General features: G+C 72.1%; 75 protein-coding genes and 1 pseudogene (1 of these 76 cut by a window edge). 28 read left to right on the top strand and 48 right to left on the bottom strand.

The window, feature by feature from the left end; all coding sequences use genetic code 11:
* Nucleotides 1-111 precede the first annotated feature (111 nt).
* The 4 genes from AC07EG_RS00715 to AC07EG_RS00700 form a co-directional block, all read right to left on the bottom strand.
* On the bottom strand, nucleotides 112-285 hold the full coding sequence (locus AC07EG_RS00715; protein WP_478250825.1) for a hypothetical protein: 174 nt from the start codon (nucleotides 283-285) through the stop codon (nucleotides 112-114).
* Between the two features lie 111 nt (nucleotides 286-396).
* On the bottom strand, nucleotides 397-630 hold the full coding sequence (locus AC07EG_RS00710; protein ID WP_478251208.1) for a DUF3017 domain-containing protein: 234 nt from the start codon (nucleotides 628-630) through the stop codon (nucleotides 397-399).
* Nucleotides 631-707: 77 nt separating this feature from the next.
* The gene (locus AC07EG_RS00705) at nucleotides 708-1,559 is read right to left on the bottom strand and encodes a bifunctional methylenetetrahydrofolate dehydrogenase/methenyltetrahydrofolate cyclohydrolase (RefSeq protein ID WP_478250824.1); all 852 of its coding nucleotides are present in this window, start codon (nucleotides 1,557-1,559) and stop codon (nucleotides 708-710) included.
* A 5-nt stretch (nucleotides 1,560-1,564) separates the two neighbouring features.
* Nucleotides 1,565-2,575 carry a DMT family transporter gene (locus AC07EG_RS00700; RefSeq protein ID WP_478250823.1) on the bottom strand — a complete coding sequence of 337 codons (1,011 nt, stop codon included), beginning with the start codon at nucleotides 2,573-2,575 and terminating at the stop codon, nucleotides 1,565-1,567.
* A gap of 114 nt (nucleotides 2,576-2,689) precedes the next feature.
* Between AC07EG_RS00700 and AC07EG_RS00695 the strand changes: the two genes are divergently transcribed.
* On the top strand, nucleotides 2,690-5,053 hold the full coding sequence (locus AC07EG_RS00695) for a TNT domain-containing protein (RefSeq protein ID WP_478250822.1): 2,364 nt from the start codon (nucleotides 2,690-2,692) through the stop codon (nucleotides 5,051-5,053).
* Nucleotides 5,054-5,096: 43 nt separating this feature from the next.
* On the opposite strand, the gene AC07EG_RS00690 is transcribed toward AC07EG_RS00695, so the two are convergent.
* The 12 genes and pseudogenes from AC07EG_RS00690 to AC07EG_RS00635 form a co-directional block, all read right to left on the bottom strand.
* The gene (locus tag AC07EG_RS00690) at nucleotides 5,097-5,693 is read right to left on the bottom strand and encodes a pentapeptide repeat-containing protein (protein ID WP_478250821.1); all 597 of its coding nucleotides are present in this window, start codon (nucleotides 5,691-5,693) and stop codon (nucleotides 5,097-5,099) included.
* A gap of 61 nt (nucleotides 5,694-5,754) precedes the next feature.
* Nucleotides 5,755-5,886 (bottom strand): hypothetical protein, encoded by a 132-nt coding sequence (locus AC07EG_RS00685; protein WP_478250820.1) that lies wholly within the window; start codon nucleotides 5,884-5,886, stop codon nucleotides 5,755-5,757.
* The gene (locus AC07EG_RS00680) at nucleotides 5,886-7,415 is read right to left on the bottom strand and encodes a DNA polymerase Y family protein (protein WP_478250819.1); all 1,530 of its coding nucleotides are present in this window, start codon (nucleotides 7,413-7,415) and stop codon (nucleotides 5,886-5,888) included. Before AC07EG_RS00680 ends, AC07EG_RS00685 begins: the two co-directional genes overlap by 1 nt.
* A 446-nt stretch (nucleotides 7,416-7,861) precedes the next feature.
* Nucleotides 7,862-8,551, bottom strand: a pseudogene (locus tag AC07EG_RS00675) (hypothetical protein); the annotation flags it as partial.
* 181 nt (nucleotides 8,552-8,732) lie between these two features.
* Complete coding sequence (purH, locus tag AC07EG_RS00670; protein ID WP_478250818.1) at nucleotides 8,733-10,292, bottom strand: bifunctional phosphoribosylaminoimidazolecarboxamide formyltransferase/IMP cyclohydrolase; 1,560 nt, start codon at nucleotides 10,290-10,292, stop codon at nucleotides 8,733-8,735.
* The gene (purN, locus tag AC07EG_RS00665; protein WP_478250817.1) at nucleotides 10,289-10,906 is read right to left on the bottom strand and encodes a phosphoribosylglycinamide formyltransferase; all 618 of its coding nucleotides are present in this window, start codon (nucleotides 10,904-10,906) and stop codon (nucleotides 10,289-10,291) included. Before purN ends, purH begins: the two co-directional genes overlap by 4 nt.
* A gap of 63 nt (nucleotides 10,907-10,969) precedes the next feature.
* Nucleotides 10,970-12,373, bottom strand: a complete 1,404-nt coding sequence (locus tag AC07EG_RS00660) for a cell division protein PerM (RefSeq protein WP_478250816.1) — start codon at nucleotides 12,371-12,373, stop codon at nucleotides 10,970-10,972.
* Nucleotides 12,374-12,520: 147 nt separating this feature from the next.
* Complete coding sequence (locus AC07EG_RS00655; RefSeq protein ID WP_478250815.1) at nucleotides 12,521-13,402, bottom strand: DUF5336 domain-containing protein; 882 nt, start codon at nucleotides 13,400-13,402, stop codon at nucleotides 12,521-12,523.
* 207 nt (nucleotides 13,403-13,609) lie between these two features.
* Nucleotides 13,610-14,500 (bottom strand): succinate--CoA ligase subunit alpha, encoded by an 891-nt coding sequence (gene sucD, locus AC07EG_RS00650; RefSeq protein ID WP_478250814.1) that lies wholly within the window; start codon nucleotides 14,498-14,500, stop codon nucleotides 13,610-13,612.
* A gap of 1 nt (nucleotide 14,501) precedes the next feature.
* Nucleotides 14,502-15,671: an ADP-forming succinate--CoA ligase subunit beta gene (gene sucC / locus AC07EG_RS00645; RefSeq protein ID WP_478250813.1), complete on the bottom strand. Its 1,170-nt coding sequence runs from the start codon at nucleotides 15,669-15,671 to the stop codon at nucleotides 14,502-14,504.
* A gap of 114 nt (nucleotides 15,672-15,785) precedes the next feature.
* On the bottom strand, nucleotides 15,786-16,085 hold the full coding sequence (locus AC07EG_RS00640) for a hypothetical protein (RefSeq protein WP_478250812.1): 300 nt from the start codon (nucleotides 16,083-16,085) through the stop codon (nucleotides 15,786-15,788).
* Nucleotides 16,082-17,788: a hypothetical protein gene (locus AC07EG_RS00635; RefSeq protein WP_478250811.1), complete on the bottom strand. Its 1,707-nt coding sequence runs from the start codon at nucleotides 17,786-17,788 to the stop codon at nucleotides 16,082-16,084. The genes AC07EG_RS00640 and AC07EG_RS00635 overlap by 4 nt, the downstream gene beginning before the upstream one ends.
* Nucleotides 17,789-19,322: 1,534 nt before the next feature.
* Between AC07EG_RS00635 and AC07EG_RS00630 the strand changes: the two genes are divergently transcribed.
* Nucleotides 19,323-20,009 (top strand): M23 family metallopeptidase, encoded by a 687-nt coding sequence (locus AC07EG_RS00630; RefSeq protein ID WP_478250810.1) that lies wholly within the window; start codon nucleotides 19,323-19,325, stop codon nucleotides 20,007-20,009.
* A 322-nt stretch (nucleotides 20,010-20,331) separates the two neighbouring features.
* On the opposite strand, the gene pcrA is transcribed toward AC07EG_RS00630, so the two are convergent.
* Nucleotides 20,332-22,695 (bottom strand): DNA helicase PcrA, encoded by a 2,364-nt coding sequence (gene pcrA, locus AC07EG_RS00625; protein ID WP_478250809.1) that lies wholly within the window; start codon nucleotides 22,693-22,695, stop codon nucleotides 20,332-20,334.
* 110 nt (nucleotides 22,696-22,805) lie between these two features.
* On the opposite strand from pcrA, the gene AC07EG_RS00620 reads away from it, so the two are divergent.
* The 7 genes from AC07EG_RS00620 to AC07EG_RS00590 all read left to right on the top strand — a co-directional run bounded on the left by AC07EG_RS00620 (nucleotide 22,806) and on the right by AC07EG_RS00590 (nucleotide 29,460).
* On the top strand, nucleotides 22,806-23,213 hold the full coding sequence (locus AC07EG_RS00620) for a DUF1707 SHOCT-like domain-containing protein (RefSeq protein ID WP_478250808.1): 408 nt from the start codon (nucleotides 22,806-22,808) through the stop codon (nucleotides 23,211-23,213).
* Nucleotides 23,214-23,378: 165 nt separating this feature from the next.
* On the top strand, nucleotides 23,379-23,660 hold the full coding sequence (locus AC07EG_RS00615) for a chorismate mutase (protein WP_478250807.1): 282 nt from the start codon (nucleotides 23,379-23,381) through the stop codon (nucleotides 23,658-23,660).
* 68 nt (nucleotides 23,661-23,728) lie between these two features.
* Nucleotides 23,729-24,046: a hypothetical protein gene (locus AC07EG_RS00610; RefSeq protein ID WP_113695975.1), complete on the top strand. Its 318-nt coding sequence runs from the start codon at nucleotides 23,729-23,731 to the stop codon at nucleotides 24,044-24,046.
* A 309-nt stretch (nucleotides 24,047-24,355) separates the two neighbouring features.
* A complete protein-coding gene (locus tag AC07EG_RS00605; RefSeq protein WP_478250806.1) occupies nucleotides 24,356-25,597 on the top strand; it encodes a hypothetical protein in 1,242 nt (413 codons plus the stop codon).
* 154 nt (nucleotides 25,598-25,751) lie between these two features.
* Nucleotides 25,752-26,606 carry a hypothetical protein gene (locus AC07EG_RS00600; protein WP_478250805.1) on the top strand — a complete coding sequence of 285 codons (855 nt, stop codon included), beginning with the start codon at nucleotides 25,752-25,754 and terminating at the stop codon, nucleotides 26,604-26,606.
* Between the two features lie 186 nt (nucleotides 26,607-26,792).
* Nucleotides 26,793-28,346: a serine/threonine-protein kinase gene (locus AC07EG_RS00595; RefSeq protein WP_478250804.1), complete on the top strand. Its 1,554-nt coding sequence runs from the start codon at nucleotides 26,793-26,795 to the stop codon at nucleotides 28,344-28,346.
* Nucleotides 28,347-28,440: 94 nt separating this feature from the next.
* Nucleotides 28,441-29,460, top strand: a complete 1,020-nt coding sequence (locus tag AC07EG_RS00590; RefSeq protein WP_478250803.1) for a serine/threonine-protein kinase — start codon at nucleotides 28,441-28,443, stop codon at nucleotides 29,458-29,460.
* On the opposite strand, the gene AC07EG_RS00585 is transcribed toward AC07EG_RS00590, so the two are convergent.
* A complete protein-coding gene (locus tag AC07EG_RS00585) occupies nucleotides 29,438-30,346 on the bottom strand; it encodes a LysR family transcriptional regulator (RefSeq protein ID WP_478250802.1) in 909 nt (302 codons plus the stop codon). The genes AC07EG_RS00590 and AC07EG_RS00585 overlap by 23 nt on opposite strands.
* Nucleotides 30,347-30,448: 102 nt before the next feature.
* Between AC07EG_RS00585 and AC07EG_RS00580 the strand changes: the two genes are divergently transcribed.
* Nucleotides 30,449-31,372: a DMT family transporter gene (locus AC07EG_RS00580; RefSeq protein WP_478250801.1), complete on the top strand. Its 924-nt coding sequence runs from the start codon at nucleotides 30,449-30,451 to the stop codon at nucleotides 31,370-31,372.
* Between the two features lie 2 nt (nucleotides 31,373-31,374).
* Here AC07EG_RS00580 and AC07EG_RS00575 read toward each other — a convergent pair whose 3' ends face one another.
* Both AC07EG_RS00575 and AC07EG_RS00570 read right to left on the bottom strand, forming a co-directional pair.
* Nucleotides 31,375-32,043 carry a response regulator gene (locus AC07EG_RS00575; protein ID WP_478250800.1) on the bottom strand — a complete coding sequence of 223 codons (669 nt, stop codon included), beginning with the start codon at nucleotides 32,041-32,043 and terminating at the stop codon, nucleotides 31,375-31,377.
* Nucleotides 32,040-33,380: a PspC domain-containing protein gene (locus AC07EG_RS00570; protein WP_478250799.1), complete on the bottom strand. Its 1,341-nt coding sequence runs from the start codon at nucleotides 33,378-33,380 to the stop codon at nucleotides 32,040-32,042. The genes AC07EG_RS00575 and AC07EG_RS00570 overlap by 4 nt, the downstream gene beginning before the upstream one ends.
* Before the next feature lie 131 nt (nucleotides 33,381-33,511).
* On the opposite strand from AC07EG_RS00570, the gene AC07EG_RS00565 reads away from it, so the two are divergent.
* On the top strand, nucleotides 33,512-34,774 hold the full coding sequence (locus AC07EG_RS00565) for a PspC domain-containing protein (protein WP_478250798.1): 1,263 nt from the start codon (nucleotides 33,512-33,514) through the stop codon (nucleotides 34,772-34,774).
* Nucleotides 34,767-34,982, top strand: a complete 216-nt coding sequence (locus AC07EG_RS00560; RefSeq protein WP_478250797.1) for a hypothetical protein — start codon at nucleotides 34,767-34,769, stop codon at nucleotides 34,980-34,982. The genes AC07EG_RS00565 and AC07EG_RS00560 overlap by 8 nt, the downstream gene beginning before the upstream one ends.
* Nucleotides 34,983-35,075: 93 nt before the next feature.
* On the opposite strand, the gene guaA is transcribed toward AC07EG_RS00560, so the two are convergent.
* Nucleotides 35,076-36,632 (bottom strand): glutamine-hydrolyzing GMP synthase, encoded by a 1,557-nt coding sequence (guaA, locus tag AC07EG_RS00555; RefSeq protein WP_478250796.1) that lies wholly within the window; start codon nucleotides 36,630-36,632, stop codon nucleotides 35,076-35,078.
* A 63-nt stretch (nucleotides 36,633-36,695) separates the two neighbouring features.
* On the opposite strand from guaA, the gene AC07EG_RS00550 reads away from it, so the two are divergent.
* The 4 genes from AC07EG_RS00550 to AC07EG_RS00535 all read left to right on the top strand — a co-directional run bounded on the left by AC07EG_RS00550 (nucleotide 36,696) and on the right by AC07EG_RS00535 (nucleotide 42,323).
* Nucleotides 36,696-37,727: a zinc-dependent alcohol dehydrogenase family protein gene (locus AC07EG_RS00550; RefSeq protein WP_478250795.1), complete on the top strand. Its 1,032-nt coding sequence runs from the start codon at nucleotides 36,696-36,698 to the stop codon at nucleotides 37,725-37,727.
* Entirely contained in the window at nucleotides 37,724-39,175 is a 1,452-nt protein-coding gene (locus AC07EG_RS00545) for an aldehyde dehydrogenase family protein (protein WP_478250794.1), read from the top strand. The genes AC07EG_RS00550 and AC07EG_RS00545 overlap by 4 nt, the downstream gene beginning before the upstream one ends.
* A 201-nt stretch (nucleotides 39,176-39,376) precedes the next feature.
* Nucleotides 39,377-39,565, top strand: a complete 189-nt coding sequence (locus AC07EG_RS00540; protein WP_478250793.1) for a hypothetical protein — start codon at nucleotides 39,377-39,379, stop codon at nucleotides 39,563-39,565.
* A gap of 181 nt (nucleotides 39,566-39,746) precedes the next feature.
* The gene (locus AC07EG_RS00535; RefSeq protein ID WP_478250792.1) at nucleotides 39,747-42,323 is read left to right on the top strand and encodes a CHAT domain-containing protein; all 2,577 of its coding nucleotides are present in this window, start codon (nucleotides 39,747-39,749) and stop codon (nucleotides 42,321-42,323) included.
* 48 nt (nucleotides 42,324-42,371) lie between these two features.
* Here AC07EG_RS00535 and AC07EG_RS00530 read toward each other — a convergent pair whose 3' ends face one another.
* The 4 genes from AC07EG_RS00530 to guaB all read right to left on the bottom strand — a co-directional run bounded on the left by AC07EG_RS00530 (nucleotide 42,372) and on the right by guaB (nucleotide 48,231).
* Nucleotides 42,372-44,069, bottom strand: coding sequence for an FAD-dependent oxidoreductase (locus AC07EG_RS00530; RefSeq protein ID WP_478250791.1), 1,698 nt, complete (start codon nucleotides 44,067-44,069; stop codon nucleotides 42,372-42,374).
* 55 nt (nucleotides 44,070-44,124) lie between these two features.
* The gene (locus tag AC07EG_RS00525) at nucleotides 44,125-45,261 is read right to left on the bottom strand and encodes a GuaB3 family IMP dehydrogenase-related protein (RefSeq protein ID WP_478250790.1); all 1,137 of its coding nucleotides are present in this window, start codon (nucleotides 45,259-45,261) and stop codon (nucleotides 44,125-44,127) included.
* Between the two features lie 75 nt (nucleotides 45,262-45,336).
* Nucleotides 45,337-46,659 (bottom strand): BNR-4 repeat-containing protein, encoded by a 1,323-nt coding sequence (locus tag AC07EG_RS00520; protein ID WP_478250789.1) that lies wholly within the window; start codon nucleotides 46,657-46,659, stop codon nucleotides 45,337-45,339.
* Between the two features lie 66 nt (nucleotides 46,660-46,725).
* Entirely contained in the window at nucleotides 46,726-48,231 is a 1,506-nt protein-coding gene (guaB, locus tag AC07EG_RS00515; protein ID WP_478250788.1) for an IMP dehydrogenase, read from the bottom strand.
* 102 nt (nucleotides 48,232-48,333) lie between these two features.
* Between guaB and AC07EG_RS00510 the strand changes: the two genes are divergently transcribed.
* On the top strand, nucleotides 48,334-48,729 hold the full coding sequence (locus tag AC07EG_RS00510) for a DUF5319 domain-containing protein (protein WP_162788698.1): 396 nt from the start codon (nucleotides 48,334-48,336) through the stop codon (nucleotides 48,727-48,729).
* Nucleotides 48,730-48,789: 60 nt separating this feature from the next.
* On the opposite strand, the gene AC07EG_RS00505 is transcribed toward AC07EG_RS00510, so the two are convergent.
* From AC07EG_RS00505 to AC07EG_RS00485, 5 genes are all read right to left on the bottom strand, one after another.
* A complete protein-coding gene (locus AC07EG_RS00505) occupies nucleotides 48,790-49,689 on the bottom strand; it encodes an anti-sigma-D factor RsdA (protein WP_478250787.1) in 900 nt (299 codons plus the stop codon).
* Nucleotides 49,690-50,262, bottom strand: coding sequence for a sigma-70 family RNA polymerase sigma factor (locus AC07EG_RS00500; protein ID WP_113695961.1), 573 nt, complete (start codon nucleotides 50,260-50,262; stop codon nucleotides 49,690-49,692).
* Between the two features lie 313 nt (nucleotides 50,263-50,575).
* Nucleotides 50,576-51,172: a response regulator transcription factor gene (locus AC07EG_RS00495; RefSeq protein WP_003073605.1), complete on the bottom strand. Its 597-nt coding sequence runs from the start codon at nucleotides 51,170-51,172 to the stop codon at nucleotides 50,576-50,578.
* 162 nt (nucleotides 51,173-51,334) lie between these two features.
* The gene (locus AC07EG_RS00490) at nucleotides 51,335-52,600 is read right to left on the bottom strand and encodes a hypothetical protein (RefSeq protein WP_478250786.1); all 1,266 of its coding nucleotides are present in this window, start codon (nucleotides 52,598-52,600) and stop codon (nucleotides 51,335-51,337) included.
* A 4-nt stretch (nucleotides 52,601-52,604) separates the two neighbouring features.
* Nucleotides 52,605-53,519: a MerR family transcriptional regulator gene (locus AC07EG_RS00485; RefSeq protein ID WP_478250785.1), complete on the bottom strand. Its 915-nt coding sequence runs from the start codon at nucleotides 53,517-53,519 to the stop codon at nucleotides 52,605-52,607.
* Nucleotides 53,520-53,818: 299 nt separating this feature from the next.
* Between AC07EG_RS00485 and AC07EG_RS00480 the strand changes: the two genes are divergently transcribed.
* A complete protein-coding gene (locus AC07EG_RS00480) occupies nucleotides 53,819-54,121 on the top strand; it encodes a WhiB family transcriptional regulator (protein ID WP_209664080.1) in 303 nt (100 codons plus the stop codon).
* Nucleotides 54,122-54,167: 46 nt separating this feature from the next.
* On the opposite strand, the gene AC07EG_RS00475 is transcribed toward AC07EG_RS00480, so the two are convergent.
* Nucleotides 54,168-54,776 (bottom strand): TetR/AcrR family transcriptional regulator, encoded by a 609-nt coding sequence (locus AC07EG_RS00475; protein WP_478250784.1) that lies wholly within the window; start codon nucleotides 54,774-54,776, stop codon nucleotides 54,168-54,170.
* A 93-nt stretch (nucleotides 54,777-54,869) separates the two neighbouring features.
* On the opposite strand from AC07EG_RS00475, the gene AC07EG_RS00470 reads away from it, so the two are divergent.
* A complete protein-coding gene (locus AC07EG_RS00470) occupies nucleotides 54,870-55,610 on the top strand; it encodes an SDR family NAD(P)-dependent oxidoreductase (RefSeq protein WP_478250783.1) in 741 nt (246 codons plus the stop codon).
* A 104-nt stretch (nucleotides 55,611-55,714) separates the two neighbouring features.
* Here the strand turns inward: AC07EG_RS00470 and groL are convergent, their stop codons facing one another.
* The gene (groL, locus tag AC07EG_RS00465) at nucleotides 55,715-57,331 is read right to left on the bottom strand and encodes a chaperonin GroEL (RefSeq protein ID WP_478250782.1); all 1,617 of its coding nucleotides are present in this window, start codon (nucleotides 57,329-57,331) and stop codon (nucleotides 55,715-55,717) included.
* Nucleotides 57,332-57,429: 98 nt separating this feature from the next.
* Nucleotides 57,430-57,723, bottom strand: coding sequence for a co-chaperone GroES (groES, locus tag AC07EG_RS00460; protein ID WP_026360373.1), 294 nt, complete (start codon nucleotides 57,721-57,723; stop codon nucleotides 57,430-57,432).
* Nucleotides 57,724-58,125: 402 nt separating this feature from the next.
* Here groES and AC07EG_RS00455 point away from each other — a divergent pair, with 402 nt between their 5' ends.
* Nucleotides 58,126-59,688 carry an alkaline phosphatase D family protein gene (locus tag AC07EG_RS00455; RefSeq protein ID WP_478250781.1) on the top strand — a complete coding sequence of 521 codons (1,563 nt, stop codon included), beginning with the start codon at nucleotides 58,126-58,128 and terminating at the stop codon, nucleotides 59,686-59,688.
* Between the two features lie 80 nt (nucleotides 59,689-59,768).
* Nucleotides 59,769-61,649, top strand: a complete 1,881-nt coding sequence (locus tag AC07EG_RS00450; protein ID WP_478250780.1) for an N-acetylmuramoyl-L-alanine amidase — start codon at nucleotides 59,769-59,771, stop codon at nucleotides 61,647-61,649.
* 19 nt (nucleotides 61,650-61,668) lie between these two features.
* Here the strand turns inward: AC07EG_RS00450 and tsaD are convergent, their stop codons facing one another.
* The 3 genes from tsaD to tsaB are packed head-to-tail and all read right to left on the bottom strand — an operon-like array spanning nucleotide 61,669 to nucleotide 63,844.
* Entirely contained in the window at nucleotides 61,669-62,718 is a 1,050-nt protein-coding gene (tsaD, locus tag AC07EG_RS00445; protein WP_478250779.1) for a tRNA (adenosine(37)-N6)-threonylcarbamoyltransferase complex transferase subunit TsaD, read from the bottom strand.
* On the bottom strand, nucleotides 62,718-63,197 hold the full coding sequence (rimI, locus tag AC07EG_RS00440) for a ribosomal protein S18-alanine N-acetyltransferase (protein ID WP_478250778.1): 480 nt from the start codon (nucleotides 63,195-63,197) through the stop codon (nucleotides 62,718-62,720). The genes tsaD and rimI overlap by 1 nt, the downstream gene beginning before the upstream one ends.
* Nucleotides 63,194-63,844, bottom strand: coding sequence for a tRNA (adenosine(37)-N6)-threonylcarbamoyltransferase complex dimerization subunit type 1 TsaB (tsaB, locus tag AC07EG_RS00435; protein ID WP_478250777.1), 651 nt, complete (start codon nucleotides 63,842-63,844; stop codon nucleotides 63,194-63,196). Before tsaB ends, rimI begins: the two co-directional genes overlap by 4 nt.
* A 133-nt stretch (nucleotides 63,845-63,977) precedes the next feature.
* On the opposite strand from tsaB, the gene AC07EG_RS00430 reads away from it, so the two are divergent.
* Nucleotides 63,978-64,364: a hypothetical protein gene (locus AC07EG_RS00430; RefSeq protein WP_478250776.1), complete on the top strand. Its 387-nt coding sequence runs from the start codon at nucleotides 63,978-63,980 to the stop codon at nucleotides 64,362-64,364.
* An 11-nt stretch (nucleotides 64,365-64,375) separates the two neighbouring features.
* Here AC07EG_RS00430 and AC07EG_RS00425 read toward each other — a convergent pair whose 3' ends face one another.
* Nucleotides 64,376-65,062, bottom strand: coding sequence for a FadR/GntR family transcriptional regulator (locus AC07EG_RS00425; protein ID WP_478250775.1), 687 nt, complete (start codon nucleotides 65,060-65,062; stop codon nucleotides 64,376-64,378).
* A gap of 943 nt (nucleotides 65,063-66,005) precedes the next feature.
* Here AC07EG_RS00425 and AC07EG_RS00420 point away from each other — a divergent pair.
* From AC07EG_RS00420 to AC07EG_RS00400, 5 genes are all read left to right on the top strand, one after another.
* Nucleotides 66,006-67,250: an SLC13 family permease gene (locus AC07EG_RS00420; protein ID WP_478250774.1), complete on the top strand. Its 1,245-nt coding sequence runs from the start codon at nucleotides 66,006-66,008 to the stop codon at nucleotides 67,248-67,250.
* 26 nt (nucleotides 67,251-67,276) lie between these two features.
* Complete coding sequence (locus AC07EG_RS00415) at nucleotides 67,277-68,713, top strand: acyl-CoA synthetase (protein WP_478250773.1); 1,437 nt, start codon at nucleotides 67,277-67,279, stop codon at nucleotides 68,711-68,713.
* Nucleotides 68,706-70,049, top strand: a complete 1,344-nt coding sequence (locus AC07EG_RS00410) for a carboxyl transferase domain-containing protein (protein ID WP_478250772.1) — start codon at nucleotides 68,706-68,708, stop codon at nucleotides 70,047-70,049. Before AC07EG_RS00415 ends, AC07EG_RS00410 begins: the two co-directional genes overlap by 8 nt.
* Nucleotides 70,046-71,443 carry an amidase gene (locus AC07EG_RS00405; RefSeq protein ID WP_478250771.1) on the top strand — a complete coding sequence of 466 codons (1,398 nt, stop codon included), beginning with the start codon at nucleotides 70,046-70,048 and terminating at the stop codon, nucleotides 71,441-71,443. Before AC07EG_RS00410 ends, AC07EG_RS00405 begins: the two co-directional genes overlap by 4 nt.
* Before the next feature lie 63 nt (nucleotides 71,444-71,506).
* Entirely contained in the window at nucleotides 71,507-72,454 is a 948-nt protein-coding gene (locus AC07EG_RS00400) for an acetylxylan esterase (protein WP_478250770.1), read from the top strand.
* 53 nt (nucleotides 72,455-72,507) lie between these two features.
* Here AC07EG_RS00400 and tsaE read toward each other — a convergent pair whose 3' ends face one another.
* The 9 genes from tsaE to glmS all read right to left on the bottom strand — a co-directional run bounded on the left by tsaE (nucleotide 72,508) and on the right by glmS (nucleotide 83,254).
* The gene (tsaE, locus tag AC07EG_RS00395; protein WP_478251207.1) at nucleotides 72,508-72,960 is read right to left on the bottom strand and encodes a tRNA (adenosine(37)-N6)-threonylcarbamoyltransferase complex ATPase subunit type 1 TsaE; all 453 of its coding nucleotides are present in this window, start codon (nucleotides 72,958-72,960) and stop codon (nucleotides 72,508-72,510) included.
* The gene (locus AC07EG_RS00390) at nucleotides 72,957-74,063 is read right to left on the bottom strand and encodes an alpha/beta fold hydrolase (protein WP_478250769.1); all 1,107 of its coding nucleotides are present in this window, start codon (nucleotides 74,061-74,063) and stop codon (nucleotides 72,957-72,959) included. Before AC07EG_RS00390 ends, tsaE begins: the two co-directional genes overlap by 4 nt.
* Nucleotides 74,063-75,181: an alanine racemase gene (gene alr, locus AC07EG_RS00385; protein WP_478250768.1), complete on the bottom strand. Its 1,119-nt coding sequence runs from the start codon at nucleotides 75,179-75,181 to the stop codon at nucleotides 74,063-74,065. Before alr ends, AC07EG_RS00390 begins: the two co-directional genes overlap by 1 nt.
* 24 nt (nucleotides 75,182-75,205) lie before the next feature.
* Nucleotides 75,206-76,294, bottom strand: coding sequence for an ABC transporter ATP-binding protein (locus AC07EG_RS00380; protein WP_478250767.1), 1,089 nt, complete (start codon nucleotides 76,292-76,294; stop codon nucleotides 75,206-75,208).
* Nucleotides 76,295-77,713, bottom strand: coding sequence for a xylulokinase (gene xylB / locus AC07EG_RS00375; RefSeq protein ID WP_478250766.1), 1,419 nt, complete (start codon nucleotides 77,711-77,713; stop codon nucleotides 76,295-76,297).
* Nucleotides 77,714-77,867: 154 nt separating this feature from the next.
* Complete coding sequence (locus tag AC07EG_RS00370) at nucleotides 77,868-78,668, bottom strand: DeoR/GlpR family DNA-binding transcription regulator (protein WP_478250765.1); 801 nt, start codon at nucleotides 78,666-78,668, stop codon at nucleotides 77,868-77,870.
* A complete protein-coding gene (locus AC07EG_RS00365) occupies nucleotides 78,661-79,704 on the bottom strand; it encodes an NAD(P)-dependent alcohol dehydrogenase (RefSeq protein WP_478250764.1) in 1,044 nt (347 codons plus the stop codon). Before AC07EG_RS00365 ends, AC07EG_RS00370 begins: the two co-directional genes overlap by 8 nt.
* 222 nt (nucleotides 79,705-79,926) lie before the next feature.
* Entirely contained in the window at nucleotides 79,927-81,375 is a 1,449-nt protein-coding gene (locus tag AC07EG_RS00360) for an NAD(P)H-hydrate dehydratase (protein ID WP_478250763.1), read from the bottom strand.
* A gap of 16 nt (nucleotides 81,376-81,391) precedes the next feature.
* Nucleotides 81,392-83,254, bottom strand: a complete 1,863-nt coding sequence (glmS, locus tag AC07EG_RS00355) for a glutamine--fructose-6-phosphate transaminase (isomerizing) (RefSeq protein WP_478250762.1) — start codon at nucleotides 83,252-83,254, stop codon at nucleotides 81,392-81,394.
* Between the two features lie 704 nt (nucleotides 83,255-83,958).
* Here glmS and AC07EG_RS00350 point away from each other — a divergent pair.
* The gene (locus AC07EG_RS00350) at nucleotides 83,959-84,771 is read left to right on the top strand and encodes a dienelactone hydrolase family protein (RefSeq protein WP_478250761.1); all 813 of its coding nucleotides are present in this window, start codon (nucleotides 83,959-83,961) and stop codon (nucleotides 84,769-84,771) included.
* Nucleotides 84,772-84,842: 71 nt separating this feature from the next.
* On the opposite strand, the gene AC07EG_RS00345 is transcribed toward AC07EG_RS00350, so the two are convergent.
* Together AC07EG_RS00345 and AC07EG_RS00340 are read right to left on the bottom strand one after the other, a co-directional pair.
* Nucleotides 84,843-85,340, bottom strand: coding sequence for a hypothetical protein (locus tag AC07EG_RS00345; RefSeq protein WP_478250760.1), 498 nt, complete (start codon nucleotides 85,338-85,340; stop codon nucleotides 84,843-84,845).
* A 23-nt stretch (nucleotides 85,341-85,363) separates the two neighbouring features.
* Nucleotides 85,364-87,260, bottom strand: the 3' portion of a protein-coding gene (locus tag AC07EG_RS00340) for a WXG100 family type VII secretion target (RefSeq protein WP_478250759.1). 560 nt of this gene lie beyond the right edge of the window; the window shows 1,897 of its 2,457 coding nt (coding positions 561-2,457); its start codon lies off the right edge, out of view — the gene reads right to left on this strand; its stop codon occupies nucleotides 85,364-85,366.

Genomic DNA, 87,260 nt, shown 5'->3' with positions numbered 1-87,260 from the left:
TTGTTTGGGGTTGGGGGAGTTGGGGGGAGCGGCCCACTTTTTTTTTTTTCCTGTTTGGCCGCGGGGGGGGGGGGTGGGCCCCCCCCCCCCCCCCCCGCCCCACCACGCCGGTCACGCGGGCGGGAAGGGCGGCGGGTCGGCTGGGCAGCCCCCGGTGGGCAGCTTCCCGGTGAGCAGGTAGCCGGTGCGGGCGGCGTCGGCGCACGGGTTGGCGGTGTACGAGTCCAGGAAGTCCAGGCGGAACGCCGTGGCCCCGGGATCGCCGTGACCACCGCCGAATCGCACGAGCGGCCGAACTCCCGCAGCACGTCCTCGAGCGGCTTTGCCCACCGGACGGTGGTCACCGGGCGAAAAACGCGTTTGTCGTCCGCCTTCCGCCGGACACCGGGAAGACGGTCAGACCCCCGGGCCGCGGGTGATGGTCAGGGCCACGAAGAGGATGAGGGCGGCGAACGTGCTGTAGGTGATCACGTCGACGGCCTTGCCGCGGATGGCCAGCAGCCCGGCCCGCGTGTCCGACAGCACCCCGCGCAGCACCGCGGCGGTCAGCAGCGCACCCGCGATCAGCGCCGCGCCCTGGCGCCAGTGGTACATCCCGATCCGCAGCGCGGCCAGCGCCACCACCGCCATCACCACGGCGAAGGGCAGGTGCACCAGCCACGACCGGCGGTCCTTGCGCGGTGGTGGCGCCGAGGCGGTCACCGTGGTCACCGCGCGGCCCGTTCGGCGGCTTCCACCACGTTGCTGATCAGCATCGCCCTGGTCATCGGGCCGACCCCGCCGGGGTTCGGCGAGAGGAAACCGGCCACCTCCGCCACCCCGGCCGCCAGGTCGCCGGCGATCTTGCCGTCCACCCTGGACACGCCGACGTCGAGCACCGCGGCCCCCGGCTTGACCATCTCCGGCTTGATGATGCCCGGCACCCCCGCCGCGGCCACCACGATGTCGGCGCGCCGGACCTCGGCGGCCAGGTCGCGGGTGCCGGTGTGGCACAGCGTCACCGTCGAGTTCTCGCTGCGGCGGGTGAGCAGCAGGCCCAGCGGCCTGCCAACGGTGATGCCGCGGCCGACCACGGTGACGTTGGCGCCGTCGAGCGGCACGTCGTAGCGGCGCAGCAGTTCGACGATGCCCAGCGGGGTGCACGGCAGCGGCGCGGTCTCCCCCAGCACCAGCCTGCCGAGGCTGACCGGGGCCAGGCCGTCGGCGTCCTTGTCCGGGTTGATCCGCTCCAGGACGGCGCCGGTGTCCAGGTGCTTCGGCAGCGGCATCTGCACGATGTAGCCGGTGCACGCCGGATCCTCGTTCAGCTCGTCGATCACCGCTTCGAGCTTGTCCTGGGTGATGTCGGCGGGCAGGTCGCGGCGGATCGAGTTGACCCCCACCTTGGCGCTGTCGGCGTGCTTCGCCTTGACGTACCAGTGCGAGCCGGGGTCGTCGCCGACCAGCACGGTGGCCAGGCCGGGGGTGATGCCGCGCCCGGCGAGCGCCGCGACCCGCGGCTTGAGCTCGTCGAAGATCGCGTCCTTGGTCGCTTTGCCGTCGAGAAGCGTCGCCGTCACGGACGTCATTGTGGCAAACGGCGGGTACCGCGCCGCCTGCCGCCCAGTGCCGCGATGCCGATCGCGACCAGCGCCAGCGCCACCCCGCCGATCGTCTCCGGCGCCAGCCGCTCGCCGTGCGCCGGTGCCAGCAGGTCCAGCAGCAGCGCGCCGATCAGCTGCCCGGCGATCGCGGCCAGCCCGAGCAGCAGCACCCCGGTCCACTTGACCACCAGCGAAGCGATCGCGATGAACAGGATGCCGACGATGCCGCCGAGGTAGAGCACCGGGTTCGACGGGAAGCCGACCGGCCCGCCGCGCACCAGCAGCGAGACCAGCCAGGCGAGCAGCAACACGGCGAAGCCGGTGGTGAAGTTGACCAGCGTGGCGGTCAGCGCGCTGCCGGACGCGGCGTTGACCCGGCCGTTGACCGCCTGCTGCACCGCCACGCAGACGCCCGCGACCAGCGGCAGCACCATCAGCCACAGCTCACCGGCGTCGGCCTCGCCGAGGCCGCCCGCCACCGAGCCGAGCACCGCGACCAGGGTGAGCACGGCACCGGCCACCCGCGGTGCGGTCAGCGGGCGCGGTCCGGCCGGGCCCAGCCCGGCGCGGTCCACCGCGAGGCTGCTCACCGTCTGGCCGGCGACCACGCCCACGGTGAACATGGCCACCCCGATCGCCACCACGACCAGCGCCTGCCCGGCCACGAACATGGCACCGGCCAGGCCGCCGAGGCAGTGCCACGGCCGCAGCTCGCCCACCCGCAGGGCGGCGCGCAGCCTGCCCAGCCCCGCCCGCATCTTCGGCGTGCAGGCCAGCGCGACCAGCAGCAGGACCAGGCCACCGCCGAAGGAGAGCACCGCGGCCAGCATCGGATCACCCAGTTCGACGCCGAGCTGGCCGTTGATCCGGCCCTGCACGGCCATCGTCACCCCGGAAAAAACCGCGAGGCTCACCCCGAGTGCTTTTCTGGTGACCGAAGGTACGCTTTCGGGTGACGCGATGACGCCGGTGGCCTTGCTGGTGGTGCTCATTCCGTTCAGTGTGACCGGTGGGGAAGCCCGAGTACGGGTGATCCTCGCCTCAGCGGCACCCGGTCGGGCGAGGCCGAAAGCAGGTGTGAGCTGGCGGTGAGGCCCATTAGTCACATGTGCCGTGCATTGCCGGAGCGGACCAGTCAAAATGTCGGGGTGGCTCAACCGACGACCCAGCTGAACGCAACCGAGCAGGACACCCTGGTCAAGCAGATCGGGCTGGCGCTCCTGCGTGCCGCCCCGCGTGACTGGCAGCGTGTCACCGCCGAGTATCGCGCCGTGGGCCGGTACCACGAGCTGACCGGGGAGATCGTCACCGCCGACGGTGATACCCGCGAGTGGGTGGCCACGCACGACATCGCCACCCTGTTCGGCCGGTTGCGCGGCGGCATGTACCGGGACGGCCGCGGCACCTGGTTCAACGCCCGCTACCAGCTCGACCACCCGTCCAGCTACAACCTCGAGTACGACCGCGACGAGCCGTCGTGGGAGCTGATGCCGCCGTCGCAGGCCTACGCGGACGAGCTGCGCATGTTCCCCCGTGCCGAGGAGAACATCCCCGAATGGCTGATGCGCCGGATGTCCGGGCTCGGTCCCGAGCGCCCGGGGCCGCACTTCCGCATCGCCAGGGTCTTCGACGGCATCGACCCGTCGGGGCACCCGGTGATCAACCGCCCCGACCTCGAGCACGACGAGCAGGACCGCCTGCTCGACTACCTCGACGCCGCCCCGGTGGTGGTGCCCGGCCGCGGGTACGACACCGACCGGCTGGCCGAGGTGCCCGAGGCCGCCGTGCCGATCGCCTTCCACAGCGACGGCACCTGGATCTGGCCCGCCGCGGTCAACTACTACCTGCGCACCTACGGCGTTTCGCCGGAGGCGGAGCTGATCGAGCACATCCACCAGAACGGGTTCACCGTGCCGGAGGTGCCGGAGCAGGGGCGTCAGGCCGCCGCCGCGCACGTCCAGCGCAGCGCCCCGCCGCAGCGCCCCGGTGCGCCGTCGAGCCCGCCGCCGGTGGCGCCGCCCGCCCCGGTCGCGCCCCCGGCCCCGCCCGCGCAGGCCGCGCCGCCGGAGCCCGAGCCGCCGTTCGAGCAGTTCGACGAGCACCCGCAGCCGTACGCCGAGACCGCCTACGACCAGTCGTCCTACGACCAGGCCGCCTACGACGAGGGGTACGACGAGAAGCCCCCGCAGCACCAGGGCCAGTACGCCACCGAGCCGCAGGAGCGCGAAGGTTTCGGCGGTCACCAGCAGGACTTCGAGGAGCCGGCCCCCGCGCACGCCGCGCGTGAGGTCGACCTGGACGACGAAGAGGAGTTCGTGCCGGCCGGGCCGGACCAGGCGACCCGGTTCACCCCGGCGCCCAAGCCCGACCCGGTGCCCGCCGCCGCGCCCACCCAGGTGGCGATGAGCCCGATCGCGCCGGGCGGGCCGCCGCCGGTCGAGGAGCCCGAGCCGGTCGAGCACGGCGACCCGGTGCTCGACCAGCTGCAGGACAAGCTGGACGAGCTGCGGATCCCGGAGGACGCGTACCGGATCGGCGAGCCGACCGACCACGGCTGGAGCCTGGAGCAGATCGACGCGGGCTGGCGGGTCGGCTGGTACGACGGTGAGCTGACCAATCCGGCGGTCTTCGGCGACGCCGACGACGCGGCCGCGTTCATGCTGGGCAAGCTGCTGCTCAACGGGCGCCCGCAGGCGCGGGAAGTCCCGCAACCACCGCCGCCCCCGCAGCCGCAGCCGCAGCGCCAGCAGCAGCCGCCGCCCCCGCCACCGCAGGCACCGCCCGCCGCGCCGCCGACGCAGGTGGTCGCGCCGGTGCGGGAGGAACCGCCGGAGCCGCCGCAGCCGTACCGGCCGCCGCCCCGCAGCGCCCCGGCCCCGGTCGGCGCGCTGCTCGACGGCGACCAGGGTGGCCAGGGCCTGATGACCAAGCTGTCGCCGGAGGTGGCGCCGCCGTCCCGGCCGGAGCCGCCGTCCCGGCCGCCGGAGCCCGCGCCGACGCAGCAGGTGCCGGTCCCGCCGGTCGAGCCTCCGCGTCCGGCCGCCCCCCAGCGCCCGGCGCCGCGCCGGGAGGAGTCGCCCGCCGCCGGTGGCAGCGGGGGCGGGGCCGGGGGCCAGCAGTGGCCGATCAAACCGCTCGCCGGTGAGCCGCCGCTGACCCTGTTCCGCGGCAAGGAGCTGCGGGAGCTGCCCGCGGGCAGCGAGCTGGACCGGTTCGGCGGGCCGAACGGCAACCTGACCTACGTGGCGGGCACGCCGTTCGAGGAGCGGTCGCTGGTGCCGGAGTGGGTCAACCGGCCGTACCACGTCTACCGCGTGCAGCGGCCGCTGGAGGCGCTGGCGGGCATCGCCATCCCGTGGTTCAACCAGCCCGGTGGCGGGGCGGCGTACCTGCTGCCCGCGTCGATCGAGGAGTTGCTCAACGAGGGTGACCTGATCGAGCTGGACCCGGGCGAACCGCCGGTGGACTGAGCCTTCGCCGAAGGGGCGTTCCCGCTGCGGGAGCGCCCCTTTCTCACGTCACCAGCAGCCCGTGCGCGGCGGCGAACGCGAGCGCGGTGTCGACGTCGACACGCGCCCCGGCGAGGTTCGCCTGCCGGAGTTCGCGGGCTTCGAGCCGGGCACCGCGGAGGTCGGCGCCCTCCAGCTTCGCCCCGGCGAGGCGGGCACCGGACAGGTCGGCCCCGGTCAGGTCCACGCCGGTCAGATCGGCGTCGAGGAAATTCGCCTCGCGGAAGCGCAACCCGGCGAGCGTGGCCTTCGCCAGCCGCGCCTCGCCCAGGGACGCGAGCGTGAAATCGCACTCCCGCAAGGAAATCGGGCGCATGCGGCACTCCGTGAAGGACGAACCGAGCAGCGAGCAGCTCTCCCAGGTGGTGTCCGCGAGCACCGTGCGGTCGAACACGCACGAGCGGAACGCCGAGGCGGTGTGGCGCGATTCGCCGAGGTCGGCCTTGGTGAAGTCGCATTCGTCGAAGGTGCAGCCCTGCGTCACCAGCCCGCGCAGATCGGCCTCGGTGAAGTCGCAGCCCACGAACCGGCGGCGCTCCCAGTTCGCGCCGGGCAGCACGGCGTCGCGGTAGTCCTCACCGGTTTCCGTTTCCTCGTCCACCGCACCAGCTTCGCAGGTGGCGTTCCGGCCGGTCGAAGACGGTGCACACCGCGGCGGCCCATCAGCCGAGTTGCGGCTCACCGGTGCGCTGACGCGGGATCAACGCCGACAGGTCCGGCTCGGCCCCATCCACTTCGGCCTCCTCCGCCCGCAGCCATTCCCGTACCCGGCGCAGGTATTCCTGATCGCTCACTAGTCGTACACTCCTTCTACTGTCCACTTGGGATTTCCCGGTGCGCAGACCAGCAGCACGGCCGGCGCACCGTCGAGCAACACCTGCAACCGCACCTTCTCCGCACCCGCGCCCCGGTCCCGCCACGGTCCGCCCCAGCCACGCACCGCCCGCGCCGCACCCCCGTCCACCGCCACCGCGGCGGGCGGTCCGCTGATCCGGTAGCGGTCGGTGATCTGCACCTCGGCCCCGGTCGCGTCGAACACCCGCGCCGGCACCAGGCGCTCGTACACCGTCGCGGGCATCGGCAGGCGCCCGTCCCAGCGCGCCTCGGGCTGCCGCTCCGGCACCCGGCGATCGCCCCACGGCACCAGGCGCACCCGGTCGGCGGGGCCGCGGCCACCGTCGAGCACCGGGGTCACCACGGCTTCCGGCCCGAGCAGGCCCTGGACGTGCACCATCGCCTGCGCGGCGCGTTCGTCGGCCAGCTGCTGCCCGGTGCCGACCAGGCCCAGTTGCAACGACCGGCCCTCGACCGTCTCCTCCGGCACCAGGCGCAGCTCGACCACGCCCGCGCTCGGCCGGTTGCCGGACGTGCCCTTCAACCAGCCTTCGAACTGCCAGCGCACCCGGTCGGCCACGCCCTGGGCGTCCAGCGGCTCGGCGCACCGCCAGACCCGGGTCAGCTCCTCGCCGTGCTCGGTGCGGGCGTGCACACCGAGGCGGGTGCAGGCCAGGCCGTGGGCGGCCAGCCCCTCCTGGAAGCCGGCGGCCATGGTCTTGCCCATGAACGCCGCCACGTCCACCCGGTCCAGCGGCGGGTCGAACTCCTGGGCCACGGTCAGCTCCGGCGGCGGTCGGCGCCGGAGCGGCGGCCGCTCCGACCGCCCGGCCGCCAGCCGGTGCGCCAGCTCCCCGGCCGCCCCGAACCGGCTGAGCACCTCGCGCGTGGTCAGCGCCGCGAACGCCCCGAGCGTGCGCAACCCGAGGCGGCGCAGCAGGTCGACCAGCTCGGTGCGGCCGGTGCCCGGCTGGTCGAGTTCGCGGATGCCCAGCGGGGCCAGGAACTCGGCGGTGCGGCCCGGCTCCACCAGCGTCGACCGGTGCGCGGCCAGGGTCGCCGCGAACAGCCCGTCCGCCACCCCCACCTGGCACTCCACCCCGGCGCGGGCCACCTGGTCGACCAGCAGCTCGGCCAGCCGCTGCTCACCGCCGAAGTACCCGGCGGCCCCGGCCACCGGCACGGCCACGAGGCCCGGCCGCACCACCTCGACCCCGACCACCAGCTCCTCCACCGCGACGGCGACCGCCTCGAAGAACCGGGCGTCCCGCTCCGGTTCCCCGGCGAACACCACCAGCTCGGGACAACGCGCCTGCGCGTCACGGCGCCGCATCCCGCGGCGCACCCCGTCCGCGCGGGCCAGTGCCGAACAGGCGACCACGCGGTTTGCGCTGAACACCGCCGCGGGGCGGTCCTGGGGCACCCCCTCCGCCGCACACGCGGCGACCACCGGCCAGTCGGGGCACCACACCACCAGCAACCGGCTCATCCGACACCCGCGTAATCGGTTTCGCCGGTACTCCAAGCTTTTTCGTCTGCGGGGAACCGGACCTCCGCGGCGCTGCCGGAGCTCGCGTCGCCGATCGGCCCGCTCCCATCGGGCCGCACGTCCTCCGGCTCACCCGGAGCAAGCCGAATACCCGCGGCACCCGAAGCCCGCTCAACCACGCCACCGGTCGACCTGTTCTCGCCAGACCGCACGTCCTCTTGAGGTACCCCCGAGGCAAGCCAGCTGCCCGAAGCTTCCTCAACCGCCCGTCCAGCTGCCGCCGCGCTCCCGGCAAGCCGCATGTTCTCTTCAGGCTCCCCCGCGGCAAGCCGGATACCCGCGCTGCCCGAAGCCCGCTCAGCCGCGGCGAGCCGGGTGTCCCCGGCACCCGAAGCCCGCTCAGCCGCGCCGGTCCGCGTCTCGCGAAGCCGAATGTCCGTGCCCCGCGGCAGGAAAAGCCGTGCCTCCGCCGGGCGCGCCGCGGCGCCCCGCCCCCCGGTGCGCACGGTCAGTTCACGTCCGCGCAGGAACCCCTTCCCCGACTTCTTCAACCCGTGCCAAGCCACGACCCGGCAGCTCAGCTCCACCTCGGCCCCCGGCCAAGGTCCCAGTGCCAGCAGGACCGCACCCCGGTTGCGGGCCCGCGCCGACAGGCGGCGCGCCAACTGCTGCTGGGAACGGGATGGACCGGCACCGCGGGCGCCACCGCCCGCGCCGCCCACGGCCACCAGGTCCATCCCGTCCAGCAGAGCGGCCGTGACCGCGCCGAACTCCATTCCCGGCCGGTTGACCAGCGCGAGACGGTCCACCGCGACCCCGAGCTCGTGCGCCGCCACAACGCCGAGCTCGGGAACACCCACCACGGCCGCCCAGGAACCCCGCGAGGTGGCTTCGGCAAGCAGGGCCAGCAACAGCGAGGTGGAGCCGTGCACCGCGACCGTGCCACCGCGTCGCAGCCCACCGGCGGGCAGCACTCCGGCCAGCTCGGGCCACACGGGCAGCACCTGTCCCGTCGCCTGAGCCTGCCGGGCGGCCGCCGCCACCCCACTCGCCGTACTGACCCCCGGCAACGCCGCCAGCCTCGCCAGCGGAGCGGGCGGAGCTGGTGACGGTGAAGCGGTCGCACCAACCGGCACCGGTCACCACCTCCACCCGACGACGTCGCGAACCACGCCCGTGCTCTTGGCAACACGAGCGCCATGCCATTTCGTCACCGCGGGGAAGGCGGTCACCTATCGAACGTTTGTTCGATGGCTCAAGTCAACACCGGGACAGCGATCATGTCAACCGTTCGCCGAGGGCGTGTCGCTCCCGGGCTCAGTGGGCGAAGTGCCGGGTCCCGGTGAAGTACACGGTGATGCCCGCCGCCTCCGCCGCCGCGAGCACCTCGGGGTCGCGCACCGAGCCGCCCGGCTGCACGACCGCGCGCACCCCGGCCTCGATCAGCACTTCCAGGCCGTCCGGGAACGGGAAGAAGGCGTCGGACGCCGCCACCGAGCCCTTCGCCCGGTCACCCGCGCGGGCGACCGCGAGCCGCGCCGAGTCGACCCGGTTCACCTGGCCCATGCCCGCGCCGACGGTGGCCCGGTCGTGCGCGAGCAGGATCGCGTTGGACTTCACCGCGCGCACCGCGCGCCAGGCGAACTCCAGGTCCGCCAGGGTGGCCGCGTCGGCCGCGTCGCCGGTGGCCAGCGTCCAGTTCGCCGGGTCGTCCCCGTCGGCGTCGATCCGGTCGACGGTCTGCACCAGCACCCCACCGGAGATCGGCCGGAACTCGAGCGGGTCCGGCGCGGCGGACTCCGGCAACCGCAGCAGGCGGATGTTCTTCTTGCGGGTCAGCACTTCCAGCGCGTCGGCGTCGAAGGAGGGCGCCACCACGACCTCGGTGAACACCTCGGCGATCTGCTCCGCGGCCTCGAGGGTGACCGGGCGGTTGACCGCGATCACCCCGCCGTAGGCCGAAACCGGGTCGCAGGCGTGCGCCTTGCGGTGCGCCTCGGCGACGTCGGTCCCGACCGCGATGCCGCACGGGTTGGCGTGCTTGATGATCGCCACGGCGGGCTCGGCGAAGTCGTAGGCGGCGCGGCGCGCGGCGTCGGTGTCGACGTAGTTGTTGTAGGACATGGCTTTGCCGTGCAACTGCTCGGCGTGGGCCAGCCCGTCGCGCCAGTGCCGGTACAGCGCCGCCCGCTGGTGCGGGTTCTCGCCGTAGCGCAGCACGTCGGCGCGTTCCCAGGTGGCGCCGGTGAAGTCGGGGAAGCCCGAGTCGTCGGCGGGCGCGTAGGCGTTGGCGAACCACGACGCGACCGCGGTGTCGTAGGCGGCGGTGTGCGCGAACGCCTTGGCCGCCAAGCGCTTGCGGTCCTCCTGGTCGAACCCGCCGTCGCGCACGCGCTCCAGCACCCAGTCGTAGCGCGCCGGGTCCACCACGACGGCCACGCTGCCGTGGTTCTTCGCCGCGGCCCGCACCATCGCCGGGCCGCCGATGTCGATGTTCTCCACGCAGTCCTCCGGCGAGGCGCCCGAGGCCACCGTTTCCTGGAACGGGTAGAGGTTGACCACCAGCAGGTCGAACGGCGCGATGCCCAGCTGCTTCAGCTGCGCCACGTGCTCCTGGCGGTCGCGGTCGGCGAGCAGGCCGGCGTGCACCCGCGGGTGCAGCGTCTTGACCCGGCCGTCGAGCGACTCGGGGAAGCCGGTGACCTCCTCGACCGGGGTGACCGGCACCCCGGCGTCCGCGATCACCTTCGCGGTACCGCCGGTGGACACGATCTCCACCCCGGCGGCGTGCAGCCCGGTCGCCAGTTCGAGCAGTCCTGCCTTGTCCGAGACGCCGATCAGCGCCCGTTCGACCGGCTTGCGCCCCTGCTCGCTCACCTGAAACCCACCTTCCGTCCGTCCACCGTGCAGCCCGCACGGCACAGCTTCGCGACCACGTCCACCAGCAGCCGCCGTTCCACCGCCTTGATCCGCTCGTGCAGCCGGTCCTCGGTGTCGGACTCCTCCACCACCACCGCCTCCTGGGCGATGATCGGGCCGGTGTCCATCCCGGCGTCCACGAAGTGCACGGTGGACCCGGTGACCTTCACGCCGGCGGCGAGCGCGTCCGCCACCGCGTGCATGCCGGGGAAGGACGGCAGCAGCGCCGGGTGGGTGTTGAGCACCCGGTTGTCGAAGCGCGCCAGGAACTGCTCGCCGAGGATCTTCATGAACCCGGCGGAGACCACCAGATCGGGCCGGTAGGCGGCGACCGCTTCGGTCAGCGCCTTGTCCCAGGCCGCGCGATCGGGGTGGTCGGCGACGCGCACGGTGAAGTTCGGCACACCGGCGCGCTCGGCACGCGCGAGGGCTTCGATGCCGCCGCGATCGGCGCCGACGGCGACCACCGTGGCACCGAAACCGGGGCGGGCGGATTCGTCGAGCAAAGCCTGCAACAGGGTTCCGGACCCCGAGGCGAGCACCACCACCCTGGCCGGGGTGGGCAGCTCCAACCGACTAGGCAGAACGGGTCTCCTTGCTCGGGCACACGGCCGTTGACCTGGGCACGGCCCAGCCTAGTCGCGCTGCCCGGGCTCCTCGGAGGCACCCGGAGCGGGCTCGGGCGGGGCGTCTGCTTCCCCGGTCTCCGGCGGGTCCCCTTCGGCCCCTTCCGGTTCTTCGGGTTCCTCGGGCTCGTCCTGGACGGCGTCGAAGACCACGGTGGGCGCGTCGGCGTCGACCTCGTCGAACTCGGCGTCCTCGGTGACGTCGGTGACCTCGGTGACCACCGGCACCGGGGCCACCGGTGCCCGGCTGCCGGTCAGCCACGCCACCAGCGCCGCGGGCAGCGCCACCCAGCACGAACCGGCCAGCGAGAACACCGCGACCGGCACGGCCACCGGGTCGAACAACGCGTCCCCGAACCGGCCACCGGCGAACGTGCCGAGCAGCACGCAGCCGAACCCGGCCGTGGCGCCGGCGATCGCCGCGGCCCGCACGCGGGCCAGCGGGTCCGGGTCGCAGCGGCGCAACGCCCAGCCCACCAGCGCCCCGGCGAGCGCGGGCAGCACCAGCAGCGCGGGCCACCACGCCTCGTGCCGTCCGGGCAACGCGGCCAGGAGTGGCAGCGCGGGCACCGGACCACCGTCGAAGGCGAACGGCGTGACGTGCACCGCACCGATCGAAAACCCGGGACCGGCGGCGAAGGACAACCCGGCCACCACCGCGTTCGGCAGGTACACCACGGAAACGAGCAGCATGCCGGCGCCGCTGCCCGCGCTCTCGGCGCCGAACGACCGCATGGTCTCCGGCACGGACAAGCCGAACCCGAGCACGGTGACCAGCGACCCGGCCACCAGCAGCGCACCGACGCCGAGCACCCCGGCCCGCAACCCGGTCAGCGCCAGCGGGTCGACGTACTGCCGGACCGAGAGCGGCAGCCCGCAGCGGGCCAGCACCCCCGCCGTCGCCGCGGCCCCGGACAGCGCACCCGGCAGCAGGAACGCCGTCAGCGGCTCGGCGCCGACGTCGGAACCGGTGCACAGCACCGCCACGGTGACCCCGGCGATGGCGTGGGCGGAGGCGATCACGCCGACCACGCCGATCGCCTGCGCCGGATCGGTGCAGCCCAGCCGCCGGGTCACGCCCGACGCGAGCTTGGCGACCAGCAGCAGGAGCACGAACGTCGGCAGCAGCGGCAGCACGCTGAGCGGGTGCCCGTCGAGCTCCAGCGGCACCTGCTGGGTGGCCAGCCAGGCCGGGCCGCCACCGCGCAGCACTCCGGTGACGGTGAACCCGGACCCGGGCGCGAGGCCGGCCACGGCGGCCAGCGCACCGGTGGCCAGGGTGTACCCGGTGAGCAGCGGGAGCAGCGCGGCGACGACCAGCAGCCGGAACCGGGTCGCGCCGGAGACCTCTTCGGCGGCCTCGGCTCCGCTCAGCCGCTCGGTGCCGTCCGGCCCGGTGGTGAGCACCTGCATGCCGCCGACCCTCGCACCCGGTCTGCGCCATCCGGGTGAGCCACGCCGGTGATCACCAGCGGCTCAGGCCACGGCCACCCGGTCGTGTCACACCCGAAAAAGGCCACCCGCGCGTTTCACGCGGGTGGCCTCTCTTCGGCTGGAATTTCAGTTGCCGGGCTTGGTGAACCCGCCCGGCGGGGTCCCCGGCGACTGCTGGCCGCCCGGTTCGGCACCGCTGCCACCGGACTGGAAGAACTGGCCCTGCTGCGGGGCGTAGGAGGTCTGCTGCTGGCCGGGGGGCGGCGTGACCGGCGTGGAGTACTGCGTCGGCTGCGCGGAGAACCCGCCCGAGTCCGGGCCGTTGCCACCGGCGGGCTGTCCGCCGGGCTGCTGGCCACCGGTGGGCTGGTACTGCGTGGGCTGCTGCGACGAGGCGGGCGGCGGGCCGCCGAACTGCGGCTGCTGCGGGGCGTACTGCCCGGGCTGCCCCGGCTGGCCCGGCTGCTGGCCGGTGGGCGGGCCGTACTGCGGGGCGCCCTGCGGCTTCGGCGCGGGCAGCTTGAGCACGTCGTAGTCGAACAGCAGTGCCGCGACCGCGGCGATCAGCTGCAGGAAGCCGAGGATGACGATCACCGTGATGATGCCGGGGACCTGGTCGTTCTCGCCGTAGCCGATCACGTGGTCCAGCGCCTGCAGCGCGCCGAGCACGCTGATCAGCGCGGCGAACGGCAGCACCCGCGGCCCGTTCGGCAGCACGCGCAGGGCGGCGAGCAGGCCGCCGACCAGGAACCAGGTGGTCGACTCGTCCGCGGGCGAAGCCTCGTCGGAGAACCCGACGAAGTACTGCACCAGGCCGAGCACCGAAACGGCCAGCGCCAGGATGACGGCGAAGTTCAGCGCCCCGGACTGCAGGCCCGGCTGCTGCTGCTGCTGTTGCTGTTGCGGCGGCGGGCCGACCGGGGGGAACGACCCGGTACCCGGTCCCTGGGGATTGTGGGGGCCGCCACCCTGCGGAGGGTAACCAGGCCCACTGCTGGGAAAGGACATCCGTGTTCTCCTGTCATCCGACCGGCCACTCGTCGTGGCTAAGAGGCGGCTTCTTCTTTGGTTACTGAACGCTAGCGCACCAGCGCCCCCTGCCCGCCCGCTGGATCGGACGTTCCCCGGGCCGTCGTGGTTTCGTCGGCCGGACGCCGAGCCGAAAAGAGCCGGCCACCCGATCGGGTGGCCGGCTCCGCCGGTGGTGACTCGTTGTCAGTGCAGCGAGTTGTACAGCTCACGCGCCAGGTTGGCGGTCTCGGTCGGCGTCTTGCCGACCTTCACGCCGGCGGCCTCGAGGGCCTCCTTCTTCGCGGCCGCGGTCCCGGACGAACCGGAGACGATCGCACCCGCGTGGCCCATGGTCTTGCCCTCGGGCGCGGTGAAGCCCGCGACGTAACCGACGACCGGCTTGGTCACGTTGGCCTTGATGTAGTCCGCGGCCCGCTCCTCGGCGTCGCCACCGATCTCACCGATCATCACGATGACCTCGGTGTCGGGGTCGTCCTGGAAGGCGGCGAGCGCGTCGATGTGCGTGGTGCCGATGACCGGGTCACCGCCGATGCCGACGGCGGTGGTGAAACCGATGTCACGCAGCTCGTACATCATCTGGTAGGTCAGCGTGCCCGACTTGGACACCAGGCCGATCTTGCCGGGGCCGGTGATGTTCGCCGGGATGATGCCCGCGTTGGACTTGCCGGGGCTGATCACGCCGGGGCAGTTCGGCCCGATGATCCGGGTCTTGCCGCCCTTGGCCACCGCGTGCGCCCAGAAGTACGCCGAGTCGTGCACCGGGATGCCCTCGGTGATCACCACGGCCAGGCCGATCTCCGCGTCGATGGCCTCGACCACGGCGTCCTTGGCGAACTTCGGCGGCACGAAGACGACCGACACGTCGGCGCCGGTCTCCTTGATGGCCTCCTCGACGGTGCCGAAGACCTTGAGTTCCTTGCCCTCGATGGTCACCGTCTGCCCGGCCTTGCGGGCGTTCACGCCACCCACGATGTTGGTGCCGGACTTGATCATCTTGGTCGCGTGCTTGGTGCCCTCGGACCCGGTCAGGCCCTGCACGATGACCTTGCTGTGCTCGTTCAGGAAGATCGACATCTCACGCCCCTGCCGCTGCGAGCTCGGCAGCCTTGTCAGCCGCGTTGTCCATAGTGTCCACCACGGTCACCAGTGGGTGGTTCGCCTCGTCGAGGATGCGCCTGCCCTCTTCGACGTTGTTGCCGTCGAGCCGCACCACGAGCGGCTTCGACGCCTCGTCACCGAGGATCTTCAGCGCTTCGACGATGCCGGTGGCCACCGCGTCGCAGGCGGTGATGCCGCCGAAGACGTTGACGAACACGCTCTTCACGGCCGGGTCGCCGAGGATGACGTCCAGCCCGGCGGCCATCACCTCGGCCGAGGCGCCGCCACCGATGTCGAGGAAGTTGGCCGGCTTCACGCCGCCGTGCTTCTCCCCCGCGTAGGCCACGACGTCCAAAGTGGACATGACCAGGCCCGCGCCGTTGCCGATGATGCCGACCTCGCCGTCCAGCTTGACGTAGTTGAGGTCCTTCGCCTTGGCCTTGGCCTCCAGCGGGTCCTCGGCCTGCTTGTCCACCAGGGCCTCGTGGCCCGGCTGGCGGAAGGCGGCGTTCTCGTCCAGGGTGACCTTGCCGTCGAGGGCGATGATCTTGTCCTGCGGGTCGCGCACCAGCGGGTTGACCTCGACCAGGGTGGCGTCCTCGGAGACGAAGGTTTCCCAGAGCTTGACGACCACGTCGGCGGCCTCGTCGACGACCTTCTCCGGGAACTTGCCCGCGGTCAGGATCTCCACGGCCTTGGCCTTGTCGACCCCGGTGATCGCGTCCACCGGCACCTTGGCCAGCGCCTCGGGGCGCTCCACGGCGAGCTGCTCGATCTCCACGCCGCCCTCGGCCGACGCCATCGCCAGGAAGGTGCGGTTCGCGCGGTCCAGCAGGAACGAGAAGTAGTACTCCTCGGCGATGTCCGAGGCTTCGGCCACCAGCACCCGGTGCACGACGTGGCCCTTGATGTCCAGGCCGAGAATGGCTTCCGCCTTCTCCTTGGCCTCGTCGGCGCTGTCGGCGAGCTTCACGCCACCGGCCTTGCCGCGCCCGCCGGTCTTCACCTGGGCCTTGACGACCACCTGGCCACCGATCTGCTCGGCCGCCGCGCGGGCTTCTTCCGGCGTATTGGCCACGGAACCGGACAACACCGGTACACCGTGGGCGGCGAAGAGATCCCTCGCCTGGTATTCGTAAAGGTCCACTACTCCAGTCTCCTGACGACACGCCACTGTGCTGGTTTCGTTGGCAGCTTTTCTCGCCGAGTCGACCCTAGCGACCTGCGGTTCGGTGGTGGACTCCGCACCCGGTGAAGTCGGTCACCGACGGGCCCCTGACCTCGCGTGTGTGGCCATCTTCACCCGCTCGACGCCTTCTTGACCGGTCCCGAAAGCGACCACGTCGAGCCCGGCGGCGGCGATGGCGCCGTCCGGGTCGGCCGGTGAAACCGCGACCACCGCCGGATCCTCCTGCTCGGCGGCGCTGACCACCTCGGCCGCGGCACCGACCGCGCCGAGGTAGACCACTTCGATGCCTTCGTCGCGCAGCGCACGGGCGACCCCGGCGAGTGCGGCATCGTCGGTGAAGGTGGCGAGCAGGACCCGCGGTGGAACGCTCACGGTTCTTCTTCGGCGGCACGGGTGACGAAGCCCGCGGAAACCGCGGTCGCGACCGCGGCGGCGATCGCCAGCCAGAGGCCGATGCCGCTCGCCGCACCGGCCAATTCCAGGAAGGGCAGTTCGGCCGCGCGGAGCACCAGGACGACAAGAACCCCGAGCAGCAACGCGAACGCGCGCATCGGGCGGCTGCGCAACGCCAGCGCCAGCGCGGCCAGCACGGCGACGAGCGCGATCACCGCGCCCCACCAGGAGGCGCCGAAACCGGTGATGACGGTGGGCGGGTCGTATTCGGGTGCGGTGACCACCGGGGTGACGAAGGCGGCGACCGCCAGCACGCCCGCGGCCACCACCGGCGTGGTGGCGCTGCCCGCCGGGCGCGTGCCGTCGTCGTTCTCGCGCTCGACCATGCCCGCGACGGCCGAGCAGATGCCGGTGACCACGGCGGCGAACAACGCGATGGAGGTCCACGTCACCCCGGGTCCCGGGCTGAGCACCCCGGCGAAACCGGCGGCGGTGAGCACGGTGTCCAGCACGGCCGTGCCGGACAGGGGCACCACGACCCAGGCCACCGAGAGCGCCGGGCGCAGGGTCGCGCCGACGCCGGGCAGGAACAGCGCCAGGCCGAGCACCCCGAGCAGCACCCCGGCGACCACCAGCAGCAGCGCGGCGGGTGACTCCGGGGCGTCGATGGCGGGGGAGGAACTGGTCACCTGCGCGGTCAGCCCGCCGAGCACGGCCGCGGCGGCGGTGACCACGGCGAGCGCCCCGGTCGCCAGCTCCAGCCTGCGGCGGCCGGGCAGCTTGGCCTCTTCGGCGGCGTCGGGGTCGTCGGGGTCGTCCTCGCGCGGGGCGCCTTCCTGACGGGCGATGGCCGAGGCAGCCAGCCCCAGGGCGGCGACGATGGCGATGACCGGCCCGGGGCTGGGGTCGGCGCCGTCGACCGCGAACCCGGCGACGAGGTTCGGCACCGCGACCGCGAGCACAGCGAGCGCGAGGCCGAGCACGCTGCCCCTGGCCGCGGCACGCAGCCCGGAGCCGAAGGCCAGCGCCACCCCCAGCGGCATGGCGAAGGCGATGGCCAGGGCGCCGGTGAGCACCGGCCACGGCGATTCGAAGGCGTTGCGGGCGGGCAGGTACGGGTCGGCGGAGGCGAACGGCGCCATCACCAGCCCGACCCCGGCGACGACGGCCAGCCCGACCGCCGGTCCCACCAGCCGCGGCCCGCCGGGCAGGTCGGTGCCCTCGGCCTCGGCCTCCCGGCGCACGAAGTGGACGGCGGCGAGCCCGGCGGCCGCGGTGAGCAGGTGCCCGGCGAGCAGCGCCCACAGCCCGGCGGCGGGGGTGCCCGCCTCCAGCCGGGCGGGCACGTGGAGCTCGGGCCGGGCGGCCGTGGAGAGGTCGACGAGGAGCTGGAGGTCCAGCAGGAGGCGCCCGGGGGCGAGCACCGCGGCCCCGGCGAGCACCCCGGCGGCCAGTGTCGGCCGCTTCCTGGCGACGGCGAGCACCGAAGCGGCGGCGGGCAGCAGTGCGAGCAGGATCAGCAGTGCCGCGCTCGGGTAGCCAGGACGGGCGTCGCCGACGGCGGGGAGGGTGCCACCGGCCGCGAGCAGGAGCGCGCCGAGCACTCCGCAGGTCAGCGCGCCGGAGAGGAGACCGGGCAGCCGTTGCGGGGTGAGCCCCGCCGGCCGAGCGCGTTGAGTCATCGCGACGACGCTAGCAAGTTCCACGGGGCGGGGAAGAGCAACCTGCCGGGGAGCCGGGCGTCTCACTGCGTGTCGCCCCACGGGGTGACGGGCGGATGAGGTCGTTTACCCGAGCGGGGACCCCGGGTACCCGCCCTTCAACGGCCACCGACGCACTTCGGGGACAACGGGGATATCGGGGACGACGGGGCCGGGATTCGGCACTGAGGGTGCCGAACCGCTGCGAGGCGGACCGCTGCGGGGCGGGGGCCGCGTCGCAGCGGGAGTGAGCCCGGGTTGAGCCGGATTGCGCCGGGTTGCGCAGTCGGCTTGGGCTGGCCGCGTGGAGCGGCTGGCTGGGCTCGGTTGAACAGACCCGCTGACCTGGGTCGGCTGAGCAAAGCCGCCGACTCGGGCCGGTCGGGTAGCGCGGCTGACCTGGGCCGGTTGAGCAGAACCGCCGACCCGGCTCGATTGAGCAGAACCGCCGACTCGGACCGGTCGAGTAGAGCCGCTGACCTGGCTCGATTGAGTAGAGCCGATGACTTGGCTCGGCTGAGTGGAGTGGCTGGTTGAGCCAGGTTCGCGGGCTGGCCGGTGAGCTGGAGCCGGGCTGTTGGAGCGGGCTGGTTCGGGCCAGCCAGGTGGAGCGGGCCAGCCAGGTGGAGTGGGCCGGCCTGGAGCCGGGCTCGTGGAGCGGGCCCGCCTGGAGGTGGGCTCGTGGAGCGGATTGGCCGGGGGCCGGTCGGGCGCAGCGCGGACGGCTGAATGCGTCCGAGACGAAGGTGGCCGGGCTGGACGCCAGCGGGCTGAACACAGCCGGGCCAGGCACGGCTGAGTGCAGTACCCCGTGTCCGGACTGGCGCGCCTGAGCTGGGGCCTGGCCCGGACTTGGGTCCTGGTCACCTGCGCGATTCGCTGGCCTCGTGTGCGGCACCGGTGCCTCGAAGTGGCACAGGTGCTGCACCGTTTGCCCTGCTCAGCGCCATGATCACCTTGTTCCGGACAGCTGCGGAAGTGACCGCCGACGCAAGGGATCCAGGCGGGGCCAGGCAGCCGGAGCAGGGCAACTGTTTATTCCGGGGTTGACCGGGTAAATCGAGACCTTGGGAGCGGTCCGAGGGCTGATTGTGACCTCGGGCACAGGGACAACGCTGTTGCGCAAGTCACACGGTGGGCGTAATCGGGTGTCTACTTTGCGTCATCGGTGCTGCTAGCGCGGGCGTGCAACGGACTCGTTCGGCCGAGGGCGCCGTCGCGTCTTGCCCCGGGCGGTGCCCCTTCGTTACTGTCCCCGGGTCCCCATTACAGTCAGGTCACGAATAGGACGCCGAGCAACCACCCCCGAGGTTGCTCATCGGGTTCCCCCGCCCGAAGTCCGGCCGCGAGATCTGGCTCCCCGAAGATGGAAGGCCCCGTAGTCTTGGCTCGACACCGCTCCCCCGGCGGCCAAGTTCCTTCCCCGGCGCTCGAAGACGCACTCGACGGTGCGGTCGTCCGAGTCCGGGGGACCCACCGGCTCCCCCCGCCCCCGTCCGCCCTCCGTGGCCGCGTTGTGGTCGCCGCTGTCGCCGCCGGGGCGTTCGCCGCCGCGGCCGCCGGCTCGACGCTCCAGTCGCTCGGTTCGGACTCCGACGCCAATGTGACGCCGCTGGCCAGCTCCCGTGACGCCAGTGCCGCGTTCGGCGTCGGCGGTGACACCAAGGCGAGCGCTCCCGAGCTGCTTCCGGTCGCGCTGAACACCGACGCCTCCGCCGAAGTCCAGAAGCTGGACGACAGCGCCTCGGTGACCAGTGCCCGCGTGGAACGCGAAGCCGAAGCGCAGCGCAAGAAGGAAGAAGAGGCCAAGCGGCCCAAGATCGTGAACCCGTGCCCCGCGGCCCGGTTCACCTCCGGCTTCGGCGCCCGCTGGGGCACCAGCCACAACGGCATCGACCTCGCCGCGCCGATCGGCACGCCGATCCTCTCCGCCGCCGACGGCACCGTGATCGAGGCCGGCTCCGCCAGCGGCTTCGGCCTCTGGGTCCGCGTCCAGATGGACGACGGCACGATCCACGTCTACGGCCACATGAACAGCTTCTCGGTGCGCGCCGGCCAGAAGGTCAAGGCGGGCGAGCAGATCGCCGAGGTCGGCAACCGCGGTCAGTCGACCGGCCCGCACCTGCACTTCGAGGTGTGGACCCCGGGCGGCAAGAAGATCGACCCGGGCCCCTGGCTGCGCGAGCGCGGCGTCAAGATCTGATCCCCCTCCTTCCGGATCCTCCGGTGGATGGCCCTCGCACGTGGTAGGCGAGGGCCGTCCGCATCGGGTGCACCTGTTCCCCGCCGCGTCGTCCGGGCCTTCGGCGCGCGCGGGTCGAGCGGTACCCACCTGACCGGACCGCGAAGCACACTTCAGCGTGGACTGCCAGCGCGCGGGGCGCCGGTGCTCCCGCGGCGACCTCCGCGACGTGGCCGCACAGTTCCGCCACATGTCGTTCCTCCTGCTCCCGGGGGGCCGCAGGAACCCACCCGCTCGTCGAACTCGTGTTCGACGTTGTTTATAGCGGGTGGGTACGACAGTTTTAGAGCTTCACCATCGGCACGCTGCCGATCAGCATCAGCTTGACCTTGCCGGAGGCACCGAAGTCGATGGTGGCGGTGGCGCGGGGACCGCTGCCGTCGGCCGCGACCACCGTGCCGAGGCCGTACTTGTCGTGGCTGACCCGGTCGCCGACGTCCAGCTTCAGCGCCACCGTGTCCTTCCAGCCCTTGAAGTTCGTCGTGCGCGTCCGGCCCGCCTGCACCGGGTCACCGCCGAACGAGGACGAGCGGCTGCCCCAGGTGGTCGCCGCCCGCGGGGAGCCGGAGCGGAAGCCACCGCGTGCGGGTTCCTCCCGCCGCCAGTCGAGCAGTTCGGCCGGGATCTCGTCCAGGAAGCGCGAAGCCGGGTTGGTCATGGGCTGGCCCCAGGCCGTGCGCGCGACCGCCCTGGACACGTACAGCCGCTGCCGCGCGCGGGTGATGGCCACGTAGGCCAGCCGCCGCTCCTCGGCCAGCTCGGCGGGCTCCGAGAGGGCACGCATGTGCGGGAAGATGCCGTCCTCCCAGCCGGTGCAGAACACCACCGGGTACTCCAGGCCCTTCGCGGTGTGCACGGTCATCAGCGTGACCACACCCGTGTCGTCGCCGTCCTCGCCGTCGGGCGACGGGATGGAGTCGGCGTCCGCGACCAGCGACACGCGCTCCAGGAACGCGGGCAGCGAGCCGGGCACCACGACCGGATCCTCCGGCGGCGGGGTGAGCTCGACCGCCGTTTCGCCGAATTCCCTGGCCACGGTGACCAGTTCGGTCAGGTTCTCCACCCGGGACGCGTCCTGCGGGTCGTCGGAGTCCTCCAGCTCCTGGCGGTAGCCGGTGCGCTCCAGCACGGCCTCCAGGATGTCCGCCACGTCGGCGTCGGCCTCGACCAGGCCGCCGAGGTCGTCCAGCAGCTCCAGGAAGCCCGCGATGGCCTTCTGCGACCGCGGGTTCATCAACGCCACCTTGCCGTCGACGGACTCGCGCAGGGCCGCGGCGAACGAGATCCGCTCGCGCTCGGCGTGCGCGGCCACCACCGCCTCGGCCCGGTCGCCGATGCCCCGCTTGGGCACGTTGAGGATGCGGCGCAGGCTGACCGTGTCCTCCGGATTGGCCAGCACGCGCAGGTAGGCCAGCATGTCGCGGACCTCGCGCCGCTCGTAGAACCGCACCCCGCCGACCACCCGGTAGGGCAGGCCGAGCCGGATGAAGATCTCCTCGAACACCCGCGACTGGTTGTTCGTGCGGTAGAAGACGGCCACGTCGCCGTAGTTCGCCGCGCCCGAATCAGCCAGCTCGTCGATCTCGCGCGCGACGAAGGCGGCCTCGTCGTGCTCGTTGTCGGCCACGTAGCCGACGATCTTCTCGCCGTCGCCGGAATCGGTCCACAGCCGCTTCGCCCGGCGGTTCGGGTTGCGCGCGATCACCGCGTTCGCCGCGGAGAGAATGGTCTGCGTGGAGCGGTAGTTCTGCTCCAGCAGGATGGTGTGCGCGTTGGTGAAGTCGCGCTCGAACTCCTCGATGTTGCGGATGGTCGCGCCGCGGAAGGCGTAGATCGACTGGTCCGCGTCCCCGACCACGCACAGCTCGCCCGGCTCCACCCCGGACTCGGTGGTCCCGGTGCCGACCAGTTCGCGGACCAGGGTGTACTGCGCGTGGTTGGTGTCCTGGTACTCGTCAACCAGCACGTGCCGGAACCGGCGCCGGTAGTACTCGGCCACGTCGGGGTAGTTCTGCAGCAGCTCGACCGTGCGCATGATCAGGTCGTCGAAGTCCATCGCGTTGGCCTGGCCGAGCCGCAGCTGGTACTCCGCGTACGCCTCGGCGACCCGCCGCTCCAGGTCGTTGCCCGCCTTGGCCTTGGCGTCCTCGGCGTCGAGCAGCTCGTTCTTCAGGTTCGAGATGTGGATGGCCAGCGTGCGCGCCGGGTAGCGCTTGGGGTCCAGGTCGAGGTCGCGCGCGACCAGCGTGATCAGGCGCTTGGTGTCGTCGGCGTCGTAGATGGAGAAGCTGGAGGTCATGCCGAGGGTCTTGGCCTCGCGCCGCATGATCCGCACGCACATGGAGTGGAAGGTGGACACCCACATCGCGTTGGCGCGCCTGCCGACCAGCGCGGCCACCCGCTCGCGCATCTCGGCGGCGGCCTTGTTGGTGAAGGTGATCGCCAGTATCTGCCCGGGGTGCGCGCCGCGCTCGCCGAGCAGGTAGGCGATCCGCCGGGTGAGCACCCTGGTCTTGCCCGAGCCCGCGCCGGCGACGACCAGCAGCGGCGCGCCGGCGTGCGTGACGGCGGCGCGCTGGGCGGGGTTGAGGTCGGCGAGCAGGGCGGGCTCACCGGTGGCGGCGGGGAGATCGAAGAGGGTGTCCATCGCCTGTCCACGTTACTCGGCGGGACCGACGGAGTACGGCACCGGACGCAGGTGGCGGAGCCGCTCCCGGGCCGACGCCGGGACGCGCCACCCGCGCGCACCCTGGGGGCATGTCCAGCACAGAGCCCACACCAGCCAGGATCCGCGCTTCGGACGCCGAACGCGAACGGGTCGCCAGCCGGGTCCAAGCCGCCGGAGCGGCGGGCAGGCTGACCCTCACCGAAACCGACGAACGGGTCGCCGCGGTCTACGCCGCCACCCACACCCACGAGCTGGCCGGTCTGACCGCGGACCTGCCACCGGAACGCCCGCCGCGCGGCCGCCCGCCGGTGCGGGCGCTGCGCGCGCACGCGGCGGTCGCCGCCGTCACCGGCGTGCTGGTCGTGGTGCGGTGGGTGGTCTCCGACGGGGAGTTCTTCTGGCCCGCCGCGCCCCTCTTCTGGCTTGCGGTCAGCGTCGCCGCACACGCCTGGGTGCGCGGGTTCCGCCCCCGGCGGCGTGACGTTGTGCAATACTGACGGTGTGCGGCAAGACCACCGATTTTTTTACGGGACCCGGACTCCGGCTCCCGTGATCGCGTAGTGCCGCAACGCAGTCACCACGAAGCCCCGGAGTCCACGGACCCGGGGCTTTCGCAGGCTTTGGGACCCGAAGCGGATCCGGACCCGATCACGGAGGTCCCGATGAACCCCCAGACCGAGCAGCCAGAGCAGCTCACCGCCGCCGAGGACATCGACGCGCTGCGCCAGGAGATCGACTGGCTGGACCAGGAGATCCTGCGCCTGGTCAAGCGCCGGGTCGAGGTGTCGAAGACGATCGGCGCCGCGCGGATGGCCGCCGGTGGCACGCGCATCGTCTACAACCGCGAAATGGACGTGCTGGCCCGCTACCGCGAGCTGGGCCCGGAGGGCCGCGAGCTGGCGATGGCGCTGCTGAACCTGGGGCGCGGGCGCCTCGGCCGGTAGGTAACGAAGCCGGAAGTTCAGGGTGTGCCCTGAGCCGCGGCGGGCCGGAACCGGGCACACTGGGCGGTATGGGAACGATCGTCAACCTGATCGCCGTCGTGGTGGCCATCGCCGGCCTGCTCGCCGCGCTCGGCCACGCCGGTTACCTCGCGATGCTGAACAAGGCCGCCAAGGACCGCGCGGGCGGTTCGCCGATCGCGCAGTACGTGCGCAGCCGGTGGGCGGTGGCGGGCGGCACCACCGCCGCCTCGTTCCTGGCCCTGTTGATCACCGGCAGCGACGCCATTCCGATGGACGTGCTGGCGATCGTGCTGGCGGCGGGCAGCGGAGCGGTAGCGACCAAGGCGCTGCAGTCCACCCAGCAGAGGTACCGCAGCGGCGGCTGAGGGCCGAAGGCACACTCAGAGCGGCAACTCCTGGTGCCGTTGGTGGGTCGCCACCCGCCCAGCGCGCCCGTCGGAGTGAAATTTCTGCAACTTGCAGATTCGATGGCGCGTTTCCGGTCTGGGCCTTCTAGGCTGTTCGTACGAGAGGACCCGCGTGTCAGTTCGGCAGGCGAGGCCGTTGGTCTCGCATGTGCACAGCCGGATGCGCGTGCAGATGAGCTGTGCAGACGCCCCGCTCACCCTGGTCCGATCGGGTTGAACCGGACAGCACCACCGTCACCAGCCGCAGGGAGGAGGAGTCCACCCAGCATGACCGGCAGGATCGACTCCACCGGGCACGGCCGCCACCGCCGCCGTGGCGCCGGTACCTGGACCCCCGCCGTGCCGCCGGCCCCGGGACACCGCTCCCACCGCTCGTCCGGCGGCACCGGGATCCTCGAGCCCCCGGCCGCCCGCACCGACCCCGGCTTCCGCGCCTCCCGCGGTGTGCTGCCGGTGGCGCTCACCCCGCCGCCGCTGCCGACGCTGCCGACACTGCCGACGCTGCCCAGCCAGCGCGGCGACTCGCGGCCGACGGTGCCGATCCCGGCGACCGGCAACGGCACCGACAGCACCGGCAGCACCGACGGCACCGGTGAGCTGCAGCCGGTCCGCCGCACCAAGGTCACGCTGACCCCGCCGCCCCCGCCCGCGGTGCCGGAGGAGGACGAGGCACGCATCTTCGTCGCCCCGCCCGCCGCCGGGCTCGGCACCTTCGACCTCGGCACCGTGCCCGCGTCGGTGACCCCGCCCCGGACCTGGCGCAAGGCGGCCTGGTTCGCCACCGCCTCCTCCGGCGGTGTGGTGGTCGCGATGCTGTGCGCCGGCACCTTCCTGGTCGGCCAGTCCCCCACCGAGGACACCCGCGCGATCAACGGCTGGCCCGGTGAGAACGGCGGTACCCACCCGCTGGTGCAGGGTGATCTGCCGCTGCCGGGGGACGGCACGGGTACCGGTACCGGTGACGAGGCGGACCCGGCGGACCCGGCGGAGCCGGCCGACCCGCTGTCGCCGGAAACCGGCTTTCCGCCGTCCAGCGACCTGGCCGATCCCGGCGAAGCGCCGTCCTCCTCCGCGGGGGGCACCGACCGGCCGCACCGCACCCCCGGCGGGCCCACCCGCACCGAGCCGGACACCGGCCGGGCCAAGCCCGAGCTGCAGAAGCCGCCGCGGAAGCCGGCCAAGCGCGAGTTCGAGAAGCAGCGCTACCAGACCGGCTACGACGCGAAGACCATGGCGGACCACTCGGAGCAGTTCTTCAACACCGTCACCGAGGACCCCGGATCGGCCGCCGCGCTGACCGACGGCGAACTGCGGGCGCAGGGCGAGTCCGGGCTGCGGGAGAACTACTCCGACGTGGCGTACTTCGAGGTCAAGCACATCTACGTGGACCCGAACGACGGGGTCACGGTGAACACCGTCGAGGTCACCCACGAAGACGGCAGCAAGACCACCGAGCAGCGCACGCTGGTGTTCAACGAGGAAGACAAGATCACCGACGACGGCCGGTAGGAGCGTTACAACCGAGCGGTGGGCTGTTCGGCGGATCGTTGAACGGTGTGCCGTTGCGCCATGTGGGTGGTCACGGCTGCCGTTCGTCGTGCGGGAGCAGCAATCCGCCGACTGAGGGTGGCTCCGGGCCGTGCTCGTTCGGTTACCTGGAGGCGTGCACGAGACAACCGGTATCCAGGCGGAGCCGGCCAGGCCGCGGGTGGAGGACATCGTCCCGCCGGAAATCCTCGCCGACCCACTGGTCGATCGCGCGCACCTCGAGGAGGTGCTCGCCGCGCCGGAGCGGTTCCTGCCCGACCCGGCCGCGGCACCCGGCGTTCCCGAGCCAAGACCCGAGCAGCCGCCGCAGGAGCCGGAGAGCCGGTTCGCCCGGCGGTCGAAGCTGCTCGGCCTGCTGGGCGCGGCGGCACTGCTGACCGGGTCGATCGCCGCGGCCGCGATGCTGCGCGACCGGCCACCGGCGCACCCCGGCGCCGACGCCGCCCAGCCCGCCGAAGCGGCGATCACCGGCGCGGCCGCGCTGGGCGCGTTCGCCATCCCGACGCCGCGCGACCACTCGGCGGCCACCGGCCCCACCCTGCCCGCCACGTCCGGAACCACGTCGACGAGTCCGTCGGCCACCCCGCCACCCGGCGTGCCGGTGGCGCGGGTGGTGCCCGGCTCGGTGACCCCGGCGGCAGGCACCTCGACCGCCACCCCGGTCAGCAAGCGCGACCTGGTCGAGCGGTTCTACCGGCAGGTGGACGTCAACCCCAGCGGTGCGCTGGCGATGCTGACCGGCACGCTGGCCGGGTCCCGGTCCGGGGACCTGGTCCGGGCGTGGAGCACGATGGACTCGGTGCGCGTGGAGAGCGTGCGCGAGCAGCCGGACGGCTCGGTGCTGGCCGTGGTCAGCATGTACGACGACGACGGCCAGCGGCTGCGGGTCACCCAGCAGCTGTGGTTCACCGGGGACGAGCGCGGGTTGATCTCCCAGGCCCGCCTGCTGTCGGCCCAGCACACCTCCTAAGCTCTTCGCCGTTCGTGGTGATCGGGTTTCACCCGCGTGGGGTGCCACCTGCGTGTGCGCAGAGTTAACGCCCTAGCCTTGTCACGAGACGGTCTCGGCAAACCCGGCCCACAGACCGTCCCACTGTGCATACGCTCAGCGGGCGGGTTCCACCATCAGGCCCGCGGAGCACCAGAAGGAGGTCGCGTGAGCGACGAGGGTCGCCTGGTCGCCGGCCGGTATCGCATCGTCCAGCGGATCGGCACCGGCGCGATGGGTGCCGTCTGGCAAGCGCACGACGAGGTGCTGGCGCGCACGGTCGCGATCAAGCAACTGCTGCTGCAGCCGGGACTGGACGGGCACGAGGCCGAGGACGCCAGGCAGCGCACCATGCGCGAGGGCCGGATCGCCGCCCGCCTGCACCACCCGAACGCGATCACCGTGTTCGACGTGGTCACCGACGACAACGGCCAGCCCTGCCTGATCATGGAGTACCTGAACTCCACCAGCCTGGCGCAGGTGCTGCACGAGCACAAAACGCTGCCGCCGATGGAGGTGGCGCGGATCGGCGCGCAGATCGCGGCGGCGCTGAAGGAGGCGCACGCGGTCGGCATCGTGCACCGCGACATCAAGCCGGGCAACATCCTGATCGCCGGCAACGGCCACGTGAAGATCACCGACTTCGGCATCTCGCGGGCCAAGGACGACGTCACGGTCACCAAAACCGGCATGATCGCCGGTACGCCCGCCTACCTGGCGCCCGAGGTGGCCATCGGCGGTGACCCCGGGCCCGAGTCGGACGTGTTCTCGCTGGGGTCGACGCTGTACGCGGCCTGCGAGGGCCAGCCGCCGTTCGGGCTGAGCGAGAACACGCTGAGCCTGCTGCACGCGGTGGCCGCCGGGCAGATCAACCCGCCGCGCCAGTCCGGGCCGATGGCCAGCGTGCTCGCGGTGATGCTGCACCCCGAGGTCGACCACCGGCCGACCGCCGAGGAGTGCGAGGACCTGCTGGACGCGGTCGCGCGCGGGGAGACCCCGCTGGGCGGCCCGACCGAGGTGCACGCCTCGCCGTCTGCGGTGGCCGGCGCCGCCGGAGCCGGTGCCGCGGCCGGGGCGCTGGGCACGCAGACCCTGCCGGAACCGGACGGGGTGTCCGGTGGTTACTCCGGCACCCTCTCGGACACCCCGGCCGCGGGCGGGTTCTACGACGACCGCCCGGACGACGGTTACCCACCCGCCGAGGGCTATCCCGAAGAGGACTACGACAGCAACCGGTTCCGCGCGGCCGGGGCGGCCACCGCGGTGGCGCCGGTGCCGCCGCGGTCCTACGCCGACGACGACTACGAGCCGGAACCGCAGCGCACCCCGCCCCCCGCACCGGCCGGGAACCCCGGGGCGTGGAAGAAGCCGGCCGCGATCGGCGGCATCGTGCTGGTCGCGTTGATCGCGCTGGGGGTGTGGATCCTCCTGCCGGAGGACAAGGCCAACGGCGACGCCCCGCTCGCGCCGCCGCCGGCGCCGAGTTCGAGCGCGCCGCCGAGCACGGAGAGCTCGGCGGTGGAGCCGAGCGCGGAGGAGCCCGCGGACGACCCGGCGGCGCCGACCAGGCCCACCTCTTCGGCACCGCCGAAGGGCAACGACCCGCCGCCGCCGAACAATCCGACGCCGACGTCGGAGAAGCCCACGTCGTCGAAGCCGAAGCCGTCGGATCCCCCGCCGTCGAATCCGCCGAGCGACCCGCCGCCGTCGGGCACGGAGTAGGCGAGTTCACGTTCGCGGTGACGCGGTGGCAGTCGATCAACGGTTAGTGTGGGTGGCCAGTACTCCGGATCGCTGGTGTGACAGAGGTAGTTGATTGAGTTCTCAGGGCGCGCTCGTCGGCGGCCGCTATCGGCTGGACCAGCCGATCGGCCGCGGGCGTGCGGGAATCGTCTGGATGGCGTACGACACGCGCCTGCACCGCAACGTGGCCGCGAAGCGGCTGTACCTGCCCCCAGGACTCGATCCCCAGCAGGCGGAGCACGCGCGGGCGGTCGCCGTGCAGCAGGGTCACGACGCGACCCGGATCTCGCACGCCTGCGCGATCACCGTGCACGACGTGGTCCGCGACGGCGCCGACGTGTGGCTGGCGATGGAGTACGTGCCGTCGCGCAACATGGTCGACTTCCTGTCCGAGTACGGCAGGCTCACCCCGGAGCAGGCCGCCTTCCTCGGCGTGCAGCTGGGTTCGGCGCTGATCGCCGCGCACGCCGCCGGCATCCCGCACCGCGGGCTGCAGCCGAGCAACGTGCTGCTCGCCGACGACGGCGGGGTCAAGCTCACCGACATCGGCATCTCCGGCTGGCTCGATCCGGCGTACCTCTCGCCCGAGGTGCGGCGCGGTGAGACGCCGACCACGGCTTCGGACGCCTACTCGCTCGGCGCCACGCTGTTCGCCGCGGTGGAGGGCGTGCCGCCGGCCGGGCCGGACGGCACCGGGCCGCAGGTGCAGCCGAACCACACCGGGGTGCTCTCCGGGGCGCTGTCGAAGATGCTCCGCGCGGACCCGATCACCCGGCCGACCATGTCGGACATCATCGCGTCGCTGAAGGCGATCACCGACGGCAGGCAGACCGCGTTCATCCCGCCGACCGCGACCGCGTTGCCCGAGGTCACCACGCCGCCCCCACCGCAGTACGGCGGGCAGCCGCAGCAGCAGACCCGGATCGGCGAAATGGGGCCGGTGCCCCCGCAGGCACCGCAGCCGGCGCGGTCGCGACTGCCCCGGCCCACCCGGCCGGACGGGAATCAGCTCCGCCGCTGGGTGGTGCTGGCGCTGGCGCTGTTCTTCGCCGTGGCCATGGGCATCGCCTTCACCGAACTGTTCCTGGTCTGACCGACGCCGCCCGCAGGCCGTCGACCAGGTGCCGCACCACCGGCAGCTCCCTGGCGTGCCAGGCGACCGCGGCGTGGATGCACCGCACCACCTCCGGCCGGGCCAGCGGCCGCACCACCACCCCGGGGTGCGGTGAGCCGAGGCCGAGTTCCGGGATCAGCATCACCCCGAGCCCGGCGGCGACGAAGCCCTGACCGGTGGCGTAGTCCTCCGATTCGACGGCGAACTCCGGCGTGAACCCGGCTTCGGCGCAGGCGCCGAGCAGGATGTCCAGGCAGGGGCCGAGCGGTTCGATGCCGATCCACGGCTCCGCGCCGAGATCGGCCAGGTCGAGCACCTCCTTCGAGGCCAGCGGGTGCGACTTCGGCAGCACGGCCCGGTACGGGTCGTCGAGCAGCGGGAACAGGTCGACGTTCTTCGCCTCCCGGCCCTGCTTCGGCAGCACCACGATGGCGAAGTCGGTCTCGCCGGACTCGACCGAGGGCAGCGGGTCCTCCGGCTCGGTCAGCTTCAGGCTCAGCTTGACACCGGGGAAGTCGCGGCGCACCGCGGCGACGGCGGGCGGGACCAGCGCCGCACCGGCGGTGGCGAAGTAGCGGATGGACAGGCTCCCGGTGCGGCCGTCCTTCAGCTCGGTCAAAGCTGCTTCTGCCCGCAGAAGCTGGTTGCGCAGGATTTCGGCGTGTTCGGCGAGCAGCAGGCCCGCCGGGGTGGGGCGCACACCGCGGCCGACGCGTTCCAGCAGCGCCGTGCCCGCTTCCCGTTCCAGTGTGGACAGCTGCTGGCTCAGCGCGGACGGGGTGTAACCGAGGGCGCGGGCCGCCGCGGAGATCGATCCGCTGGTGATCACCGCGTTCAGCACCTGCATGCGCCGGACGTCGAGCATGGGCTCGATCTTACAGTTTTGCTAAAAGATCACTGCAGAAGATTTCGCTTGTCCTTACCTCTCGGCCTGGCGAGGCTGGAGCCGTACGTCAAGGAGGCTGGGGTGACCGAAACGAAGACCCTGTTGCGGATGGGCGCGCTCGCCCTCATGTGGGGGTCGAGCTTCTTCTGGATCAAACTCGGGCTGCACGCGTTCTCGCCGGTGCAGCTCGTGCTGGGCAGGCTGGTGCTCGGCGCCGCCGTGCTGCTGGCGCTGTGCCTGCTCAACCGCCACCGGCTGCCGTCGGACCGGCGGCTGTGGTTCCACCTGGCCGTCGCCGGGCTGTTCCACTGCGCCCTGCCGTTCCTGCTCTTCGCCATCGGCGAGCAGACGGTGGACTCCGGCATCACCGGCGTGATCAACTCGACCACGCCGCTGTGGGCGCTGCTGGTCGCGGTCATCTGGGGTGTGGAACGGCGGCTGGGCCTGGCCAAGGGCGCCGGGCTGCTGCTGGGGCTGGCGGGCACCACGCTGATCTTCGCGCCGTGGCAGGCGTCCGGGCTGCTCAGCTGGGGCGCGTTCGCCTGCCTCGCGGCTTCGGCCAGCTACGGTTTCGTGTTCGTCTACGAGGAGCGCCACCTCTCGCGCAGCGGTTCCTCGCCGATGGTGCTCGCGGGCACGCAGATGCTGCTGGCCAGTGGGTTCCTGCTGCTGGCGGTGCCGGTCGGCGGTACCACGCCGGTGCACTTCGACCTCGGTGCGTTCGCCGCGGTGGCGGTGCTCGGCGTGTTCTCCACCGGGATCGCCTTCGCGATGAACTACCGGCTGCTGGAGACCGAGGGCGCGGTGGCGGCGTCGACCGTGGGGTACCTGCTCCCGGTGGTTTCGGTGCTGCTGGGCAGCCTGTTCCTCGGCGAGCAACTGGACCCGCGGGTGCTGGCCGGCATGGTCGTCGTGCTCGCCGGGGTCGCGCTGACCAGGGTGCGCAAGCGGGCGAACGACCTCGAACTGGAGCCGGTCCCGGTGGAACCGGCTCCCGCGAAGTAGTTCTAGACCAGGCGGCGGTCGGAGGCCCAGCGGGACAGCTCGTAGCGGTTGGACAGCTGGGTCTTCCGCAGCACGCTCGACACGTGCGTCTCCACCGTCTTCACCGAGATGAACAGCTCCGAAGCGATCTCCTTGTAGGCGTACCCCCGCGCGAGCAGGCGCAGCACGTCCCGCTCCCGCGGGGTGAGCAGGTCCAGCTCGGGGTCGCTGATCGGCGCCGAACCGGGCCGGTCGGCGAAGGCGTCGAGCACAAAACCGGCCAGGCGCGGCGAGAAGACCGCGTCCCCTTCGGCCACCCGCACCACCGCCCGGACCAGTTCCTTCGACGAGATCGTCTTGGTGACATACCCCCGGGCCCCCGCCCGGATCACCGCGATCACGTCCTCGGCCGCGTCCGACACCGACAACGCCAGGAACACCACGTCCGGCAGCTCCGGCCGGATCCGGCGCAGCACCTCGGCCCCGCCGCCGTCTGGCATGTGCACGTCGAGCAGCACCACCTGCGGGCGGGTGCGCGCGATCCCCGTCACCGCTTCGGCGACGGACCCCGCCTCGCCGACCACCCGCACCTCCTCGGTGATCGACTCCAGCTCGGCCCGCACCCCCGCGCGGAACAGGGCGTGGTCGTCCACCAGGAACACCGACACCGGCTTCTTCGCCTCGTCCGTCACGCGACCTTCCCAACCTTGATCGGCATCTCCAGTTGCACCTCGGTGCCCTCGCCAGGGGCGGTGCGGAGACGGCACTTGCCGCCGTTGCGCTCCATCCTCCCCCGGATCGAGTCCGCCAGGCCATGCCGGTCACCGGGAACCGCGTCCGGATCGAACCCCTTCCCCCGATCGCGCACGAACACGAACACCGCCGTCGGCTCCACCTCGGCGTACACGCTCACCTCGTCCACCCCGGCGTGCTTGGCCGCGTTGACGATGGCCTCCCTGGCGGCCTGCACCAGCGCGGTCAGCGGCTCGTCCAGTTCGGCTTCGCCGACCACCACCTGCTGCACCGAGATCGCGAAGCTGTCCTCCACCTCCCCGCACGCGGTCGCGATGGCTTCCGACAGCCGCCCCCCGGACGGCGCCAGCCCCTCCGACCCCGACTTCTCCTTGTCCCCGTACCCCGACGGCCCGTACAACCAGGTGCGCAGCTGCCGTTCCTGTCCCCGCGCCAGCCGCGCCACCTCCCTCGGGTCCCCCGACTGCTTCTGGATCAGCGCCAGCGTCTGCAGCACCGAGTCGTGCAGGTGCGCGGCGATCTCGGCGCGTTCCTCGGTGCGGATGCGGGCCCGGCGTTCCTCCCCGAGGTCGCGGACCAGCCGGACCCAGAACGGCACGGTCAGCACCGCCACCCCGATCAGCGTGGCCAGCACCGCGAGCAGGGCGAACTGGATCTGCTCCATGCTCCCCGAGCGCAGCAGCACCACCCCGACCCCGGTCATCACCAGCGCCGCCCCGGCCAGGATGCGGATCGCCGCCGACCAGCCGCCCGCCCCGGACAGCGTGCCGACCACACCCGTCTTGGCCCCGGTGCGCCAGCGGCGGCGCTGCGACTCGTCGGCCTCCCGCCAGACCACCGCGGCACCGATCAGCGCCACGGTCAGCGGCGCCGCCACCCAGCCGCTGAACAACCCGGTCAGCGCGCCACCGGCCACCGACAGGCCGACCCCGAGCGCGATCAGCCCGAGCGCCTGCTGGCGGTCCTTCGGCGAACCGGTCTTCTTCTCCTCCTTGGCGCTCTGCGGCACGAACACCCAGAGCAGGCCGTAGGCGAACAACCCGACCCCGCCGAGCCCGCCGAGCAGCGCGAACACCAGCCGCACCCACAGCACGCGCACGTCGAGGTGGTCGGCGAGCCCGCTGGCCACACCCGCCACCGCGCGCCCGGACCGCCGCCGGTACAGCTTCGGCGGGCCTGCTTCGGCCACCGCCGAGCGCGGAGCCGGGATCACCACGGTCTCCGCTTCCGGCGTCGTTCCGGGGGTTCGCTGGAGCTGTTCTGGCACGTGGCCCATGTTCACACGCCCGTGGCCCGGAATCATCAGGGAAACCCCGGATTCGGACCCGGGTCCGGGCACCGCCCCTGAGCAAGTTCAGGGGACATCCCGGATGTGCGCGCGGCCTCCGGGACCGCATGCTCGACGGCATGAGTGGGACATCGACGCAACCGTCGGGGACCTCGGGCTTCAACGGGTTCGAGGAGACGGTCAAGGACTTCTGGGTGAGCCGTCCGCGGCGCCCGAAGCAGGGCCGCAAGGTCGCCGGGGTGGCGGCCGCGGTCGGCAACCGCTACGGCATCGATCCCGTGGTGGTGCGCGTGGCGCTGGTCGCCGCGACCGTGTTCGGCGGCATCGGCCTCGCGCTGTACGTGGTGGGCTGGCTGCTCTTCGCCGACGAGCACGACGAGGTCTCGGCCGCCGAGGGGCTGCTCGGGCGGGGCCAGACCTCGGTGAACCCGGCGTTCACCGTGCTGCTGGGCTGCTCGCTGTTCTTCTTCGTGCCGTGGTCGTTCTCCGGCAACTGGTTCGACGGCGGCGGCTTCTTCGGCCTGGGCCTGCTCCTGCTCGCGCTCTACCTGCTGCACCGCAGCCGCGGCCAGTTCCACCGCCCCGCCGCGCCGCCGGTCCCCGGCCACGACGCGGGCTTCACCATGACCGACGGAGGTACCACCGTGTCCAGCAGTCCCGGCGCGCCCCCGCAGTGGGATCCGCTCGGTGCCGCGCCGTTCGCCTGGGATCTGCCCGATCCGAACCCGGCGCCGGTGCTCGCCGACGAGCCGGCCCCGCCCCCGGTCCGGCGGCGCCGCTCCTCCGCGGCGAGCAAGGCGACCTTCGCGGTCGCGCTGGTCACCGCCGGGGTGCTGACCGCGTTCGGCATCGCCGGGGTGCCGTGGTTCAGCCCGGCGCACATCATCGGCGTGACGCTCGGGGTGCTCGGCGTCGGCATGGTCGCCGCTTCCCTCACCGGTGGCGGGCGCGGCCTGATCGGGCTGGCCGTGCCGCTGTCCATCGCCGGGGTGGCGCTGACCGCGGTGCCGTTCCACGCGGTCGGCGGCGGGGTCGGCCGCATCGACGCCACCCCGCGGGCGGCGCACGAGGTGCTGCCGGTCTACGAGCAGACCGCGGGCGACATCGACCTGAACCTGACCGAGCTACCCGAGGACACGCCGGTCACCACCACCGTGCGCACCACGCTCGGCAGTTCGACGGTGCTGGTGCCGGAGGACGCCGACGTGCAGGTCACCTGCGCCAGCTCGGTCGGCGACATCGAGTGCCTCGGCCGCTCGCACAGCGGTCTCGGCAACGCGCCGATCACCGTGACCGATCTGGGCGACGACGGCCCTGGCGGGCCGAAGTACAACCTGTCCGTGACGACTTCGACCGGCAGCGTGGAGGTGCGCCGTGGCTGACGAAACCGAGAACGAGACCAGGCCCGCTCGCCGGCTCGACGTGTTCACCCTGCTGATCGGGCTGGCGACGGTCGGGGCGTCGGCCTACGTGCTCACCGACGGCGAGCTGCCGCTGCCCGGGTTCGACCCGCGGTGGCTGGTCGCCGGCGCCGCGGTGCTGGTCGGCCTGCTGCTGCTCGGCGCTTCGTTCAGCGGCAAGCGGCGATAACCCACTCACGAGAAAGGGCCCCGGAGTTTCCGGGGCCCTTTCTCGCTGTTCCTTCCCGCCCGTCGCCCCCTCAACGGAGCCGCTGGGCGGTGCTCATTCCCATTCGATCGTGCCCGGCGGCTTGCTCGTCACGTCCAGCACCACGCGGTTCACCTCGGCCACCTCGTTGGTGATCCGGGTGGAGATGCGCTCCAGCACCTCGTACGGCAGCCGGGTCCAGTCCGCGGTCATCGCGTCCTCGCTGGACACCGGCCGCAGCACCACCGGGTGCCCGTAGGTCCGGCCGTCGCCCTGCACGCCGACGCTGCGCACGTCGGCCAGCAGCACCACCGGGCACTGCCAGATGTCGCGGTCCATCCCGGCCGCGGTCAGCTCCTCGCGGGCGATCGCGTCGGCCGACCGCAGCGTGGCCAGCCGGTCCGCGGTGACCTCGCCGATGATCCGGATGCCCAGCCCCGGCCCGGGGAACGGCTGCCGGTGCACGATGGTCTCCGGTAGGCCCAGTTCCAGCCCGACCCGGCGCACCTCGTCCTTGAACAGCAGGCGCAGCGGCTCGACCAGCTCGAAGGCCAGGTCCTCGGGCAGCCCGCCGACGTTGTGGTGGCTCTTGATGTTCGAGGTGCCCGCGCCGCCGCCGGACTCGACCACGTCCGGGTAGAGCGTGCCCTGCACCAGGAACCGGTAGTCGCCCTCGGCCTTGAGGTCGCGCTCGGCCTGCTCGAACACCCGGATGAACTCGCGGCCGATGATCTTGCGCTTCTGCTCGGGGTCGGTCACCCCGGCCAGCGCGGTCAGGAACCGCTCGCGGGCGTCCACGGTGACCAGGTTGACCCCGGTGGCGGCGACGAAGTCCCGTTCCACCTGCGAGCGCTCACCCGCCCGCAGCAGGCCGTGGTCGACGAACACGCAGGTGAGCCGGTCGCCGATGGCGCGCTGCACCAGCGCGGCGGCCACCGCGGAGTCCACCCCGCCGGACAGCCCGCAGATCGCCCGGCCGTCCCCCACCTGCGCCCGGATCGCCGCCACCTGGTCCTCCACAATGGACGCGGTGGTCCACTGTGGACGGATACCGGCGATCTCGTGCAGGAACCGGCGCAGCACCTCCTGCCCGTGCGGGGAGTGCCCGACCTCGGGGTGGTACTGCACCCCGGCGATCCGGCGGTCGGTGTTCTCGAACCCGGCGACCGGCGCGCCCTCGGAGGTGGCGGTGACCACCGCGCCTTCGGGGGCCTTGGTCACGCTGTCGCCGTGGCTCATCCACGCGGGGTGCCGCGCGGGCAGTTCGTCGTGCAGGACGCCGCCGTCGCCGTTGACCTTGACCTCGGTGCGGCCGTACTCGCGCGCCCCGGTCGCCTCCACGGTGCCGCCCAGCGCACGGGCCAGCAGCTGGAAGCCGTAGCAGATGCCGAACACCGGCACGCCGGCCTCGACCAGCGCCGGGTCCATCGCGGGCGCGCCTTCTTCGTACACACTGGACGGTCCACCCGAAAGGATGATCGCGGCCGGGTTCTTCGCCAGCAGCTCGTCGACTGCGGCGGTGTGCGGGACCACCTCGGAGTAGACCTGCGCCTCGCGGACCCGCCGCGCGATCAGCTGCGCGTACTGCGCCCCGAAGTCCACCACGAGCACCGGCCCGGTGCTGCTGTTCACTCGCCGACCTCCTTCTCGTCGGCCACTATCGTCGCAGGTGATGACTTCGAGGAAGGGACGGGGATGCGAGCCACGCTGATCTACGGAGCGGGCGACGTGCGCGTGGAGGACGTGCCGGACCCGGTGCTCCGCACGCCGTCGGACGCGGTGGTGCGGGTGCTCCGGTCGTGCGTCTGCGGCAGCGACCTGTGGCCGTACGGCAGCCGGGAGGCCACCGAGCAGGGGCAGCGCATCGGCCACGAGTTCCTCGGCGTGGTCGCCGACACCGGTGCCGAGGTGCACACGGTCAAGGCCGGTGACCTGGTGGTGGCGCCGTTCGTCTACTCCGACGGCACCTGCGGGTTCTGCCGGGACGGGCTGCACACCTCGTGCGTGAACGGCGGCAACTGGGGTGTGCGCGACGTCGACGGCGGGCAGGGCGAGGCGGTCCGGGTGCCGCACGCCGACGGGACCCTGGTCAAGCTGCCCGTAGCCGAGGACACCGCGTTGCTGCCGTCGCTGCTGACCCTGTCCGACGTGTTCTCCACCGGCCACCACGCCGCCGTCACCGCGGGCGTGAGCGAACGCACAACGGTGACGGTGATCGGCGACGGCGCGGTCGGGTTGTGCGCGGTGCTGGCGGCGCGGCGGCTGGGTGCCGAGCGCATCGTCCTGATGGGACGGCACCGCGAGCGCACCGACCTCGGCCGCGAGTTCGGCGCCACCGACGTGGTCGCCGAACGCGGTGAAGAGGGCATCGCGAAGGTCCGCGACCTGACCGGCGGCACCGGCACGCACACCGTGCTGGAGTGCGTCGGGACCCGGCCCGCCTTCGAAACGGCCGTCGGCGTGGTCCGCCCCGGTGGCCGGGTCAGCCGGGTCGGGGTGCCGCAGTACGCCGAAGGCCCGATCGGGCGGTACGTGTTCGGCAACAACATCACCATCACCGGCGGTGTCGCCCCGGCGCGGCACTACATCGAGCAGTTGCTGCCGGACGTGCTCGAAGGCCGGGTCGAACCGGGGAAGGTCTTCGACGTGACCATGCCGCTGGAACAGATCCCGGCCGCCTACCGGGCGATGGCCGATCGGCGCGCGCTGAAGGTGCTGGTCAAGTGAGCGAGGAGACCTTCACCCCGGAACCGCGTCCCGCCTGGATCGCCGGGCTGCCCGAACCGGGCGGGAGCACGCTGGAAGTCACGCACCCGTTCGACGGCAGCGAAGTCGCCACGGTCGCCGTGCCGGGTCCGGAGCAGGTGGAACGGGCGGTGGCCAAGGCGGCGGCGGTGGCCGCGGAGTTCCGCCGCCGTCCCGCGCACCAGCACGCCGCGGTGCTCGACCACGTCTCGCGGGCGCTCGCCGAACGCGCCGAGGAGATCGCCGAGGTGATCACCGCGGAGAGCGGCAAACCGCTGAAGTGGTCGGAAGTCGAGGTGCGGCGGGCGGTTTCGGTGTTCCGGATCGCCGCCGAGGAGGCGCGCCGGTTCGGCGGCGAACTGCAGCGGCTGGACACCGACGAAGGCGGCGAAGGCCGGATGGCGCTGGTGCGGCGGGTGCCGCGCGGACCGGTGCTGGGCATCGCGCCGTTCAACTTCCCGCTGAACCTGGTGGCGCACAAGGTCGCCCCGGCGCTCGCGGTCGGCGCGCCGATCATCGTCAAACCGGCTCCGCGCACCCCGCTCTCGGCGCTGGTCCTCGGTGAGGTGCTGGCCGAGACCGACCTGCCCGACGGCGCGTTCTCCGTGCTGCCACTGGGAAACGCCGAGACCTCGGCCCTGGTGGCCGATCCCCGGCTGCCGGTGGTCTCGTTCACCGGCTCGGTCCCGGTCGGCTGGTCGATCGCCGACGCCGCGGCCCGCAAGCACGTGGTGCTCGAACTCGGCGGCAACGCGGCGGCCGTGGTGCTGGCCGACTGGCCGGACCTGGCCGGGGCCGCGCGGCGGATCGCCACCTTCGGCAACTACCAGGCCGGGCAGTCGTGCATCGCGGTGCAGCGGGTGATCGTCGAACGCGCGGTGGCCGGGGAGTTCGTGCCCGCGCTGACCGAAGCGGTGCGCGCGTTGCGCACGGGCGACCCGTACGACACCGAGGTCGACGTCGGCCCGGTGATCGACGAGGCTTCCGCTGAGCGAATCGTTACCTGGATCACGGAAGCCGTCGACGGCGGAGCCCGGGTGCTCGCCGGCGGCGGGCGCGACGGCGCCACCGTCGAGCCGACGCTGCTCATCGATGTGCCGGCTGACGCCAAAGTCTGGGCGGAGGAGGTGTTCGGGCCGGTGCTCGCGGTGTCCGTGGTGGATTCCGCCGAAGCCGCGTTCGAAGCGGTGAACGATTCGCGATACGGGCTGCAGGCAGGGGTTTTCACCCGGGACGTGCGGCAGGCCTTCCGCGCCTCGGCGGAACTGGAGGTCGGCGGGGTGATCATCGGCGACGTGCCGTCGTACCGCGCGGACCAACTGCCCTACGGCGGGGTGAAGGGTTCCGGCCGGGGCCGCGAAGGGGTGCCCGCGGCGATGGCGGACCTGACGGAGGAGAAAGTAACCGTGCTGACCGACGTCACTCTTTAGGACTAATACAGCCGATAGGCAGTGCACTAAGTAATTCCCATACCGCCATACGTGCGGTACCTTCAGCCAAGGTTCCTTGGGGGGAACCGGATCCGGACACCTAGCGTCGCACCTTGTGCAATCTCCGCAATCGGTTGCGACGCCACGGAAAAGGGTTGGCTGCGCCGGCGAGCGGCGCATTCACGAGGGAGGAAACGGATTATGAGCACGCCCACCGAGGAGCTGGTCCCGGAGTCGGAAGAGACCCCGGACGGCCCGCGCAACACCAGCGACCCGACCACGCAGGGCCCGCGCAACACCAGCACCGGTCCCACCACCCAGGGGCCGCGCAACACCAGCACCAACCCGACCACCCAGGGCCCGCGCAACACGAGCACGCCCACCTCGTAGGGCGAACGCCGTAGTCTTCCGCCGGGCGGGACCCCCCGCCCGGCGGACTTCGTCTGCGGGCCTCATGTGGTCTGATAGTCAGGTGGCCGCCCCTCACGATTCCGGAGCGACCCGCCGGCACCGGCGTTCCCGTGCCCGCGATGCGGTACTGGACCAGGTCGGCGAACTGCAAGAAACGGCCGTGCGGATCCGGCACGCGGGCCGTGAGCGCGAAGCGATGCGCCTGTTCCGGCGCGGTCTCACGCTGCTCGAGACGATCTCCGGCGAAGCCGATTCCCGCTGGCTCGCGCTGCACATCGAGCTGTGGATCCGGCTCGCCTACTCCGAAGCCGAGTTCGGCACGGTCGCCGACGGCCTCGCGCGCCTGGACGCGGTCCGCCCACGGCTGGGTGAACTGCCCGGAGGTCCGGTCCAAACCGAGCTCCGCGGCTTCCTCGACCACATCCACGGCACCCTGCTGGCCAGGGCGGGCTGGGACGAGGCCAGCCTGCCGCTGATGGAGTCGGCGATCGCCCACCGCCGGGCGCTGCTCGCCGACGCACCCGGCGACCGGGAACGGCTGACCGAGGCGCTGGTCGCGTCGGTCAGCAACCGCGGTCTGTCCTTCGTCATCCTCGGCAGGCTCGCCGAAGCCCGGCGGGACCTGGACTACGCGAGCGAACTGGCCGCGGAGTTCGACTTCCCGCAGAAGACCGCGTACCTGCAGCACATGCTCGGCGACCTGGAGAAGCGGCTCGGCCGCCTGCCGCAGGCGCTGTACCACTACGGCGAGGCCGAACGCGCTTACCTCGACCTCGGCCCGGACATGCTCCACCGGCTGCGGATCGACCAGGCGCAGGCGTTGCTCGGCGCCGGGCTGGCGATGGAGGCGGGACGGCACCTGGACGAGGTGCTGCCGCAGATGCGACGGCAGCGCGTCGGCCAGGACCTCGGTGAGGCGGAGCTGTTCCGCGCGGCGGCGGCGTTGCTCGAAGGCGATCTGCAGACCGCGCAACAGCTCGCGGGTTCCGCGCAGCGCCGGATGCGGCGGCGTGGCACGGAGGGCTGGGCGACCGTCGCCGAACTGCTCGGCCTGCGGGTCCGCACGATGCGGGCGCTGTCCAGCGGACGCGTGCCCGCGGCACTGGTGTCCACCGCGGGGCAGCTGGCCGCGCGACTGTCCGAACTGCGCCTCGGCGAGGACGCCGCACTGGCGAGAACCCTTGCCGCGCAACTGGAAGTGCGTCGCGGGCGGGTCGAGGAGGCGAGTGATCTGCTGCGCCGCGTGCCGCGCCCGAAGCCGCACACCCCGCTCGAACACCGCATGCTGCTGCGCCTGTGCAAGGCGGAACTGGCGGCCGCGCAGGGGAACCGGCGCAAGGCGTTCGCGCAGGCGCGGGCCGGGCTGACCGAACTGGGGCAGGCCCGCGACCGCATGGGCGGGCTGGAACTGCTGTCCGGCACCGCCTTGCACGGGCAGGAACTGGGCGACCTGGCGATGCGGCTGGTGCTCGACGGCGGCGAGTCGGCGACCGAGGCGCGTCAGCTGTTCAACTGGCTGGAGCGCACGCGGGCGCAGATGTACCGGTACGAGCAGTTGTCCGGGTTGGAGAACACGGAGCTGGTCGAGTCCATCGCGGAGATCCGGCACGTCGGGCACGCGTTGCGCGAGGCCAAACTGGACGGCAGGCCGGTGGCCGGGTTGCAGGCGCGGTACCAGCGGCTGCAGCACGCGGCGACCCGGCTCGGCTGGCACGCCGCGACCCGCTGGGGGCGGCCGCGGCCGGTCGCCACCGTGGAGGACGTGGTGGCCAGGCTCGGCGACCGGGTGCTGATCAGCTTCGCGGCCTCGGGCGACAGATTGCTCGCGGTGGTGGTGCACGACGGCCGGGTGCGGATCGTGTGGCTGGGCTCGGCGCGCGAGGCCGCGGAACGCACGCGGCGGCTGCACGCCGACCTGAACGCGATGGCGCCGGACCACCTGCCGGAGCCGTTGCTGCAGGCGATCTCGACGTCGGCCCGCAAGGAGGCCGACCTGCTCGACGCGCAGCTGATGCGGCCGCTGCTGGAGTTCACCGGCGACCGCGAGGTGGTGCTGGTGCCGACCGGGACGCTGTACGCGGTGCCGTGGAACGTGCTGGGCTCGATGCGGTACCGGCCGATCGTGGTGGCGCCGTCGGCGACCGCGTGGCTGGCGGCGTCCCGGCCGGCCCCGGAGTCGTCGGGCACGGTGCTGGTGCGCGGGCCGAACCTGCTGGCGGCGACCGGGGAGATCGACAAGCTGGCCGCGCACCACCGGCACGCCACCCAGTACGCGGCCGACCGCGCCGACGTGCGCACCGTCCTCGACGCCCTCGACGGCGTCGATCTGGCGCACATCGCCGCCCACGGCACGCACGAACCGGACAACGCGTTGTTCTCGCGGCTGGAACTGGCCGATGGGGCGTTGTTCGCGCACGAGGTCGCCGCCCTGCGAAGACCGCCCCGGCAGGTGGTGCTGGCCGCGTGCGAACTCGCGCTGAACCTGATCCGGCCGGGCGACGAGGCGCTCGGCTTCGCCGGTGCCCTGCTGGCCAGCGGCACCCACACCGTGGTCGCCGCGGCCAGCCGGGTCGGCGACCACCCCGCCGCCGCGGCCATGGACGACTACCACCGGGCTCTGGCCGCGCACGCCGCCCCCGCCACCGCCCTGGCGGATGCCGTCGGCGTCGACCCGCTACGCCGGCCCTTCATCTGCCTGGGCTCCGGCGATGCCCCTGACCAGGCGAACCTGCTTTAGCCCGCAAAAGACGCTTCAGACACCACGGCACAAACCGGGCATCGTTGGTCAGCCGTGGCGCAAGGCGCCCGGAGCATCCGACGGGACGGCCGGGCGAACCGGGCTCACCGGGTCCAATCGCCGGTACCCCGAGGACTGCGGCGGCCGCGGGTCCGGCTCGCCGTTGTTCGGCCAGAAGGACATGGCTCGTTCCGCCTGCGCGGTGATCGTCAGCGACGGGTTCACGCCCAGGTTCGCGGTGATCGCCGAACCGTCCACGACGGACAGCCCGGGGTGCCCGAACACCCGGTGGTACGGGTCGATCACCCCCGACGCGGCGTCCGTGCCGATCGGGGCGCCGCCGATGAAGTGCGCGGTCAGCGGGATGTCGAACACCTCGCCCCAGGTGCCGCCCGCGATGCCGTCGATGTGCTCGGCGGTGCGCAGGTTCGCCTCGTGCCCGGCCGGGATGAACGACGGGTTCGGCTCGCCGTGCCCCTGCTTCGAGGTGTACTTCCGCCGCCCGAACAGGCCGCGCTTGGTGTAGGTGGTGATCGAGTTGTCCAGGCTCTGCATCACCAGCAGGATCACCGTGCGCTCGCTCCACCGGTACCCGTTGAGCAGCTTCGCCGACTGGATCGGGTGCTTGAGCAGGAACCGCACCGCCTGCTGCCACCGCGGCACCGGCGACGCGCCGTCGGTGGCGATCGTCTGCAGCAGGCTCATCGCGTTGCTGCCCTTGCCGTACCGCACCGGCTCGATGTGCGTGGTCTCGTCCGGGTGGATCGACGACGTGATCGCCACGCCGCGGGTGAAGTCCCGCGCCGGGTCCACGGTCGGCCGCCCGGCACCGATGATCGCCTCGGAGTTCGTCCTGGTCAGCTCGCCCAGCCGCGCCGAAAGCCGCGGCAGCGCGCCGGTGTCCTTCATCCGGTGCAGCAGGTTCTGCGTGCCCCAGGTCCCGGCGGCCAGCACCACCTTGCCCGCGGTGATCGTGGTCCGGAACCGCGGCGAGACCTTGCCGGTCTTGCGCAGGTCGACCTCGAACGAGCCGTCCGCGCGCTCGCGCAGCCCGGTCACCGTGGTCAGCGGGACCACCTTCGCCCCGGCCTGCTCCGCCAGGTACAGGTAGTTCTTGACCAGCGTGTTCTTCGCGCCGACCCGGCACCCGGTCATGCACGAGCCGCACTGGGTGCAGCCGGTCCGCTCCGGGCCGGCCCCGCCGAAGTACGGGTCGGCGACCCGCTTGCCGCCCTCGCCGAAGTACACCCCGACCGGCGTCGCGTGGTACGAGTCCGCGACGCCCATGTCGACGGCGACCTTCTGCATCACCTCGTCGACCGGGGTGACCAGCGGGTTCGTCACCACGCCCAGCATCCGGCTCGCCTGGTCGTAGTGCGGCGCGAGCTCCGCCTCCCAGTCGGTGATGTGCGCCCACTGCCGGTCCTGGTAGAACGGCTTGAGCGGCCGGTACAGCGTGTTCGCGTAGACCAGCGAACCACCGCCGACCCCCGCGCCCGCCAGCACCATCACGTCCTTGAGCAGGTGGATGCGCTGGATCCCGAAGCACCCGAGCTGCGGCGCCCACAGGTAGCGCCGCAGGTCCCAGGAGGTCTTCGCGAACTCGTCGTCGGCGAAGCGGCGGCCCGCCTCGATCACCGCGACCCGGTAACCCTTTTCGGTCAGCCGGAGCGCGGCGACGCTGCCGCCGAAACCCGAGCCGACCACTACGACGTCGTAGTCCGTGGTGGTGTTACGAGCAGTCACAGGTAAAACCATAACCCGCGAGCTGCTTCCTGACTACCAGTAAGTTACCGGCGGGTTAGTTCCGGATCGTCAGGCCGACCTTCTGGAACTCCTTCAGGTCGGAGTACCCGGTCTTCGCCATCGCCCGCCGCAGCGCGCCGAAAAGGTTGATCACGCCCTCGGCGTCCGACGACGGCCCGAACAGCAGCGTCTTCAGGTCGACGGCGTAGTCCGGGCCCGCCGCCACCCGCGACCGCGGCAGCGACGGGTGCGCGGCCGCCGCCGTCCAGTACAGGCCCTGGCCGGGTGCTTCGGTGGCGGCGGCCAGCGGCGCGCCGAGCATGACCGCGTCCGCCCCGCAGGCGATCGCCTTGGCGATGTCCCCGGAGACGTTGATGCCGCCGTCGGCGAGCACGTGCACGTACCGCCCGCCGGTCTCGTCGAGGTAGTCGCGCCGCGCCGCCGCCGCGTCGATGATCGCGGTCGCCATCGGCACGCCGATGCCGAGCACGCGGTCCGTGCTGGTCACGCCCGGGCTGTAACCGTGGCCGACGATCACGCCCGCCGCGCCGGTGCGCATCAGGTGCATCGCGGTCCGGTAGTCGCCGACGCCCCCGGCGATCACCGGCACGTCGAGGTCGGCGATGAACTGCTTCAGGTTCAGCGGGTCGCCGTCGCGCACCACGTGCTCGGCGGAGACGATCGTGCCCTGCACCACCAGGATCTCCACCCCGGCGGCGAGCAGGTCCGGCGTCAGCTCGGCGGCGTGCTGCGGGCTCACCCGCGCGGCCACCGTCACGCCCGCCTCGCGCACGGTCCGGATCGCCTCGGAGATCAGGTCGAGCCGGATCGGCGCGGCGTGCAGTTCCTGCAGCACGCGGGTGAGCGCGGTCGGGTCGCCGTCGCCGTCCTCGGCCGCCCGCACGATCCGGAACACCGCCTCTTCGACGTCCGGCTGGCGCGCCCACAGCCCCTCGGCGTTGAGCACGCCGAGCCCGCCCAGCTCGCCGACCGCCACCGCCGAGCCCGGCGAGACGATCGCGTCCGTCGGGTGCGTCACCAGCGGCAGGTCGAACTGGTAGGCGTCGATCTTCCAGGCTGTGGAGACCACCTTGGACGAACGAGTGCGCCGCGACGGCACGATCTCGATGTCGTCCAGGTCGTACGCCCGCCGAGCGGTACGGCCCATTCCGATCTCGACCAGATCCCGCACGTGACGTCCCTTCTCGAACACGATGTTCCAGCGCACATTGTGTCGAGCGGGCTCGGCGGCGGCACGCGGGGGGCGTCAGTTGGGCGCACCGGCGACGTAGATGTCCCCGTCGGCCACGCTCACCTCCCGCGCGCTCGACGCCCCCGTGGCCAGGATGCGCGCCGGGTCGCGGAAACCGGTGATCACCTCGACCCGCTGCACCGGCTTCGGCGTGCGGATCACCGTCTCCGGCCGCCAGTCCAGTCCGGACAGCAGGTGGGTCTCGATGTCCGGCTGCCCGTCGCGGGTGGCGTAGACGCGCCAGGTCCCCGGTCCGGCGGGCTCGATCTCCCGGGTCCGCAGTCCCGTCGCGACCTGCCTGCGCTCCCACCCCGAGCCGGTCCACCTGGCCGCGTGGTCCAGCGGCACGCCGTTCGCGTCGAACTGGAACCACAGCACGAACGGCTTGCCGTCGGCGCCGAAGCCGACCTGCTGGATGTAGTCCGGCGACTTGAGCCCGGCGGGTCGTTCCAGCGGGGTGTCGGCGACCTTGAGGTACTGCTCCTGCTCGGCGTCGTCGACCTGGGTGCCGAGGTCACGGCCGTCGGCGGCGTGGAAGCGCAGGCTGGCCGGGTTGAACCAGGCGTGGTAGACGCCGCGGTGGAAGTAGTCGTGCACGTGCTGGTCCGGACCACCACCCGCCAAGGTGTAGACCAGGTGGATGCGCTCCGGCCTGCCGAAGGCACCCGGCTCGTACCGCAGCTGCCCGACGTAGACCTCGTCCAGGTGGTCCGCCCGCCCCTTCGAACCGAGCGCGAACTCCTTGCCGGTCAACTGCACCGAGTTCTTCCACGTCCGGCCGTTGTCCCGCGAGACCAGGTACTTCATCGGGCGGAAGTCGGTCGGCGCGCTGGGATCGATTTCGCGGGTGGTCTCCCGGTAGAACAGCACGAGCGTGCCGCGTGCGGTCTTCACCGGCATCGGGTAGCTCGCCGCGTCGCCCTCGGGCAGCTCGGTGTGCGTCCACTCGCCGTCGAGCGAATGCGGGCTCGGCGCCCGGCTCAGCACGGTCCGGCTGTTGTGCATGCCGCGGAAGACGAGCAGGTGCCCGTCGTCGGCGAGCACCAGGGTCGGGTAGTTGTGCGGATCGGCTTCGCCGTCCGCGACCAGCTTCGGCGGGGTCCAGTCACCACCGGCGTGGTCGTAGGCCTGGACGTAGGTGTCCGCGTTCACCCCGGACCACGAGATGAAGGTCAGCCCGGCCACCGGGTCGTGCACCCCGCCCGCCAGCGGGCGCCGGTCCGTGCGCGACGCCACGGTCTCCGCCGGGGTCATCAGCGCGAACTCCGGTTCCGCCCGCGCCGGTGGCGCGACGGCGAGCAGAACCGGGATCAACGAGGTGAACAGCCATCGCCGCATGAACGTGCCTCCTGGTGCGTCCCAGGCGGCGGGCACCCCATCCTGGCACCGGAACCGGTTCCGGCGCTAGCGCGTGGTGTAGTTCGGTGCCTCGACGGTCATCGTGACGTCGTGCGGGTGGCTCTCCTTCAGCCCGGCCGCGGTGATCCGGACCAGCTGCGCTTCCTGCAGCTCGGCGATGGTGCGGGCACCCGCGTACCCCATGCCCGAGCGCAGCCCGCCGACCAGCTGGTGCACCACGGTGGACAGCGGGCCGCGGAACGGGATGCGCCCCTCGATGCCCTCGGGCACCAGCTTGTCCTCCGAGAGCACGTCGTCCTGGGCGTAGCGGTCCTTCGAGTACGACTTCGCCTCGCCGCGCGACCGCATCGCTCCCAGCGAACCCATGCCGCGGTAGGTCTTGAACTGCTTGCCGTTGACCAGGATCAGCTCACCGGGTGCCTCGGCGGTGCCCGCCAGCAGGCTGCCCAGCATCACCGTGGACGCCCCGGTGGCCAGCGCCTTGACGATGTCGCCGGAGTACTGGATGCCGCCGTCGCCGATCACCGGCACGCCCGCCGGGCGGCACGCCTGGTCGGCTTCGTAGATCGCCGAGATCTGCGGTACGCCGACACCGGCGACCACGCGCGTGGTGCAGATCGAGCCGGGGCCCACCCCGACCTTCACGCCGTCCGCCCCGGCCTCGACCAGCGCCTGCGCCCCGGCCCGGGTGGCCACGTTGCCGCCGACCACGTCGACGGTGTCACCGAGTTCCTTCTTCAGCAGCGCCACCGTGTCCACCACGGCCCGCGAGTGCCCGTGCGCGGTGTCCACCATCAGCACGTCCACGCCCGCGTCGGCCAGCGCCATCGCGCGCTGGTAGCCGTCGGTGCCGACACCGACCGCGGCGCCGACGATCAGCCTGCCGTCGGTGTCCTTGGTGGCGTTCGGGAACTGCTCGGTCTTGACGAAGTCCTTCACCGTGATCAGCCCGCGCAGCTTGCCCGCGCCGTCCACGATCGGCAGCTTCTCGATCTTGTGCCGGCGCAGCAGGCCGAGCGCGGCGTCGGCGGTCACCCCGACCTGCGCGGTGATCAGCGGGGTGCGGGTCATCACCTCGCTGACCGCGCGGGTGTGGTCCACCTCGAAGCGCATGTCGCGGTTGGTGATGATGCCGACCAGCGTGCCGGCGGCGTCGGTCACCGGCACGCCGGAGATGCGGTAGCGGGCGCACAGGGCGTCCACCTCGGCCAGCGTGTCCTCCGGGGAGCAGGTCACCGGATCGGTCACCATGCCCGCCTCGGAGCGCTTGACCACCTCCACCGCGGTGGCCTGCTCGTCGATCGGCAGGTTGCGCTGCAGCACGCCCATGCCGCCCTGGCGCGCCATCGCGATGGCCATCCTGGCCTCGGTGACCGTGTCCATGGCCGCGGAGACCAGCGGGATGCGCAGGTTGACGTTGCGGGAGAGCCGGGTGGTGGTGTCGACCGAACTGGGCACCACGTCCGACTCCGCGGGCAGCAGCAACACGTCGTCGAAGGTCAACCCGAGCATGGCGAACTTGGTCGGGAAGGTGGCGGGGTGCTCGGTCATGGCTGGCTGGTGGCCTTCCTGGCGCGGGTGAGGGGTAGTGGAAGCGACTCGACGCGCTGGAAACGATGGTATCTGGACGCGACCCGGGGCCCGCCCGGTACCGTGCAGCGCGTGCCGCACGACGTGTTGCCCCCAGACCCGTTCGCCGACGACCCGGACGATCCCGCCAGGGAGGTCGCCGGGCTCGACGACGACGTGACCGAGCCGATCACCGCCGACGAGCGCACCGAGCTGCTCGCCGACCTCTCCGATCTGGCCGTGTACCAAGCCCTGCTCGCCCCGCGCGGCGTGCGGGGCATCGTCGTGGACTGCGGTGAATGCGACCAACCCCACTACCACGACTGGCAGTTGCTCCGGGCCAGCCTCGAACAGCTGCTCAACGACGGCCGCATGCGCCCGCACGAGCCCGCGTTCGACCCGAACCCGGCCGACTACGTCAGCTGGGACTACTGCCGCGGGTTCGCCGACGGGGTCACGACCACCGAAAGCGCCTACTGATCACCCGAAGAGGCGAAAGGCCCCCGGCACGTGTGCCGGGGGCCTTTCGCGTTGTCGGGCTCAGGGGGTGGCGGCGGGGGCTTCGCCCTCGACGGCGTTGCCCTGCTTGCCGCCGGTGCCGGTGTTCGGCTCCGACCCGCCGCCCGAGCTGATCTCCGAGGTGGGGGTCGGCGGCGGCGGGGTGGACGGGTCCGGCGGGTTGCTGGTGGGCAGCGAGTTGTCCGGCGGGATCGTGGTCGGGATGTCCGTCGGCGGCAGCTGCGGCTTCTCCACCGGCGGAAGGCCGGCGGTGGGTGAGGTCCCGGTCTGCGAGGTGCCCGGCGCGGTGGTGCCCGGCTGGTGCGGCACCTCGGGTGCCGGGTTCTCCAGGCGGGCGCTGAGCTGGCGGTGCTGGGCCATCAGCTGGTCGAGGTTGTCCTCGACGGACACCTGCCGCAGCGCGGCCTGCGCGTCGTCGAGCGCCTTGCGGGCGTCGTCCAGCCTGCCCTCGCTGATCGCGATGTCCGCCGCGTTCAGCTCGCTGCGCACCTGCGCGGCGGCCTCGATCGAGCGGGCGTGGTCGGCGTAGAGCACCTTGGTCAGGCCCCACAGCGTGTCGCCGGGCTGGGCGTCGCGCGCGGCGAGGCCGGTGCCGGTGAAGGCGATGGCGAGCACGGCGGCGGCCGCGGCCACCGGGACCAGCAGGCGGCGCTTGCGCCCGCGGTTGCCGTGCTTGTGCGCCAGCGCGGCGGTCTTGACGGTGACCACCGCGGCGTCGGTGTCGATCAGTTCGGGAATGGGCTGGCTGTCGATGTCCCGCCGCCAGGCGAGCAACAGCGCGTTCAGTTCCTGGTCCCCGAGTGCGTCGGCGACCTGGGGGTCCGACCCGCCCAGGGCGTCGAGCAGCGCGTCGTCCGCCTGCATCGCGGACAGGTCCGGCACGGACTGCTCGTACTCGCGCCGACCTTCGCGTTCGGTCACTCAGACCACCTCCTCAGCGGCCAGTACCTTGCGGAGCCGCGCGAGCGCGCGGTGCTGGGCCACGCGGACCGCACCCGGCGTGGACCCCACCGCTTCGGCGGTCTCCTCGGCCGAGAGCCCCACGACCACGCGCAGGACGACGATCTCACGTTGTTTGTCCGGCAGGACCTGCAGCAACTGCGCCATGCGCTCGTTCAGCTCGCCCTGCAGGGCGCGCTGCTCGGGACCGACGCCGCCTTCCACCTCGTCCGGGACCTCGGCCACCGGCTCGGCGCGGTTGCGGGCCGCCGCGCGGTGCGCGTCGGCCACCTTGTGCTGGGCGATCCCGTAAACGAACGCCAGGAAGGGGCGCCCCTGATCACGGTACGAGGGCAATGCCGTGAGCACCGCGAGACACACCTCCTGCGCGACATCGTCCGCCGACGCGAACGAACGTTCCTGCCTGCCGACCCTGGCGCGGCAGTACCGCACCACAAGGGGACGGATAGCGGCCAGCAGCCGCTCTACTGCCTGGGGGTCTCCCTCGACAGCGGCGGCGACTGGCTCGTCCAGTCCATCCCCCACATTGGCCATCGCAGACAACAGTCCCGGTGTTACGTCTAGGCGTGCAAAGAGCCCGGCGTGCGGCATTCGACATCCCTCACGCCGGTGACACCCACCGTACCGTCCGGCATCGCTGGCGCTTGCTCACGGTCGTACTCGGCGCGCCTCGCGTGGCGGGGCCGGATCCGTCCACCCGGTCCTTCAAGTTTCAACAACCTACAACGAAGGAGGGCGTGACGGCGAGACGAGCGCGCACAAAATGTCCGGCGTCCTCCACTGGGTGGCAGGAGGAGGCCGGACAGCCGGCGACCGGTGGGGTGGGGAGCGTGGCGGTTTTCGCCGGTCAGGACACCAGACCGCGGCGGAAGCCGTGGGCGACGGCCTGCGCCCGGTCACGTACGCCGAGCTTGCGGAACAGCCGGCGGGCGTGAGTCTTCACGGTGTCTTCGGACAGGTAGAGCTCGCGGCCGATCTGGCCGTTGCTCTTGCCCTGGCTCATCCCGCGCAGCACCTGCAACTCGCGCTCGGTCAGCTGGACCCCGGGGTCCGACGGCTGCCGTGGCGCGGGCACCGAGGTGCTGGCGAGGGTGTGGGCCAGTGCGGCGACGAGTTCCGGGCGGGACGCGTCCCACCGGAGGTAGCCGCGTGCCCCACCGGCGATGGCGGCGGCGATGCTGCCGGCGTCATCGGGGGCACCGAACACGATGACGTTGGCCTGGGGGTTCGCGGAGACGAGTCGACGGGTGGCCTCCACCCCGGTCGGCACCGCCCGCTGGGTGCCGACGAGCACGACGTCCACCGGCTGCCGGGAGTACCTGGCCAGCAACTCGTCACCGTGCGCTACGCAGTCGATGCGACTGACCCCTGGAACAGCAGACATCACGCGAGTGAGCCCTTCGCGGACACTGCGTCGGTCGTCGCAGATCAAGACCGTCGTCACGGGGTTTCCTTCCTGCAGCCGGGTGACATTCCATATCCCCTATCGGACGCTTTAGGCCCCACCTTGACACGATCCGGTGGCTTTTTTTGAAATGGTCTAGCCCGGATGTCGGTATGGGTGTGCGCCGTCGAGCCATCGGAGCCGTTCCCGCCTACTCCGGGGCTACACCGGCACCCAGGGTGAATCCCGTGCAAGCCGTCTCCCCCCAGGGTCTGCGCGTAGTAACACTGCGTGCAACACTGTATCCGCTCTGGATCGGTACAGTTGGCCATTCGCGGGAACCAAATCCACGGAAATGAGCGCGGCAGGCCAGATAAGTGAGCAAAGTTCATATTTTTCGGCCGCCAATCGGGCGTTTCGGACCAGATCGAGTGCTCGCTGCCGCTCAGTGGAAGCCCCGGTGGCCGCCAGAGCCGCCCCGAGCACCAGATCCGACTTGATCCCGTGCCGGACGGCACCGCGCTCCTCGGCCAGCGCGGCCGCCTCCGCCGCCGGCGCCACCGCCGCGGCGGCGTTGCCGGCGGCCAGCTCGATCTCGGCACCGACCCACCCGGCCCGAACCAGCCCCCGCCATCCGGCCGAGCCTGCTTTAGCCCGCAGAAGCTGGTCAGCCGCCTCCTCCGCCCCGGCGCCCGCCCTCCTCAGTGGCGCGCTCCCCGCCGCTCCTGCCCGCCGAGGCCCGTCGCCTGCTTTTGCCCGCAAAAGCAGGTCAGCCGCCCTCTCCGGCCCGTCGCCGGCCGCCACCTCCATCGGAGCGCCGCGCGCCGCACCCGCCCACTGAGGCCGGTCGCCTGCTTTTGCCCGCAGAAGCCGGTCACCTGCCTCCCCCGGCCCGTCCACATCCATCGGAACGCTGCGCGCCGCACCCGTCCGCGAGAGCCGGCCCCCTGCTTCTGCCCGCAGAAGCAGGTCACCTCCGCCCTCGTCCACAGCAGCGCCGGGCGCCACACCTGCCCGCCGAGACCGGTCGCCTGCTTTTGCCCGCAGAAGCCGGTCACCCGCCTTCGCCAGCAGGAGGCGCGCTGCTCCCAGGCGGCCGAGGCCGAGGTTGTCGGCGGCCAGGCCGAGCAGGCCGTCGACCAACGCGCCCTCGGCATCCAGCCCATCCGGATCCCGGGCGTCAGACCTTCCGAGTTCCGAAGCGGCATAGGCCACTGCCAGACCGTCGAAGGGCAGCGCGGCGGCGTGCCCGCCCAGCTGCCGCCGGTGCGCGGCGAAAGCCGCCGCCGCGTGTGCCGCGACCACCCGGTCCGAACCGGCCCTGAGCTGCGCGAACAACGTCGCTGCGGCGGCGTACCGCCCCTCGGCCCCGGCCACGATCCCGGCCAGCAACCGCTCCCTCGCCGACCCCGAACCTGCTTTTCCCCGCAGAAGCCGCGCGGCCGAGGGGTCGTCGCCGAAGGCGGCCTGTCTCAGGAGTTGTTCCACCCGGTCAGTCTCGCGAACCGACCAGTACGTACTCGACGCGGTCGACGGCCGTGCGCAGATCGCCGAGCAGCTCGACCTTCGCCGGGAGGCCGGTCCCGTCCCAGCCCGGCCCGCAGGCGAACAGCCGGCTCCGCTGGCGCCCGCGCGTGACCCGCGTGAACAGGCGCGGGTCGGCCGCCCCCGATCGCCGCGCCCACAGCACCACGGCCGCCGGCGCCCCGCGCCGCACGGCGACCGCGAGCACTTCCGCGGGCAGCGGCGTGGCGAACAGCTGCGTGCCGAGGCCCCGGCGGGCCAGCTCCGCCGCGAGCGCGTACAGGGCCAGCCCGTCGCGTTCCTCCGGCACGCACGAGAGCAGCACCGGCCGCTGGTTGCGCGGCACGTCGAGCACCGGCGTGGCCCGGATCAACGCGGCCAGCACCGCGCCCGCGAGCAGGTACTCGACCTCCGCGCCGGCCGTGGTGCCGCTGCTCCGCCACCGGTCACCGAGCGCGGCGAGCACCGGCTGGATCACCCCCGACCACGCCGAGGGCACCCCCGAGCCCTCGATGACGTCGGCGAGCGTGCGCTGCACCGCGCGGGCGTCCAGCGCGAGCGCCGCCGTGCTCAGCCGCCGAGCCAGCCTCGACTGGCCCGGTTCGGGCCCGGCGGCTTCTGCGGGCAAAAGCACGGGCGCCGGGCGGGGCCGCGGCTGGGCGGTCTTCGGCATGCGTTCGAGTGCGTAGCGCGCGGCTTCGGCGGTGGACGTGCCGCGCAGCAGCGCCTGCTGCATCAGTTCGAGGCGGCCGATGTCGGCGGGGCCGTAGCGCCGGTGCCGCCCGCCGACGTGGTGGCTGGGGCCGAGGCCGTACCGCCGGTCCCAGGTCCGGAGCGTGGCGGGGGCGACGCCCAGCCGCCGCGCCACCGAGGCGACCGGCAAGCTGGGTTCTCCGGGATCGGGCTCGTCCGCAGCGGGCGCCACCGGTCGGCCTGCTGCGTGACCTGAGTCTCCCTCGGATCCCACGCCGCCCAATATTCCCGCCGGTCAGAACGGCGGCAAGCCGGGGTGGAGCGGCATCTCACACTCCCGGGGGATGCCTAACGGCTGAATCACGCCGCAGCTCTTGAACAAGTATTGGCGCGCTTCTAACGTTACGCGCGTTGCACCGAATGGAGTAGCGAGCGTTGTAGGAACTGCGGATTCCGGCGGCGAAATCCCGGATAGCGGAGGCGGTCACGATGGCAGACACGCGCAGACTCCCTGGCCCCAACGCCGATGTGTGGGACTGGCAACTCGAGGGGTCGTGCCGGGGCATGGACAGCGGCTCCTTCTTCCACCCCGACGGCGAACGCGGCCCCGCGCGGGCGAGACGGGAAGCCAGGGCGAAGGCCATCTGCCAGGCGTGCCCGGTACTGGAGATGTGCCGCAGGCACGCGCTCGCGGTGCACGAGCCGTACGGCATCTGGGGTGGGCTCTCGGAGTCCGAGCGCGAGAACATCCTCAAGGCGGGAAAGCGCTCGCTGAGCCTGTCCGGCTCCTGAAACCGCTGGGCACGAGGGCGCTTCCCGGGCACGGGAGGCGCCCTCGTCAGTTCCCGCCGTCGAAGGTGGGCCAGGCGCACATCGCCGAGTCCACAACGGACTTCAGGCTCCCGGCGCCCACCCCGTCCCGCGCCTGCACCGATAGTCCATAGAGGACGGTTTCGTAGAACAGCGCCATGGCGTCGGCGTCCGCATCGGCGCTGACGTCCCCTTCGGACTGCCCACGGCGGATGCGGTCCAGGATGGACCGGTGGTTGTCGCGGCGCTGTTCCACCAGGAAGTCGTGCACGCCCTGGTTGACCACGGCGAAGTTGGTGGCCGCGTGCACCACCATGCAGCCCGACGGGTGCTCCGGCGCGGTGAACGCCCGCGCGTTGTCCCGCAGCATGCGCTCGATCGCCTGACGGGCCGTCGGCTCCTCCGCCAGCGCCCGGCCGGTCAGCCCGCCGTGCGTGCGGCCGTACAGCTCGACCGCTTCGCGGAACAGCGCCTCCTTGCAGCCGAAGGCCGCGTACAGGCTGGGCGGGTTGATGCCCATCGCGCCGGTCAGGTCGCCGATCGACGCGCCCTCGTAACCGCGTCGCCAGAACACATACATGGCCTCACGCAGCGCGGCGTCCCGGTCGAACGCACGCGGACGGCCCCGAGGTGACATGACCCACCTTCTGTAACAACCGATACAAAACCCCTTGACGCCCCATCGTACGCGCCGCTTTTATGTATCGACCGATACAGAATGGGAGTGGGCATGGGCACACTGGACGGCAGGACGGCACTGGTCACCGGGGGCAGCCGGGGCATCGGGGCGGCGATCGCCACCCGGCTGGCCGCCGAGGGCGCGAACGTGGGGGTCACCTACACCAGCGCACCCGACCGCGCCGCGTCGGTGGTCGCGGCGATCGAGGGGCACGGCCGCAAGGGCCTGGCCATCCAGGCCGACAGCGCCGACCCGGCAGCCGTCGGCACCGCCGTCGACCAGGCCGCCGAGGCGCTCGGCGGGCTGGACATCCTGGTGAACAACGCGGGCATCTTCCCGACCGCGACCATCGAGGAGGTCACCGTCGAGCAGATCGACCGGACCTTCGCCATCCACGTCCGGGCGGTCTTCGTGGCGGCGCAGGCGGCGCTGAAGCACATGGGTGAGGGCGGGCGGATCCTGACCATCGGCAGCAACCTGGCCGAGCGCGTGCCGTGGCCGGGGCTGAGCCTGTACTCGGCGAGCAAGTCGGCGCTGCTGGGGTTGACCCGGGGACTGGCGCGGGACCTGGGGCCGCGGGGCATCGCCGCGGTGCTGGTGCAGCCCGGCTCCACCGACACCGACATGAACCCGGCGGAGGGCGACCACGCCGACGGGCAGCGGGCGCTGTCGGCCTACGGCCAGTTCATGCAGGCTGGGGACATCGCCGCCACGGTGGCCCACCTGGCCGGGGACGCGGGCCGCTTCCTGACCGGCTCCACGGTCACCATCGACTCGGGAACCAACGCCTGACCTGGGGATCCTGCTTTTGCCCGCAAAAGCAGGATCGGGCGAAAACGGACAAAAGACCGGGGCGGCACCCACGTGGGAGTGCCGCCCCGGTTCACGGGTGGAACCTAGTGCGCGTGCCCGTGGCCCTGGCCGGCGCCTTCCTCTTCCTCGGCCGGCTTCTCCACCACGGAGCTTTCCGTGGTGAGCACCAGCCGGGCGATGGAGGCGGCGTTGGCCACCGCGGACCGGGTCACCTTGACCGGGTCGACGATGCCGGCGCCGAGCAGGTCGGTCAGCTCGCCGGTGGCCGCGTTGAAGCCCTGGCCCCAGCTCTGCTCCTGCACCTTGGACACGATGACCGCGCCCTCGAAGCCGGCGTTGGTGGCGATCCAGTGCAGCGGCGCGGTGAGCGCGTCGCGCACGATGCGGACGCCGGTCGCCTCGTCACCGGTCAGGCCGAGGCCGTCCTCCAGCTCCTTGACCGCGTGCACCAGCGCCGAGCCACCGCCGGGCAGGATGCCCTCCTCGACGGCCGCCTTCGTGGACGCGACCGCGTCCTCGATGCGGTGCTTGCGCTCGTTCAGCTCGGTCTCGGTGGCCGCACCGACCTTGATCACCGCGACCCCGCCGCCGAGCTTCGCGAGCCGCTCCTGCAGCTTCTCGCGGTCCCAGTCGGAGTCGGTGGTCTCGATCTCCTTGCGGATCTGGGCGATCCGCGCGTCGAGGTCGGCCTTGGTGCCCGCGCCGTCGACGATGGTGGTGTTGTCCTTGGTCACCTCGATGCGGCGGGCCTTGCCCAGCGCGCTCAGGTCGGCCTCGGACAGCTTCAGGCCCACCTCGGCGGAGATGACCTGCGCACCGGTGACGGTGGCGAGGTCGTCCAGGAAGGCCTTGCGGCGGTCACCGAAGAACGGCGCCTTCACCGCGACCGCGGTGATGGTCTTGCGCAGCGCGTTGACCACCAGGGTGGACAGCGCCTCGCCGTCGACGTCCTCGGCGATGATCAGCAGCGGCTTCTTCGCCTCGACGACCTTCTCCAGCACCGGGAGCAGGTCCGCCAGCGCGGAGATCTTCTCGCGGTGGATCAGGACGTAGGCGTCCTCGAGGACGGCGCGCTGCTCCTCGGGGTTGGTGGCGAAGTGCGCCGACAGGAAGCCCTTGTCGAACTGCACGCCCTCGGTGATCACCAGTTCGGTCGCCAGCGTGGACGACTCCTCGATGGTGATCACGCCGTCCTCGCCGACCCGCTCCACGGCCTCGCCGAGCAGGGCGCCGATGTTGGCGTCGCGCGAGGTCACGGTGCCGACCTGGGCGATGTTGTCGCGGCCCTTGACCGGGGTCGCCTTGGCCTTGAGGACCTCGACGACCTTCTCCGCGGCGGCTTCGATGCCCCGGCCGACCGCGGTCGGGTTGGCACCGGCGGCCACGTTGCGCAGGCCGACCTTCACCAGGGACTGCGCCAGCACGGTGGCCGTGGTGGTGCCGTCGCCGGCGACGTCGTTGGTCTTGGTGGCCACGTTCTTGGCCAGCTGGGCACCCAGGTTCTCGAACGGGTCGTCCAGCTCGATCTCACGGGCGACGGTGACGCCGTCGAGGGTGATCGTGGGGCCGCCGAACTTCTTGTCCAGCACCACGTGCCGCCCGCGCGGGCCGAGGGTGACCTTCACCGCGTCGGCGAGCTTGTTCACCCCGCGCTCCAGCGCGCGACGAGCGTCCTCGTCGAAACTGATCTGCTTGGGCATAGCGTTTTCCGCTTACCTTTCGAAGTGGGTGGGCGCAAGAACGCCCCGGCTCCCCGGTCGAACGGGGCCCCGGGGCGTCATGCGCTGCAGAGCGGTCGTCAGTTGATGACGGCCAGCACGTCGCGAGCGGACAGGATCAGGTAGTCCTCACCGTTGTACTTGACCTCGGTGCCGCCGTACTTGGAGTAGATGACGACGTCGCCTTCCTTGACGTCCACCGGGACGCGGTTGCCCTTGTCGTCGATGCGGCCCGGGCCAACGGCCAGAACCTTGCCCTCCTGGGGCTTCTCCTTGGCGGTGTCGGGGATGACCAGACCGGAGGCCGTCGTCTCCTCGGCCTCACTCGTCTGGACAACGATCTTGTCCTCGAGCGGTTTGATGTTCACGCTCACCGGGTTGACCTCCACGGGTCGATGAGAAAGCGTTGGCAGGTTTCAGGTTTACGACTCCTACCACCCCCGCCGTCGCGGGTGCCGGGGCGTGTGCGGTGCCGTGCAATTAGCACTCTAGCCACGTGAGTGCCAGCCGCGCAAGGAGGGTCCACCCGGCGGGTTGCCCCACCCCGGGCAGCGGTCGGCGGCGCACCGCCCAAAACGCGCCAGGCGCTCGGGCGGGCAGTCCCCCGGCTCTCCGGCCCAGGCTGGTCCCGCTCGTGGATCTGTGTTCAACACCGCAGGAACGCGAAAGGAATTCACCGGGTGGTCACCCGGGACGGTTGTCCCGTTCGGCGCGCGCGAAGTGCGATCGAGGGCGACAGCCGGTTCCCACCACCTTGTTGAGGAGTCATCGTGTCGATGAGCACCCCCTCCCGGCGTTCCGTCCTGCTCGGCGGCGCCGGCGCGCTCGGCCTCGCCGCGCTCGGCGCGTCCGGGCTCGCCCGCGCCGCCGCCTCCGCCGGCGCCGGGTCCGCCGCGCCCACCGGTGTGTTCAACCTGGGCGTCGCCTCGGGTGACCCGTATGCCGACAGCGTCGTGCTCTGGACCCGCCTCGCCCGCGACCCGCTCGCCGAGAACGGTCTGGGCGGCATGCCCGCCCGCGGCCAGGTCGTCGAGTGGCAGATCGCCAAGGACGAGGAGTTCGGCGACGTCGTGCGCAGCGGGCGCACCTGGGCCAGCCCCGAATCGGCGCACAGCGTGCACGTCGAGGCCGAGGGCCTGGCGCCGGGCACCGAGTACTTCTACCGCTTCCGCACCGGCTCCGAGATCTCCCCGGTCGGCCGCACCCGCACCGCCCCGGCGCCGGGGCAGATGAGCGAGCTGACCATGTGCTTCGCCTCCTGCTCGCACTACGGCCAGGGCTACTTCACCGCCTACCGCCACCTCGCCGCCGACGAACCCGGCCTGATCCTGCACCTCGGCGACTACCAGTACGAGTACGCCGCCGGCGCGAACGAGGTCCGCAAGGTGATCGGCCCGGAAACGGTGCAGCTGGCCGACTACCGCCTGCGCCACGCCCAGTACAAGACCGACCCCGACCTGCAGCTCGCCCACGCGACCGCGCCGTGGCTGGTCGTCTGGGACGACCACGAGACGGAGAACAACTGGGCCGACGAGGTCCCCGAGGACTCCTCGCAGACCCCCGGCGCGGCCTTCCTCGCCCGCCGCAAGGCCGCCTTCCAGGCGTACTACGAGAACATGCCGCTGCGCCGCACCGCCCGCCCCAACGGCATCGACATGCGCCTCTACCGCCGCCTGGCCTGGGGCGACCTGGCCACCTTCCACATGCTCGACACCCGCCAGTACCGCGACAACCAGGCGTGCGGCGACGGGGTGAAGGCCAACTGCGCCGAGCGGCTGACCCCGACCCGCTCGATCACCGGTGACGAGCAGGAGAAGTGGATCGTCGACGGGTTCCACCGCTCACGCGCCCGCTGGGACGTGCTCGGCCAGCAGGTGTTCTTCGCCCAGATCGACCTCACCCCCGGCGCGGCCGAGGGCTACAACATGGACGCCTGGGACGGCTACAAGGTCAACCGCGACCGCATCGCCGCCGCGATGGGCGACTCGGCCGTGCGCAACGGGGTGGTGCTCACCGGGGACGTGCACCGGCACTGGGCCGCCGAGATCAAGGAAACCTACGGGCAGCCGGACTCCAAGGGCGTCGGCGTCGAGCTGGTCACCACCTCGATCACCAGCGGCCGCGACGGCAACGACGACCCGAACCAGGCGGTCCTCGACGAGAACCCGCACGTGAAGTTCCACCGCAACCGCCGCGGTTACATCCGCACCAGGTTCACCGCGGACGAGCTGCGCGCCGACTACCGCGTGCTGCCGTACGTGACCAAGCCGGACGCGCCGGTCAGCACCGCGGCCAGCTTCGTGGTGGAGGACCGGGTTCCGGCGCTCCACCCGGCCTGACCCCGAACAGCCCCTTCCTGACGGGGTCCGCGGGGTGTTAGGTAGGTGCTCACAGACCACCTAGCACTGGGGCGGTACACATGCGACGCACACCAGCAGGACTGGCGGTGTTGCTACTGGCGGCGGGTGCGGTTTCCGTGCCCGCCGCCCAGGCGGCACCGGCTGATCAGCAACGTCAACGGGACTTCGCCGCGGCGGCGGCCGAATTCGGGGTGCCGCAGGAGGTCCTGCTCGGCGTCTCGTTCCTCGAGTCCCGCTGGGACACCAACGCGGGCACGCCGAGCACGTCGGCGGGGTACGGCCCGATGCACCTCACCGACCTGCGGACCGCGGGCGTCGGCACGCACCACGACCAGGGCACCGAGGACCCGCGTGGCGACGACTCCCGCCCGCCGCTGCACCCCGAGGCCGGTCCGCCCGCCCCGCCACCGGACTCCCTGCAGTCGCTGGACACCGCCGCCGAACTGACCGGCGTGGACCCCGCGACGCTGCGCACCGATCCGGCGCAGAACATCCGCGGCGGCGCCGCGCTGCTGGCCTCCCACCACCGCGAAACCGGTGACTGGTACCTGGCCGTGGCCGAGTACAGCGGCAGCGAGGAGCCGAGCGCGGCCACCGCGTTCGCCGACGAGGTGTTCAGCACCATCGCGACCGGCGCCGAGCGGGTCACCGACGACGGGCAGCGCGTCCGCCTCGCCCCCACGCCGACCGCCGCGCCGAAGGGCGTGCCCGCCGCGGCCGGGCCGGTCGAGTGCCCACAGGGGATCTCCTGCGAGTGGATCCCCGCGCCGTACCAGGAGATCCCCGGCGGTTACGGCAACCACGACAAGGCGGACCGGCCGAACAGCCAGAAGATCGACTACATCGTCATCCACGACACCGAGGGCTATTGGGCCGGTGTGCTGGACATGGTCCAGGACCCGACCTACGTGAGCTGGCACTACTCGCTGCGCTCGGCCGACGGGCACATCGCGCAGCACGTGCCGACCAAGGACGTCGCCTGGCACGCCGGGAACTGGTACGTCAACGCGAAGTCGATCGGCCTGGAGCACGAGGGCTTCGCAGCGAAGGGCACCTGGTACACCGAGGCGATGTACCGGACCTCGTCGAAGCTGGTGCGCTACCTCGCGGCCAAGTACGGCATCCCGCTGGACCGCGACCACATCATCGGCCACGACAACGTGCCGGGCCTGGCGCCGGACAAGATCAAGGGCATGCACTGGGACCCGGGCCCCTACTGGGACTGGTCGCACTACTTCGACCTGCTCGGCGCCCCGCTCGGCCGCGGCGACGCGGGCTCGCCCGACTGGCGGCCGAACACCGGCATGGTCACCATTTCGCCGGACTTCGCCACCAACCAGCCCGCCTTCCTGGACTGCGCGGACGACGGCAAGCCGTGCCCGCTGCGCGGGTCCACGTCGGTCATCCTGCGCACGGAACCCCGCGCCGACGCCCCGCTGCTCAAGGACATCGGACTGCACCCGGAAACCGGTCAGTCCACCATGGACGTGTCCGATGTGGGCAGCCGGGTGGACAGCGGGCAGCAGTACGCGGTCGCCGAGGTCAAGGGCGACTGGACCGCGGTGTGGTACCTCGGGCAGAAGGGCTGGTTCCACAACCCGGCCTGGGCCACGGCGAAACCGGCGCAGGGCAAGGTGGTCACGCCGAAGCCGGGCGTGCAGTCGGTGCAGGTCTGGGGTGGCGCCTACCCGGAACCCGAGGCGTACCCCGAGGGCATCACCCCGCGTGCCTTCATCCCGCTGCCGTACACCATGCCCGCCGGGCAGCGGTACACCTCGGGCCTGACCACCGGTTCGGAGTACTACTACGCGGTCGACTTCGACACCGCTGACCACCAGGTGGTGCGAGGCCGGACGAAGTTCGTGCAGGTGCAGTTCGGGCACCGGATCGCCTACGTCAAGGCGGACGACGTGCGCATCACGCCCTCCTGGGCACCCTGACCGGCGGGTGGGGACCGGCTCAGACCGAGACGGTCCCCACCGGCAACGCCGGGTTCGCCGCGAAGTCCAAAGAGGACGGTTTGGCCCCGGCCGCCAGCACGTGCGCGCCGAGCGCGGCGATCATCGCGCCGTTGTCCGTGCACAACCGCGGCCGCGGCACGCGCAGCTCGATACCGGCCTGGTCGCACCGCTCCTGCGCGAGCGAGGACAGGCGTGAATTCGCCGCCACGCCACCGGAAATCACCAGCGTGCCGATCCCGGCGTCCTTCGCCGCACGGATCGCCTTCGCGGTGAGCACGTCCGCGACCGCCTCCTGGAACGAAGCCGCCACGTCGTCGACCGGGATCTCCTCACCCCGGCGCTCGGCGCCCTCGACCCAGCGCGCGACCGCGGTTTTCAGCCCTGAGAACGAGAAGTCGAACTTCGCGTCACGGGGCCCGGTCATGCCGCGCGGGAACGCGATCGCCGACGGGTTCCCGGCTTTGGCCGCCCTGTCGATCGGCGGGCCACCCGGGTAGGGCAGGCCGAGCACCCTGGCCACCTTGTCGTACGCCTCACCGGCCGCGTCGTCCACAGTGGACCCGAGTTCGACGATCGCGCTCGCCACGTCGTCCACCCGCAGCAACTGGGTGTGCCCCCCGGAAACCAGCAGCGCCAGGCACGGTTCGGGCAGCGGGCCGTGCTGCAGGGTGTCCACCGCGATGTGCCCGGCGAGGTGGTTCACCCCGAACAGCGGCACATCCAGCGCGACCGCGTACGCCTTGGCGGCGGCCACGCCGACCAGCAGCGCACCGGCCAGGCCCGGTCCGGCGGTCACCGCGATGGCGTCCACATCGGACATGCGCAGCCCGGCGTCGGCGAAGGCGCGCTCGGTGGTCGGCACCATCGCTTCGAGGTGCGCGCGGCTGGCCACCTCCGGCACCACGCCGCCGAAGCGGGCGTGCTGGTCGACGCTGGAGGCGACGGCGTCGGCGAGCAGTTCCACGGTGCCGTCGTCGTGCAGGCGGACCAGGCCGACGCCGGTCTCGTCGCACGAACTCTCGATGCCCATGACGATCCGGGCGCCCATCAGCCGGCCTCCTCCGCGACCACGCCGAGCGGCGGCCGCACCATCGTGTAAGCGTCCGCACCGGACGGCTGGTAGTAACGCTTGCGCACACCCAACTTGGTGAACCCGTGCTTCTCGTACAGCGTGAGCGCGACCTCGTTGTCCGTGCGGACCTCGAGCAGCACCCGCGCCCGCAGTTCGTCGGCCTTGTCCAGCACCGCCTCCAGCAGCGCCTTGCCGATGCCCCGGCCCTGGTGCTCCGGGGCGACGCCGATGGTGTGCAGGCTCGCCTCGAAGTCACCCGGCCGTCCGACGACGGCCAGCCCCGCATATCCGAGCAGTTCCTCGCCCTCGCAGGCGCCGAGGTAGTACGCGCCGGAGTCCAGTTCGGACCGGAAGGCGTAGGCGTTCCACGGGCTGTCACCGGGGAACAGCACCTTCTCCAGCTCCACGCAACGGCGGATGTCGCCGCGGCGCAACGGCCTGAGTTCGACGGTCACGGCGTGGTCACCCGCTTGCGCGCACCGGGTTCGACGGCGTCGGGGCGGCGCAGGTACAGCGGCGTCAGCGGGGCGGGCTCGGCACCGGAGCGCATGGCCGCCCGCGCGGCCGTGACCAGGCCCAGTGGCGACGGGTACTCCGGCTGGAGCGGGCGCAGGCCGGTCTTCTCGGCGAAGTACCCGGCCGCCGCCTTCGCCGTGGTCACCAGTTCGGCGGGGTTGCGCACGCCGGGTTCCCCCACACGGTTGCTCCCGGCGTCGTACTCGGCCCAGTACACCTCGCGGCGGCGCGCGTCGGTGACCACGAGGAACGGCTCGTCGGCGACCACCTCGGCGGCGATCGCGTCCAGGCTGCACACCGGGTGCACGGGGATGCCGAGGCCGTGTCCGAGCGCTGCGGCGGTGGCCATGCCGGCCCGCAGCCCGGTGAACGGCCCCGGGCCCGAGCCGCAAACGATTGCGCCCAGCTCACGGAGGCTGGTGCCCGCCGCCTGCACGGCGTCGAGCACGTGCGGGGTGAGCAGTTCACCGTGGGCGCGCGCGTCGATCGTCACGCGCTCGGCGGCGACCGCGAGCGAGTCGGGTTCGAGTTGCACGACCCCGGCGGTCACCGCGGGCGTGGAGGTGTCGACGGCCAGTACTAACACGGTTCCCCAGCCTACGACTCACCCGACCGGTGCCGCCGCGCAGGCAACCCCCGCCCGGCCGGGCGCGTCTTCTCTGGTGAAGAGTTGGCCAAGCACGCGAGTGATCCGGTCAACCACGAACGAAGGGGAAGTCATGTCCATCCTGCGCCGAGTCCTCGTTGTCTCCGCCGCGACCGCCGCTCTGGCCGGGGCGGCCGCCGGTACCGCCGGCGCGACGACCACCGGGGCGTTCCTGAGCCTGGACAAGGAGATCGTGCGACCCGGCGAGCAGGTCCGGGTGCTGGCCGGGTGCGGGGTGGAGGGGCTCAACCACGTCGGCTCCACCGCGTTCGCGGCGACCGGGGAGGACGGCCCGTACACCGGCAACGGCGGGGTCGCGGTGTTCACCGTGCGCTCGTCGGCGCTGTCGTGGGGCACCGCGACCGTGCGGGCCGACGCGCAGCCCGGTGTGCACCGGGTGAGCGAACGCTGCGGCGGCGGGCTGGCGGGCAGCCGGGAGCTGACGGTCGTCTCCGCCTGAGCCCCAGGCGGTCACCCCTCTTCGTCCGGGTTCCAGGCGAGCAGGCGGACCTTGGCGACCGTGCGGAGGTGGCGCTTCATCGCCGTCGCGGCGGCTCGGGGGTCGCCGTGGCTGATGCCGTCGAAGATGCTGTAGTGCTGGGTGAGCGAGCGCTTGGGGCGGCCGGGCTGCTGCAGCGACTCGGTGCGGCTCTCGGCGATCTGCTCGGCGATCGAGGTCATGAACTCGGCCAGGATGGGGTTGCGCGCGGCCGCGGTGACCGCGGCGTGGAACCGGCGGTCACCCTCGACGCCCTGACCCCCGTTGTCGATTTCCTCGGCCATGTAGCGAAGGGCTTCTTCGAGCGCGTCGAGGTCCTCTTTGGTGCGTCGCTCGGCGGCGAGTTCGGCGAGCTTGGTCTCCACGGCTTCGCGCGCCTCGAGCACGTCGGGGAGCCGGCGGCGGCGTTCCACCAGCTCGTCGACCGGTTCGAGGTCGAGGTTGGCGGTGGTCAGGTAGGTGCCGCCGCCGTGGCGCACCTCGACCAGCCCCTGCACGTCGAGCACCACGATCGCCTGCTTGACCGACGCCCGGCTGACACCGAGCCGCTGGGCCAGCTCGCGCTCGGCGGGCAACTTGTCGCCGGCGCCGAGGCCGGACTCCACCACGTACTCCCGGATGCGCTGGACCACCTGCTCGTACAGCCGTGGCCGCGTCATCGGGCGCAGTGCGTCGGACCCCATGTATCCCCTCCGGGCAACGGTCGGCCTGGACTGCCGAGCCTAACAGCCAGTGACCACCCCGGCGCCCAACCCGCGCGACGCGCCTTCAGTGGCTGAGTGGCTGAGTGGCTCAGCCACTTGGCCACTTCACTCTTGACATGTGATCGGGCACACCGCAAAGTGGACTAGCCACTGAGCCACTAGTCCAATCGAAAACGGCCTTCCCTGGTGAACTGGGTCCCTGGGGCAGCAGGAACAACGAGAAACTGACCAAAGCCGCGACCGCGGAGAGAGCGGGCCGCTCACCGCACCGCCCCGCTCCCGCCGGTTCAGTGCACCGCCCCGCTCCGCCAGTTCAATACACCGCCCCGCTCCATCAGCGCAATGCACCGCCCCGCTCCACCAACTCAACGCACCACTCGCCCACAACTCGAAGCACTGCCTGCTCCACTACCTCAAAGCACTACTCGCCCAACAACTCGAAGCACCACTTGCCCATCAACTCAACGCACCACTTGCCCACCAACTCAACGCACCACTTGCCCACCAACTCAACGCACCACTTGCCCACCAACTCGATGCACTGCCTGCTCCACCACCTCAAACCGCTACTCGCCCTCTCAAAGCACCGTCCCGCCGCCACTCAGTGTCCCGCCCCTCAGCACGCCACCTCCCAGTCTTGAAGCAGCACCGCACCGGCGAGCCTGCGCGCCGACTCCATCCCTCCAAGCGGCCGACCCGCCTCAAATTGGACTAGCCACTCAGCCACTAGACCACTCAGCCACTAAGACATCAGACCACTGAAGACTCAAGCCGTCAGCCCACCCAGCCGTCAGGCCACCCAGCCATCAGGCCACCCAGCCTGCCCACCGCCCAGCCTCCCCACCGCCCAGCCACCAGCCACCCAGCCAATCGCGGCGACCAACGACGGGAGCCATGGATGTCCGCCGAGCTCATCTCGATCCTCGTTCTCGTGGTGATCTTCGTGGTCGCCACCACCCGGTCGATCAACATGGGGGTGCTGGCCTTCGCCGGGGCGTTCGGGGTCGGCACGCTGGTGGCCGGGCTCGATGCGGACGGGATCTTCGCGGGGTTTCCCGGCGACCTGTTCGTGGTGCTGGTCGGCGTCACCTACCTGTTCGCCATCGCCAGGGCGACCGGCACCACCGACTGGCTGGTGCACGCCTCGATCCGCCTGGTCGGCGGCAGGCTCGCGCTCATCCCCTGGGTGATGTTCGCGGTCACCGCCGTGCTCACCGCGATCGGCGCGGTCAGCCCCGCCGCGGTCGCCATCGTGGCGCCCATCGCGCTCGGGTTCGCCGCCCGGTACGGCATCAGCCCCCTGCTCATGGGCGCCCTCGTCGTGCACGGCGCCCAGGCAGGCGGCTTCTCCCCGATCAGCGTCTACGGCTCCACGGTGAACAGCATCGTCGACCGCGAACAGCTGGCGGGCAGCGAAACCGTGCTGTTCCTCGCCAGCCTGGCGGTGAACCTGGTCATCGCCGCCATCCTCTTCGTCGTGCTCGGCGGGCTCAAGCTGGGCCGCACCCGGGTCACCGTCGAGGACGAGACCGAGGAGGCGCCCCGGCTCGACCCCGCCCGGATCGCCGTGCTGGTCAGCCTGGGGGCGCTGGTCGTCGGCGCGCTGGTGTTCGACCTCGACGTCGGGCTGACCGCGATCACCCTCGCCGTGCTGCTCAGCGTCTTCTGGCCGGACACCGGGCGCAAGGCCGTCGGCGAGATCACCTGGCCGACCGTCCTGCTCATCTGCGGCGTCCTGACCTACGTCGGTGTCATGCAGCAGATGGGCACGATCGACTACGCGGGCAACGCGGTGACCGGCGTCGGCGTGCCGCTGCTCGCGGCGCTGCTGCTCTGCTACATCGGCGCGATCGTGTCCGCGTTCGCCTCGTCCGTGGGCATCATGGGCGCGCTGATCCCGCTGGCCGTGCCGTTCCTGGCCCAGGGCACGGTCGGGCCGATCGGCATGGTCGCCGCGCTGGCCGTCGCGGCCACCGTGGTCGACGTCAGCCCCTTCTCCACGAACGGCGCGCTGGTGCTGGCCAACGCCAAGAACGTCGACCGCGACACGTTCTTCCGGCAGCTGATGATCTACGGCGGCATCATGGTCGTGGTGGTCCCGGCCGCCGTGTGGCTCGCCATGGTCGTGCCCGGCTGGGGTTGACCCCAGTACTACCGAGGAGGTTCCGCGTGCGTTTGTTCCCCGCCCTGGAAGAGGCTTCGGACGCCGAAGCCGTCCGGTTCGGCGACCGTGCCCTCAGCTACGCCGAGCTGTCCGCCGTCGCCGGCACGCTGGCCACCAGCCTGCGCGCGCTCCCCGGCCAGGCACGCGTGGCCGTGTGGGCGACACCGACGCTGGAAACCACGGTCGCGGTGGTCTCGGCCCTGCTGGCCGGGGTGCCGGTGGTGCCGATCAACCCCAAGATCGGGGAACGGGAACTCCAGCACATCGTCGCCGACAGCGGCCCGGCACTGGTGCTCGCCGAAGCCGGTGCCCAACTGCCCGCGGGCCTGCATGACCTGCCCCGCCGGGACATCGAGCTGACCAGCGGACCGGTCGAGCCGCTGCCCGAGCCCGACGCCGAAGCCCCGGCGATGATCGTCTACACCTCCGGCACCACCGGCCCGCCGAAGGGCGTGGTGCTCCCGCGCCGGGCCATCACCTCCACCTTGGACACGCTGGAGGACGCCTGGCAGTGGACCGCGGACGACGTGCTGGTGCACGGCCTGCCGCTGTTCCACGTGCACGGGCTGATCCTCGGCATGCTGGGGCCGCTGCGCCGCGGCGGCTCGGTGGTCCACCTCGGCAAGTTCTCCACCGCCGCGCTGGCCGCCGAACTGTCGGGCCGCGGCACGATGGTGTTCGGCGTGCCGACGATGTACCACCGCATCGCCGGTGAGCTGGAGACCGACGAGGCCCTCGCGTCGGCGTTGCGCGGCGCGCGGCTGCTGGTCTCGGGCTCGGCCGCGTTGCCGGTGCACGACCACCAGCGCATCACCGCGGCCACCGGGCAGCAGGTGATCGAGCGCTACGGCATGACCGAGACCCTGATGAACACCAGCGTCCGCGCCGACGGCGAGCGCAAACCCGGCACGGTCGGGGTGCCGCTGCCCGGGGTCGATCTGCGGCTGGTCGACGAGTCCGGCAGGACCATCGAGACCAGCGACGGCGAGACCGTCGGCGAGATCCAGGTGCGTGGCCCGAACCTGTTCACCGAGTACCTGAACCGGCCGGACGCGACCGCGGCGGTGTTCGACGACGGCTGGTTCCGCACCGGTGACATGGCCACCCGCGACGCCGACGGTTACCTCCGGATCGTCGGCCGCAAGGCGACCGACCTGATCAAGAGCGGCGGTTACAAGATCGGCGCCGGGGAGATCGAGAACGCGCTGCTGGAGCACGCCGGGGTGGCCGAAGCCGCGGTGACCGGCGAGCCCGATCCCGACCTCGGCGAGCGGATCGTCGCCTGGATCGTGCCGGACGGGCCCAAGCCCGGCGAACAGGAACTGGTCGACCACGTGGCCCGGCTGCTTTCGCCGCACAAGCGGCCGCGGGTGGTCCGGTACGTGGAATCGTTGCCGCGCAACGATATGGGCAAGGTGATGAAGCGAGCGCTCGGTGCCTGAGCGGTGGTCGGCGCGCACCGTCATCGACGCGGTCTCCACCGGCTTCACCGAATTCGACACCGGCTCGGCAGATCACTCCGAAGTGGACGGTCCGATCGGCTGGCCCGGATACGGTGACGCCCGGGAAACGGCCGAGAAGCGCACCGGCGAAAGCGAATCCGTGGTGTGCGGCCGCGGGCGGGTCGGCGAAACCGACGCGGTGCTGATCGCCTTCGAGTTCGGTTTCCTCGGCGGCTCGATGGGCGGCCGGACCGGTGACCGGGTGGAAGCCGCCTTCGTCCGCGCCCGGGAATCGCGGCTGCCGCTGGTATTCCTCATCGCGACCGGCGGGAGCCGGATGCAGGAGGGCATGCGCGCGCTGTCGCAGTTGCAGCGGGTCGCCCGGCAGATCGCGTTGACCAGGGCCGCCGGGCTGCCGCAAGTAGCGGTGCTGCGCGACCCGGCGACCGGCGGCGGCTGGGCCACCCTCGGTGCGGGCGCCGACGTCACACTGGCGCTTCCCGAGGCACAGGTGGGTTTTGCCGGATCACGCGTGCGCCCACCCGGCGACGCGCACGCGTACACCGCGGAATCGCAGTACGAATCGGGGCACCTCGACGCCGTGGTCGCACCCGACGACCTTCCCGGTGTGCTCGCGTCCTGGCTGGCTCTGCTGAGCGGTCCGGCTGCCGCCGAGGTCCCGGTTCCGCCCGCGTTGGGTCAGAAGGACCTGCCGGAGACCGGCTGGGAGGCGGTCCGGCGAGCCCGTGCGGCCCAACGCCCGCGTGCTCAATCCTATTTGGACCATTACTTCGACTCGCGCGCGGAGATCAGCGGCGACCTCTGCGGTGGGCGCGACCCCGGGGTGCTCTGCGGATTCGGCCGCCGGAACGGGGAAACCATCGCCTATGCGGCACAGGCGGGCACCCCCACGCTGCCGTCCGGTTTCCGCACCGCCGCCAGGCTGGTCTCGCTGGCGGACCGGCTCGGCCTGCCGATCCTGACCGTCGTGGACACCTTGGGGGCGGCCAACGACGCCGCCGCCGAGCGGGCGGGTGCCGGTCCGGCGATCGCGCAGTTGTTCCTCGCGGTGGCGAGCGCGACCGTGCCGATCACGTCGCTGGTGATCGGCGAAGGCGGTTCCGGTGGCGCGCTGGCGTTCGCCGCACCCGGCCGGACGTGGATGACGCCGGACAGCTACTTCTCCGTCACCTCACCGGAAGCCGCGGCGTCCATCCTCAAGCGCGACCCGGCCGAGGTGCCCGACACGGCGAACCGGCTGCGCGTGCGACCGCAGGACGTGGTCGCGCTCGGGGTCGCCGAAGGCATCGCACCCCACGTGGAGGACAACCGATGAGCCTGGTCGAACTCGACGCGGTGGAGCTGGCGGAGCGGATCCGGCTCCGCGAGGTCTCCTGCACCGAGGTGATGGCGGCCTACCTCGACCGGATCGAGGAGCACAACCCCCGGGTGAACGCCATCGTCGCGCTGCGGGACCGCGACGAGCTGATGCGGGAGGCCGCCGAGCGGGACCGGGAGCCGCACCGCGGCTGGCTGCACGGGTTCCCGCTGGCGGTGAAGGACCTCTCGGCCGCGGCCGGGTTGCCGTGGACCTGCGGCTCGCCGCTCTTCGCCGACCAGGTCGCCCAGCACGACGACCTGTTCGTGCGGCGGATGCGCGAGGCGGGCGCGATCTTGATCGGCAAGACGAACGTCCCCGAGTTCGGGCTGGGCTCGCAGACCTACAACCCGGTGTACGGGGCGACGCGGAACCCGTACGACCTGTCGCGCACGCCGGGCGGCAGCAGCGGTGGTGCCGCGGCGGCGGTCGCGCTGCGGATGCTGCCGGTGGCCGACGGCAGCGACTACCTCGGCTCGCTGCGCAACCCGGCGGCGTTCACGAACACCTACGGGTTCCGGCCGTCACTCGGCCGCGTGCCGTCGACCTCGTTCGTGGCGCAGCTGGACACGGCCGGGCCGATGGGGCGGACGGTGGCCGACGTCGCGGCGTTGCTGTCGGTGCAGGCCGGACCGGATCCGGGGGCACCGCTGGCGATCACCGAGGACCCGTCGGTGTTCCGGCCGCCGCTGCCGGAACGCGACTTCACCGGCACGCGGATCGCGTGGGTCGGGGACTTCGACGGGTACCTGCCGGTGGAACCGGGGGTGCTGGACGTTTGCCGGGAGGCGTTCGCCGGGTTCACCGAGCTGGGTTGCGAAGTGGTGCCCGCGGTGCCGGACTTCCCGATGGACCGGGTGTGGCGGACCGTGCTGACGTGGCGGGGCTGGAACGTCGCGGCGAACCTCGGCGGGCTGTACCGGACGCCGTCGACGCGGGCGCGGCTGAAGCCGGAACTGGTGTGGGAGCTGGAGCGGGGGCTGGCGCTGTCGGCCGCCGACCTGGGTCCGGCCGCGCTGGAGCGGACGCGGTGGCTCGAGGCGCTGCTGCGGTTCTTCGAGGACTTCGACTTCATCCTGGCGCCGAGCGCGCAGGTGTTCCCGTTCGACGTGGAGGTGCCGTGGCCGTCGACGGTGGGCGGGCGGGAGATGGACAGCTACCACCGGTGGATGGAGACCGTCGCGCCGTGGTCGCTGGCCGGGGTGCCGGTGCTGGGCATGCCGGCCGGGTTCAACGCCGACGGCCTGCCGATGGGTGTGCAGCTGATCGGGAAACCACGCGCCGACCTGGCCGTCCTCACCCTCGCCGCCGCCTGCGAAACCCGCACCAAGCTTTTGCGGGCAAAAGCATGATGCCCAGGTCAGGGCGCCCTTTTAGGATGGCGGTCAGCGTCTGAACCGAGGGAGCCCGTCCGCATGCCGTTGAACTTCGACCTGTCGCCGGAGCAGCTCCGGAGCTACCAGGGCACCAATCCGCGTCCCGCCGATTTCGACGGTTACTGGGACAAGGCGCTCGCCGAGCTGGACGCGACCGAACCGCGGGTCGAGATCACGCCGGCCGAGTTCTCCGCCCCGTTCGCGCGCTGCGAGGACCTGGAGTTCACCGGCGTCGGCGGCACCCGCGTGCACGCCAAGCTGGCGCGGCCGCTGGAGGACACCGAGGGGCCGGCCGTCCTCTTCTTCCACGGCTACAACGGCAGGTCAACGCCCTGGACGGAGTTGCTCGCCTACGTCGCGCGCGGGCAGACCGCCGTCGCGATGGACGTGCGCGGCCAGGGCTGGGGTGCACCCGCGACCGGCTGGGCGGTGAGCACCCAGCTGCTGCTCGGCCTCGAAGAGGGGGCCGACCGGCTGCACATGCGGCACGTGTTCCTCGACACCGTCCGCCTCGCCCGCACGGTGATGGACCTGCCGGGCGTCGACCCGGCCAGGGTGGCGACCACCGGGCACAGCCAGGGCGGGGCGCTGAGCCTGGCGTGCGCCGCGCTCGAACCGCGGATCGCGCTGGTCGCGGCGGTGTTCCCGTTCCTGTCGGATTACCAGCGGGCCTGGGAACTGGCGCTCGACGAGGCGCCGTACAACGAGCTGACCAACTGGTTCCGCAAGCGTGACCCGCTGCACCGGCAGCACGAGGAGGTCTTCACCCGACTCGGTTACATCGACATCCAGCACCTCGCTCCGCGTGTGCGGGCGCGGGTGGACTGGACGGTGGCGCTGGAGGACCGGGTGTGCCCGCCGTCGACCCAGTACGCGGCCTACAACAAGCTCACCGGCACCAAGTCGATGCGGACCTACCCGGACTTCGGCCACGAGGACCTCCCGGGCATCGAAGACGCCCTCTACACCGCCCTGCACACCCTCTGACCTGGGCGACATGCTTCTGCGGGCAAAAGCAGGAACGGGCAAACCGGACAGGGTTACCAGGAGGTCGGCAAGGGGGTGCGGGCGGTCCAGCCGCCGTGGGGTTCCAGGGTGATCCGGCGGACGTCGTCTTCTCCCCGCGAAAGCCGCACCACGAGGTGGTCGGCGGAGAGGCGGTCGGCGGAGCCTTCACCCCATTCGACCACCACGGCCGAGGCTTCCAGATCGGTGTCCAGGTCGAGGTCGTCCAGCTGAGCGAGGTCCCCGCCCAGCCGGTACGCGTCGACGTGCACCAGCGGAACCGGGCCCGGGTGCACCCGCGCCAGCACGAACGTCGGCGAGCTGACCCGCCCCGACACCCCGAGCCCCTCGGCGATACCCCTGGTCAGCGTGGTTTTCCCGGCCCCGAGCGGACCGGCAAGCAACACCAGGTCACCCGCCCGCAGTTCACGGCCGAGCGACCGGCCGAACGCGATCGTGTCCTCCGGGGTCGTGCACTCGAAATTCACCGGTTCAGCCACCGCCACATCCGTCGTGAGGAATCCGCGCCGTCCACGCCGGCGCACCGTTGCAAGAGGTCGATCAGGTGGCTGTTCACCAGCTCCGGCTGTTCCAGCTGCACCATGTGCCCGGCACCGCGCACCCGCACCAGCTCCGCGTCCGGCAGTTCGGCGGCGATCCGCTCGGCGTGCGAATAGGGCGTCACGCGGTCCGAATCGGCGCCGATCACCAGCACGTGCGCGTGCTTCAACCCGGCCAGCGCCGCGTACCGGTTGTGGCTGCCGAGCGTGTCGGCGAAGTTCACCAGCCCCAGCACCGGCGTCACCTCCAGCATCTGCAGCATGAAGTCGACGATCCGCGGGCTGACGTCCCGCGCCCCGAACGCCAGCCGCCGCACCGCCTGCCGCGTGAGCTGACCACCGGCCGCCCGCACGAACTCCACCAGCCCCGGCTGCCAGCCCGCCAGTTCGCTGACCCCGCGCGTGAGCGGGTTGTACTTCGACAGCAGCCCACGCGGGATGCCGCGCGTGCCGACCTCACCGGCGGCGGTGGCGATCAACGCCACCCCCCGGACGCGCTCCTCGAACAGCTCCGGGTGGCGTTGCGCCAGCTCCATCACCACCATGCCGCCCATCGAATGGGCCATCAGCACCAGCGGCCCGTCCGGCGCGACCGCGCGAATCACCGCGTGCAGGTCCTCGGCGAGCTGCTCGATCGTGCTGGTCTCCTGCGTCGCCGCGCCGGAGAGCCCGTGGCTGCGGTGGTCGTAGTACACCTGCCGCACGCGCGGCAGCGTCAGCGACGCCAGGTCACGCCGCTGGAAGTGCCAGCTGAGCTGCGAAAGCGCGAAGCCGTGCACCCCGACCAGCGTCAGCGCGGGCTCACCACCGTCAGCCGGATCGACCTCCGCGACGGCCAGCGGCGTGCCGTCGTCGGCGGCCACCGTCGACGTGCGGTCGGGCTTCAGCTCACCGAGCGGCTCGTCGCCGAACGGGTCCACCCGGTGCCGCCGCTGCTGCGTGGCGACGGTGATCGCGGCGGCGGCCGACCCGGTCAGCACCGCGCCGATGCCACCGGCGATCGCGAGGAGCCGCCGTGACGGAGCCGCCATCAGCGCTGCCCCGGATAGCTGCGGACGACCCGCGGCCGGTACATGCCGGTGACGATCTCGTAGTCGATCGTGCCGATCTTGTCGGCCCATTCGCGTGCGGTCGGCGCCCCGCCCTCGCCGGGGCCGAACAACACCACCTCGGCACCCGGTTCCGGCTGGTAGTCGCCGCAGTCGACGACGATCTGGTCCATGCAGACGCGCCCGACCACCGGGCGCCGCCGCCCGCCGAGCCAGACGTCCAGCCTGCCGGACAGCGTGCGCGGCACACCGTCGGCGTAACCGACCGGCACCAGGGCCAGCGTGGTGTCGGCGTCGGCGGTCCAGGTCAGCCCGTAGGAAACGGATTCCCCGGCGGCGATCCGCTTGGTCGAGACCACCGTCGACCGGAAGGTCATCACCGGGCGCAGGTCCTCCGGCTGCGGCACGGGGTTGAGCCCGTACATCGCGATGCCGACGCGCACCAGGTCGAAGTGCAGGTCCGGCCGGGTCAGCGTGGCCGCCGAATTCGCCAGGTGCCGCAACGGGTTCAGCCCCGCTTCGAGGGTGACCTCGTACGCCTGCTGGAAACGCGACGCCTGCAGGTCGATCGAGGGGTCCCCGGGTTCGTCCGCGCTCGCCAGGTGCGACCAGATCGCCACCACCTCGACGGCCGGGTCACCGGCGGCCGCCTTGACCAGCGCGGGCCAGTCGTGCGGCGGGCAGCCGTTGCGGGACAGACCGGTGTCGATCTTCAGGTGCACCCGCGCCCGGCCACCGGCCCGCCGCGCCGCACCGGCCGCGCGCTCCAGCTCACCGGCGTTGCTCAGGCCGAGGTCCACCCCCGCCTCGACGGCGGGGGCGTAGTCGGTGTCCACGGGGTCGAGCCAAGCCAGCATCGGCGCCTGGACACCCGCCTCGCGCAGGGTCAACGCCTCGGCCAGCGAGCAGGTGCCGAGCCAGGTCGCGCCCGCCTGCAGTGCGGCGCGCGCGACCGGCACCGCGCCGTGCCCGTAGGCATCCGCCTTCACCACCGCCATCGTCGCGGCGCCCGAGGCGGCCGCACGGCCGGCGAGCAACGCGACGTTGTGGCGGAGGTGGTCGAGGTCGACGCGGACTTCAGCGCGGGAAAACGGGTTCATGACCAGCCCATTTTCCCACAGGGGTCAGTCCAGGCGGGCTCCGGTGGTGGCGGAGAACACGTGCAGCTCGTCCGGCCGGACGCGGAAGTGCAGCGTGTCACCCATCGACGGCGGCGTGCGCGGTTCGACCCCCGCGACCACCGTGGTGCCGGCCTCCGGGTCGTCCCCGGCCAGCTTGCCGTAGCAGTAGGCGTCCGAGCCGAGTTCCTCGACGAGGTCCACCTTGACCGGGATGGTGCCCGCCCCGGCCTGCGCGACCTCGAGCGACTCCGGCCGGAAGCCGACGGTCACGCCGTCGCCGCCCGCCTGGGCGATGATTTCGCGCGGCAGCGCCACCTTCGCCCCGCCGACGTTCGCGCCGTCCTCGGTGAGCGAAGCGGCCACGAGGTTCATCGCGGGCGAGCCGATGAACCCGGCGACGAAGGCGTTCGCGGGGCGTTCGTACAGCGCCCGCGGGGTGTCGCACTGCTGCAGCACCCCGTCGGACAGCACGGCCACGCGGTCACCCATGGTCATCGCCTCGACCTGGTCGTGCGTGACGTAAACGGTGGTGACGCCGAGGCGGCGCTGCAGGGCGGCGATCTGCGTGCGGGTGGACACGCGCAGCTTGGCGTCCAGGTTCGACAGCGGCTCGTCCATCAGGAAGACCTGCGGTTCACGCACGATCGCGCGGCCCATCGCCACGCGCTGGCGCTGGCCACCGGAGAGCGCCTTCGGCTTGCGGTCGAGGTACTGCTCGATGTCGAGCAGCTTGGCCGCGTCGCGCACGCGCTCCTTGATCTCCGAGGCCGGCTTGCCGGCGATCTTGAGCGCGAAGCCCATGTTCTGGCCGACCGTCATGTGCGGGTACAGCGCGTAGTTCTGGAACACCATGGCGATGTCCCGCGACCGCGGCGGCAGCTGGGTGACGTCCCGGTCGCCGATCCACACCGCACCGTCGTCGATGTCCTCCAGGCCGGCCAGCATGCGCAGGCTGGTCGACTTGCCGCAGCCGGACGGGCCGACCAGCACCAGGAATTCGCCGTCGGCGATCTCCAGGTCGAGCGCGTCCACCGCGGGCCGGTCGGCTCCGGAGTAGTGCCTGGACGCCTTGTCGTAGGTAATCGTCGCCATTCAGCTATCCCTTTCTAGCGCTCGCGCGTGCACGAGTTCTCGGGCGGCGTGGTGCCGCAGCCGGAGTTCCTGGCCCGCGTCGGTGTCTGGCCCACCGAGTCGCAGCACGTCCGAGCTCCGCCAGGTCGGCGGCGCGGTGGTCCCGGCCAGCGCCCAGGCCGCCTGGCGGGCGGCACCGAGCGCCACGTACTCGGCCGGCGCGGGCAACTCGACCGGCAGGCCGAAGATCACCGGCGCGGCCGCGCGCACGCTGGCCGACTGCGCGGCACCGCCGATCAGGAGCACCCGGCGCGGCTCGACCCCGTGCCCGGCGATCGCCTCCAGACCGGCGGCCAGTCCGCACAGCATGCCTTCCACGGCGGCTCTCGCCAAGTTCTCCGGCTTCATGTTGGACCTGGTCAGGCCGAGCAGGGTGCCGTTGGCGTCCGGCAGGTTGGGGGTGCGCTCGCCGTCGAGGTAGGGCAGCAGGGTCAGGCCGCCGGCGCCGGGTTCGGCCGCGAGCGCGAGCCGGTCGAGGCCGGCCAGGTCGACGCCGAGCAGGGCGGCGGTGGCGGTGAGCACCCTGGCCGCGTTGAGCGTGCAGGCCAGCGGGAGGAAGCGGCCGGTGGCGTCGGCGAAGCCGGCGACCGTGCCGGAGGCGTCGGCGGGCGGGGTCTCGGAGACTGCGAACACCGTGCCGCTGGTGCCGAGCGAGACGACGACGTCACCCGGCCCCAGTTCGAGCGCGAGGGCCGCCGCCATGTTGTCACCGGTGCCCGCCGACACCAGCACCCCGTCCCCCGTGTGCCCGCAAGCTTCTGCGGGCAAAAGCAGGTCCGGCAGTTCGGGGATTCGACCGAAGGCGCGTTTCAGCAGGTCAGTGCGGTACTCGCCGGTGGCCGTGGAGAAGTAGCCGGTACCCGACGCGTCCCCGCGGTCGGTCGAGATCCGCTCCGGGCGGCCGAGGATGCGCCAGGTGAGCCAGTCGTGCGGCAGCACCACGCGCGCCACCCGGTCGGCCAGTTCCGGCTCGTGCTCGGCCAGCCACCGCAGCTTGGTGATGGTGAAACTGGCCACCGGCACCGAGCCGACCGCCTCCGCCCACGCCCCCGGCCCGCCGAGCTCGGCGACCAGGTCCTGTGCCTGCGGCCCCGACCGCGTGTCGTTCCACAGCAGCGCGGGCCGCACCACCTCGCCCTCGGCGTCCAGCGCCACCATGCCGTGCTGCTGCCCGCCGACGCCGATGGCGGACACCCCGTCGAGCAGGCCCTTCGACGCCTCGGTGAACGCCGTCCACCAGTGCTTGGGGTCCACCTCGGTGCCGTCCGGGTGCGCCGCGCGCCCCTCCCGGACCACCGCACCGGTGGCGGCGTCGCAGACCACCACCTTCGCCGACTGCGTCGAGGTGTCGACCCCGGCGACCAGAGTGGGCGTGTGCATGGTCACGAGCCTGGCCGGATTCGGGGCTTCCGTCCAGTACTTGCGCGGAACACGTCCAGCGCGCGCAAGTACTCGTCCGGCAGCGATCGGCTGTTCACCGTTCTCGGGTCCACCGCACCTCGTTCCCTCCACTCGACCGACACCGCACGCATGTTCAGTTCCTCTCCTCGCCGTGCACCAGCTCGACCGCCACACCCAGATCCCGCATCGCCGCCACCTCGTCCGCCGGGGTGCCGTCGTCGGTGATCACCAGGTCGTACGCCGAGACGTCACCGTGGGCGTAGGTGGCCGTCCGGCCGAACTTCGAGTGGTCCGCGACCACCACGTTCCGGTTGGCCATGCCGAGCGCGGCCCGCTTCAGCTCGGCGCAGTCCTGCACCGGGTGGTACAGCCGCCCGCCCGCCGCCGCGGTCACCGAGACGAAGCCGAGGTCGGCTCGCATCCGGTCGAGCGCGGCGAGCGTGTCCGGCCCGAGGCACGAGTCGAACTCGGCGTTGTACCGGCCGCCGAGCACGATCAGCTCGATGCCCTCGGCGGGCCCGAAGACGCCGATCGCGCTGATCGAGTTGGTGATCACCACCAGCGGCGCGAGCTCCGCCATCCGGCGCATCAGCGGGAACAACGTGGTCGAGTCGTCGACGAAAACGGTCTGGCCGGGGCGGACCTCGGCGATCGCGGCTTCGGCGAGCCGTTCCTTGAGGCCGGTGTTGAGCCCTTCGCGGAACCGGGCCGCGGTTTCCATGGTCAGCGCCGGGTACGCCTCGACCTTGCCCCGCAGCTTGCGCAGCAGGCGGCGGTCGGCGAGGTCGTCGAGGTCGCGGTGCATGGTCATCAGGCTCACGCCGAACGACTCGGTCAGGTCGTCGATGCGCACCTCGCCGAGTTCGATCACGCGGCGCAGGACGTCCTGGCGGCGCTGCTCGACGGCGGCGTCCGGGGGCCGGGTCCTAGGCATGCGCCACCTGGGGCAGCACCACGGGCTTGATCACGCCGGGATCGGTCTTCGCGATGGTGAGCGCCTGTTCGACCTCCGCCAGGCCGAACCGGTGGGTGACCAGCCGGTCGAGGTCGACGTCGCCGCCGGCGGCCAGCGCGATCGCCGCCGGCCAGGTGTTGGCGTACCGGAAGGTGCCGGTGACCTCCAGTTCGAAGCCCTGGACGTGGGCCAGCGGCAACGGGACCTCGTCGCCGCCCATGCCGATCAGCACCACGCGCCCGGCCCGGCCCACCTTGCGGATGGCGGCGCCGATCGCGCTGGGCGCGCCGGAGCACTCCAGCAGCACGTCCGGCTCGAAGGCGGAGTCGGCCAGGTCCGCTTCGGACACGTCGATGGTCGCCGTGGCCCCGAGTTCCGCGGCCAGCGCGAGGCGGGTGGGGTTGACGTCGGTGACCACGATCTCCGTGGCCCCGAACGCCCGCGCGGTCTGCGTGGCGACCAGCCCGATCGGGCCGGCACCCGTGATCAGCACGCGTGCCCCCGGCCCGACCGACGCCTTGCGGCACGACCAGACGCCCACCGACAGCGGTTCGAGCAGGCCCGCGGCCTCGTCCGACAACTCGTCCGGCACGGCGTAGGCGAAGTCCTCGCGGAGCACGACGTACTCGGCGAACGCGCCGTCGACCGGTGGGGTACCGAAGAACCGCATCTGCGGGCACAGGTTGTACTGGCCGACCGTGCACTGCTCGCAGTGCGAACACGGCACGCCGGGCTCGATCGCGACCCGCTGGCCGATCTCGTGCGCCCGCGCCTCCGATCCCCTGGCGACCACCACGCCCGCCGGTTCGTGGCCGAGGACCAGCGGTTCCCGCACCACGAAGTCGCCGATGCGGCCGTGCTCGTAGTAGTGCACGTCCGAACCGCAGGTGCCGACGGCGGTGACCCGGATCAGCACCTCGCGCGGTCCGGGTTGGGGAACCGGGCGCTCCTCGACCACCACGTCGCCGACCCCGCGCAACACGGAGACCTTCATGGTGCGGGGGACCTTCTTCATGCCCGTTCTCCCGTCACGGCGCCCAGCGTCAGCCCGATCGGCGCCGTTCGACGCGCACCGGACGAGCCCATTCTTACCAGGAATTCACCCCACCGTTAACACAAAACTCGATAACTCCACCCCACCCACCCCCGACATGCTTCTGCGGGCAAAAGCAGGTTCGGGCAAAACGGACACCGAAGGGCGCAGGCTGCTTTTGCCCGCAGAAGACGAACGCGCTGGTCAGCGAGGGCGGTACGCGAGGATGGCGCGGATGGCGGCCGGAATCGCCGCCTGGATCTTCGAAGCGGGCACCGGGACCCCGTCGGCGGCCAGGTACGCGGCCAGCCCGTGCACGTGCGCCGCCGCGCCGGCCGCCAGCCACGGGTCCAGGCCCGCCGCGAGCAACGCACCGATCAGCCCCGACAGCACATCCCCGGACCCGGCCGTCGCCAGCCACGAACCGCGTGCCACGTTCACCAGCGCCCGCCCGTCCGGCGCGGCGACGATCGTGCTGTGCCCCTTGAGCAGGATCACGGCGCCGAACCGCCGCGCCGCCGCCCGCGCGGCCGCCGCCCGGTCCGCACCCGGCGCCTTCCCGGTCAGCCGCTCGAACTCACCGGCGTGCGGCGTCAGCACCAGCGGCGTGTCCGGGTCCCGCGCGTCCAGCAACTCCGGGAACTTCGCCAGCAGCGTGATCGCGTCGGCGTCCGCGCACACCGGAACGCCCTGGTCGAGCACCTGCCGCAGGGTCGCGCGGCCCTCGTTCCCGGTGCCCATGCCCGGCCCCGCCACCCACGCCTGCACGCGCCCGGCGTCGGTCACCGAACCGGTGCCGATCACCTCCGGCCAGTCCGCCCGCACGACGTCGGCCGCCGACCCCGCGTAGCGGACCATGCCCGAGGTCGCCAGCACCGCCGCCCCGGTGGCCAGCACCGCGGCTCCCGGGTAGGTCGCCGAACCGGCGGCCACCCCGGTCACGCCCTGCGTGTACTTGTTGTCCTCCGGTCCCGGCACCGGCCAGGCCGCCGCGACCTCGGCCACGCCGAGCTGCACCAGGTCCGGCTCACCCAGCTGACCGGCCAGCCCGATGTCGACGAGCTGCGTTTGCCCGCAAAAGCCTGGGTTGAGCACGTGCACCGGTTTCCGCGCGCCGAAGGTGACCGTGCGCGTGGCGCGGACCGCCGGACCGTCGACGGCGCCGGTGTCCGGATCGACGCCGCTCGGCAGGTCGACCGCCAGCACCGGCGCGCGCACGTGCTCCACCAGCGCCGCGGCGTCCGGACGCAACGGCCCGCGTGCCGACAACCCCACGATCCCGTCGATCACCAGGTCCGCCTGCTCGACCGACGGCCTGCCGCCCGCAGCCGTGACGACCCGGCCCCGAGCCCGCCGCAACGCGGCGAGACCGGCGGCGTGCGCCTTCTCCGGTTTCAACAGCACCGCGGTCACCGAGACCCCGCGCTTGCGCAGGAAGGCACCCGCCCACAGGGCGTCGCCACCGTTGTTCCCGGCGCCGACCAGCAGCGCCACCCGCGCCCCGGCCACCCGCCCGGCGTGCTCGGCGAGCATTTCCGCCGCGTGCACCGCGACGCCGAACGCCGCCTTGTGCATCAACGCACCCTCGCGGGTGACGGCCAGCAGCTTCTCCTCGGCCGCCCGAATCCGGTCGGTGGTCCAGATTCCCAGCACGCGGTGGCCTCCCGCTTTACTCCACGGTGACGGACTTGGCCAGGTTACGCGGCTTGTCCACGTCGTACCCGCGGCTGCGTGCGATCTCCGCGGCCAGCACCTGCAGCGGCACGGTCGACACCAGCGGCTGGAGCAGCGTCGGCACCGCCGGGATCTCCACCAGCTCGTCGGCGAACGGGCGCACCGTCTCGTCACCCTCTTCGGCGATCACGATCGTGCGCGCACCCCGCGCCTGGATCTCGCTGATGTTCGACACCAGCTTGGCGTGCAGCACCGCGCGTCCCTTGGGCGACGGCATCACCACGACCACCGGGAGGCCCTCTTCGATCAACGCGATCGGACCGTGCTTCAGCTCACCCGCCGCGAAGCCCTCGGCGTGCATGTACGCCAGTTCCTTCAGTTTGAGCGCGCCTTCCAGCGCCACCGGGAACCCGACGTGCCTGCCGAGGAACAGCACCGCCTTCGAGTCGGCGATCTGCCTGCCCAGCGCCTTGACCTGGTCCACAGTGGACAGGACCTTCTGCACCGCGGCGGGCATCGCCTCCAGCTCGGCGAACTCACGGGCCACCTCGTCCGGGTACTTGGTCCCGCGCGCCTGCGCCAGGGCCAGGCCGACCAGGTAGTTCGCGGCGATCTGGGCGAGGAACGCCTTCGTCGACGCGACGCCGATCTCCGGACCGGCGTGCGTGTAGAGCACCGCGTCGGACTCGCGCGGGATCTGCGCACCGTTGGTGTTGCAGACCGCCAGCACCCTGGCCTTCTGCTCACGCGCGTGGCGGACGGCTTCGAGCGTGTCGGCCGTCTCACCGGACTGGGAGACCGCGACGACCAGGGTGTCGCGGTCGAGCACCGGGTCGCGGTAGCGGAACTCGCTGGCCAGCTCGACCTCGACCGGCAGGCGGGTCCAGTGCTCGATGGCGTACTTGGCGACCAGGCCGGAGTGGTACGCCGAGCCGCAGGCGATCACGAAGACCTTGTCGACGTCGCGGAGGTCCTGATCGGACAGCCGCTGCTCGTCGAGGATGACGCGGCCGTTGTCGAAGTGCCCGCGCAGCGTGTTCGCCAGCGCTTCCGGCTGCTCCTCGATCTCCTTGAGCATGAAGTACTCGTGGCCGCCCTTTTCCGCGGCCGAGAGGTCCCAGTCCACGGTGAACGGCTTGGCCTGGGCGGGTTCGCCGCGGAAGTCGGTGACCTCGTAACCGTCGCGGGTGATCACCACGACCTGGTCCTGGCCCAGCTCGACGGCCTCGCGGGTGTGCTCGATGAACGCGGCGACGTCGGATGCGACGAAGGTCTCACCTTCGCCGACACCCACCACCAGCGGCGAGGACCGGCGCGCGGCGACGATGGTGTCTGGCTCGTCGGCGTGCGTGACCACGAGGGTGAAGGCACCTTCGAGGCGGCGGCAGACCGAGCGGACGCTGGCCGCGAAATCACCGGCGGTCTCGCCGTCGGTGAAGGCGCGGGAGATGAGGTGCGCGGCGGACTCGGTGTCGGTGTCGCTGGTCAGCTCGACGTCGTCGGCCTCGAGTTCGGCGCGCAGGGCGGCGAAGTTCTCGATGATGCCGTTGTGCACGACGGCGACCTTGCCGCTGACGTCGCGGTGCGGGTGGGAGTTGCGGTCGACCGGCGGGCCGTGGGTGGCCCAGCGGGTGTGGCCCATGCCCGCGGTGCCCGCGAACCGCTCGCGCCCGGAGGTGTCGAGCTGGGCTTCCAGGTTGGCCAGGCGACCGGCCTTGCGCTCGACGTGCAACGCGCCGGCTCCGTCGAGCACGGCGACGCCCGCCGAGTCGTACCCCCGGTATTCCATCCGCCGGAGCCCGCCGAGCACTACGTCCAGCGCCTGCCGATGACCGACATATCCCACGATTCCGCACACGCCCCTCAGGGTAACCAGGCACGCGCAGCCCCCTCCCCCGGCACAGCCCCAACCACCCCCGCCCCTGCTTCTGCGGGCAAAAGCAGGGGCGGCGGCTTCTGCGGGGAAAAGCAGGGTGGCCAGGCTTTCGCGGGCAGAGGCAGGGGCGGCGCCTTCCGCAGGCAGAAGCAGGGGGCAGCGCGCTTTGCGGGCAGAAGCGGGATGGACGGCTTTCGCGGGCTAAAGCAGCCCGGCGGCTTCTGCGGGGTAAAGCAGCGTCGCTGCCTTCTGCTGGCTGAAGCAGAATCGGGTGGCACCGCGGGCAGCGGCAAGGTTCAGCCGCCTCCGCAGGTGGAGCAGGCTGCACGGCTTCTGCGGGCAAAAGCAGGGCCGACGCCTTCCGCAGGCTGAAGCAGGCCGAGGGATACTGCGGGCAGACCGGACGCCTTCGCGCGCGCAGAGTCAGGGCCGCTTCTGCGGACTAAAGCAGGGCGGGCGGCTTTCGCGGCCTAAAGCAGGGGTGGTCGACCTCAGCCGCCTGCGGGCTTCCGCGGGCAGAAGCAGAGCCGGGCGACTTCTGCGGGCAAAGGCAGCCCACCGGCTTCTGCGGGCAAAAGCAGCCCCGGGCGACTTCTGCGGGCTGAAGCAGGCCGGGGCGGCTTTCGCGGGGAAAAGCAGGAGACCGTCGCCGGGCTGGGGGTGGCTGCGGGCAGTAGGCTCCCGGCATGGCTCCCAAGCCCAAGCACCTGCTCGAAGAGCTGTCCCACCCAGGCCCGCACGAAGTGCTGCGCGGCAATCTGGGGCTGGTCGGCGTGCCCGGCGTGGTCTTCACCCCGCGTGCCGGGCTCGGTCTGCCCGCGATCGCCTTCGGGCACGGCTGGCTCCAGCCGCCGACCCGCTACCGCGAGCTGCTCCGCCACCTCGCGAGCTGGGGCATCGTCGCCGCGGCGCCCGCCACGCAGCGGGGGCCGCTGCCTTCGCACCGGCTGTTCGCCACCGACCTGCGCACCACGCTCGAACTGGTCACCAAGGTCCGCCTCGGCCCCGACGGCATCAGCGTCGACCCCGCCAAGCTCGGCCTGGCCGGTCACTCGACCGGTGGCGGGGCCGCCGTGCTTTCGGCCGCAGAAGCCGACGTCAAGGCGGTGGTCACGGTGAACGCGGCCCAGACGATCCCGCCCGCCACCGAGGTCGCGCGCCGGCTGGACGTGCCCTCGCTGCACCTCGCCGCGGACGGTGACCTCGTCGCGCCACCGGTCGGGCACGCGGAGGCCATCGCGAAAGCCTGGCAGGGTCCTGCCCAGCTGCGTTACCTCGGCAAGTCGTCCCACCTCGGCATCACCGAGGGCAAGCACTGGAGCGGCCTGCTGCTGCACGGCAAACCCCACCGCGGCACCCAGCGTGTGGTCCGCGCCCTGCTCGCGGCCTTCTTCCTGACCCACCTCACCGGCACCGACAAGTACCGGCCGCTGCTCGAAGCCGACGTGAAGAACGCCACCATCGCGCTCGACGACTCGCTCGAACTCGCCGACGCCTGACCCCCGGCGCAAAGAAGCATCCGACCCCGGAAAGGGGGCCGGATGCTTCTGCGGGCAAAAGCAGGTTCGGGCTACTTCATCCAGCTGTTGTTCGAGAAATCGTCGTCGTCGAAGGATTCTTCGCGGCGGGCGTGCCTGCCTGCCCGGCGCGGCGCGGGCGCCGGTTCGGCCACCGCGACCGGTTCGGGAACGGGCGGCGCCACCGGCGGCGCCTGCCAGCCACCGGCCTGCGGCGGCTCCGCCCTGGTCACCGGCGGCGCGGTCGCCAGGTTGTGCCCGGTGAAGCCGGGCCCGTCCTCGTCGTCCTCGACGCCGAAGCCCATGACGTTGCTCTTGTCGGCGAGCGTCTTCTCCGTCGCCCAGCCGCCGGCTTCCTTCTCCCGGCGCCCCAGCTCACGCCGGTGGTCGACGTACCGCTCGGCCGCCTGGATCTGCTTGGTCATGTACTCCTGGGCCTTCGCCTTGGCTTCCTCCGCCTGGCGGTCACGCAGCGCGCGACGATCGGCCTGCTCCCGGACGAGGCCCTCGAGCCTCTCCCGCATCCGCTGCACTTCGTCAGTGATGCTCATCCGCTCTCCTCACGCGCGCCCGCTCACCGGTCGTACCGGATGGAGCGGTCGCCTTCCTCGTCCAGGGAACCACTGATCCGCCCGCCGGCACCACTGGTCTCGAAGATGTTGCCCGCGACGCGGTACTGGCTCGGCTGCCGCTCCTGGTCACCCTGCTGACCACCACCGGCGCCACCGCCCATGGCCCCCATGCCGCCCATCATGCCCATGCCGCCCATGCCCCCGGCACCCGCCGCGGCACCCGCGACGGCCGGTGCGGCCGCGACCCCGGCACCACCCGGCGTCGAACCGAGACCGGCGGCCACCGGCTCCTGCGCCGCGGCACCGACCTGCGCACCCGCGGACAGCGAACCCGTGTCACCGAGGTCACCACCGGCGCTGCCGCCGACCGCGCCCACGCTGCCACCACTGCCACCGCTGCCCCCGGCACCACCGGCGGAACCACCGCCGTCGCCCCCGGCACCACCACCACCGGCGCCCGCACCACCATCGGCGGCAGGCATCGTTTCGACGTCTTCCGGCAGGTCGAGACCACCGGGCGAGCTGAAGCCCTCGTCACCCTGGCTCTGCGGGGTGCCGATCATCGAGGACAGCTGGTCGGGCTTGCCCGCGCCGCCGCTCGGGTCGGTGTCGTCGAGGCCGTTGAGCGCACCCTTCTCGCCCGGCTTGTTGTCCGCGCCGAGCGTGTAGGTGACCGGCTCGCCCTTGCCGTCGTCCACCGTGACCACCGTCGGGCCCTTCGGCCCCTGCGGCTGTTCGGCGGTGATCTTGAGACCACCGTCCTCGATGTGGATCTTGCCGTCCGGGCCCGGCTTGTAGACCTGCTCGCCGTCCTTGCCCGCCGCACCGGCCTGGCTGTCCTCGATCGGCTTGCCGTCCGCGCCGACCTCGCCGTTGCCGAAGTCCAGCTTGTAGTCCTTCGGCGGCGGGGTGCCGTCGTCGATCGAGATGTCCATCTTGCCGTCCTTGCCCGGCTCGGACATCTTGATCTCGTTGTCGCCCTGCTTGACGGTCATCGTGTCGTCGTCGTCACCGGCGTCCTTGATCGCCTCACCGGTTTCCGGGTCGATCGGGTACGGCTTGCCGGTCTCCGGGTCCATCTCGAGCGGCTTGCCGGTGATCGGGTTGGTGCCCTTGTCCTCGGCGGCCGGCGGCTCCACCGCGCCCGGCGTGCCGCCGCCACCGGTCCCGCCACCACCGGTGCCACCGCCACCGCTGCCCGAACCACCGCCGCCGGTACCACCGCCACCGCCGCCGGTGTCCCCACCACCGCCGGTGTCCTCCTTCTTCGGCGGGGGCGGCGGCGGGTTCTCCTTGGCCGCGTTGGCGAACTCGTTCTCGGCCTTGCCCATGACCTGGTTCAGCTGGGTGTAGGCGTCGTCGACGAAGCCCTTGGTGTCGGTGCACAGCTTGTCGAACTTGGTCCAGAGCCCGTCCCACATCTCGACGTTGAACTGGTTCTGGATCCACTGCTTGGCGAGGCGGATGCCCTCTTTTCTGATGTCGTCGTCGTCGCAGCAGCCGTCGTCGTTCAACTTCTCACGCATGTTCGTGCCGAAGTTGACGTCCATCCAGCCGGCGACCTTCTCCATCTCGTCCTTGCCGGCGGCGGAGCCGTTCGCGATGTTGACCACGGAGGTCGCCATGTCCAGGTCGGCCTTGCCGACCTGGGTGGTGTACATGTCGATGACCGCGTCGACCTTGCCCTTGACCAGGCGGTAGACCGCGTCCACGGCGGTCGAGGTGGCGGCCGAGGAACCCTCGAGGAAGCCGACCAGCGCGTCACCGGGCGTGTTGATCTTCTCGTTGTAGTGCTCGTTCGCCTTGTCGGCGGCGGGGCCGGTCCAGCTGTCGGACAGGCCGTCGAGCTGGCCGCGGGTGTCCTTGAGCGCCTGGCGGACCTGGCCGGCGGCGGTGCTG

The sequence above is a fragment of the Amycolatopsis sp. NPDC045836 genome (assembly GCF_056431745.1).
Note: the sequence above shows the minus strand (reverse complement) of the source record. Positions and strands in the feature narration are given on the sequence as shown.

Bases quoted from the DNA above. Each gene is read 5' to 3' on its own strand.
- AC07EG_RS00710 (WP_478251208.1), bottom strand. From the start codon at position 630: ATGGCGGTGGTGGCGCTGGCCGCGCTGCGGATCGGGATGTACCACTGG.
- AC07EG_RS00700 (WP_478250823.1), bottom strand. From the start codon at position 2,575: ATGAGCACCACCAGCAAGGCCACCGGCGTCATCGCGTCACCCGAAAGC.
- AC07EG_RS00695 (WP_478250822.1), top strand. From the start codon at position 2,690: ATGTGCCGTGCATTGCCGGAGCGGACCAGTCAAAATGTCGGGGTGGCT.
- AC07EG_RS00680 (WP_478250819.1), bottom strand. From the start codon at position 7,415: ATGAGCCGGTTGCTGGTGGTGTGGTGCCCCGACTGGCCGGTGGTCGCC.
- AC07EG_RS00660 (WP_478250816.1), bottom strand. From the start codon at position 12,373: ATGCAGGTGCTCACCACCGGGCCGGACGGCACCGAGCGGCTGAGCGGA.
- AC07EG_RS00655 (WP_478250815.1), bottom strand. From the start codon at position 13,402: ATGTCCTTTCCCAGCAGTGGGCCTGGTTACCCTCCGCAGGGTGGCGGC.
- sucD (WP_478250814.1), bottom strand. From the start codon at position 14,500: ATGTCGATCTTCCTGAACGAGCACAGCAAGGTCATCGTGCAGGGCCTG.
- AC07EG_RS00635 (WP_478250811.1), bottom strand. From the start codon at position 17,788: ATGACTCAACGCGCTCGGCCGGCGGGGCTCACCCCGCAACGGCTGCCC.
- pcrA (WP_478250809.1), bottom strand. From the start codon at position 22,695: ATGGACACCCTCTTCGATCTCCCCGCCGCCACCGGTGAGCCCGCCCTG.
- AC07EG_RS00620 (WP_478250808.1), top strand. From the start codon at position 22,806: ATGTCCAGCACAGAGCCCACACCAGCCAGGATCCGCGCTTCGGACGCC.
- AC07EG_RS00615 (WP_478250807.1), top strand. From the start codon at position 23,379: ATGAACCCCCAGACCGAGCAGCCAGAGCAGCTCACCGCCGCCGAGGAC.
- AC07EG_RS00610 (WP_113695975.1), top strand. From the start codon at position 23,729: ATGGGAACGATCGTCAACCTGATCGCCGTCGTGGTGGCCATCGCCGGC.
- AC07EG_RS00605 (WP_478250806.1), top strand. From the start codon at position 24,356: ATGACCGGCAGGATCGACTCCACCGGGCACGGCCGCCACCGCCGCCGT.
- AC07EG_RS00585 (WP_478250802.1), bottom strand. From the start codon at position 30,346: ATGCTCGACGTCCGGCGCATGCAGGTGCTGAACGCGGTGATCACCAGC.
- AC07EG_RS00570 (WP_478250799.1), bottom strand. From the start codon at position 33,380: ATGGGCCACGTGCCAGAACAGCTCCAGCGAACCCCCGGAACGACGCCG.
- AC07EG_RS00565 (WP_478250798.1), top strand. From the start codon at position 33,512: ATGAGTGGGACATCGACGCAACCGTCGGGGACCTCGGGCTTCAACGGG.
- AC07EG_RS00550 (WP_478250795.1), top strand. From the start codon at position 36,696: ATGCGAGCCACGCTGATCTACGGAGCGGGCGACGTGCGCGTGGAGGAC.
- AC07EG_RS00540 (WP_478250793.1), top strand. From the start codon at position 39,377: ATGAGCACGCCCACCGAGGAGCTGGTCCCGGAGTCGGAAGAGACCCCG.
- AC07EG_RS00520 (WP_478250789.1), bottom strand. From the start codon at position 46,659: ATGCGGCGATGGCTGTTCACCTCGTTGATCCCGGTTCTGCTCGCCGTC.
- guaB (WP_478250788.1), bottom strand. From the start codon at position 48,231: ATGACCGAGCACCCCGCCACCTTCCCGACCAAGTTCGCCATGCTCGGG.
- AC07EG_RS00500 (WP_113695961.1), bottom strand. From the start codon at position 50,262: ATGGCCAATGTGGGGGATGGACTGGACGAGCCAGTCGCCGCCGCTGTC.
- AC07EG_RS00480 (WP_209664080.1), top strand. From the start codon at position 53,819: ATGGCAGACACGCGCAGACTCCCTGGCCCCAACGCCGATGTGTGGGAC.
- AC07EG_RS00475 (WP_478250784.1), bottom strand. From the start codon at position 54,776: ATGTCACCTCGGGGCCGTCCGCGTGCGTTCGACCGGGACGCCGCGCTG.
- AC07EG_RS00470 (WP_478250783.1), top strand. From the start codon at position 54,870: ATGGGCACACTGGACGGCAGGACGGCACTGGTCACCGGGGGCAGCCGG.
- groL (WP_478250782.1), bottom strand. From the start codon at position 57,331: ATGCCCAAGCAGATCAGTTTCGACGAGGACGCTCGTCGCGCGCTGGAG.
- AC07EG_RS00455 (WP_478250781.1), top strand. From the start codon at position 58,126: ATGAGCACCCCCTCCCGGCGTTCCGTCCTGCTCGGCGGCGCCGGCGCG.
- AC07EG_RS00450 (WP_478250780.1), top strand. From the start codon at position 59,769: ATGCGACGCACACCAGCAGGACTGGCGGTGTTGCTACTGGCGGCGGGT.
- tsaD (WP_478250779.1), bottom strand. From the start codon at position 62,718: ATGGGCGCCCGGATCGTCATGGGCATCGAGAGTTCGTGCGACGAGACC.
- AC07EG_RS00430 (WP_478250776.1), top strand. From the start codon at position 63,978: ATGTCCATCCTGCGCCGAGTCCTCGTTGTCTCCGCCGCGACCGCCGCT.
- AC07EG_RS00425 (WP_478250775.1), bottom strand. From the start codon at position 65,062: ATGACGCGGCCACGGCTGTACGAGCAGGTGGTCCAGCGCATCCGGGAG.
- AC07EG_RS00420 (WP_478250774.1), top strand. From the start codon at position 66,006: ATGTCCGCCGAGCTCATCTCGATCCTCGTTCTCGTGGTGATCTTCGTG.
- AC07EG_RS00405 (WP_478250771.1), top strand. From the start codon at position 70,046: ATGAGCCTGGTCGAACTCGACGCGGTGGAGCTGGCGGAGCGGATCCGG.
- AC07EG_RS00400 (WP_478250770.1), top strand. From the start codon at position 71,507: ATGCCGTTGAACTTCGACCTGTCGCCGGAGCAGCTCCGGAGCTACCAG.
- AC07EG_RS00390 (WP_478250769.1), bottom strand. From the start codon at position 74,063: ATGGCGGCTCCGTCACGGCGGCTCCTCGCGATCGCCGGTGGCATCGGC.
- alr (WP_478250768.1), bottom strand. From the start codon at position 75,181: ATGAACCCGTTTTCCCGCGCTGAAGTCCGCGTCGACCTCGACCACCTC.
- AC07EG_RS00380 (WP_478250767.1), bottom strand. From the start codon at position 76,294: ATGGCGACGATTACCTACGACAAGGCGTCCAGGCACTACTCCGGAGCC.
- xylB (WP_478250766.1), bottom strand. From the start codon at position 77,713: ATGCACACGCCCACTCTGGTCGCCGGGGTCGACACCTCGACGCAGTCG.
- AC07EG_RS00370 (WP_478250765.1), bottom strand. From the start codon at position 78,668: ATGCCTAGGACCCGGCCCCCGGACGCCGCCGTCGAGCAGCGCCGCCAG.
- AC07EG_RS00365 (WP_478250764.1), bottom strand. From the start codon at position 79,704: ATGAAGAAGGTCCCCCGCACCATGAAGGTCTCCGTGTTGCGCGGGGTC.
- AC07EG_RS00350 (WP_478250761.1), top strand. From the start codon at position 83,959: ATGGCTCCCAAGCCCAAGCACCTGCTCGAAGAGCTGTCCCACCCAGGC.
- AC07EG_RS00345 (WP_478250760.1), bottom strand. From the start codon at position 85,340: ATGAGCATCACTGACGAAGTGCAGCGGATGCGGGAGAGGCTCGAGGGC.